A 92,197-nucleotide genomic window follows, 5' to 3' on the forward strand; every position below is an offset into this window, starting at 1 on the left:
GCCCAGTAATGGGTGGAGCTGACCGGTACTAATAAGCCGAGGGCTTGTCCATAGGTTGCTCGCGTCCACTGTGTAGTTCTGAAACAACGAACCCCGGCCCCCCTGTTTTTGGTGGGGTGGTTGGTGCCGGTTTGTTGGTTTCATAGTGTTTCGGTGGTCATAGCGTTAGGGAAACGCCCGGTTACATTCCGAACCCGGAAGCTAAGCCTTTCAGCGCCGATGGTACTGCAGGGGGGACCCTGTGGGAGAGTAGGACGCCGCCGAACAAATATTGAGAGCCGTGCCCCCCGGACCCAGTCCGGGGGGCACGGCTCTTTGTCGTATCCACACCCGCTGTTCATGTTCAGATCAGCAACGGATCACCCGCTGAGGTGATCCTTGCGGGAACCGGGTAAGTGGAGGTGGACCTGATGCAGCAGTTCCTGGTCCAGGGTGCTGAAGTAGCCGCGCTGGAGGACGAGTTCTCGTCCGCGGCGGACGGGCGGCATGCCGTTGCGGTGGCCTCGGCGACCTCCGGGCTGCAGCTGGCGCTGCTCTCGCTCGGCATCGGTGCCGGCGAGGAGGTGATCCTGCCTTCGTTCGCGCCCGTGGAGACCGCGGCCGCCGTGCGGCGGGCCGGTGCGGTGCCGGTCTTCGCGGACATCGACCCGCTGACGTTCTGCCTGGACCCGGAGGCCGTCGCCGCCGCGATCACGCCCCTCACGGTGGCGATCCTGCCGGTGCACCTCTTCGGGCACCCCGCGGCCGTCGACCAGATCACCGACATCGCCGCCCGGCACGGCCTGGCGATCATCGAGGACGCCACCCAGGCCCAGGCGGCCACACTGGCCGGCCGCAGGGTCGGCACCTACGGTGTGCTGAGCGTGTTCGCCGTCGAGGAGGGTGCCGTGGTGACCACGGAGCACCCCGAACTGGCCGGTGCCGTCAAGCGGCTTCGGGACACCGCCCACGCCGAGGCCCGGATGGCCGACGGCAAGGCGTCCGTGGGCCGCGGGGTGCTCGCGAAGCTGGCCGGTGCCGTGGCCCGGCAGCGGGCCAACTGCCGTTACCTGGACTCGGCCCTGACCGGAGTCCTGGTGCCCTACGTCGAGCCCGGCGCCCACCACGTCTACCACCGCTACACGGTGCGCATACCGGGGAACGGCCGGCCGGACCGGGACGCCTTCGCGATGGCCCTGGCCGCGCGGGGCGTGCAGGCGAGCGTGAGCATCCCGACGCCCGTGCACCGGATGCCCGAGTACCGGTCGAGTTCGTTCCTGCCCAGGACCGAGAAGGCGGCCGGCGAGACGCTTTCGCTGCCCGTCCACCCGGGCCTGACCGAGAAGGAGTTGGAGCGGATGGCCACGGCGTGCAACACGCTGGGCGGTCTTCTCTGATCCCGGGTTGTTCCGGTCGGGCCGTGCGTCGCGCGGATTTCCGAACCGGGGCCGGTGTGGGTTAAGATCCTTCACGTCGACACGCCCCAATAGCTCAGTCGGCAGAGCGTCTCCATGGTAAGGAGAAGGTCTACGGTTCGATTCCGTATTGGGGCTCTGATAGGGGAAAGGCCCCCGCCTCACGGCGGGGGCCTTTCCCGTTTATGGTGCCTTCGGCGAACCGCCCTCCGTCAGGCGGGCAGTTCCGGTTCGGGGACGCGCATCGTGAGGATGGCCATGTCGTCGGAGGGCGCGTCCGAGGCGAAGCGCTCCACGGCTCGCTGGATACGGGCCGCGACGGCGCCCGCGGTGAGGCCCGTGCAGGTGGCCAGGACGTCGGCGAGGCCGTCGTCGCCGAGCATGCGGTTGCCCTCGCGGCGTTCGGTGACGCCGTCGGTGACGCAGAGCAGGACGTCGCCGGGGTCAAGGGTGACGGTCTGCTCGACGAGTTCGAGGTCCTCGATGACGCCGAGCAGCGGCTGAGGTTCCGCGGCCGGTTCCACGACGCCGCTCTGCCGCAGTCGCAGCGGCAGCGGGTGGCCGGCGCAGACGACCTTCAGGACGGCGCTGCCGTCGTTCTGCGGCCACATCTCGCCGTAGAGGAGGGTGAGGAAGCGGCTGCGTGCGCCCTCGTCCAGGATGGCCGCGTTGAGCCGCTCCAGGACGGACGGGCCGCTGAAGCCCTCGCGCGCGAGCAGACGCAGCGCGTGCCGGGCGAGACCGGTCACGGCGGCCGCCTCCGGGCCCGTTCCGCACACGTCGCCGATGGCGAAGCCCCAGCAGCCGTCGCGGATCGGGAACACGTCGTAGAAGTCGCCGCCGACCTCGTTGCCCTCGCCGGCGGCGCGGTAGACGACCTCGACCTCGACGCCGGGGATCACGGGCAGGCCGGGCGGCAGCAGGCTGCGCTGGAGGGACTGGCTGATGGCCGTTCGCTCGCTGTAGAGGCGGGCGTTGTCCAGGGCGAGGGCGGCCCGGCGGGACAGGTCCTCGGCGAGTTCCAGGATCTCCTGGCGGAAGCGCTCGTCGGCGGACTTGCCGAGGGTGAGCATGCCGATGACGCGGTTGCGGGCGACCAGCGGCAGGACGACCGTCTCGCCGCCGACGGCGGCGGCGGTCGCCAGGGCCGTGCCCGGGCCAGTCGCGGGCCGCCCGGCATCACCGAGGCCCAGGCTGCGCAGGGAGGCGCGCAGGGCGCTGGAGTGGGCGGCGTCGGAGGGCGCGGTCCACACACGGGCGCCGGGGGTGGGGTCGGGGTCGGGAGGGGCGAGGCGGGAGAGCAGGGCCTTGATGCCGTCGATGCGGTCCTCGTCCTCGTGGAGGACGAAGGCGAGTTCGGGCTCCGAGGCCTGGTCGGCGATCGTGTAGACGGCGCACCAGTTGGCCAGGGTGGGAACGGTCATCTGGGCCATCAGGGCCAGCGTCTGGTCGCGTTCGAGGGTGCCCGCCAGCAGGTCGGAGGCCTCCACCAGGAAGGACAGCGAGCCCCGGCGCAGGCGCTCGAGCTCGGTGAGGCGGGCGCTCTCCACCGCCAGCGCGATCCGGTCGGCGGCGAACTGCAGCCGCAGCGCCTCCTCGTTGGTGTACCGGCCGGGGCTCTCCGCGGCGACGCCGAGCGAACCGGTGAGGCGCCCCTCTACCTTGAGGGGGACGGTGACGACCGAGCGCATGCCGGTGCCGGCGAGCAGCGGGACGGCGCCGGGGACCGCCGTGAGGTCCTCGTGGACGGCGGGCATGCGGGCGCTGCCGTAGCGGCCGGTGCCGGCCTCGACGGGGACGCGCGCGAAGCGCTGCCGTGCGGAGGGGAGGCCGGTGGAGGCGCGCACCTCCAGCTCGGTCTCGTCGTCGGTGGCGAGCAGCAGGTACGCGGCGTCGCCGTCGAGCATGTCGCGGGCCCGCTCCACGGTGCGCTGCAGCAGCCCGTCGAGGTCGTCGGGGGCGGGGGAGCCGATGAAGGACTCGAAGGGGTCCACGGCCTTGCCGCGCTCGGATCCGCCCTCGACGGCGATCATGCCGCGGCCGGGGTTCTGCAGGACGGCGCGCTCGTCCTCGCGCACCAGCAGGCACACGGTGGACGGCTCGCCCGAGGTGTCGCGGACCCGCAGGTGCGTGCCGTAGACGGGGAGGATCCGCCCGTCGGCGTCGCGGACGCCGTAGCTGCCCTCCCAGCGGGACAGCCGAAGGGCCTCGGCGATGCCGTGGCCGGTGCCGGGGGTCTGCGGCCAGGCGGCGAAGTCGCCGAGCGGCTTGCCGGTCACCTGGTCGCCGGGGTGGCCGAAGAGTTCGGCGGCGTCCTGGTTCCAGCGGGTGATGACGCCGCCCCGGTCGACCTGGACGACGGCGACGCGGACCCGCTCGTCGGCCAGCGGCAGTGCCTGGACGGGCAGGGCCGGGCCCGCGGAGCGGGTGCCCGCGGGACGCTGGGGGAGGTCCAGGCGGAACCAGACGTGCTTGTTGGCCGCGGTGTACTCCACACCCCAGCGGCTGGCCAGGGCCGAGCACAGGAGCAGCCCGCGGCCGCCCTCGTGATCGGGGTGGATCTGCTTCTTGGCGTCGTGGAGAGGAAGCTCACGTTCGGGGTAGCGGTCGGACACCTCGATCCGCACGGCGGAGTCGAAACGCAGGCACTGGACGTCGGCGGCGGTGCCGGCGTGGACCACGGCGTTGGTGACGAGTTCACTGGTCAGGACGACGGCGTCGTCGACCACCTCGGAGAAGCCCCAGCCCTGGAGCGTGTCGCGGACGAACGCGCGTGCGGTGGCGACCGAGCGTCCCACGGGTTCGAAGGTGGCCGCCGCCCGCGCCGTGATCACAGATCTCCTTGTTTGTCCCGGGACGTCACCATTCGTCGTCCGCTGTACTGTCACCACCGGCCCCCACTTCGAGGTGTACGCCCGGCCCAAGGTGGGCAACCGCATGCCAGGTTACTTACCCCCGGCGACCGCGTGTGTGCCGGTTGGGGGTGTTCCTGCCCCGATCATGACGCCGGTCATATGCGATGCTGCCGAACTGTTATGGCCGGGCCCGGGCATGGTGAAACACTGGTCATGCCTGAACGAGGCACCTGCAGGTCGGTCGACCCTCCGGGAGGGACACGGTGGAGTCTGGCGCATCGGCGCGAGGCGGCGCGGCATCCGCGGCGAAGCGGGGCGGTTCCGCACGGGTCAAGAACGTGCGGTCGCGTACGAGCGGGGGCGGTTCGGGGACGGTCGAGGTCGACTCGGCGGCCCTGCACAGGCTGCTGTCGGCGTTGGAGTCCATGCGGGACGGCAACTTCCGCAAGAGGCTGACCGTCACCGGCGACGGGGTCATGGCGGAGATCTCCGCGGTGTTCAACGAGGTCGCCGACCGCAACCAGCACCTCACGGGGGAGCTGGCGCGGGTGCGGCGGGTCGTGGGCCGCGAGGGCAAACTCGCGGAGCGCCTGGAGACGGGGGCGTGCGAGGGCGCGTGGGCGGCGGCCATCGACGCCTCCAACGCGCTCGTGGACGACCTCGTGCGCCCCATGTCCGAGGTCGGCCGGGTGCTGTCGGCGGTCGCGGAGGGCGACCTGGAGCAGCGGATGGACCTGCGCGCGCAGGGCGCCGACGGTTCCGGGCATCCGCTGCGCGGCGAGTTCCTCAAGGTGGGCCGCACCGTCAACGGGCTGGTCGACCAGCTGTCCACGTTCACCGACGAGGTGACCCGGGTGGCGAGCGAGGTCGGCACCGAGGGCAAGCTCGGCGGCCAGGCACGGGTCCGCGGCATGTCCGGCTCGTGGAAGGACCTCACGGACTCGGTCAACACCATGGCGTCCCGTCTGACGGCCCAGGTGCGTGACATCGCCCTCGTCACCACGGCGGTCGCCAAGGGCGACCTGTCGCGCAAGGTCACCGTGCACGTGGCCGGCGAGATGCTGGAGCTGAAGAACACCGTCAACACGATGGTGGACCAGCTCTCCTCCTTCGCCGCCGAGGTGACCCGCGTCGCACGCGAGGTGGGTACCGAGGGCCAGCTGGGAGGCCAGGCCAAGGTGGCCGGGGTCGACGGCGTGTGGAAGGACCTCACGGACTCCGTCAACCTGATGGCCGGCAATCTGACGGCCCAGGTGCGTGACATCGCCCAGGTGACCACCGCGGTCGCCAACGGCGACCTGTCGCAGAAGATCACCATCGGCGCGCGCGGCGAGGTCGCGCAGCTCGCCGAGACGGTCAACGCGATGACCGAGACGCTGCGCACCTTCGCCGACGAGGTGACCCGTGTCGCGGGCGAGGTCGGCGCGGACGGCCGGCTCGGCGGCCAGGCGCAGGTGCCGGGCGCCGCGGGCATCTGGAAGGACCTCACCGACTCGGTGAACACCGCGTTCCGCAACCTGACCGGCCAGGTGCGGGACATCGCGCAGGTGACGACGGCGGTCGCCAACGGCGACCTGTCGCAGAAGGTCACCGTCGACGTCTCGGGCGAGATGCTGGAGCTGAAGAACACCGTCAACACGATGGTGGACCAGCTGTCGGCCTTCGGTGCCGAGGTGACCCGGGTGGCGCGTGAGGTCGGCGTCGAGGGAGAGCTGGGCGGCCAGGCGCAGGTGCCGGGTGCGGCGGGTCTGTGGAAGGACCTGACGGATTCGGTGAACACCGCGTTCCGGAACCTGACTGGCCAGGTCCGCAACATCGCGCAGGTGACGACGGCGGTCGCCAACGGCGACCTGTCGCAGAAGGTCACCGTCGACGTCTCCGGCGAGATGCTGGAGCTGAAGAACACCGTGAACCGCATGGTGGACCAGCTGTCCTCGTTCGCCGGACAGGTCACCCGCATGGCCCGGGACGTGGGGACGGAGGGCCGCCTCGGCGGCCAGGCCCGCGTCGACGGCGTGAGCGGCGTGTGGAAGGAGCTGACGGACTCCGTCAACTTCATGGCGGGCAACCTCACCTCGCAGGTCCGCCAGATCGCCCAGGTGACGACGGCGGTGGCCCGCGGCGACCTCTCCCAGAAGGTCGACGTCGACGCGCGCGGCGAGATCCTGGAGCTGAAGAACACCATCAACACGATGGTCGACCAGCTCTCCTCCTTCGCCGAGCAGGTGACCCGGGTGGCCCGCGAGGTGGGCACCGAGGGCCGGCTCGGCGGTCAGGCGCAGGTGCCGGGCGTCGCCGGTGTGTGGCGCGACCTCACCGACTCCGTGAACGGCATGGCGGGCAACCTGACCGCGCAGGTCCGCAACATCGCCCAGGTGGCCACCGCGGTGGCCCGCGGCGACCTCTCCCAGAAGATCGACGTCGACGCGCGCGGCGAGATCCTGGAGCTGAAGAACGTCCTCAACACGATGGTCGACCAGCTGTCGGCCTTCGGCGACGAGGTGACCCGGGTGGCCCGCGAGGTGGGCACCGAGGGCATCCTGGGCGGCCAGGCCGAGGTGAAGGGCGTGTCGGGCACCTGGAAGGACCTGACGCAGTCCGTCAACTTCATGGCGAACAACCTCACCATGCAGGTCCGCAACATCGCCGAGGTCACCACCGCGGTCGCGCAGGGCGACCTGTCCAAGAAGATCACCGTCGACGCCAAGGGCGAGATCCTCGCCCTGGTCACCACCGTGAACACGATGGTCGACCAGCTGTCGGCCTTCGGTGACGAGGTGACCCGGGTGGCCCGCGAGGTGGGCACCGAGGGCCAGCTGGGCGGTCAGGCGCGGGTGCGGGACGTCTCCGGCATCTGGAAGGACCTCACCGACAACGTCAACCTGATGGCCAACAACCTGACCAGCCAGGTGCGTTCGATCTCCTCCGTCGCCACCGCCGTCGCCAACGGCGACCTCACGAAGAAGATCACCGTCGAGGCGCGCGGCGAGGTCGCGCAGCTCGCCGAGACCATCAACACGATGGTCGACACGCTGTCCGCCTTCGGTGACGAGGTGACCCGGGTGGCCCGCGAGGTGGGCACCGACGGCATCCTCGGCGGTCAGGCGCGGGTACCGGGCGTGTCCGGCTCGTGGAAGGACCTCACCGAGTCGGTGAACAACATGGCCTCCAACCTGACCGGCCAGGTCCGCAACATCGCCATGGTCACCACCGCGGTCGCCCGCGGAGACCTGTCCAAGAAGATCGACGTCGACGCCCACGGGGAGATCCTGGAGCTGAAGACGACCATCAACACGATGGTCGACCAGCTGTCGGCCTTCGGTGACCAGGTGACCCGGGTGGCCCGCGAGGTGGGCACCGAGGGCCGCCTGGGCGGTCAGGCGCGCGTGCCGGGTGTCTCCGGCATCTGGAAGGACCTCACCGAGTCGGTGAACCTGATGGCGAACAACCTGACCCGTCAGGTGCGCAACATCGCCCAGGTGGCGACCGCGGTGACCCGCGGCGACCTCAACATCCGCACGGACGTGGACGCGGCGGGCGAGATCCTGGAGCTCCAGGACTACATCAACACCATGATCGTCCGACTCCGCGAGACCACGCTCGCCAACAAGGAGCAGGACTGGCTCAAGGGCAACCTCGCCCGCATCTCCGGTCTGATGCAGGGCCGCCGCGACCTCAACGACGTGGCGGCGCTCATCATGAGCGAGCTGACCCCGGTGGTCTCCGCCCAGCACGGCGCCTTCTTCATCGCGGAGGAGCCGGCCGGCGGGGAGGAGATCGACGAGGGCTACGAACTGCGGCTGAGCGGCTCGTACGGCTTCTCCAAGCGGACGATGCCGACGGTGTTCCTGCCCGGAGAGGGGCTGATCGGCACGGCCGCCGTCGAGAAGCGCTCGATCCTGGTGGAGGACGTGCCGCCGGGCTACCTGCGGATCTCCTCCGGTCTCGGGGAGGCGCCGCCGGCCCATGTGATCGTGCTGCCGGTGGTGTTCGAGGACCGGGTGCTCGGTGTCATGGAGCTGGCCTCCTTCCAGCCGCTCACCCAGATCCAGAAGGACTTCCTCGGCCAGATCACGGACATGATCGCGGTCAGCGTGAACACCATCAGCGTGAACACCAAGACCGAGTACCTGCTGGAGCAGTCGCAGGAACTCACCGAGCAGCTGCGGGAGCGCTCCGCGGAGCTGGAGAACCGGCAGAAGCAGCTGGAGATGTCCAACACGGAGCTGGAGGAGAAGGCGGAGCTGCTGGCCCGCCAGAACCGGGACATCGAGGTGAAGAACACCGAGATCGAGGAGGCCCGGCAGGTCCTGGAGGAGCGCGCCGAGCAGCTGGCCGTCTCGATGCGCTACAAGTCCGAGTTCCTGGCCAACATGTCGCACGAGCTGCGCACCCCGCTCAACTCGCTGCTCATCCTGGCCAAGCTGCTCGCGGACAACGTCGAGGGCAATCTCTCCCCGAAGCAGGTCGAGTTCGCCGAGACCATCCACGGCGCCGGCTCGGACCTGCTGCAGCTCATCAACGACATCCTGGACCTGTCCAAGGTCGAGGCGGGCAAGATGGACGTCAGCCCGACCCGCATCGCCCTGGTCCAGCTGGTCGACTACGTGGAGGCGACCTTCCGGCCCCTCACGGCGGAGAAGGGCCTGGACTTCTCGGTGCGGGTCTCCCCGGAGCTGCCCGCCACGCTCCACACCGACGAGCAGCGGCTGCTGCAGGTGCTGCGCAACCTGCTGTCCAACGCGGTCAAGTTCACCGACAGCGGTTCGGTCGAGCTGGTCATCCGCCCGGCCGGCCCCGACGTGCCGCACGCGATCCGGGAGCAGCTGCTGGAGTCAGGATCGCTGCGGGGCGCCGACGAGCCGCTGATCGCCTTCTCCGTGACCGACACCGGCATCGGCATCGCGGCGAGCAAGATGCGGGTCATCTTCGAGGCGTTCAAGCAGGCGGACGGCACCACCAGCCGCAAGTACGGCGGCACGGGCCTGGGCCTGTCCATCAGCCGGGAGATCGCCCGGCTGCTCGGCGGCGAGATCCACGCCGACAGCCAGCCCGGCCGCGGCTCCACCTTCACCCTCTACCTGCCGCTCAACACCACCGAACTGCCGCCCCAGGGCTACCTGCAGCTCGCCGGAGGCGAGACCGCGGAACTCGAGGGAGCACCGGTCGAGCCGCTCCACGCCCCCGCGCACGGCCATGTGGCGGTGCGCGGCCGGGGCGCGGGCAGCAGCCTGGCCCGGCTGCGCCGGCGTTCGGCGGCGGCACCGCTGCCCGCGGCGGCCGCCGGACCGACGGAGCGCGCCGCGCTGTCCGAGTCGTGGGTGGAGGGCGCGCACAGTGACGCCTACACCGGCTTCTCGGGCGGGTTCAGCGGTGAGAAGGTGCTCATCGTCGACGACGACATCCGCAATGTCTTCGCCCTCACCAGCGTGCTGGAGCAGCACGGGCTGACCGTGCTGTACGCGGAGAACGGCCGCGAGGGCATCGAGGTCCTGGAGCAGCACGACGACGTCGCCGTGGTGCTGATGGACATCATGATGCCCGAGATGGACGGCTACGCGACCACGGCCGCGATCCGCAGGATGCCCCAGTTCGCCGGGCTGCCGATCATCGCGCTGACGGCGAAGGCGATGAAGGGGGACCGGGAGAAGAGCATCGAGTCCGGGGCGTCCGACTACGTCGCCAAGCCGGTGGACACCGACCACCTGCTCGCGGTGATGGAGCGGTGGATGCAGTCCAGGTGACGCCGCGTCGGGCGCCACCTTGGGCGCCGCGTCTGGCGCCGCGTTGGGTGATCCGGCGGGCAACGGACGGTGAACGTCCATGACTCGGCGTGTGTGAAGAGGTGTGAGAGTGCGGGATTCTGGGAACCTTCTGGTCTCCGCTTGCGTTTCTGCTACGTGCACAGTGACATGGCGGTGACAGGGTGTGGCGGACAGCGGGGTGCGGCTACCATGACCGGCACAAGGACGGGCGGCGCTCAGGAGTCGTCCACGGGGGCGGCGACCGGTGCAGTGCCGGGGCGAGGAGGGCGGGCCATGGTGCAGAAGGCCAAGATCCTCCTGGTCGATGACCGGCCGGAGAATCTGCTGGCGCTAGAGGCCATCCTCTCCGCGCTCGATCAGACCCTGGTGCGGGCATCGTCCGGGGAGGAAGCGCTCAAGGCGCTGCTCACCGACGACTTCGCGGTGATCCTGCTCGACGTCCAGATGCCGGGCATGGACGGGTTCGAGACCGCGGCGCACATCAAGCGGCGCGAACGCACCCGCGACATCCCGATCATCTTCCTGACCGCCATCAACCACGGGCCGCACCACACCTTCCGCGGCTACGCGGCCGGCGCGGTGGACTACATCTCCAAGCCCTTCGACCCGTGGGTGCTGCGCGCCAAGGTCTCGGTGTTCGTCGAGCTCTACATGAAGAACTGCCAGTTGCGCGAGCAGGCCGCCCTGCTCCGGCTGCAGCTCGAACAGGGCGCCCGCCCCGGCGGCAACGGTTCCAAGGAGCCCGTGGGCCTGCTCGCCGAGCTCTCCGCGCGGCTCGCCGCCGTGGAGGAGCAGGCGGAGGCGCTGTCCAAGCAGCTCGACGAGTCCGCCGACGCGGCGGCGGTGGCCACGGCCGCCCACCTGGAGCGCAAGCTGACCGGGCTGCGCCGCGCGCTGGACGCGCTGGAGCCCGGCACGGCCGGCGGCGACAAGAAGATTCCCCCGCAGGAGTGAGGCATGTGCGCCATTTGACGCAAGGTCATCCTTGGCGCACCAGGGTCACGACACGAATGGCGGTATGCGCGGCCACGCGTGTCGTGCGCGGGGCGGAACGGTAACCTCACCATCATGGCCTCACGTACGTCCGGCACCGCCAAGAAGGCTGCCGCCAAACCTGCGGCCAAGCCCGCGGCGAAGAAGGCCCCCGCGAAGAAGGCGGCGGTCAAGAAGCCGCCCGCCAAGGCGGCGGCGGCCAAACCCGCGCCGAAGCCGGCGCCGTCCCCGACCGGGGGCGTCTACCGGCTCGCGCGAGCGGTGTGGCTCGGCCTGGCGCACACCGTGGGCGCGCTCTTCCGGGGCGTCGGGCGCGGCGCGCGCGGTCTCGACCCGGCTCACCGCAAGGACGGCCTGGCGCTGCTGCTGCTCGGCCTCGCGCTGGTCGTGGCCACCGGCACCTGGTCGGATCTGCGCGGTCCGGTGGGCGACCTGGTCGAGATCCTGATCACCGGACTGTTCGGGCGGCTGGACCTGCTCGTGCCCTTCCTCGTCGGCGCCATCGTCTGGCGGCTGATGCGCCATCCGCAGAAGGCCGACGCCAACGGGCGCATCGTCATCGGCCTGACCACCCTCAGCGTCGGCGTGCTGGGGCTGGTGCACATCGGCTGCGGTTCCCCCGGACGGGGCCAGGGCGCCGACGCGATCCGCGACGCGGGCGGGCTCATCGGCTGGGCGGCCTCCGCGCCGCTCGACTACACCGTCGGAGCGCCCCTGGCGGTGGCGCTGCTGGCCCTGCTCACCTTCTTCGGGCTGCTCGTCACCACCGCTACCCCCGTCAACGCCATTCCCCGGCGGCTGCGTGAACTCGGCATCCGGCTGGGGCTGGTGGAGGAGCACGCACCCACCGGGGCCGAGGACGACGCCGTGCCCTTCAGCGACCTGCTGGAGGAGGAGGCACCCCAGGACGGCGGGGAGAAGGCGCGCCGCCGCTCCAGGCGCCGCCAGGAGCCGACGGAACTGCCCGATCTCACGCCCGGCGACGGCCTGGACGCGGTCGGCCTCGCCTACGGTGTGGCCGCCGACCTCGACGGCGCCCTCACCTACGGTGTGCCCGGTTCCTCGGTCGTCGCGGACCTCGTCAGCCACTCCCTGCCGCCGGCGGGGGTCAGCGGGCAGGACGGCGCCGACGAGGACGCCGGCCCGTCCGTGCCCGACCTCACCAAGGCCGCGGCGTCCGGCGAGGGCACGGCGCTGCCGCCGCGCGCCGAACAGCTCCAGCTGTCGGGCGACATCACCTACGGCCTGCCGTCACTGGACCTGCTGCAGCGCGGCGGTCCAGGACGTACCCGCAGCGCCGCCAACGACGCCGTGGTGGAGTCGCTGACGAGCGTCTTCTCACAGTTCAAGGTCGACGCACGGGTCACCGGGTTCACCCGCGGCCCGACGGTGACCCGCTACGAGGTGGAGCTCGGCCAGGCCGTCAAGGTCGAGCGGATCACGGCCCTCGCCAAGAACATCGCGTACGCCGTGGCCAGTCCGGACGTACGGATCATCAGCCCGATCCCCGGCAAGTCGGCGGTCGGCATCGAGATCCCCAACAGCGACCGGGAGATGGTCAACCTCGGCGACGTACTGCGCTCCGCGGACGCCGCCGGCGAGGAGCACCCGATGACGGTGGCCCTCGGCAAGGACGTCGAGGGCGGCTACGTCATGGCCAACCTCGCGCGCATGCCGCACATCCTCGTCGCGGGCGCCACCGGGTCCGGCAAGTCCTCCTGCATCAACTGCCTGATCACCTCGATCCTGGCGCGTGCCACCCCCGACGAGGTGCGGATGGTGCTGGTCGACCCCAAGCGCGTGGAGCTGACCGCGTACGAGGGCATCCCGCACCTCATCACCCCGATCATCACCAACCCCAAGCGGGCCGCGGAGGCGCTGCAGTGGGTCGTGCGCGAGATGGACCTGCGCTACGACGACCTGGCCGCCTACGGCTTCCGGCATATCGACGACTTCAACGCGGCCGTGCGCAGCGGGAAGGCGAAGCCGCCCGAGGGCAGCGAGCGGGAGCTCTCGCCCTACCCCTACCTGTTGGTGATCGTGGACGAGCTCGCCGACCTGATGATGGTCGCGCCGCGGGACGTGGAGGACGCGATCGTCCGCATCACCCAGCTCGCCCGGGCCGCCGGCATCCACCTGGTGCTGGCCACCCAGCGGCCCAGCGTCGACGTCGTCACGGGCCTCATCAAGGCCAACGTGCCCTCCCGGCTGGCCTTCGCGACCTCCTCCCTCGCCGACAGCCGGGTCATCCTCGACCAGGCCGGCGCCGAGAAGCTGATCGGAAAGGGTGACGGGCTGTTCCTGCCGATGGGCGCCAACAAGCCGGTCCGCATGCAGGGCGCCTTCGTCACCGAGGACGAGATCCACGCCGTCGTCACCCACTGCAAGGCGCAGTTGACGCCCTCCTACCGTGACGACGTGGTCGTCGGCTCGGGCCCGAAGAAGGAGATCGACGAGGAGATCGGCGACGACCTGGACCTGTTGTGCCAGGCCGCGGAACTGGTCGTCTCCACGCAATTCGGCTCGACTTCGATGCTCCAGCGCAAACTGCGTGTCGGCTTCGCGAAAGCGGGCAGGCTCATGGACCTGATGGAATCACGCGGGATCGTCGGCCCCAGCGAGGGGTCGAAGGCCCGTGACGTACTGGTCAAGCCGGACGAGATGGACGGAGTGCTCGCCGTACTCCGCGGCGATGCCGGTTCGTAGCCGTTCCGTGGCTCACTCGTAAGTGGGCCGGGCGCAACCGTTGCTCCTGCCCGCACGTCAAGTTATTGCAGGGGGAAGGCGTATGGCCGACTGTCATCGGCGCCGGGAAAGACGGCAATCCTGATGGCGGACAAACAACGCCCGCCCGCTTGCCCGTCCTTTTGCACACCCCCCTAGACTGAGTCTCCAGCAGGTGGCTGCACGCTCGAAAGGCGCCCCCGTGTCCATCGGCAACCCGCCCCCCGACGACCGGATCCCGGTCGGTCGTGCCCTCGCCCAGGCCCGCGTCGCCGCGGGTCTGACCGTCGACGAGGTCAGTACCACAACGCGTGTGCGCGCGCCCATCGTGCACGCGATCGAGCAGGACGATTTCTCGCGCTGCGGCGGCGACGTGTACGCCCGCGGCCACATCCGGGCGATCGCACGCGCCGTGGGCCTCGATCCCGAGGCCCTGATCGAGCAGTTCTCGGCGGAGCACGGCGGTGCGCCCGCCCCCACCCCCGTGGCGCCGCTGTACGAGGCGGAGCGGATGCGGTCCGAACCGCGCCGCCCCAACTGGACGGCGGCCATGGTCGCGGCGATCGTCGCCGTCGTCGGCTTCGTCGGCTTCACCCTCTTCAGTGGTGGTGAGGACGGCGGCAAGGAGCCGGTGGCGGGCAAGCCGAGTGCGGCGAGCCCGGCGGCCAAGCCGTCCGGCAGCGCCACGAGCACCGCGCCGAGGCCCGAGGCGTCCGACAGCGCGATCGCCGCCGCTCCGGCCGACAAGGTCACCGTCAAGCTCACCGCCCCCAACGCCAAGAGCTGGATCCAGGCGGTGGACAGCAACGGAAGGCAGCTCTTCCAGGGCAGTCTGGAGCCGGGCGACTCCAAGACCTTCACCGACAAGAGCAAGATCAACCTCATCATCGGCAACGCGGGCGCGGTCAACCTCTTCGTCAACGGCAAGGACCTGGGACCGGCGGGCGACCCCGGTCAGGTCCAGCGCCTCACCTTCACTCCCGGCGACCCGGAAGCGGGGTGACGCCCGGCTTCTCGGGCGCGCACGGACACCGCGGCGCCCGGCGCGGGACAATCGTCCCGTCGCCGGGCGCCGCTGCGCGTCGGAGCCCCGTCAGGGACAAAGTAGGCTGAGCCTATGTCCGAACCCCGTACCGTCGCTCTTGTCACGCTCGGCTGCGCTCGTAACGAGGTGGATTCCGAGGAGCTCGCCGGCCGGCTGGCGGCGGACGGGTGGCAGCTCGTCGACGACGCCGCCGCCGCCGACGTGGCCGTCGTGAACACCTGTGGCTTCGTCGAGGCCGCCAAGAAGGACTCCGTCGACGCCCTCCTGGAGGCCAACGACCTCAAGGGCCACGGGCGCACCCAGGCCGTGGTCGCGGTCGGCTGCATGGCCGAGCGCTACGGCAGTGAGCTGGCCGAGGCCCTGCCCGAGGCGGACGGCGTGCTCGGCTTCGACGACTACGCGAACATCTCCGACCGCCTGCAGACGATCCTCTCCGGCGGCGTCCACGCCTCCCACACCCCGCGCGACCGCCGCAAGCTGCTGCCGATCAGCCCCGCCGCCCGGCAGGCCGCCAGCGAGGTCGCGCTCCCCGGCCACGCGCAGACCGCCGAGGAGCCCGCCCCGGCCCCCGAGGACCTGCCCGAGGGGGTCGCACCCGCCTCCGGGCCGCGCGCCCCGCTGCGCCGCCGTCTGGACAGCAGCCCGGTCGCCTCGGTGAAGCTGGCATCCGGCTGCGACCGCCGCTGCTCGTTCTGCGCCATCCCGTCCTTCCGCGGCTCGTTCATCTCCCGCCGCCCCTCCGACGTGCTCGGCGAGACCCGCTGGCTGGCCGAGCAGGGCGTCAAGGAGGTCATGCTGGTCAGCGAGAACAACACCTCGTACGGCAAGGACCTCGGCGACATCCGGCTGCTGGAGACGCTGCTGCCGGAGCTGGCCGCCGTGGACGGCATCGAGCGGATCCGGGTCAGCTACCTGCAGCCCGCCGAGATGCGCCCGGGCCTGATCGACGTGCTGACCTCCACGCCGAAGGTCGCGCCGTACTTCGACCTGTCCTTCCAGCACTCCGCCCCCGGGGTGCTGCGCGCGATGCGCCGCTTCGGTGACACCGAGCGCTTCCTGGAGCTGCTGGACACCATCCGCTCCAAGGCGCCGGAGGCCGGGGTCCGCTCCAACTTCATCGTGGGCTTCCCCGGCGAGTCGGAGGCGGAGCTGGAGGAGCTGGAGCGCTTCCTGGGCGCCGCGAGGCTGGACGCCATCGGCGTCTTCGGCTACTCCGACGAGGAGGGCACGGAGGCGGCCGGCTACGACGGCAAGCTCGACGAGGACGTGGTCGCCGAGCGGCTGGCCCGGGTGTCCCGGCTGGCCGAGGAGCTGACCGCGCAGCGCGCGGAGGAGCGGCTGGGCTCGACGGTGCACGTGCTGGTCGAGTCCGTCGACGAGGAGGAGGGGGCGGTCGGCCGCGGTGCCCACCAGGCGCCGGAGACCGACGGCCAGGTCCTCCTGACCGCCTCCGCGGGCCTGGAGCCCGGAACGTTCGTGGCGGCGAAGGTGGTGGACACCGAAGGCGTCGACCTCGTCGCGGAGCCGCTCGGCACGACGGAGGAGGCCGGCAGATGACGGGAGCCCCGGCGTCCGCGGCCGGCGACCACCGGTCCGCACCCGCCGTCCCGGCGGCAGCGGTCCGGCGGCCCTCGCTGTGGAACATCGCCAACGTCCTGACGATGGTGCGGCTGCTGCTGGTGCCGGGTTTCGTCATGCTGCTCGTGCACGACGACGGGCACGACCCGGCGTGGCGCTCCTTCGCGTGGGCGGCGTTCGCCGTCGCGATGATCACCGATCTCTTCGACGGCGAGCTGGCCCGGCGCTACGGGCTGGTCACCGACTTCGGCAAGATCGCCGACCCGATCGCCGACAAGGCGATCATGGGCGCGGCGCTGATCGGGCTCTCCGCCCTCGGCGACCTGCCCTGGTGGGTCACCGCGGTGATCCTCTTCCGTGAGCTGGGCATCACTCTCATGCGGTTCTGGGTGATCCGCTGGGGCGTCATCCCGGCCAGCCGCGGCGGAAAGCTGAAGACGCTCACCCAGGGCGTCGCGGTCGGCATGTACATCCTGGTCCTGACCGGGCCGCTGGCGACGCTGCGGGCGGTGCTGATGGGCGCCGCGGTGGTGCTCACCGTCGTGACCGGGCTGGACTACGTGCGCCAGGCGGTCGTCATGCGCCGGGCCGGGCTCGCCGCGCGGCGCACGGCCGCCGCGCGCCGGGCGCGCGAGGCCGACGAGCCGGAGGGCGGCCTCGCGCAGGACGTCCCGCCGGCGCACCCGGAGGAGCAGGGACAGGGCGCGTGAACGCCGCCGGCGAGGTCCTGGGGCTGCTGGAGGAGCGGCGGCAGTGGCTCGCCGTCGCCGAGTCGCTGACCGGGGGCCTGGTGGCGGCCGAGCTGACCTCGGTGCCGGGCGCCTCCCGGTCCTTCCGGGGCTCGGTCACCGCGTACGCCACCGAGCTGAAGCGGGACGTGCTGGGCGTGGACGGCGCGCTGCTGGCCGAACGCGGCGCCGTGGACCCCGACGTCGCGCGCGCCATGGCGGAGGGCGTGCGGCGCGTGCTGCGCGCCGACTGGGGGCTGGCCACCACCGGTGTCGCCGGCCCCGACCCGCAGGACGGGCAGCCGGTCGGGACCGTCTACGTGGCGGTCGCCGGGCCGACCGGCTCGTGGTGCGAGAGACTGCAGTTGAACGGCGACCGTGCCGCGATCCGTACCACCACCGTGAACGCCGTTCTGACCCTCTTGCAGCAGACGCTTCTGACCGGCCGGGGAACACCCGACGAATCCCCGACGGCGAAGGGTGGGGAAGAGAGCGGGGGGCAGGGATGTTTGCAGCCCTGAGTGAACACGTCATCGCTCCCCGCACGGCCGGTGTCGGAGGCGGTACGGTGGGGCAAGAAGGTTGCGAATTCGCGGTCCGAGGAGGGAGCCACCGATGATTCTGCTCCGTCGCCTGCTCGGTGACGTGCTGCGTCGGCAGCGCCAGCGTCAGGGCCGCACCCTGCGTGAGGTCTCCTCATCCGCCCGGGTCTCCCTGGGCTATCTGTCGGAGGTCGAACGAGGGCAGAAGGAGGCTTCCTCCGAACTGCTCTCCGCGATCTGTGACGCCTTGGACGTCCCGATGTCCGAGGTGATGCGGGAGGTCAGCGACGATCTGGCGCTTGCCGAACTCGCCGAGTCGGCTGCTGTCGGGTCGGCAGCCGCGCCTATGCGGCCGCTGCTGGGCGCGGTTCCGTCCGTACCGTCCGGTCCGGACGAGCGAGTCACCATCAAGGCGCCGAAGGCGCCCACCGAGGCCGTGGACGTCGTCGCGGCCTGAGCGACACCAAGCAGTTCCGAACCGTGGCCCCGGCCGGTGGAGAACCGGCCGGGGCTCCGGCGTGTCCGCGTTTGGTCCGCGGATCCGGGGAAGGCGTCCCATGTGGCGGGTCCGCCCTGGAGGTGGTCCCGCGACGCAAGGCGATTCCCGAGGAGGAGCAGCATGACCGTCGTGAAGAGCACGCTGCCCGAGGCCGACCGCAAGATCGTCGGAGAGGCCCTGCAGCAGACCCTCACCGACCTGATCGACCTGTCGCTCGTGGCCAAGCAGGTGCACTGGAACGTGGTCGGGGCACGGTTCCGGTCCGTCCACCTCCAGCTCGACGACGTGGTGACCACCGCCCGGACCTACGCCGACACCGTCGCGGAGCGGGCGGCCGCGATCGGGGTGACGCCGGACGGGCGCGCGGGGACGGTGTCCAAGGGCAGCAGGATCGACGAGGTGCCGGACGGGTGGATCAAGGACGAGAAGGTGGTCGCGGTCATGATCGCGGCGCTGGACGCCGTGATCAGGCGGGTGCGCCAGGGGATCGGGGCGACGGAGAAGCCCGACCCGGTGAGCCAGGACATCCTGATCGGCCTCGCCGCCGAGCTCGAGAAGCACCATTGGATGTTCCAGGCCGAGAACGTCTGAACCCCGTCCGGGCCGGATGGGGAGTCGGCGGGCGCCGTGGCGCCCGGTCGCCCTCGGTTGCCCTCGGGCGGGGGAATGTCGCAGGTAGTAGCCGTACGTGTCCTCCTTTCGGGTGAACGTTGTGCGGGGTGGGGCGGCGGAGGTCTAGAGATCTTGTGGGCAGGGGATCGCACCTGTGTACGGGGAAAGCCCGGGATTGGGTCCCTGGTGATTCCCGCCGCAACCTCGGGGCTCCGAAGGAGGCGGCCATGCATGTTCTCCGCCTGTTTCACGAGCTGTGGGCCCAGCGGCCGGTCCGCTGGGCGATCGCGATCGTCGCGGGTGTGGTGTGGTGGTGGGCCCTGCTGAGGCTCGTCGTCCAGCCCGCGCAGGCAGGCTCCTTCGAGGGCCTGGTCGTCGCCGGTGGCTGGGGGCTCAGCATCGTCCCCCTGCACACGGCGAGGTGGTCACGGGGATCGTCATCGGCCGCCGGGGCGGCCGTCCGCGAGGTTGAGGGCCCGGCGCCGGGAGAACTGCCGGGAAGAGTTCCAGGACCCCGAAGTCAGTCACTACCAGGGCATGACGACGCCCCCGTCGGGGCGCAGGATCTGGCCGGTCGTGAAGGCTGAGGCGTCGGAGGCCAGGAAGAGCACGGTGTGCGCCACGTCCCGGGGGTCGCCCACACGCCCCAGGGCCGCGGCGCGCACCCGCGCCTCCTCGGCGAGGGCCTGACCCGCTCGTCGAAGCGGCCGTCGGGTCCGATGCCGTGGTGGCCCGTCATCGGTGTGCGGACGAAGCCGGGTGCCACGGCATTGGCCCGCACCCCATGGGGCCCCAGCTCCGTGGCGAGGGTACGGTCCGGGTCAGCTGGACCACGGCGGCCTTGGAGCCGCTGTAGCAGAGCAGCCCGCGGGCGCCGGTGTCGATGGCGCCGGAGGCCGTGGTGACGATACTGCCGGCGCCACGCTCGGCCATCGGGCGCGCGGCCTCGCGGGCGCAGCGCAGGACCCGCCTTGAAGTGCGCCGGTAGCACCCGGTCCAGGTCGGCGTCGTCGGTGTCCACGACGGTGCTGGAGTGCATGACGCCCGCGATGGCGGCCGGCACGCCCAGCCGTCCGCGGGCGGCCATGGTGGCCGCGACGGCCTCCGCGACCTGCGCGCGGCCGGTGGCGTCCACGGTGCGCGCCTCCGCCGCGCCGCCGGCCTTCACGGCGAGTTCGGCGGTGTGCCGGGCACCGGGCCCGCCCACGTCCGCGCAGACGACGGTGGCCCCGCCTGGGCGAGCAGCAGCGCCGAGGACCGGCCGATGCCGCCGGCGGCACCGGTGACCAGGGCGGTGCGCCCGGTGAGGTCGTACGCCGGTACGGCCATGCGGCTACGGTACGACCGGATCTGACGGCCCGTCAATCAGTGTGACCGCGGCGCGGGTGCGGGCGGCGGCGCGGGACCGCGCTGGCAGCGCGGGCACCAGTACGTCACCCGGGTCTGGCCGGGAGGCCCCAGCTCGGCGACGCGGACCGCCGTCCCGCAGCGCAGGCAGTCGTGCCGGCCGCGGCCGTACACCCAGTGCGTCCGGCCGCGCCGGGTGTCGCCGGTGGTGATGTGGCCGTGCCGGGTCTTGTTGGCCTGCAGCAGCTTCCTGGCGAGCGCGACGATCCGTTCGGGCTCGGGAACCTCGCCGACCGGCATCCACGGTGTGACGCCGCGCAGGAAGCACAACTCGCACTTGTACACGTTGCCTATGCCCGCGAGATTGCGCTGGTCCAGCAGCGCGTCCCCGACCGGCCGGGCCGGGTCGGCGGTCAGCCGGCGCACCGCCTCCTGCGGATCCCAGTCCGGGCCCAGCAGATCCGGGCCGAGATGGCCGACGGCCCGGTCCTCCTCGGCGGTGCGCAACAGCTCCAGCACGGGCAGCCGGTAACCGACCGCGACCCGTTCGGCATGGGCGAGGACCGCGCGGACCTGGTGGTCGGGGCCGCCCCTCCAGCGCTCGCCGGGCGCGTACAACTGCCAGGAACCGTCCATGCGCAGGTGCGAGTGGAGGGTCAGACCGCCCTCGACCCGCATCAGCAGGTGCTTGCCGCGGGCCACGACCTCCTCCACGTGACGTCCCGACAGGTCGGTCGTCGCCAGGCGCGGCACGCGCAGGTCAGCGCGGAGCAGGACGTGCCCCGCCAGCGCCCAGTGCAGCCGGTGCGCGGCCAGCCAGATCGTGTCGCCCTCGGGCACGGATCCCCCTGTTCCCGTCGTTCCGTTCAGGCCCGCAGCCGCAGACCGCGGGGTGTCGCGTGGAAGCCGGCCGCCTCCAGGGAGCGGCCCAGCACCGAGGTGAGGGCGGACTCGCCGTTGGTGCGTTCGACCGTGAGCCGGCCGAGCGCACCGTCCCGCACGGCCAGGGCGAGTGCGTCGGCGGCCGCCTGCAACCGCTCCTCGTCCACGCCGCCTCCTTCCGCGCCGCCGCCTCCCCGGCCGTCGGCCTCCGCGGGGGAGGGGCCCGGCCAGGCCAGCAGGGTTTTGCCGCCGCGTTCGACGTACAGCGTGAGCTCTCCGTCGACCAGGACGACCAGGGCGCCCGCCTTGCGTCCCGGCCGGTGCGTCACCCCGGCGGGCTGCTCGGGCCAGGGCAGGGCGGCACCGTAGGCGTTGGCCGGGTCGGCGGCGGCCAGCACCACGGTGCGGGCCTTGTCGTGCCGGGTGTCCTCGCGGTCCCGCGCGTTGCTGATGGCCCGCAGCCGGTCCACGGCTCCGTCCATGGCGAACTGGGCCGCGCCCAGCCCCTCCACCACGTAGCCGCGGCGCGCCTGGCCGGTCTCCTCGAAGGCCGACAGCACCCGGTAAGCGGCCGAGAAACCGCCCTCCACGCCCTCGGCGGCCACCGCGCCGCGGGTGACCACGCCGTGCCGGTCCAGCAAGGTGTGGGTGAGCGCGTGCGCCCGGTGCGTCGCGTCGGACTCCGCGGCCGGCACCAGGGACCAGCGGCCCGCGGTCGTCGGCGGGCCGCCCCGAGAGGCCGTCACCCGTGGCGCGGGCCGGCCGGTGCGGGCCGTGAAGGCGCCGTAGCGGCCGCGGGGCACCGCGCGCGGCGCCCGGTGGGCGGTGGAGCCCGCCGTACGGCCGGAGCCGAGCAGCGCGCGCAGCGGAGCGAGCGTGTCATTGGTCAGCCGGCCGGACCAGGCCAGCTCCCAGACCACCTCGGCCAGTTCCGGATCGGACACCTCGTGCCCGGCGGCGCCGACCTGCTCGGAGATCTGCCGGAAGAACAGCCCGTAGCCGCCCGACAGCCCGTCCAGGACCGCGCGGTGCACCGGGGACAGCTCCAGGGGCTGCGGCTGAGGCAGCAACAGGGGCGCGGTGTCGGCGAGGTAGAGCGACACCCAGCCGTCCTTGCCCTGCAGTGCGCCGGCCCCCGCCCACACGACCTCGCCCGCCGAGGTGAGCTCGTCCAGCATCGCCGGGGTGTAGTCCGCCACCCGGGCGGGCAGGACGAGCTTCTCCAGGGCCGAGGCGGGGACCGCCGCGCCCTGGAGCTGCTCCACGGCCCGCACCAGGCCGTCGAGGCCGCGCAGGCCGTGTGTGCCCACGTGCTGCCACTGCGGCAGGAAGGTGGCCAGGGTGGTCGGCGGTACCGGTTCCAGTTCGTGCCGCAGCGCCGCCAGCGAGCGCCGCCGAAGCCGGCGCAGCACACCGGCGTCGCACCACTCGTGGCCCGCGCCGCCCGGCCGGAACTCGCCCTGGACGACCCGGCCGGACGCGGCGAGCCGGTGCAGGGTGCCGTCGGCGACGGCGGTGCCCAGGCCGAAGCGACGGGCGGCCTCGGCCGAGGTGAACGGCCCGTGGGTACGGGCGTAGCGGGCCAGCAGATCGGCCAGGGGGTCCTTGACGGGCTCGGTGAAGGCCTCCGGCACACCGACCGGCAGCGCGGTTCCCAGGGCGTCCCGCAGCCGCCCGGCGTCCTCCACGGCCGCCCAGAGTTCCACGCCCGCGACGCGGACCCTGATCGCCCGGCGCGCCCCCTCCAGCCCGGCCGCCCAGCCGGGTTCCGCCCCGTGGGCGGCCAACTCGGCGTCGTCCAGCGGGCCCAGCACCCGCAGCACGTCGGCGACGCCCTCGGGGCCCTTGATCCGCCGTTCCTCGGTGAGCCACTGCAGCTCGCGCTCCAGCTCCACCATGACCTCGGCGTCGAGCAGTTCGCGCAGCTCGGCCTGGCCCAGGAGCTCCGCCAGCAGCCGGGAGTCCAGCGAGAGCGCCGCTGCGCGACGCTCGGCAAGGGGCGAGTCGCCCTCGTAGAGGAACTGGGCCACGTAGCCGAAGAGCAGCGACTTGGCGAACGGCGACGGCTCGGGCGTCGTCACCTCGACCAGCCGCACCTTGCGGGACTCGATGTCGCCCATCAGCTCGACCAGCCCGGGGACGTCGAAGACGTCCTGCAGGCACTCGCGGACGGCCTCCAGCACGATCGGGAACGAACCGAACTCCGAGGCCACCTGGAGCAGCTGGGCGGCCCGCTGGCGCTGCTGCCACAGCGGTGTGCGCCTGCCAGGGTCGCGGCGGGGCAGCAGCAGCGCCCGGGCCGCGCACTCCCGGAACCGGGACGCGAACAGCGCGGAACCGCCGACCTGGTCGGTGACGAGCTGCTCGACCTCGCCCTTGTCGAAGACGACGTCGGCGGCGCCGACCGGCGACTGGTCGGCGTCGAACTCGGCACCCTGCCCGGCAGGGTCCACGTCCAGCAGGTCCAGACCCATCAGGTCCGCGTCCGGCAGGCGCAGCACGATGCCGTCGTCGGCGTGCATCACCTGTGCGTCGAAGCCGTACCGCTCGCCGAGCCGGGCGCCCAGCGCGAGCGCCCACGGCGCGTGGACCTGGGCGCCGAAGGGGGAGTGGACGACCACCCGCCAGTCGCCCAGCTCGTCCCGGAAGCGCTCCACCACGATGGTGCGGTCGTCGGGCACATGGCCGCAGGCCTTTCGCTGCTCCGCCAGGTACGCCAGCACATTGTCGACGGCCCACGGGTCCAGGCCCGCCGCGGTCAGCCGCGCCCGGCCCCTCTCCGGATCCAGGGCGGCGACCTCGCGCAGGAAGGCTCCCAGGGCGCGGCCCAGTTCGAGGGGACGGCCGAGCTGGTCGCCCTTCCAGAACGGCAGCCGCCCCGGCACGCCCGGGGCGGGCGAGACCAGCACCCGGTCGCGGGTGATGTCCTCGATCCGCCACGAGGTCGTGCCCAGGGTGAAGACGTCGCCCACCCGGGACTCGTAGACCATCTCCTCGTCCAGCTCGCCGACCCGGCCGCCGCCCTTCTTCGGGTCGGCGCCGACCAGGAACACCCCGAAGAGCCCGCGGTCGGGGATGGTGCCGCCCGAGGTCACCGCCAGACGCTGCGCGCCCGGACGGCCCGTCACGGTGTTCGCCACCCGGTCCCACACCACGCGCGGCCGCAGCTCGGCGAAGGCGTCGGAGGGATAGCGCCCGGCCAGCATGTCCAGCACCGCGGTGAACGCCGAGTGCGGCAGCGCCGCGAACGGCGCGGCCCGGCGGACCACCGCCAGCAGTTCGTCGACGTCCCACGTGTCCAGCGCCGTCATCGCGACCAGCTGCTGCGCCAGGACGTCCAGGGGGTTGGAGGGGACCCGCAGCGCCTCGATCGCGCCCTCCCGCATCCGTTCGGTGACGACCGCCGACTGCACCAGGTCACCGCGGTACTTGGGGAAGACCACGCCCGTCGAGACCGCCCCCACCTGGTGCCCGGCCCGGCCCACGCGCTGCAGGCCGGACGCCACCGAGGGCGGCGACTCCACCTGGACGACCAGGTCCACCGCGCCCATGTCGATGCCCAGCTCCAGGCTGGACGTGGCGACGACGGCCGGCAGCCGCCCGGCCTTGAGGTCCTCCTCCACCAGGGCGCGCTGCTCCTTGGAGACCGAGCCGTGGTGCGCCCGGGCCAGCAGCGGCGGCGCCCCGTGCGCCGCGCCGGACTGCGCCATGATCTCCGCGGGCGGCGCTCCCTCGGGCAGGGGCTCACCCGTGGCCCGCTCGTACGCGATCTCGTTGAGCCGGTTGCACAGCCGCTCGGCCAGGCGGCGCGAGTTGGCGAAGACGATCGTGGAGCGGTGGTCCTGCACGAGGTCGGCGATGCGCTCCTCGACGTGCGGCCAGATCGAGGGCCGGGGGTCGTCGCCCTCGGTGGCGGGGGAGCCGCCGAGCTCGCCCAGGTCCTCGACGGGGACGACCACCGACAGGTCGAACTCCTTCTGCGACGGGGGCTGGACAACCGTCACCTTGCGCTGGGGCGACAGGAAGCGCGCCACCTCGTCCACCGGGCGGACCGTCGCCGACAGGCCGATCCGCCGTGCGGGGCGCTCCAGGAGCTCGTCCAGCCGCTCCAGGGACAGCGCCAGGTGCGCCCCGCGCTTCGTCCCGGCGACGGCGTGCACCTCGTCCAGGATCACGGTCTCGACGCCGCGCAGCGACTCCCGGGTCGAGGAGGTCAGCATGAGGAACAACGACTCGGGGGTCGTGATCAGGATGTCCGGCGGCCGCGTCGCCAGAGCGCGCCGCTCGGCGGCCGGGGTGTCGCCCGAGCGGATCCCCACCCTCACCTCCGGCTCCGGCAGCCCCAGCCGGACGGACTCGTGCCGCAGACCGGTCAGCGGACTGCGCAGATTGCGCTCCACGTCGACGGCGAGCGCCTTCAGCGGCGACACGTACAGCACACGGCAGCGGCGCTTGGCCTCGGCGGGCGGCGGCGCCGACGCCAGCCGGTCCAGAGCGGCCAGGAACGCCGCGAGCGTCTTGCCGGAGCCGGTGGGGGCCACCACGAGCACGTCGGAACCGCCGGCGATCGCCCGCCACGCCCCCGCCTGGGCGGCGGTGGGCGCGCTGAAGGCCCCCGTGAACCACGCGCGCGTGGCGGGGGCGAACGCGTCGAGGGCCCCCGCGGGATCCTGTTCCTCCGGGGTGCCACCGGTGCTCCGTCGCGACATGCCATCCATCCTGCCTCGCCGCACCGACAAACCGCCCCCGGTCGGTGCCCGCACCGCCTTTCCCGGGCGGGTTCGCTGGATCGCCGTGGGCGTCACGGCCGTCGGCTGCTACGGGGTGAAGCCGCTGGGCCTGTCCGTCCCCGCGGGCTTCCTGGAACGTCCCGTCGTACGGCGGCCGGCCGCGCTGCTGCCCATCGCCCTGCTGGCGGCCCTCACAGCCCTGCAGACCCTCGGGGACGGCCGCGCCCTGGTGCTCGACGCGCGCGCCGCGGGTCTGGCGGCAGCCGGCGTCGCCCTGGTGCTGCGCGCCCCCTTCCTGCTGGTCGTCGCGGAGACCGGGGTGGTGACCGGAGGGCTGCGGGCCGTCACCGGGTGACGGGTTACTGTGATCCGTCACAAAGGACGCGTCCGTGAACGCGAGTGGAGGGAGGACGATGGCGGCCGACACCCTGCCGGTCCTCTCCGACGCGGCCCGCGCCCTCGCGGCGCGCTGCGAGCACAAGGTGAACGAGATCGCCCGCACCATGACGACGCGCGCCTTCACCGACCTCCCCGGCTACGCCGAACTGCCCGCCGACGTCAAGGAAGGGGAGCTCGCCGCCACCGCGCGCCACGGCCTGCGGCTCCTCCTGCGCCGGGTCGTCCACGCCACGCCCGCCGAGCGGCCGGAGCGCGGCGACTTCGAGCGCTTCAGGGAACGCGCCGCCCAGCGCGCAGAGGAGGGGCTGCCCCTGCACCTGGTGCTGCGCAGCCATCTGCGCGGCACCGCCGTGCTGTGGCGGGCGCTGCGCGAGGTGGCCCGGCCGGGCGAGGAAGCCGCGCTCGCCGAACTCGCCGACGTCCTCATCGGCGTCCAGGAGGACATCGTCGGCGCCGTCTCCGAGACGTACCTGGACGAGCAGAGCACCCTCGCCGCCGAACACCGCGAGGAGCGCCGCGCCCTGGTGCGGGCCCTGCTCGACGGCTCCCTGCCGCCGGATCGGCTGCCCGCCGGCCGGCTGAGCCTGGCGGACGGCGCCCTCGTGCTCGCACTCCACTTCCCGCCCGAGGGCGCCGCGGGCCGCCCCCCGGTAGCGGCGCAGCGCAGGCCGCGTCGCGCCCAGGCAGCCCTCGACCGCGCCTTCGGCACCGAGGTGCCGGCCCTGCTCGACGACACCGGAGGCCACGCCGTCGTCCCGGGCCACCGGTTGCCGCCGGGTGGCGACGACGGGCTGCTGTCTCCGCTGCGCCGCGCCTGCTCCCCCGACGTACGGCTGGCCGTCGTCTCGGCCGCCGCCCCCCGGGACATCCCCGGCGCCGCCCGTACGGCGTCGGAGGTGCTGCGGGTGGCCCGCGCCGGCGGGCTGCCGCCCGGGCTGCACCGGCTCGACGACGTCCTGCTGGAGTACCACCTGTCACGGCGTGACGCGAGCAGTGAACGCATAGCCGCTCTGCTCGACCCGATCGCGGACCGCCAGGACCTGGTCGAGACCCTGCGGACCTACCTCGGCAGCCGGCTGGAACGCCGCAGCACCGCACGCCAGTTGGGACTGCACCCCAACACCGTCGACAACCGGCTCGCCCGGATCTGCGAACTCACCGGGCTCGACCTCGCCGCGCCCCACGGCACGGCCCTGGCGCTGGCCGCACTGCTGCTGCGCGACGACGCCGGCTGAGCCGGCTCAGACCAGGCGCCCGTAGGCCCGCAGGGTGAGCAGCGCGTCGAGGGTGACGAGGGGCCGCCGCTCCAAGAGCGTCCCGGGCGCCCAGGCGGGCCGCCCCGCGGGCCAGCCGCCGTCGTCCTGCTGACCGGCCGCGAGGAAGTCCAGCGCGCGGTCCATCTCCGCGTCCGTGAACCATTCCCGCGCCGGGGACTCCGGCGTGCGCGCGTAGTCGTACGCGAAACGGTGCTCGCCGTCGGGTGCTCCGGACGGTGGGGCGTGCTCCGGGTCGCGGCCGGGGTCCAGGACGACGAGCCGCTGCTCGCGCACGATCCGCCCCAGGCGCGCCGCCGCCTCCCGGGCCCGGGCGCGGTCGGGCGCGTGGTCCAGGAACGCCATCGCCGCAACGGCCTCGCCGGGATGGGTCTTGTCGAGCGTCTCGATCGCCGACCAGCAGAAGTCCGTGGCCCGGAACAGCCAGGCGTGCCACACCTCGTTGCGGTGCAGCGTGCCCACCACGGGCCCGGTGGCCAGCAGATCGCCGGGCGGACAGTCCACCAGCGGCAGCCAGGGCGCGACCGGGAAACCGCGCAGCGAGGGGTGGAGCGCGGGCAGCGCGCCCTCCGGGGTCGACACGGCCGTCACGTAACGGCAGATCCGCTCCGCGCGCTGGCCGCCGCACCTGCCGATCTCGTCGAGCACGCCCAGCGCGTGGGCCACGTGCAGCGGCTGGCTGACCGTGCCGCGCAGATCGGGGTCGAGGCCGTGGCCGTAGCCGTCGTCGGCGTTGCGGTACGCGGACAGCGCGGTCTCCACCGCGTCCGCCGGGCCGTTCCGGAAGTGGTACGCGAACCTGCGCTGCTCGAGCACCCGTGCGGTCAGCCACACGAAATGCTCGGCGCGTTCTAGCGGGGTTGCTGGCATGTGCGCACAGTAGGCCTCCGTAAGCGCTCTGCACACGCAAGTGCGCAGGGAGCACCCTGGCGTGCGACCACGCGCCCCCCGGTACGGGTCATGAGCCGCGGCGGGTTGACGGCAGCCCGGAGCACCCCCGGGCCCGAGGTGCCGGATGACGCGGGCCAGGGGCGCGGTGCCCGGCCCGCCCCTGTGACGGGCGGAAGGTCGCCGAAGGCGGCGCCCGGCGGGGGCACGGCCCGACCGGGCCCGGTGACGATGCGCGCGCGGGTCCCGGGGGGTTTGAATGGGAGGGGGACCCACGACATCGGACGACCGGGTGGCTACGCACACCGACCTGGACAACCTCGGCTCGCCGTATGACGCCGGCGGCGCCCTGTTCGTCGTCGACGGGCACGGCGACGCCCTCATGTGCACCGGGTCGGTGCACGAGCTGACCCCACCTCGCCACCGAGCGCGCCTCGCTGCGGCCCGCCGACCCGCTGCACCGGGAGGCGCTCACCGCCGCGTGCCTGTACGCCGTGTACGACCCGCTGACCCGCACCTGCACGATGGCCCGCGCCGGACATCTGGCGCCGGTGATCGTACGGCCGGACGGCAGCGCGCAGATCGTCGAGATCCCGGACGGGCCCCGGCTGGGCGCCGCCGGGTGCGCGCCGTTCGCCGCCGCCGAACTCGACATAAGGTCTTCCTCAACCTCTCCAAGGAGGAGCAGCGCACCCGGTTCCTGAAGCGGATCGACCTCCCGGAGAAGAACTGGAAGTTCTCCGCCGCCGACGTAGGCGAGCGCCGCCACTGGGACGAGTACCAGAAGGCGTTCTCCGAGATGCTGTCGGCCACCAGCACCGAGTACGCGCCCTGGTACGTCGTCCCGGCGGACCGGAAGTGGTTCGCACGGATCTGCGCCGCGGCGGTGCTCGCCCACACGCTGATGGAGATCGACCCGCAGTACCCGACGCTCGGCGAGGAGGCCCGGCGCGATCTGCTCGCCGCCCGGGAGGAGTTGGAGGCCGAGGCCCCCGACGGGGCGCTGGCCGACCCGTACGCGGCGCGGCGGCGGACGAAGGGCGCGCGGCGCCCCTGACCCGGGGCCCGCCGCGGGTACGACCGTCCCCTGGGACGGCGACCTCAGCCGGCGCGCCCAGGGCGCCACCGAGCGGATGGGCGGCGAGGGACGCCGGGGTCGGCCGTCGTCCTGCTGCTCCTGTGGGAGTCCGGAAAGCTGGTGGCACGCCGGGCACGGGCGGCGGCCGCGGCGCGGGGCCGGGCGGCGCCGCTTCAGGTGCCGGCTGCGGGCAGTTCCAGCCTGAGTTCGTAGCCGCCGTCGGCCGTCGGACCCGAGGTGACGGTGCCGCCGAGCAGCGCGGCGCGCTGCCGCAGGCCCACGAGGCCGTAGTGGGCGCTGGGCAGCGGGAGCGCGGGCCGGGTGGGGGCGGTGTTGGTGACCGTGACCCGGACCGTGCCGCCCTGGCGGTGGATCCGGACCCGCGCGGAGGCACCGGGGGCGTGCTTGCGCACGTTGGTCAGCGCCTCCTGGACGGTGCGGTAGACCGCGCGCTGCACCGTCGGCGGCAGCCCGTCCGGCAGGTCCGGCTGCAGTTCGGCCTCGATGCCGCTGCCGCTCACCAGCCGTTCCAGGTCGGCGAGGGAGGGCTGCGGGGTCAGCTCCGTGGGCCGGCCGCCGGCGGCGCGCAGCACGCTGACCATGTGCCGCAGCTCGTCCAGGGTCTGCACGCTCAGCCGCCGGATCGTCGCCGCGGCCTCCTTGACCTCGGCGTCCTGCGTGCCGACCTGGAGCGCCCCGGCCCGCACGGCGATCAGGCTGACCTGGTGGGAGACCACGTCGTGCATCTCCCGGGCGAGCTGGGCGCGTTCCTTGGCCAGTACGGTCTGCGCGGTCAGCAGCCGCTCGTGGTCGCGGGCCTCGGAGATCTCGAGGAGCCGCAGCGACAGATCCCGCCGGGCCTGCACGAGCTGCCCCAGGAAGGCCGGGGCGGCGGCCGTAGCCGCCGTGTAGCTCAGGGTGATCAGGGTCGAGGGCTCGGACAGGTCGAACTTCGGGGCGGGCCACGGCGCCATGTCCGCGATCGTGAAGGCCAGCGCGCACCCCGCCAGCAGCCACCTGCGCCGGGTGAACGAGGCGAGGGTGTACAGCGCGGCAAGCGTGGCGAAGGCCGCGTCCGAGACCAGCACGGCGGGCAGCGCCAGCACGAAGGTGATCAGCGGCAGGCGCCGGCGCAGCATCAGGGCGACCGCGCCGCCGAGGGCGCAGCCCAGGCGCACCGGCTCCTCGGGGTCGACGTTGACCCAGATGTCGAACAGCGCGACCCCGACGACGACGAGGTCCACCACCACGGGAGACGGCCGCCGGAACCTCATCCGCCCTCACCGTCCTGCGCTCGCTTGAGCAGCCCCGCGCGCTCCGCGAGCAGCGCGGCCTGCACGCGGCTGCCCACCTGCAGCTTGGTCAGGATGGCGCTCACATGGTCCTTCACCGTGCCCGTCCCCAGGTGCATCCGCCCGGCGATGTCCGCGTTCGACAGGCCCTCGGCGACCAGGAGCAGCACGGTGCGCTCGCGCTCGGTCAGCCGGGCCACGCCGCGCGCCGCCGACTCCTGCGGGCCCGAACCCAGGTACCCGTCCACGACCGTCCGGGTGACCTTGGACGACAGCACGGCGCCGCCGTCGGCCAGGGTCCGCACCAGGAACGGCAGTTCCTCGGGGTCGGTGTCCTTCAGCAGGAAACCGGCCGCGCCCGAGCGGAGCGCCGTGGCCACGTACTCGTCCATGTCGAAGGTCGTCAGCATCGCCACCACCGGAGGCTGCGGCAGCCGCCGGAGCCCGGCCAGGACGGTGAGGCCGTCCACGTCGGGCATCCTGATGTCCAGCAGGACGACGTCGGGCTGGGACTCCTGCGCCGTACGGATCGCCTGCCCGCCGGGCACCGCGGCCACGACCTCGATGTCGTCCGCCGCGTCGAGGATGCGCTGGAAGCCCGTACGGATCAGGGCCTCGTCGTCGACCACCAATACCCGGATCACGCGTGCTCCACTCACCACCGGACCCCTGCCCGATTCCTACCACGCCGCGGGCCGTCCGGCAGGTCACCGGGCCGCGTCCGGCCAGGTGACGGGGAGCGGAGGCCGGAAGGCGGAGGCGGTGCCGGACGAGTGCCGGAGGGGGCGCCGCGGGCGGTTTCCACAACGCTGGAGGCAAGACCAACGTAACACCGGGTGTGCCGCGGGCAGCGGCGCGCGCGGTGGGGCGAGGCCCGTCGACGGGGCGGGGGCGGGCCCGGTGGGCCGGGCGGTGGAGATGTCCCGCGGACGCTCCTCGGCGCCGTTCGCGCCGCGCGCCGGGCCGGCCCGAGCCGCGGACCGGGCGGGCGGGACGGCAGGCCGCCGCCCGGGCGCTGATCCGCTCCGCCGCCCTCGGCGCCCAGGCCGACGTGATCCCGCCTGCTACGGCCTGGCCCTCGCCCTGGCGCTCCCGCTGCGCCGGCTGGGGGCCGCACGCGACCTGGCCCTCGTCGCGCCGGCGGCGTGCCGGTCCTGCCCCGGGTGCCGTACCCGCTCCGCGCGGCGGCCCACGGCGGCTGGGCCGACGCCCCCGCCGCGGCCGGTCACGGAGGCTCCTGGCTCGCCCTGCACCTGGTGCCTGCCGGGCGCGGCGCGCTCGGGCGCGGTGAGTGCCGCCACGGACGGGCCCGGCCGCGGCCGCACCAGTGCCGCGCTGCCACCGCGGCCGTGCGACGGGCCTCCAGCGACGGGGCGGGGGACACGGCACGGGCGGCGAGCACGTGCCGCTCCGGCGCCCGGAGGGCGTCAGTGGTGGAGGGCCGCCTTGGCGCGCTCCAGGGCGACGCGGACCGCCGCGGACAGGGTCTCGATGTCGTACGCGCGGTAGTGGCGGCGGCCGTTGATGAAGAAGGTCGGCGTGCCCGACACATTGCTCAGGTCCGCGGACTCTGCGTCCTCGGCGACCCGGACCGCGACGGCGCGGCTCTCGAGGTCGTGCCGGAAGCGCTCCATGTCGAGCCCGGCCGCCTCGGCCAGCCGCTCCAGTCCGCGGACGTCGAGCGCCTGGGGGTGCGCGAAGATCTGGTCGTGCATCTCCCAGAAGCGGTCCTGCTCGGCCGCGGCCTCGGCGGCGCGGGCGGTCTGCACGGCGTGGGGGTGCACATCGGCGAGCGGCAGATGGCGCCAGACGTACCGTACGTCGCCGAAGTCGGCGAGCAGGTCGCGGATGACGGGCTCCGCCTCACCGCAGTAGGGGCACTCGAAGTCGCCGTACTCGACGACGGTGACCAGGGCGTCGTGCGGGCCGCGCACATGGTCGCGCTCCGGGTCCACGGGGACGGCCAGGTCCTCCAGTTGCTGCGCCTTGCCCAGCAGCGCCCGCCGGCGCACCGCGCGGGGCAGCCGGGACAGGACGAGCGTCACGCCCCAGGTGAACAGGAAGGACAGGACGACCGCGGCGAGGATGCCGACCTTCGCCTCGGCGAGCCGCGCGCCCTCGAAGGCGCGGGCCGCGATGAGCAGGGCGATGGTGAAGCCGATGCCGGAGATGGTGCCGCCGGCCGTCACCGCCCCCCAGCCGACCGGCGGGCGCAGCCGCCCGCGGCTGAGCCGCGTGGTCAGCGCCGAGGCGCCCACGATGCCGAGCGGCTTGCCCACGGCGTAGGCGACGACGATGCCCAAGGTGACGGGGGAGGTGAACGCGGCCGCCAACTGCCGTGCGTCGAGGGTGATGCCGGCGTTGGCCAGGGCGAAGGCGGGGACGATCAGATAGCTCGTCCAGGGGCGGAACAGCTCCTGCAGCCGGGAGTTGAGCGACACCGACAGCGCCAGGCCCCGCCGGGCGTCGCGCTCCAGAGCGGGGGTGGGCTGCTCCCTGAAACGCAGGTAGAGCGTGCTGGCCCGGCGTAGGTCGGCGCCGCGCGCCGGGTGGTCGCAGGCCATGAGGCCGAGCGCCAGCCCGGTGACGACGGGATCCACCCCGGAGCCGAGCAGGGCGAACCACACGGCCACACCGGTCAGCGCGAAGGCGGCGCCGCGGAACTCGCCGCACGCCCGCACGATGGAGTTGGACGCCACGAGTCCGACGACGAAGATGCCGATGGCGACGAGCAGTTCCGGCCAGGAGATGCCGCTGGTGTAGGCGAAGGCGATGACGGCGAGCGCGATGAAGTCGTCGACGACGGACGCCGTCAGGATGAACGCCCGGGTGGCCGCGGGGAGTCTGCGGCCCAGCAGGGCGTAGAGCCCGAGGGCGAACGCGGTGTCGGTGGAGATCACGGTGCCCCAGCCGCGCGCTTCGGGGGTGCCGTGGGTGAACGCGAGGTAGAGCGCGAGCGGTACGAGCATGCCGGCCAGTCCGGCCGTCGTGGGCAGGGTGATCCGGGTCCGTTCGCGGAACTCGCCGAGGTCGAACTCCCGGCGGGTCTCCAGGCCGACCATGAAGAAGAACAGCGTCATCAGCCCGCTGTTGATCCACTCCCGCAGGTCGAGCGACACCCCCTGCGAGCCCAGGGTGAGCGACAGATGGGTGTGCCACACCGACTCGTAGCTCTCCGGCGCCAGATTGGCCCAGGCCAGGGCGATGACGGTGGCCGCCAGCAGGAAACCGGCGCCCGCGGTCTCGGTGCGCAGGAAACGCAGCCGCGGAGCGGTCACGCCAGGGCGGCGCGGAGTCTGCCCCGTTGCTTGCAGTGACGGGAACGCGCTCACCCGCACATCGTGGCACGAGCCCGCGACAGCGGCCTGTCGCACGGACGTCCGGGGCTGACCGGCGGCGCCTTCAGGGCCTGCCCGGAGCCCGCGGACCCTACGCACGGTGACCGCTCCGCCCGCCGCGGGCCCGGCGGTTGGCGCTCCGGCGCCGGACGTTCGAGACTCAAGGAGACGACTTCTTCCCGTACGGCCGGACAAGCGCCCACGACCTCGTGGCAGCGGGCCGCTGGGCTGCGGAAGGCCGTAGACCCTCAGGTGATCACATGGTGGACAAGTCAGCCGAGGTCCGTGGGCGCGAGCAGGATGAGGCCCCGACCACCGGGGGACATCGCGCCGGTCCCGGGACCGGCACCGAAAGGATCCTCGCGGAGACCCTGGCCGGCGTCGTCCACGCCGATCAGGTCCGCGTCGACAGCCACTTCTTCGACGACCTGGGCGCCGACTCGCTGGTCATGGCGCACTTCTGCGCACGGCTGAGGAAACGGCCGGACGCGCCGTCGGTGTCGATGAAGGAGATCTACCGCCATCCCACCGTCCGCAGCCTGGCCGCCGCCCTCGACGACGCCCCGCCGGCCGCCACCGCCGCCCCCGAGACCGCGACAGGTCCGGCACGGGCCGCGGCGCCGCCGCCGGTCGCGGGAGCGCCGACCGGCACCCCCCACTACGTGCTCTGCGCGGTGCTGCAACTCGCCTTCTTCATGGCGTACTCCTTCGGGGCCGCCCTCGTCCTCACCAAGGGCGTGGACTGGATCGGCGGGGCCTCGGGCCTGGTCGACACCTATCTGCGGGCGATCGCCTTCGGCGGCGTGACCTTCGCGGCGGTGTGCGTGCTCCCCGTCGTCGCCAAGTGGGTGCTCGTCGGCCGGTGGCGCCCCCGGCGGATCCGCATCTGGAGCATGGACTACCTGCGCTTCTGGTGCGTCAAGACGCTCATCCGGTCGGATCCGCTGGTGTTCTTCCACGGGTCGCCGCTGTACACGCTCTACCTGCGGGCGCTCGGCGCGAGGATCGGGCGCCGCGTCACCGTCCTGTCACGGCGCGTGCCGGTCTGCACCGACCTGCTCACCATCGGCGACGACACGGTGATCCGCAAGGACGTGTTCTTCTCGGGCTACCGCGCCGAGTCCGGGGTGATCAGGACCGGCCCCGTCACGCTCGGCAAGGACGTGCTCGTCGGCGAGGTGACGGTGATCGACATCGACACGGTCATGGGCGACGGTACCCAGCTCGGGCACGCCTCCTCCCTCCACGCAGGCCAGCGCGTGCCCGACGGCGAGCACTGGCACGGGTCCCCGGCCCAGCCCGCCGACGTCGACTACCGGGCCGTCGGACCGGCCCGCTGCGGCGCCGCGCGCCGGGCGGGCTACTCCCTGTCGCAACTGCTCGGAGCGGTCCTGGTGTACGTGCCGCTGGCCGTCGCCGGCTCGGTGCTGCTGTTCGCCGCCGTGCCGCAGTTCGCCTCGCTCCTGGAGCCGGGCCCCACGGCGCTGACGACCTGGGGGTTCTACGCCGACGCCCTGGTCACCTCGATCGCCCTGTTCTTCGGCGCGGTGGTGCTCGGCCTGCTGTTCACGGTGACGGTCCCGCGCGTGCTGAACCTCGCCGTCAGACCGGACACGGTCTACCCCCTGTTCGGCTTCCGGTACGGGATGCACCGGACCATCGGCTTCCTGACCAACCGGCGCTTCTTCAAGACCCTGTTCGGCGACAGCTCGGCGATCGTCCACTACCTCGGCGGCCTGGGCTACCGGCTCTCGCACGTGGAGCAGACCGGGTCGAACTTCGGCACGATCATGAAGCAGGACAACCCGTTCCTCAGTTCCGTCGGCCGGGGGACGATGGTGGCCGACGGGCTGTCGATCGTCAACGCCGACTTCTCCAGCTCGTCCTTCTGCGTCTCGCGGGTCACCATCGGTCCGCACAACTTCGTCGGCAACTACGTCGCCTACCCGTCGCAGGGCAGGACGGGGGACAACTGCCTGCTGGCGACGAAGGTCATGGTCCCGGTGGACGGGCAGGTCAGGCAGGGCGTCGGCCTGCTGGGCTCGCCCAGTTTCGAGATCCCGCGGTCCGTCCTGCGCGACAGCAAGTTCGACCATCTCAAGGACGGCGAGACCTTCCGGCGCCGTCTGGCGGCCAAGAACCGGCACAACGTCTTCACCATGGCGCTGCATCTGCTCGCACGGTGGGTCTTCTTCTTCTGGGTGGCGCTCGTGGTGTCGATCGCCGCGGACCTGTACTCCACGCTCGGTCTGTCGGTGATCGCCCTCGTCAACGTCCTCACCCTCGCCTTCACCGTCGTCGACATGGTGCTCTCCGAACGCATCGCCACCGGATTCCGGGGGCTGCGGCCGCTGTACTGCTCGATCTACGAACGTCCCTTCTGGCGGCACGAGCGCTACTGGAAGGTGACCAGCGTGAGCGAGGCGATCATGGTCTTCAACGGCACGCCCTTCAAGAGCGTCATCTGGCGCTGGCTGGGCGTCCGGGTGGGCCGGCGGGTCTTCGACGACGGCTGCTACTTCCCGGAGCGCTCCCTGGTCGCCATCGGGGACGAGTGCGTGCTCAACGAGGGCAGCCGCATCCAGTGCCACTCGCAGGAGGACGGCACCTTCAAGTCCGACCGCAGTGCCCTGGGGGCCGGCTGCACCGTCGGCGTCGGGGCCCTCGTCCACTACGGCGTGACGATGGGTGACGGGACGGTCCTCGCGCCCGACTCCTTCCTGATGAAGGGCGAGGAGATGCCGCAGGGCGCCCACTGGGCCGGGAACCCCGCGCGGGAGATGCCGGACGAGCTGCCGGTGCCCCCGGCCCACCGCGTCGACGCGGCCGCCGCCCGTACCAGGACCGGCTGAGCGGCGACGCCGGGCCGTGCTCCGTGACCGTCCGTGCACTGCGGTGGCACGCGTGCCCGATCGGGCCAACACTGGTGGAGTACGGGCAAATCGACTACGGCGGGCGCCACTCAGCCGTTGTGGGCCCGCCGGACGGGTGGGCAAGGTGACGACTTCCCCCTTCGGGTCCGGCGACCCGTTCTCCGACCTCTTCAACCGCTTCTTCGGGATGAGCCCGGCGGCATCGCCACCCGCCGTCCAGCGCGTCCCCATCGGGCGACTGCTCAGCGACTCCTCCAGCCAACTGCTGGCGGCCGCCGCGAGCAGGGCGGCCGCGGACGGCGCCGACCTCGACACCGAGCACCTGCTGTGGGCGGCCACCCGCGTACCGGCGGGCCGGCAACTGCTGGAGCAGGCGGGCGTGGACCCGGACCGGCTGGCCGAGGACGTGGCCGCGGTCCTGCCCTCGGGCACCGGCGGCGGGGAGCCCGCGCTCACCCCGGCCGCGAAGCGCGCCCTGCTCGCCGCGCACGCGCGCTCCCAGGCCACCGGCGCCTCCTACATCGGCCCGGAGCACATCCTCGCCGCGCTCGCCGACGATCCGCGCTCCGGCCTCGAGATGCGCTCCGAGGGCGCCGACCCCACGGCCATGGCGGGCAGGGGCGGCGGCACGCGGTCCGCGCCGACCGACACCCCGACCCTGGACGAGTACGGCCGGGACCTCACCGAGGAGGCGCGCGGCGGGCGGCTGGACCCGGTGATCGGCCGCGGCGAGGAGATCGAGCAGACCGTCGAGGTGCTGTCCCGGCGGACCAAGAACAACCCCGTGCTCATCGGCGACCCCGGCGTCGGCAAGACCGCCATCGTCGAGGGCCTCGCCCAGCGGATCGTGGCCGGGGAGGTGCCAAGGGCCCTGCGGGACCGCCGGGTGGTCGGCCTGGACCTGGCCGGACTCGTGGCCGGCTCCAAGTACCGCGGGGAGTTCGAGGAACGCCTGAAGAAGGTGATCGACGAGGTCACCGCGGCGAAGAGCAGCGTCATCCTGTTCATCGACGAACTCCACACCGTCGTCGGTGCCGGGGCGGGCGGCGAGGGGGCCATGGACGCGGGGAACATCCTCAAACCCGCCCTGGCCCGCGGTGATCTGAGCGTGGTCGGCGCCACCACCATCGACGAGTACCGCAGGTACATCGAGAAGGACGCGGCCCTCGAACGCCGCTTCCAGCCGGTGATGGTGCCCGAGCCCTCCGTCGACGAGACGGTCGAGATCCTGCGCGGACTGCGCGACTCGTACGAGGCGCACCACCAGGTGCGCTACACCGACGAGGCGCTGGACGCCGCGGCCGCCCTGTCCGACCGCTACATCAGCGACCGCTTCCTGCCCGACAAGGCCATCGACCTCATGGACCAGGCCGGCGCCCGCGTGGGCCTGCGGTCCCTGGGCGGCCCGGGCCCGTCCGACGAGCTGGAGGAGCGCCTCACCAAGCTCCGCCGCGAGAAGGACGAGGCCGTCAGCACCGAGGACTTCGAACGCGCCGGCGGCCTCAAGGAGCGGATCCGGGAGCTGGAGAACGAACTCGCCGCGGTCGCCGGGGAACGGGAGCAGACCCCGGGCGTCACCGCCGAGGACATCGCCGAAGTGCTGTCCGCGCGCACCGGCATCCCCGTCTCCCAGCTGACCGAGACCGAGCGCGAGCGGCTGATGAAGCTGGAGGAGGACCTCCACAGGCGGGTGATCGGCCAGAACGAGGCGGTCGACGCCGTCGCCCAGGCCGTGCGCCGAGGCCGCGCCGGCATGGGCGACCCCGACCGGCCCACCGGCAGCTTCCTGTTCCTCGGGCCGACCGGCGTCGGCAAGACGGAACTCGCCAAGGCGCTCGCCGAGTTGCTCTTCGGCGACCCCGAGCGCATGATCCGCTTCGACATGAGCGAGTTCCAGGAGAAGCACACCGTCTCCCGGCTCGTCGGCTCCCCGCCCGGCTACGTCGGATACGACGAGGCGGGGCAGCTCACCGAGGCGGTGCGCCGCAAGCCGTACAGCGTCGTGCTGTTCGACGAGGTCGAGAAGGCCCATCCGGACGTCTTCAACCTGCTGCTGCAGGTGCTGGACGACGGGCGCCTCACCGACGCCCAGGGCCGCACGGTGGACTTCCGCAACACCGTGGTCATCATGACCAGCAACATCGCCTCCAAGCACATCCTCGACCACGAAGGGGCGATCGACGACATCAGGGACGACCTGATGGCCGAGCTCCAGGCGCACTTCCGGCCCGAGTTCCTCAACCGCATCGACGAGATCATCGTCTTCCACGCGCTGACCCGGTCGGACCTCGTGCAGATCGTCGACCTGCTGCTGGAGCGCAGCCGCCGCAGGCTGCACGCCCAGCAGATCGGCCTCGATGTCACCCAGGCCGCCAAGGAGTGGCTGGCCGACCGGGGCTACCAACCGGAGTTCGGGGCGCGTCCGTTGCGCCGCACCATCCAGACCGAACTCGACAACAGGCTCTCCAACATGCTGCTCGACGGCACCCTCAACCCCGGGGACACGGTCGTCGCCGACGTCAGGGACGGGCGGTTGACCCTCGGCCTCGAGGGCCGCGAAGCGCAGGATCCGGCCGAGGAGGCGGCGGCGTCGGACGGCTGACGCCGGCCCACCAGGCAGCTCACGGGCGGGCATCCGCCCCCGGGCCCGCGCCCTCCCCGGAACCGAACGGGGCGGGCGCCGGGAGGAGACGGAAAATGACCGGTCACATGTACCTCGCCTACGACTACCCGGTCCTGGGCGCGTTCTGGACGATGATGTGGATCTTCCTCTGGGCCATCTGGATCTTCCTCATCGTCCGCGTCGTGATGGACGTCTTCCGCGACGACGCGATGAACGGATGGGCCAAGGCGGCGTGGCTGCTCTTCGTGCTCGTCCTCCCCTTCATCGGGATCCTCGCGTACCTGCTCTTCCGCGGCTCGGGCATGGGCAGGCGCGAGGCGGAGCAGATGCGCAACCGCCAGAAGGCGTTCGACGAGTACGTCCGCGAGACCGCCGGCGGCGGCACGGCGGCCGGCGGGGTCGACGCGCTCGCCAAGCTCTCGGAGCTCAAGGCGAAGGGCGACCTGACCGAGGAGGAGTTCCAGCGCTTCAAGGAGAAGGTCCTGCGCTGAACCGTCCTCGTCACGCGGCGGCGTGCGCCGCCGCGCGCAGCGCCGGGAGACACCATGAACGCACCGTACGGACACACCACGACGCAGGGGCCCGCAGACCCTGACGAGGTGCTCGGCAAGCTGGGCGGCTCCTGGGGGTGGTCCCTGGGCTTCGCGCTCGCGACGCTCGTGGCGGGGGTCGTCGTGCTCGTCTGGCCGGACGAGACGCTGCACGTGCTGGCGGTCGTCATCGGCCTCTACCTGCTCCTCGCGGGCGTCTTCCGCTTCGTCACGGCGTTCTCCCGCCGGGACGGCGGCGGCCGGGTGACGGCCGTGATCGTCGCGGTGGTCGCCGTGCTCGCCGGGGTCCTCTGCCTGCGGCACCCGCTGCAGACCACCGCCGTGCTCTCCCTCGTCCTCGGCGCGTACTGGCTGGTGTCGGGGCTGCTCGTGGGGTTCATCGCCATCGCGGGACGGGACATGCCGCACCGCGGGATGGCGTTCGCGGTGGCCGCGCTCGGGGTCGTCGCCGGGATCGTCGTGCTCGCCTTCCCCGTGCAGTCGGCGGTCGCGCTGGCCCGGCTGGTCGGGCTGTGGCTCGTCCTGCTGGGCCTGGCCGAGGCGGCGGCGGCCCTCGCGCTGCGCTCCCTCGCGAAACGGCCGGCGCCGGCGGGTCCGCCCCGGTGATCAGGGCGCGGCGTCGCCGGCGGTCTGCGCGGGCGCCGGGGTCCGCAGCGTCTGCTCGGCCCAGGTGATCTTGCCCTGCCCGTGGTAGCGGGTGCCCCACTGGTCGGCGCAACGCGAGACGATGACCAGGCCGCGCCTGCTCTCGTCCAGGGTCCGGGCGTGCTTCGGGTGCGGCGCGCCCGCGCCCGCGCCCGCGTTCAGGAGGTGAGGAGCCGCTCGTCGGACGGGGCCGGGGAGGGCGAGGGGAAGCCGTCGCCGTACTGCACCGCGATCATGGCGATGTCGTCGTCGAGCTTGATGGCGCCGCCGCCCACGTGCATCGAGAGCCCGTCGAGCACGTGCTGGAGCAGTTCCTCCGGACGGGAGCCCGGCCAGGTGGCCACGTGCGCGCCCAGGTCGTAGAACTGGCCGTCGTCGTTGCGGGCCTCGATGGCCCCGTCGGTGTAGAGCAGCAGCGTCGACTCGCGGCCGAAGGGGAAGGTGTCGACGACGTAGTCCCCGGCGTCCAGGCTGCCCAGGCCGAGCGGGGGAGAGGGCGTGGCGGGGGACAGCAGCAGGGTGCCGGACCGCCGTGCCATGTAGGGCGGCGGATGCCCGCAGTTGACCATGTGGATCTCGGTGCAGTCGTCGGGGACCTCGAGGACCAGCGCGGTGATGAACCGCTCCACGGCGTCGCTGTCGGTCCGGCCCGTCTCCTCGAAGTGGCCGCGTATCGAGTGCTCCAGGTCGGCCATCAGCTCCGGGAGCGAGCCGAACCTGCGGGCCGCCCCCCGGAACGCCCCGAGCAGGGCCTCCGCGTCCTCGACCGCCGGCAACCCCTTGCCCTTGACGTCCCCGATCAGGAAGCGCACCCCCGCCGCGCTCCTGGCCACCGCGTACAGGTCCCCGCCGATCTGCGCGTAGGGATGGGAGGCGTGGTACGCCGCCCGCACGAGCAGCGGCCCGATGCGCGGGGGCAGCGGGCGCAGCAGGACGCGCTGGATGGTGTCGGACACGATCCGCACCTCCATCAGCTCCCTGACGCTGCGGTCGCGGATGCTGCGGGAGGCGATGACGAAGGCCGAGACGAGGAGGATCTCCAGCTGGTGCACGGCGGGGATGGACGTGCCCAGCAGGTCGTCGTGCACGTCCAGCACCAAGGCCGCCACGCAGGACAGGGCGGCGCTCAGGGTCGTCGTCCCCGGCCCCGCCAGCACCGCAGTGGTGGCGGGGACCACCACCATCAGCGAGGCCAGGTGCTCGGTGGGCGGCAGTATGAAGCCGGTGACGACGATGGAGATGATCATGAAAAGGGCCAGGCCCAGCGGCCCGTGGCCCTGGGTCAGCAGCGTCACCCAGGAGGGGGCGGCCCCCGAGCGGTGCGGCGCCGCCCGCCGCCCGGGCAGCCGCCGCAGGCGGTGCGTGAGGTTGTCCTTCATCGCGGCTCCGGGTCCCCGACGGGTCCGGGGGCCGGAGCAGGAAGGCCGTCCTCCAGCGCTGGCGGTCGCATATACCGAATGTACGCCCCGCAAACATTACGGGGCATCGTGGTGGGTAATGGCGCCGTTCGGTAAAAGCGGACGACGCGGGAAAGGTGTGGGCGGTGCGCCCGGTCCGAAGGCCCGGGACGCCGGTCTGTCAGCCCGCGAAACCAAGCCCGTGAACGCCGGCCCGTGAGGCTCAGCCCGTGAACGCCTCGACCAGGGTCCAGACGGCCAGGCCCGCCATGCAGACGCCGCCGACGCGCTGGATGGTCTTCAGCGGGACCTTCTTGGCGATGAACCGGCCCACCACCAGTGCGAGGGCGGAGACCGACATCAGTGCCGCGGCCGAGCCGATCGCGGTCGGCAGCCAGCCGTTGGTGGCGGCGAGGTTGGCGGTGGTGATCTGCGTGAGGTCGCCCCACTCGCTGATGAACACGGCGGTGAACGCGGTGGAGTACACCGGCCAGAACCCGGTCACGGTCCTGCCGGCCTCGTCGTGGTCGTCGTCGCCCCCGCCCCGCAGCAATACCACGGCGCCGAAGGCGAACAGGGCGGCGGAGACCAGTTTCACCGCCATGTTCGGCAGCATGCTGATCAGGCTGCCCGCGCCCACCGCGATGGCCACGTGCAGGATGAAGGCGGTCGAGGTGCCGAACCAGACGTAGAGCGGGCGCATGCGCGTGCCCATCGCCAGCGAGGCGAACATCGTCTTGTCCGGGAGTTCGGCGAGGAAGATCAGCCCGAAGGCGGTGACGAGCGCCAGGGGGTCGAAGGTCATTCCGGTGCTTTCTGCTGGGACCGGACCGTGGACTCGACGGCACCCAGAGGGCGACGGGAAGCGCCGACGGCCCGGCACGACGGAGCGGCCCGCACGGCGGTGCGGACCACGTCTTGCCTTGGCCGAAGGTCTCGTCCACCCCCGCACCCGGTGCGGCGGCCCGGTGGCCGGGACGTCCACGGACGTCCAGTGTGTCGACCAGCCGGTATTGCGGGACTACTCCCCTTCGCTTCACCCAGTGTACCCAACGCCCCGGTCGGCCCCGCCGCCCCGCTGCCCCGCCGCTGTGAGCGGCCCCGGACGGCGGACGCGTGGGCCCTTGTGCGACGCCCGCCCGTTCGGCCGGCGGCGCGGGATACTGGGCGCATGAAGCTGACGGTGTTCTGGGAACGGATGCGCGTGCACTTCGGCGAGACGTACGCCGACTCCTTCGCGCGCGACCACGTGATGTCCGAGCTCGGCGGCCGGACCGTCCACCAGGCACTGGACGAGGGCTGGGAGACCAAGGACGTCTGGCGGGCGGTGTGCGCGGCCGTCGACGTCCCGGCATCGCGCCGCTGAGCACGGGGGCGGGACTGAGGGCGTGACGGGCAGCGACGAGACGATAGCCGGGGCGACCGGGGCTCCGCGGTCCCCTGGGGAGCCCGGGGAACCGGGGCGCGGAACGGGTGCGGGAGAGGGTGCGGTGGGTTCGGGGATGCCGCGCTGGCTGCCGAGGGCGATGGTGCTGGCGATCGCGCTGCTGGCCGCCTTCCAACTGGCGAACTGGGCGTTCCACCAGGTCATCGGATTGCTGGTGAACATCCTGCTGGCCTTCTTCGCCGCCCTGGCGATCGAGCCGGCCGTGGACTGGATGGCCGCGCGCGGGATGCGCAGGGGCTGGGCGACCGGGCTGGTGTTCCTGATCGTGCTCGCCGCGGGCGGGATCTTCGTGGTGCTGCTCGGCTCGCTGCTGGTGGACCAGATCACCTCGATCGGCAGCAATCTGCCGGAGTACGTCGACGACGTGGTCGTGTGGGTCAACCAGACCTTCGGCACCGACCTGTCCGTCGGCAAGCTGCAGGAGAACGTGCTGCACTCCGACTGGCTGCGCACCTATGTGCAGCGGCAGGCGGGCAACGTGTGGGGGCTGTCGGCGACGGTCCTCGGCGGGGTCTTCCAGGTGCTGACGATCGGCCTGTTCACCTTCTACTTCGCCGCCGACGGGCCACGGATGCGCCGCGCCGTCTGCTCGGTGCTGCCGCCGGCCCGGCAGGCCGAGGTGCTGCGGGCGTGGGAGATCGCGGTCGCCAAGACCGGCGGCTACCTGTACTCGCGGGCCCTGATGGCGCTGATCTCCGCCGTCGCCCACTACGTGCTGTTCGTGGTCATCGGGGTGCCGTACGCGCCGGCGCTGGCGGTCTGGGTCGGTGTCGTCTCGCAGTTCGTGCCGACGGTCGGCACGTACCTGGCGGGGGCGCTGCCGATGCTGATCGCGTTCACGCAGGACCCGTGGGACGCGCTGTGGGTGCTGGGCTTCGTCGTGGTCTACCAGCAGTTCGAGAACTACGTGCTGCAGCCGCGGATCACCGCGCGCACCGTCGACATCCACCCCGCGGTGGCCTTCGGGTCGGTGATCGCCGGCACCGCGCTGCTGGGGGCGGTGGGCGCTCTGGTGGCGATCCCGGCGACGGCGACGCTGCAGGGCTTCCTCGGGGCGTACGTGAAGCGGTACGCCGTCACGGACCCGCGGGCGCACGGGCCGCAGCGGCGGCCGCTGTTCCGGTGGCGGTCGCGCGGGGCCGGCCGGGGCGGGCCGGTCACCGGTCCCGGGCCCGAGGGGGCTTCCCGGGACGCGCGGGACCGGCGGGACGACCGGGGCGTGGCGGACGACGGGGGCGCCTGAGGTTCGCGGGTCGCTTGACACAAAAATCGAACATCCATTCTCATGGATGTGCCGGGCCCGGTTTCCCAAGGGTTTTCACGGACTCCCATGGGTTGTCCACAGGCCGGGGGCGGCGTCGGGACGCGTTGTCAGTGGCAGGCAGTAGCGTCATGGACGTGAAGCGAACGACTCAGACACCCAGGGTGGAACCCATGGCAGGAACCGACCGCGACAAGGCGCTCGACGCCGCGCTCGCACAGATTGAACGGCAGTTCGGCAAGGGTGCCGTCATGCGCCTCGGCGATCGGCCGAACGAGCCCATCGAGGTCATCTCGACGGGATCCACCGCCCTGGACGTCGCCCTCGGCGTCGGCGGTCTCCCGCGCGGCCGCGTGGTGGAGGTCTACGGCCCGGAGTCCTCCGGCAAGACGACCCTGACCCTGCACGCGGTGGCCAACGCCCAGCGGGCCGGCGGCAAGGTCGCCTTCGTGGACGCCGAGCACGCCCTCGACCCCGACTACGCCAAGCGCCTCGGCGTGGACGTCGACTCCCTGCTGCTGTCCCAGCCGGACAACGGCGAGCAGGCCCTCGAGATCACCGACATGCTGATCCGCTCCGGCGCGCTGGACCTCATCGTGATCGACTCCGTGGCGGCCCTCGTGCCGCGGGCCGAGATCGAGGGTGAGATGGGTGACTCGCACGTGGGTCTGCAGGCCCGTCTGATGAGCCAGGCGCTGCGCAAGATCACCGGTGCGCTCCACCAGTCCAAGACCACCGCGATCTTCATCAACCAGCTCCGCGAGAAGGTCGGCGTGATGTTCGGCTCGCCGGAGACGACGACCGGTGGCCGCGCGCTGAAGTTCTACGCCTCCGTGCGGCTGGACATCCGCCGTATCGAGACCCTCAAGGACGGCACGGACGCGGTCGGCAACCGCACGCGCGTCAAGGTCGTCAAGAACAAGGTCGCGCCGCCCTTCAAGCAGGCCGAGTTCGACATCCTCTACGGCCAGGGCATCAGCCGTGAGGGCGGCCTGATCGACATGGGTGTGGACCACGGCTTCATCCGCAAGTCCGGCGCCTGGTACACCTACGAGGGCGACCAGCTCGGTCAGGGCAAGGAGAACGCGCGCAACTTCCTGCGCGACAACCCCGACCTCGCCGACGAGATCGAGAAGAAGATCAAGGAGAAGCTCGGCATCGGCGTCCGGCCGGAGGCCGCGGCTGACGAGGCCGGCGCCGACGCGACCGCTCCCGCCGCCGCAGCGGCCGACCCGGCCAAGGCCGACGCCGCGACCGTCCCGGCGCCCAAGGCCGTCAAGGCGCCCAAGGCCGCGGCCGCCAAGGCCTGACGGTGGCATCCCGGCGCAAGGATCGTGGCGACTCCTCCTCCCCCTCCTTGCCCGCCTTCGGGCAGGAGGGGGACAGGGCGGAGCAGGAACGCCCACTGGACCCGGTGGAGCAGGCGCGGGCGCTCTGTCTGCGCCTGCTCACCGGGACCCCCCGCACCCGAAAGCAGCTTGCCGACGCCATGCGCCGCCGGGACATCCCGGAGGAGGCGGCGGAGCAGGTGCTGGAACGGTTCGAGGACGTCGGGCTCATCGACGACCAGGCGTTCGCCGACGCCTGGGTCGAGTCCCGGCACCGCGGCCGGGGCCTCGCCCGGCGTGCCCTCGCGCAGGAACTGCGCACCCGGGGGGTGGACGCCGAGGCGATCGGCCACGCCGTGGGGCAGCTTGACGCGGAGCAGGAGGAGGAGACGGCCCGCGCCCTCGTCGATCGCAAGCTCAGGGCCACCCGCGGTCTCGAGAAGGAGAAGCGGATCCGCCGGCTCGCCGGGATGCTCGCCCGCAAGGGGTACGCGGAAGGGCTCGCCCTGAGGGTGGTCCGCCGCGCCCTGGAGGAGGAGGGCGAGGACCCGGAGTCGCTGGAGTACTACCTGCCCGACTGAACCTTCGCTGAGGTTCCTTGACCGTGCCTCTGAGTCGACTTAGCCTCACAACGGGTGAGGGATCGCGTCCTCAGAGATACGGGAGTTGGTGCCATGGGCATCGCGCTGGGGACCGAATCCGTTTTCACGGTCGCGGCCGTGGCCGTCACCGTGGTCGTCGCCGTCACCGCGGGCGTGCTGCTCCGACGGCTTCGCGCGGAACGCGAACAGCTCAGGGCTGCGGCCGAGCGTGAGGCCCGGGGGATCCGGGCCACCGCCAAGGAGGAAGTCCGCGAGATCCGGGCCGACTTGGAGCGGCGTGAGCAGCGGCTCGCCGACCGGGAGGCCCGTATCGACGCCGAGTCGGAGCAACTCCACCGGCGTCGCCGCGAACTGGCGGAGGAACGCGAGGAACTGGAGCGCCGCCGCGCCGAGCTCAACCGGCTGGAGGAGGAGCGGCGCGAGGTCCTGGAGCGCGTCGCCGCCTACACCGCCGCCGAGGCCCGTGCCGACCTCGTGCGCTCCGCGGAGCAGCAGGCCAAGCGCGAGGCGGCGGTGATCGCCCGCGACATCGAGCGGGCCGCCCGCGACCGCGGCGAGGAACGCGCCCGGCGGATCGTCGCCGGGGTCATCCAGCGCGTGGCCACCGAGCAGACGGCCGAGTCGGTGGTGTCGGTGCTGCAACTGCCCGGCGACGAGATGAAGGGCCGGATCATCGGCCGTGAGGGCCGCAACATCCGTGCCTTCGAGGCCGTCACCGGAGTCAACCTCATCATCGACGACACGCCCGAGGCGGTGCTGCTCTCCTGCTTCGACCCGGTGCGGCGCGAGGTCGCCCGGCTCGCCCTGGACGCACTCGTCACCGACGGCCGCATCCATCCGCACCGCATCGAGGAGGTCTACGAGCGCAAGCAGGCCGAGGTCGAGCAACTGTGCGTGCGCCACGGAGAGGACGCGCTCACCGAGATCGGCATCACCGACATGCACCCCGAACTGGTCACGCTGCTGGGGCGGTTGCGCTACCGCACCTCCTACGGCCAGAACGTGCTCGGCCATCTCCTGGAGTCCTCGCACATCGCGGGCATGATGGCCGCCGAGCTCGGCGTCGACCCGGCCGTGGCGAAGCGCGGCACCCTGCTGCACGACATCGGCAAGGCCCTCACCCACGAGGTCGAGGGCAGCCACGCCCTCATCGGCGCGGACCTGGCGCGACGGCACGGCGAGTCCGAGGACGTCGTCCACTCCATCGAGGCCCACCACAACGAGGTCGCCCCTCGTACCGTCGAGGCGGTCCTCACCCAGGCCGCCGACGGCATCTCCGGCGGGCGTCCCGGCGCCCGGCGCGAGTCCCTGGAGAGCTACGTCCGCCGGCTCAAGCGGCTGGAGCAGATCGCCGCCGCCCACACGGGCGTCTCCAAGGTCTTCGCCATGCAGGCCGGACGCGAGATCCGGGTCATGGTGCGCCCGGAGGACGTGGACGACATCCAGGCGCAGGTCATCGCCCGTGACGTCGCCAAGCAGGTCGAGGAGGAACTCACCTACCCCGGCCAGATCCGCGTCACCGTCGTCAGGGAGTCCCGGGCCACGGAGTTCGCCCGCTGAACGGACCGGCCCGCGACCCGGACCCCGGCCGGCCCGCGCCGGGGCCCGTCAGTGGGGGACGCGGTCCTGGACGGCGCTCGGGGGGCCGCCGCGGGCGAGGTCGGCGTAGGCGTAGAGCTCGGTCGGGCGGCAGCCGGTCATCACGGTCACCAGATGGCCGTCCGGGCGGATCAGCAGCACGCTGTGCGCCGTCGACCCGGGATAGGCCTCGGTGACGAGCAGTTCCGCCCGGGTGGGCAGGGCCGCCACCGCCTTGGCCAGCCGGGGCATCAGGCCCGCGGTGAGCCAGTGCCGGCTCTCCCACACCCCGGTGCCCGGCGCGACAAGGACGACCAGCAGGTCACGCCCGAGCCGCTCGTACAGGTGCGCACGGGAGCCGTCGAGCGCCGTGACCGGGACGTCGACGACCGCGCCGCCCGGGGGAGTGGCGCAGGATCCCAGCAGCGGCGACGGCGCGGCCGCGGCCGCCGAGGAGGCCGAGGCGGCGGCGCCCGCTCCGCGGGGGGCGGGCAGCGCGAGCGGTGAGCGGGCGTAGACCGGCGGGGCGCCGAGCGCGCCCCGGCCGAGGTGGCCGTCGGTGAGCAGCTCGGCGTACCGCCGGGCGGAGCCGGACAGCACGGAGCGCCGCACCGTGTGCCAGACACCGCTCGTCCGCAGCAGCGGCAGGACCTGGTCGGTGGCCCGCAGCCGGGCGCCCACCGCGCCGCGCCGTTCGGCCTGGTAGCTGTCGAGCAGGGTGTCCGACGCCCCGTGGTGCCAGGCCAGGGAGAGCTTCCAGGCGAGGTTGTCGGCGTCGCGCAGGCCCTCCTCCAGGCCCTGCGCGCCCAGCGCGCCCATGAGGTGCGCCGCGTCGCCGGCCAGGAAGACGCGTCCGGCGCGCCAGCGCCGGGCCAGGCGCTGGTGCACCGGGTACTCGGCGGAGCCCAGCAGCTCGTACGGAGGAACGCTTCCGCACCAGGCCGTCAGGGTGCCGCGGACGCGCGAGACGAGCTCGTCGGAGGTGAGCGGTTCTCCGCGGGCCGGCAGCAGCCAGTCCAGCCGCCACACCCCGTCCGGCAGCGGACGGGCCGTCACCTCGGGTCCCGCGCCCGGCCCCGGCGGCTCACGGTGCAGCAGCGCCACGCCCTCGTCGGGCAGCGCGACCCGCAGGGCGGCCACGGCGTGCCGGTCGACGGCCGTACGGCCGGGGAACCGCACGCCCAGCAGCTTGCGCACGGTGGAGCGCGGGCCGTCGCAGCCGATCAGGTAACTGCCGCGCCACCAGGTGGCGTTGGCGCCCTTGGTGCGGACGCTGACACCGCGCTCGTCCTGCTCGACCGCTTCGATGCGGGCGCCCGGCACGATCCGCGCCAGTGCCTGTTCGGCGAGCGCCCCGCGTAGCCCGCGCTCCAGGCGCTCCTGCCCGATGTGCAGGGGGGAGGGGCCCTGCCCACCGGAGGCTGGGTCGCCGAACTCCACCCGGACGGTCTCCTGCCGGCGGCGCAGCGTCCGCCACGCGTCCCAGGTCGCGCCGGACTCGTACAGCCGGCGGTGGCCGAGCCGGACCAGCAGTCCGGCGGTCTCCGGGCTCAGTACGGCCGTGCGCTCCGGGGAGAGTGCGGGCGGGTGGTCGTGCTCGTCGAGGACGATGCTCGGCACGTCGTGCCGGGCCAGGCAGAGCGCGAGGGCGAGCCCGACCGGACCCGCCCCCGCGATGATCACCGGGTCCACGGCAGGGTCCCGGGAAGTTGTGCAGTCACATTGCGTATGCAACCTACTGCGCGTGCGTGCGTCAAGTGACCACACCTGCCGCGCGGTGGTACGCCTGGCGCACCGTCACTCCGCCGCGGCCTCCACCGCCTTGATGTCACCGGACTTCGGCGGCGCGCCCTTGCGGCTGCGCCGTCCGCGCCGCTCGATCCAGTTGGCCAGCGAGCTGAGCGCCAGGCACATCAGGATGTAGATCGGCGCCACGATGATGATCATCGGGATGAAGGGGAAGCCCGCGCTGTTCTTGGCGATGAGGTTGCCGATGTAGAGCAGCTCCTCGTAGGTGATGATGTAGCCGAGCGAGGTGTCCTTCAGGGTGACCACCAGCTGGCTGATGATCGACGGCAGCATGGCCCGGACCGCCTGCGGGATCAGTACGAAGACCATGACCTGCGTCTTGCGCAGGCCGATCGCGTACGCGGCCTCGCGCTGCCCCTTGGGTACGGCGTTGATGCCGGCCCGGAAGATCTCGGCCTGCACCGAGCCGTTGTAGAGGGTGAGGCCGATCACCAGCGCCCACAGCGGGGCGGCGGTAAAGAGGCCCACGTACAGCGCGAAGATCATGATGAGCAGCGGCATCGCGCGGAAGAACTCCACGACGACGGTCGCCACCCACCGCACCGGGGCGTGGTCCGACAGCCGGCCGGCCGCCAGCGCCGCGCCCAGCACCAGCGAGAAGACCGCGGCGAGCGCGAAGGCCTTCAGCGTGGAGACCAGACCGTCGACAAGGCGCTGCTGGATGTCGGTGTACTGGAAGGGCTCCCAGAGGTACGAGGCGAACTGCCCCGACTCGTCGAGCCGCCGGTAGACGAACCACAGCAGGGCGAGGATCGCCAGGGCGGCGACCGCGCCGACGACCCGGTTGCGGATCCTGGCCCGGGGGCCGGGGGCGTCGAAGAGGACGTTCGTGCTCATCGGGCCACCGCCAGCCGGTTCTCGAGCAGTCGGAAGACCGCGCTGATGAGGAGGGTGAGGACCAGGTAGGCGATCGCCACCCAGATGAAGGTCGCGAAGACGCTGTAGCCCTTCTCACCGAGCGCCTTCTGCACGCTGAACAGCTCGGTGACGCTGAAGGCACCGGCGATCGCGGAGTTCTTGGTGAGCGCGATCAGCAGGCTGCCGATGGGCGGCAGCACGGTCCGGGTGGCCTGCGGCAGGATGATCAGCCGCAGGGTCTGGGTGAAGGTCATCCCGAGGCTGCGGGCGGCCTCGGCCTGCCCGAGCGGGACGGTGTTGATGCCCGAGCGCACGGCCTCGCAGATGAAGGCCGAGGTGTAGCAGCTCAGGGCGAGCACCGCGAGCCGGAAGTAGCTCCAGGTGTTCAGCCCCAGCCGGGGCAGCACCAGCACCGCGATGAAGAAGAGCAGGGTCAGCGGGGTGTTGCGCAGCAGGGTCACCCACGCCGCGCCGAAGGCGCGCAGGGGCGGCACCGGGGACACCCGGAAGGCGGCCATGATCACCCCGAGCACCAGGGCCATCGCCCCGCTGAGCGCGGTCAGCTCGACCGTGCCGAGGAACCCCTCGCGGAAGAGCGCGAAGTTGTCCAGCAGTACGTTCATCGATTCTCCGAAGGGGGTGCGCCGACGGCCGCTCCTGGCCGCCGGCGCATCAGGCTCGGGCTGTGCCGGTGAGGGAGGACGGGACCCGGGTCAGGCCGGGTTCCGCCCGCTTCAGGACTGGAGCTGCGGGATCTCGGCGCTCACGCCGGACTTGCCGAGCGTGGCGTCGTACGCCTTCTTCCAGTCGCCGTTGTCCTCGTGGTTCTTCAGCGCGTTGGTGATCGCCTGCTGCAGGACCTTGTCGTCCTTGAGCAGGCCCACGCCGTAGGCCTCCTCGGAGAACGGCTTGCCGAGGACCTCGAGGTTGGCCGGGTCCTGGGCCGCGTAACCCTTGAGGATGGCGTCGTCGGTGGTCACCGCGTCGACCTGGCCCGAGGCCAGGTTCTGCACGCACAGCGAGTAGGAGTCGTACTCGACGGGCTCGGCGCCGTAGTTGCCCTCCTTGATGCGCTGGATGGAGGTCGAGCCGGTCGCGGAGCAGACCTTCTTGCCCTTGAGGTCGCTCGTGCTCTTGATGCCGCTGCCCTTCTTGACCAGCAGGTCCTGGCCCGCGACGAAGTACGGGCCGGCGAAGGAGACGGACTTCTTGCGCTCGTCGTTGATGGTGTACGTGCCGACGTAGTAGTCGACCTGGCCCCCGGAGAGGGCGGTCTCGCGGTTGGCCGACTGGATCGTCTTGTACTCGATCTTGCTCTCGTCGAAGCCGAGGTCGGCGGCGATCATCTTGGCGATCTCGATGTCGAAGCCGGAGTACTTCTTGCTGCCGGGGTCCTGGTAACCCAGGTTCGGCTGGTCGGCCTTGACGCCGATGACGAGCTTGCCGTTCTTTTTGATCCGGTCCCAGGTCTTGGAGCCGGCCAGGTCCACACCGGTCTTGACGGTGTAGGTGGGCAGTTCGGCGGCGGCCGCGCTGCTGGAGCCCTTGCCGGGGGTGCTCGAGGAGGAGGGCGAGCCCTCCTTGCCGCACGCGGTGGCGGTGGCGGTCAGCGCCAGGACGGCCAGAGCGGCGGCGGCAGTGGTACGGAAGCTCATCGTGATCATCCTTAGGTCGGCGAACCGTCGGTGTCGCTCTCAGTGGTGAAGGATCTTCGAAAGGAAGTCCTTGGCCCGGTCGCTCCGGGGATTGCTGAAGAACTGGTCGGGCGTCGCCTGCTCGACGATCCGCCCGTCCGCCATGAAGACGACGCGGTTCGCGGCGGACCGGGCGAAGCCCATCTCATGGGTGACGACAACCATCGTCATCCCGTCGCGTGCGAGCTGCTGCATGACCTCCAGCACCTCGTTGATCATTTCCGGGTCGAGCGCCGAGGTCGGCTCGTCGAAGAGCATGACCTTCGGCTCCATCGCCAGCGCCCGGGCGATCGCCACGCGCTGCTGCTGGCCTCCGGAGAGCTGTGCCGGGTACTTGTCCGCCTGGCTGCCCACGCCCACCCGGTCCAGCAGGGTGCGGGCGCGGTCCTCGGCGGCCTTCTTGCCGGCCTTGCGCACCTTGACCTGGCCGAGCGTGACGTTCTCCAGGACCGTCTTGTGCGCGAAGAGGTTGAAGGACTGGAAGACCATGCCGACGTCGGCGCGCAGCCGGGCCAGCTCCCTGCCCTCCTGGGGCAGCGGCTTCCCGTCGATCGTGATCAGCCCCGAGTCGATCGTCTCCAGGCGGTTGACGGCCCGGCACAGGGTCGACTTGCCCGACCCCGAGGGGCCGATGACGACCACGACCTCGCCGCGGCCGATGCTGAGGTTGATGTCCTGGAGCACGTGCAGAGCGCCGAAGTGCTTGTTCACGTCCTTCAGTACGACCAGGTCGTCGGCCGCCGGAACGGCGTCCTCGGGCACCGGGACTTCGGTCATCGGCGTGTGCTCCATCCTCGTCGGTTGACCAGACCTCGGCGATCACCCTATTGACGCCCGGCGAACGGAGTCAGCACATCTGAGGGGAACTTGAGCATTACGATCCGGTCACTGGCTGGCACAAATCCGGCACTGTGGGTGAGCCCGGCCGGTTGTGCAGCGTACCGGCTCCGTAACAGTCGCCACGCGGGCCCGGGCTGCGCTTGACGCGCACGTGGCCGATCGGCGTGTATTCGGTGGTAGAGCATGATTGCGGGAGCGTGAAGGACCGGGCCGCGGGAGGTGAACGGATGAGACTGCTGCTCGTGGAGGACGACCACCGGGTCGCCGCCGCGCTGGCGGCCGTGCTGGCCAAGCACGGACTGCAGGTCATCCATGCCCGCAGCGGCGAGGAGGCGCTGCACGCGCTGCTGCCCGACCACGGTCCCGGTTTCGACGTGGTCCTGCTCGACCTCGGCCTGCCCGACCAGGACGGCTTCGAGGTGTGCAGCCGCATCCGGCTGCGTACCGCCATTCCCGTGATCATGGTGACCGCCCGCGCCGACGTTCGGTCGCGCATCCACGGACTCAACCTCGGCGCCGACGACTACGTGGTGAAGCCGTACGACACCGGTGAGTTGCTCGCCCGCATCCACGCCGTCTGCCGCCGCAAGGCGCAGGAGGCGTCGACGGGGCCCGAGGCGGAGGGTGCGCCGGCCCCGGACGTCATCGGGCTCGGCCCGGTCCGGGTGGAGATGGCCACCCGCAAGGTCACCGTCGGCGACGAGCCGGTCGCGCTGACCCGCAAGGAGTTCGACCTGCTCGCGATGCTGGCGCAGCGGCCCGGAGTGGTCTTCCGTCGTGAGCAGATCATCAGCGAGGTGTGGCGGACGAGTTGGGAGGGGACCGGGCGCACCCTCGAGGTGCATGTGGCGTCCCTGCGCTCCAAGCTGCGCCTGCCCTCCCTGATCGAGACCGTGCGCGGGGTCGGCTACCGCCTCGTCGTGCCCTCCGGCTAGGGGGCCGTTCTTCCGTGCATGCCCGGCTGCTGCCGCTGCTCATCGTGCTGATGGCCGGTGTGCTGCTGGCGCTCGGCTTCCCGCTCGCCGCCAGCCTGGCCGCCACCCAGCAGCAGCGGGTCGTCGTGGACCGCATCGACGACACCGCCCGCTTCGCCGCGCTCGCGCAGTACGTCAGCACCGACGGCGGGGGCGAACGGGAGAGCACGCTGCGGACGGAGCTGCTGCAGTACCAGGAGGTCTACGGCATCAGGGCCGGCGTCTTCGACCGCGACGGCAAGCCGATCGCCTCGGCCCCGGCCGGCTGGACGCTGCCCACCGGCGGCGAGGCCTTCACCGCGTACAGCGAGGCCCTCGCCGGGCGGCGCAGCCACGACCCCACGCAGATCTGGCCCTGGCAGCACCGCTCCCTGCCGGTCGCCTCCCCGGTCGTCCGGGACGGCGACGTGGTCGCGGTGGTGCTGACCGACTCGCCGACCGGTGCCATGCGCTCGCGCATCCTGCGCGGCTGGCTGCTGCTCGCGGCCGGTGAACTGGCGGCCATGATCGTGGCCGTCATGGCCGCCTTCCGGCTCACCGGCTGGGTGCTGCGCCCGGTCCGGGTGCTGGACCGGGTCACCCACGACATCGCCACCGGCCGGATGAAGTCCCGCGTGGCCGTCTCCGGGGGTCCGCCGGAACTGCGCCGCCTGGCCCGCTCGTTCAACGAGATGGCCGACAACGTCGAGGAGGTCCTCGACCAGCAGCGGGCCTTCGTCGCCGACGCCTCCCACCAGTTGCGCAACCCGCTGTCCGCGCTGCTGCTGAGGATCGAGCTGCTGGGCCTGGAACTGCCCGACGGGCACGAGGAGATCGCCTCGGTGCAGGAGGAGGGCAAGCGGCTGGCCTCGGTGCTGGACGATCTGCTGGGCCTCGCCACCGCCGAGCACGCGGAGGCCGACCTCGCCCTCACCGACATCGCCGCCCTCGCCGCGGAACGCGTCGAGGCGTGGCGGCCGGTCGCCGAGCGCGACGGCGTCGAACTCGGCTACGGCGGCGCCGCCGCGGTGACCGGCTGGGCCGATCCGGTGGCGCTGTCCAGCGCCCTCGACGCCGTGATCGACAACGCCGTGAAGTTCACGCCGGGCGGTGGGCGCGTACTGGTCACCACCGAACCGCGGGGAGGCCCCGGAGCCGTCGACGTGATCGTGGCCGACGGCGGCCCGGGGCTCACGGGGGACGAACTGGCCCGCATCGGCGACCGCTTCTGGCGCAGCCCGCGCCATCAGAACGTCGACGGCTCGGGTCTGGGCCTGTCCATCGCGCGGGTGCTGCTGGCCCAGGGCGGCGGCGCCATCGCGTTCGCCCCGAACGAGCCCCACGGACTGCGGGTCACCCTGACGGTGCCGCGAACGGCTCCCTGAGCCCGGGGCCGGCCTGGCGGGCCAGCGGGTTGGAACCGATCGAGTTGTGGATGCTGAAGTTGACCGCGTCCGAGCGGTAGCGGTCGTCCGACCACTCCACCGGGCGGCCCTTCTGCGTCGTGGTCACCCGGCGTACCCGCAGCAGCGGGCTGCCGCGCCGCACGCCCAGCAGTTCGCTGTCCCGGGTGCCGGCCGAGACGGCGTCGATCAGGTGCTCCCCGTAGGCGAAGACCAGGCCCATGTCGTCGTACAGCCGCTGGGTGACGGACTCGCAGTCCGGCTCTATGCGCAGCACCGCGGGGGCGATCCAGTCGGCGTAGACCGTGCGCTCCACCAGGACGCACTCACCGTCGAGACCGCGTACCCGCAGTACGTACAGCACGTCCGTGCCCGTGCGCAGGTGCAGGCGCGTGGCGTCCTCCGCGGTGGCCGGCCGGGTCTCGGCGCGGACCACGGTGCCTGAGGCGGCACGGCCCATGGCCCGAGCCCACTGGGCGAAGCTGCGCAGTTCCGCGAAGCTCTGACTGCGCCGGCTGGCGAGCACGACACGGCGGGCGCCCTGGCGGGAGCCGATCAGTCCCTCCACGGTCAGCGCGGCGACGGCCTGGCGCACGGTCCCGCGGGAGACGCCGTACCGGGCGGCCAGTTCCGTCTCCGGGGGGAGCAGGGCACCGACCGTGTACTCCTCGTCGTCGATGGCCCGCCGGAGCTCCTCGGCGATCTCCTCGTGCCGTGCCGCCACTGCGCCCCCTTCCGTTCATGCACCGTCTGCGCACAACACCGCTCAGCGTAGACGAGCTTGGCGTGGATCGCGCGCAGGGGTTCACGGCTTCCCGGGCCTGTCACCAGGCCCTTGGCCGAAAAGGGACGACTGCCCTCTCCAGGCTTGCAGAGGTTTTCCCGCCGTTTACGGAAAGGCCATTGACGCCCGGCCTACTGAAGGCCAACTTGTTCGGACAAGTTGAAGCGCTCCCCGACCTCTTTGCCCTTCAGGACCCGACTTCCCCTCCAGGAGACATCCGTGCCCGCGTCCCTTCCGAAGGCGGCCGCTCTCGCCGCCGGCCTCGCCGTGACCGCGCTGGCCCTCAGCGCCTGCGGTTCGGCCCCCACCACGCAGACCTCCGCCGACGGCAAGAACGGCAAGAGCGCGGCCACCGCGACCTCCGCCGAGGAATTCGGCGGCATGGACGCCCTGATCGCCGCCGCCAAGAAGGAGGGCACGCTCAACGCGATCGCCCTGCCCCGCGACTGGGCCAACTACGGCGCGCTGATCGACGGCTTCACCAAGAAGTACGGCATCAAGATCCAGAACGAGACCCCGGACGCCGCGAGCCAGGACGAGATCAACGCCGTCACCTCCCGCAAGGGCCAGGACCGCGCCCCCGACGTCCTCGACCTGGGCGCATCCTTCGCGATCAGCGGTGCCCAGCAGGGCCTGTTCGCCCCCTACAAGGTCGCCTCGTACGACGACATCCCGGCCGCCCAGAAGGACGCCCAGGCCCGCTGGTACAACGACTACGGCGGCTACGTCTCCATCGGCTGCGACGCCAAGCGCGTCAAGAACTGCCCGACCACCTTCGCCGACCTGCTCAAGCCCGAGTACAAGGGCCAGGTCGCGCTGAACGGCAACCCGACCAAGTCGGGCTCGGCCTTCGGCGGTGTCTACGCGGCGGCGCTCGCGGGCGGCGGCTCCTTCGACGACATCCAGCCCGGCATCGACTTCTTCGGCAAGCTGAAGAAGAACGGCAACTACAACCCCGTCGAGTCCACCCCGGCCACGGTCGAGAAGGGCGAGACCCCGATCAGCATCGACTGGGACTACCTCAACGCCGGTTACGCCGAGGAGTTCGCCGGCAAGGGCGTGGACTGGAAGGTCTCCGTCCCGAGCGACGGCCAGTACGCCCAGTACTACGCGCAGGCCATCAACAAGGACGCCCCGCACCCCGCGGCCGCCCGCCTGTGGCAGGAGTACCTCTACAGCGCCGAGGGCCAGAACCTGTGGCTCGCCGGCTTCGCCCGCCCCGTCCTGATGCCCGCCATGGACAAGGCCGGCACCCTCGACAAGGCCGCCGCCGCCAAGCTCCCCGCGGTCACCGGCACCCCGTCCTTCCCGACCGACGACCAGCAGAACAAGGCCAAGGAAGTGCTGGCCCAGGGCTGGGGCAAGGCCGTCTCCGGATGACCGACCCGATGACCGCCACCGCGGCGCCCGTCGCCGCCGCTGCCGGGGCCACCGCCCCGGCGCGGCGGCGCTCGGCCGGCTGGCTCGCGGTGCTCCCGCTGCTCGTCTTCGTGGCGATCAGCTTCGGGGCCCCCGCGGTCGCCATGGTCAACGGCGCCTTCACCGTCAAGGACCCCGCGAGCGGGGCCTCCTCGTACACCACGGCCAACCTGACCACCTCCCTGCAGGGCGCCTACCTGACCGCCCTGTGGGGCAGTGTGAAGCTGTCCGGGCTCTCCGCCGCCATCGGCGCGGTGCTCGGGCTGCTGCTCGCCCAGGCCGTGGTGACCTCGCGATTCCGCGCGCTGCGGGAAGCCGTGCTGACCGCCTCCGGTGTGCTCGCCAACTTCGGCGGGGTGCCGCTGGCCTTCGCCTTCGTGGCGACCCTGGGCAACGCGGGCGTCCTCACCCGTCACCTGGGTCTCGCCGACCACGGCTGGAGCCTCTACAGCTTCTGGGGCCTGGTCATCGTCTACCTCTACTTCCTCATCCCCCTCATGGTGCTCACCGTGACCCCTGCGCTGGAGGGGCTGCGCGTCCAGTGGCGGGAGGCCGCCCAGAACAACGGCGCCACCAACGGCCAGTACTGGCGGCACGTCGCCCTGCCCGTGCTGGCCCCCTCGCTCCTCGGCGGCCTGGTCCTGCTCTTCGGCAGCGCCTTCGCCGCCTACGCCACCGCCGCGGCGATGGTCGGCAGCTCGGTTCCGCTGATCACCCTCCAGATCGCCGACGCCATCTCCGGCAACGTCCTGGTCGGGCAGGAGAACGTGGCGCTGGCCCTGAGCCTCGACATGATCGTCGTCGCCGGCCTGGTCATGGCGGTCTACCTGCCCCTGCAACGACGGAGCGCGCGATGGCTGGACTGACGGACACACGGATCCGGCCCTGGCGCGGCATCGTCCTCGTCGTCGCCGGCCTCTACTTCCTGGTGCCGCTGGCCGCCTCGGTGATCTTCACCGTGGACGTCCCCGGCCAGGGCGTCACCTTCGACGCGTACGGGCAGATCCTCAAGGCGGAGGGCTTCACCTCCAGCCTGCTGCTCTCCCTGGAACTCGCGGCCGCCACCATCGGCGTCGTCCTGCTGCTGATGGTCCCCGCCATGGTGGCGCTGCGGCTGTCCGCGCCCCGGCTGCGCCCGCTGGTGGAGGTGATCTGCTCGCTGCCGCTGGTGGTGCCGCCGATCGCGCTGGTGGCCGGGGTCAGCAGCGTGTTGCGCTGGGGCCCCGAGCACCTGGCCAGCACGCCGTTCTTCCAGACCTTCGTGGCCATCCAGAACCCGTCCTTCCCGGTCGTCCTGGTGCTCACCTACGTCGTGATGGCGCTGCCCTTCGTCTACCGGGCCCTGGACGCCGGACTGCGGGCGGTCGACGTCCGCACCCTCGTCGAGGCCGCCCGGTCCTGCGGCGCGAACTGGCCGGCCGCCCTGATCCGGGTCGTGCTGCCCAATCTGCGCGGGGCGCTGCTCAACGCCTCCTTCCTCACCCTCGCCCTGGTGCTCGGCGAGTTCACCGTCGCCCAGCTGCTGGGCTTCCAGCCCTTCGCGGTGTGGATCGTCACGGTCAGCGGCTCGCAGGCCCAGCTGTCAGTGGCCGTCTCGGTGCTCAGCCTGCTGGTCACCTGGGTGCTGCTGCTCGTCCTGGCCGCCGTCGGCGGACGCCGCCCCACCTCATCCGCCTCCCGGAAGTGACCGACAGATGACCGACACCTCCCCCGCCCCGGTCGCCGACGCCGTGACCGCCGCGAGCAGCGGCGCCACCGTCGAGTTCCGGGCCCTGCGCCGCTCCTTCGGAGCCACCACCGCCCTCGACGGGCTGGACCTGACCGTCCGGCCCGGCGAACTCGTCGCGCTGCTCGGCCCGTCCGGCTGCGGCAAGACCACCGCGCTGCGCATGCTCGCCGGCTTCGAGCACCCCGACTCCGGCCAGGTCCTGGTCGACGGCGAGGACGTCACCAGGATTGCCGCGCACCGCCGCGACGCGGGCATGGTCTTCCAGTCGTACAGCCTCTTCCCGCACCTGAGCGCGGCCGACAACGTCGCCTTCGGGCTGCGCATGCGCAAGGTCGGCGCCGCCGACCGGCGCACCCGCGCAGCCGAGCTCCTGGAGCTCGTCGGTCTGCCGGACCACGGTGACCGCTACCCGCACCAGCTCTCCGGCGGCCAGCAGCAGCGCGTGGCCCTCGCCCGCGCCCTGGCGCTGCGCCCGCGCGTCCTGCTCCTGGACGAGCCGCTGAGCGCGCTGGACGCCAAGGTGCGCACCACCCTGCGCGAGGAGATCCGCCGCCTCCAGCGCGAACTCGGCATCACCACGCTGTTCGTGACGCACGACCAGGAGGAGGCGCTGTCCATGGCGGACCGCGTCGCCGTCATGAACGCCGGGCGGATGGAGCAGTGCGCCGCGCCCGCCGAACTGTACGACCGCCCCGCCACCGCCTTCGTCGCCGAGTTCGTCGGCACCAACAGCCGCCTGCCGGGCCGGCTCACCGACGGCGGCCTCGTCGAGGTCCTCGGCCGGCGGCTGCCCGCCCAGGGCGACGTGCCCGCCGGCACCGAGGTGGACGTCCTGGTCCGACCCGAAGCGGTGAGCGTGGACGCCGACCCCACCGGCGACGCGCGCGTCGTGGCGACCGCGTTCCTCGGCGCCGTCACCCGGGTGACCGTGCGACTTGCCGACGGCACCTCGGTCAAGGCCGACCTGGCCAGTTCCGAGGCCGCCGCCCTCCCGCCGGGCGCGAGCGTCACCGTGTCCCTGCCCGACCGGCCCGTCCTGGTCACCGCGCGCGCCGTCTGATCCCGACCGCACCCCCCATCCCCCCACACCGCTGATGAAAGAGAGCCCCGTGACCCACCCACCGCACCACCCGCTCCAGGCTGTCCTGTTCGACATGGACGGCACCCTCGTCGAGACCGAGGAGCTGTGGTGGGAGGCGGTCGCCGAGGTGGCCGCCGGGCTGGGGCACGTGCTCGGCGACGCGGACGTGACCGAGGTCCTCGGCCGCGCCGTCGAGCACACCGCCGCCCACCTGGCGACCACGACCGGTACGGCGACCGGCGCCGACGAACTGGCCGCCGTCCTGCACCGGGAGTTCGCCGAGCGGGTCCGCGCCCGCACGGTGCCCCGCCCCGGCGCGCTGGAGCTGCTGGACGAACTCGCCCGGCACGACATCCCCATCGCCCTGGTCTCGGCGTCCCCCCGGGAGGTCGTGGACGTCGTGCTGGCGGTGCTCGGCCCCGAGCGCTTCGCGGTCTCCCTCACCGCCGACGACACCCCCCGCACCAAGCCCGCCCCCGACCCCTACCTCGCCGCCGCCCGCGCCCTCGGCGTGGACCCCGGCGCGTGCGTGGCCGTCGAGGACACCCCGACCGGTGTCGCCTCCGCCGAGGCCGCCGGCTGCCGGGTGCTGGCCGTGCCGTCCCTGGCGCCGATCGCCCCCGGCGCGGGCCGCGCGGTGCTCGGCAGCCTGGAACGGGCCGACGTCTCCTTGCTGCGGGCCCTGGTGGCGCAGCCGCCGTCCTTCCTCGTGCCCGCCTTCACCAGCCGCCGCACCCGTGTCGGCGAGCCGCTGCGGGCCACCGTCGCCGGGCTGCTGCGCGGCGCCCCCGTCACGTACGCCAAGGCCGCGGGGCCCGGCTGGGCCCGGGTGTCGGCCGACGGCACCGTCACCGGGACCCCCGACGTGCCCGGCGACGCGGAGGTGGCCGTCACCGCCACGGACGCCGAAGGGCGCTCCGCCACCGTCACCGTGCGCGTGCCGGTCGTCGCCGCGGACGAGCCGATGGTGCGGCACCTGCGCGTCATGAGCTGGAACCTGTGGCTCGGCGGCACGCGCGTCGACGACCACCGCGACAAGCAGCTGCGCGTGCTGCTCGACGCCGACGTGGACGTCGTGGGCCTGCAGGAGACCCGGACGCACTCCGCGAAGGAACTCGCCGAGGCACTGGGCTGGGAGCACCACCAGGCGGGAGACAACCTCGGCGTCATCAGCCGCTACCCGATCGTCTCCCGCCACGGACTGCCCGCGAGCCCGTTCTACGGCGGACTCGGCGCCACCGTGCGGCTCGACGAGGGGTGCGACGTCACGCTGTGGAGCGCGCACCTGAACCACACCCCGTACGGCCCCTACGACGCCCTCCACGACCGGCAGCCGGTCGAGGTGCTCGTCGAGCACGAGGCCGCCTCGGGACGCCTGGACCAGATCCGGGACATCCTGCACGACATGGCGGGCGACCTCGCCGCCCGCGACACCGTCCCGGTCGTCCTCGTGGGCGACTTCAACGTCCCCTCCCACCTGGACTGGACCGCCGAGGCGGCGCCCCTGCGCGGCGGGTACGGACCCGTGCCCTGGCCCGTCACCCTCGCCGCCGAGGCCGCCGGGCTGCGCGACTCGTACCGCGAGGCCCACCCGGACCCGGTGCGCGACCCCGGCACCACCTGGTCACCGGTGAACCCGGAGCCCGAGCCGCAGGACCGGATCGACTACGTCCTGTACGCCGGGTCCGGCCTGCGGGTGCTGGACTCCACGACCCTGGTCACCGGGGAGCCCAGCCCCGAGCCGCACGTCGCGGGCAACGCCTGGCCCTCCGACCACGCGGCCGTGGTCACCACGTTCGCCCTGCGGTGACGGCCGCCCCGCGCGGCCGTCCGGGCCGCGCGGGGCCTAGCCGCACTCGGACATCTCGTCCAGCCGCGGGCGCTGGTCGGCGAGCCCCTGCGACGTCAGCGGCTTGAGGTGCTTCACGTACGACGCGCGCCAGGCGCCCGAGGTGATCTGCTCCTTTATGGTGTCGCAGATGGCCCGCTTCAGCGCGGGCTCGTTCTGCTGCAGCCCCACCCCGTACTCCTCGTTCCCGAAGGGCGCGCCCAGCAGCCGCAGTTCCTTGGTGTGCTGGGCCCGGTAGCCCGCCAGGATGATGTCGTCGGTCGAGACGGCGTCGACCTTGCCCGCCAGCAGTTCGCCGACGCAGAGCCCGTACGAGGCCTGCTGCGCGGTCCTTATCTGCGGGTACTCCTTGCGGAGCCGATCGGCGGGCGTCGAGTGCGTGACGGTGCAGACATCACGGCCGAACAGGTCCTGCACACTGTGGACGGGGGCGTCGGTGCGCACCAGGAAGTCCTGGCCGGCCTGGTAGTAGGGGCCCGCGAAGTCGACCTTCTCCTTGCGGGCGGGCGTGATCGAGTAACTGGCCACTATGAAGTCGACGTTCCCGGCACTCAGACGGTACTCGCGGGACTGGGTGTCCACGACGGTGAACTGCACCTTCTTGAAGCCCAGATGCCGGGCGATGGCCCGCGCGAGGTCGATGTCGAAGCCCTCGTACCCGCCCTCGGCGGTGCTGGACGCCTCACTGAGGCCCGGCTGGTCCTTCTTGACACCGACGATGAGGTAACCGCGCTCACGCGCCGCCTTGTACGTCGGTGAACTGGACAGCGCGGGCCCCTCGTCCCGCAGCCTGTCGACGGCGAACCAGCCGCCCGTGGCCAGGACCGCGAGACCCACCCCGCCCGCGACGAGCGTGTACCAGCGGCGGCGCCACGTCCGCCCCTCGGGTTCGCGTACCGGCGGCGTGCCGGCGCCGGGCTCGGTCGTTTCCGGCGCGGGCCGGGCGTCCGCGTCCGTCCGCGTGGCGTCCGGGTCGTAGTCCGGGTGGACGGCGACCGGGAACTGCGGGGTCTCCTGCGCCACGTGCTGCAGCAGTTGCTCGGCGCGCTCCGCGGACACCCGTGCCCCGGGCTCCTTGACCAGCAGCCCGTCGATCAGCGGGCGCAGCGGCCCCGCGTGCGCCGTCGGCGGCGGCTCGGCCGTGCGGACGGCCTCCAGCACCTCGTACGGCGTCGGGCCGCGGAAGGGGGCCCGGCCCTCGACCATCTCGTAGAGCGTGACGCCCAGCGACCACAGGTCGGCGGCGGGCGTGGGCGTCAGCCGGTTGGCCAGCTCCGGTGCCAGGTACTGGGGGGTGCCGACGGTCTCGTGGCTCCGCGTCACCTGGGCGGCGCCCTCGAAGGTCGCGATCCCGAAGTCCATGAGCACCGCCCGCCCGTCCCGGCGGAACAGGATGTTGTGCGGCTTCACGTCCCGGTGCAGCACCCCGGCCGCGTGCACCGCGCGCAGCCCGCGCAGCACCTCCAGGCCGATCTGCGCCGCCTGGAGCGCCGGGATCCGGCCCCGCTCGCGCAACTGGTCCGCCAGGGAGTGCGGGTTGACCTGCTCCATGACGATCCAGACCTGGCCGTCGGCCTCGATCACGTCGTGCACCGCGACCACGTGCTCGTGCCCGATCCGGGCGATGGCCTGCGCCTCCCGGCGCGCCCGCTCCACCCACTGGGCCTGCGTCTCCGGGTCCAGCGCGCCGCGGAACAGCAGTTCCTTGACGGCGACCTGACGGCCGAGCCGGTTGTCGTACGCCTCCCACACCACGCCCATACCGCCGCGCCCCAGTTGGCGGCGCAGCTCGTAGCGGCCGTCGACGAGGGTGTGCGGCATACCCCCAGAACTCATGCGTGTGCCCCCATCGGTACGTGGTCCGCTACAGGTTAGGGGGCTCCGGCGGGGATGAACATCGCCCCCGGGACGCGGAACGATCACATGTCGGGCGGAATGGTCCGTACCGGCGGCCGGTGGCGCCGGACTAGGGCTTCACGGACCAGTAGTAGCGCTCGGCGCCCGCGTGCAGCGGCAGCGGGTCGGTGAAGACCGCCGTCCGCAGGTCCATCAGCTGGGCGGCGTGCACCTCCTGCCCGATCCGGTCGCGGCTGTCGATCACGGTCCGGGTAAAGCGCTCCACCAGTCCGGTGTCCGTCTGGTCCGTGGTGATCAGCAGGTTGGCCACGGCGATCGTCTGCACCGCGCGGCCGCCCTGGACCATCGGGTACGCGTCCGCGGGCATGACCGCCTGCCGGTAGTACGCCGACTCCTCGCTCTCGGCGTGCAGCCGGGCCACGAGGTCGCCGAGCTGGACCAGCTTCACGTCGGTGGTCTCCGCCAGGTTCGCGATGGTCCTGGTCGGCAGTCCGCCCGACCAGAAGAACGCGTCGAGCTTCCCCTCGCGCAGCATCTCCGGCGCCCGGTCGATGCCCACCGTCCGGCGCCGCACGTCGCCGGGCTCCCCGAGGTCCGCGGCCTCCAGCAGCCGCTGCGTTATCAGGTTCACCCCGGAGCCGGGCTGGCCGATACCCACCCGGAGCCCGCGCAGGTCCTTCGCCGACCGCACGGGGGAGTCGGCGGGCACCACGAGCTGCATGTAGTCGTCGTACAGCCGCGCGCAGGCCCGCAGTCGTCCCCCGCCCGGGCCGTCGTAGTCCGCGACGGCGTCGGCCGCGGCGATCGCGAAGTCGGCCTCGCCGGTCGCCACCCGCCGGACGTTGTCCACGGACCCCTCGGACCGCACCAGGCGCACCGGCACCCCGGGCAGGTCCGTGTGCAGATAGGGCTGGAGCCGCTTCCCGTACGTGTCGTACACGCCGTTGCGCACACCGGTGGCGAAGTCGACCCTGTCCCTCGGGTACGACGGCCCGTCGGAGGGCAGCACCCACCACAGCAGCAGCGCGACCGCCGCCGCCACCGCCAGCACGGCCTGCACGGCCCGGCGTCTGCCGATACGGGGGAGCTCCATCCCCGCGATAGTGCCAGCCCGGCGCCGCACTGGCCAGCGCCGTCCCGCGGCCTGCGGCTCCCGGACGCCCAGGCCCGCCCCACGGGGACAACCGTCCCGGGACGCGCCCCGCCGCGCGGGGGCAGGTCGCGGTCGTACCGCGCGGTACGGGCGTGACCGGCGCCAGCTTCCCACCCCGTGCAGTTCCGCCGGCCCGTGGGTCGAGCACCGCCTCCTCCCCGAGCCGCCCGCCGCCTGACGCCGCGGCGCCGCCCATGGGGTCCGGTGCCCGCCCGCACAGGGGCGGGCGCGGTCACCAGGGCCCGCGACGCGCCCCTTACCCTGGACGGGTGCAGCGTGAAGAGCAGGATGTGAAGAGCTACGAGATCCGCACCTACGGGTGCCAGATGAACGTCCACGACTCCGAGCGGCTGGCAGGCCTCCTGGAGGCGGCCGGCTACGTCTGCGCGCCCAAGGGCGAGGACGGCTCGGTGTCCGCAGATGTTGTCGTCTTCAACACCTGCGCGGTCCGGGAGAACGCCGACAACCGCCTCTACGGCAACCTCGGCCGCCTGGCGCCGCAGAAGGCCGCCCGGCCCGGCATGCAGATCGCCGTCGGCGGCTGCCTGGCGCAGAAGGACCGGGACACCATCGTCAAGAAGGCCCCCTGGGTCGACGTCGTCTTCGGCACCCACAACATCGGCAGCCTCCCGGTGCTGCTGGAGCGCGCCCGGATCGCCGAAGAGGCTCAGGTCGAGATCGCCGAGTCGCTGGAGACCTTCCCGTCCACGCTGCCGACCCGGCGCGAGTCGGCCTACGCGGCCTGGGTGTCGATCTCGGTCGGCTGCAACAACACCTGCACCTTCTGCATCGTCCCCGCGCTGCGCGGCAAGGAGAAGGACCGCCGCCCCGGCGACATCCTCGCCGAGGTCGAGGCGCTCGTCGCCGAGGGCGTCATCGAGGTCACCCTGCTCGGCCAGAACGTCAACGCCTACGGCTCCGACATCGGCGACCGCGAGGCGTTCAGCAAGCTGCTGCGCGCCACCGGGGCGATCAACGGCCTGGAGCGCGTGCGCTTCACCTCGCCGCACCCCCGCGACTTCACCGACGACGTGATCGCGGCCATGGCCGAGACCCCGAACGTGATGCACCAGCTGCACATGCCGCTGCAGTCCGGTTCGGACGCGGTGCTGCGCGCGATGCGCCGCTCGTACCGGCAGGACCGCTACCTCGGCATCATCGAGAAGGTGCGCGCCGCGATGCCGGACGCCGCCATCTCCACCGACATCATCGTGGGCTTCCCCGGCGAGACCGAGGAGGACTTCGAGCAGACGCTGCACGTGGTGCGCGAGGCGCGCTTCGCGCAGGCCTACACCTTCCAGTACTCCAAGCGTCCGGGCACGCCCGCCGCCGAGATGGAGGGGCAGGTGCCGAAGGCGGTCGTCCAGGAGCGCTACGAGCGGCTGGTCGCGCTGCAGGAGGAGATCTCCTGGGCCGAGAACAAGAAGCAGGTCGGCCGCACCCTGGAGGTGCTGGTCGCCGAGGGCGAGGGCCGCAAGGACGACGCCACGCGGCGCCTGTCCGGCCGCGCCCCCGACAACCGCCTGGTGCACTTCGCGCCGCCCGCCGAGCCGGTCCGTCCCGGCGACGTGGTGATGGCGGAGATCAGCTACGCCGCACCGCACCACCTGCTCGCCGAGCACCCGGCGTTCGGCGTCCGCCGCACCGCGGCGGGCGACGCCTGGGAGCGGCGCACCTCGGCCGCGGCGGCCAAGCCCGCGGGTGTCATGCTGGGCCTGCCGACGATCGGCGCGCCCGTGCCGGCACCGGCGGCGGCCGCACCGGGATGCGGCTGAGACTGACGGCGCGGGGACCGCGGGGACGCGGGGAAGTGGGGGACGCGGGATGGCTCGTTGGGGGCTCTTCGCCGAGGAGACCGTGGGCAGCGGCGACGCCAGGCGGTGGGAGTTCGAGCTCCTCGGCCACGTCGACGGCACCCGCGAGGAGGCGCTGCGCAAGCTGGAGGAAACGGCGCTGGCCTACCGGCCGAGCAAGCCGTTCAGCGTGCGGCGCAGCTGGCTTTACCGCTCGGGGGAGGGGTTCGTCCAGGTCAACGAGGGTGTGACCACGACCTACGTCTGCCGTTTCACGGTCGCCGAACTGGTCCACGACAGCAAGGACCCGAAGGTCGCCGCCACGGCCGAGCCCTGGGACCGCATGCCCGAGGGCTTCTGAGACGGCGGACGGTAGGGTTCCGATCATGCTGGTCGCCGCCGCCGTATGCCCCTGTCCGCCGCTGCTCGTGCCCGATGTCGCGTCGGGCGCGGCGCCGGAACTGGACCCGCTGCGCACCGCCTGCGCGGACGCCCTGGCCGTGCCGGCCGCCGCGCGCCCCGATCTGCTGGTGGTGGTGGGCCCCGCGGACTCCGCGCACGTCTGGGAGGGCGGCGGCACGGGCTCGCTGCGCCCGTACGGCGTGAACCTCGCGGTGCGGCTCGGCGACGGCGGCGACCCCGAGCCCCTGGCCCCCTCGCTGACGCTCGCGGCCTGGCTGCTGAACCGGGCGGGCTCGACCGCGCCGCTGCACGCCGCCGGGGTGCCCGTGTCCGCGCCGGCGGCCCGGATGCTGGAGCTGGGGCGGGGCCTGGCGGAGCTGGCCGACCGGGTGGCGCTGCTGGTCATGGGCGACGGCACCACCTGCCGCACGCTCAAGGCGCCCGGCTACCTCGACGAGCGCGCCGAACCCTTCGACGCCTCCGTGGCGCGCGCCCTGGGCGCCGCGGACACCAAGGCGCTGTCCGACCTGGACGTGGCACTGGCGACCGAACTGGGAGCGGCCGGACGCGCCCCCTGGCAGGTGCTCGCCGGCGCCGCCGAAGGCGCCGGGCTCAGCGGTGACCTGCTGTACGACCAGGCGCCGTACGGCGTCGGCTACTTCGTGGCGGCCTGGTCGTAGCAGGGGCGGGTCCCGGGGCCCGGACCGTCCTCAGTGCGTGTGCTTGGAGCCGCCGTCCTTCAGGTGCTCCATGGCGTCCTTCGTCTTGTCCACGCCCTTGTGGATCTTTCCGCTGTACTTGTGCTTCGTCTTCTCGTCGACCGTGCGCGCGACCTTGTCCAGCCGTGAGCCGATCGCCTCGCCGTGCTGGTCCATGAAGTCGCCGGCCTTGGCGCCGGCCCTGGCCCTGGCGTGCTCGGCCTTGGCCTTCAGCGTGTCCTTGAGGCTCATGCGTCACCGTCTCCCATGGATGCCTTTGTCGGAAATGACCCTTTTCCCGTAACGATCTTACTCGTCCGCAGGTGAAACCGCGCCGCCGGAATTTGCGAAACTGTGCACGTGAGAAACGACGTCCCCCCCGTGATCGCCGTCGTCGGCCCCACCGCGGCCGGCAAGTCCGACCTCGGTGTCGCCCTTGCCCAGGCCCTCGGCGGAGAGGTGGTCAACGCGGATTCCATGCAGCTCTACCGCGGCATGGACATCGGCACCGCCAAGCTCACCGAGGACGAGCGGCAGGACGTGCCGCACCACCTGCTCGACATATGGGACGTCACCCTGGCCGCCAGCGTCGCCGAGTACCAGCGCCTGGCCCGCGCCGAGATCGACCGGCTGCTGGCCGCCGGGCGCACCCCCGTGCTCGTCGGCGGCTCGGGGCTCTACGTGCGCGCCGCCATCGACGCCCTGGAGTTCCCCGGCACCGACCCGCAGGTGCGGGCCCGGCTGGAGGCGGAACTCGACACGCTCGGCTCCGGCCCGCTGCACGCCCGCCTGGCCGCCGTGGACCCGGAGGCGGCCCGGGTGATCCTGCCCAGCAACGGCCGGCGGATCGTCCGCGCGCTGGAGGTCGTGGAGATCACCGGCCGCCCCTACACGGCGAACCTGCCCGGTCACGACTCCGTGTACGACACCGTCCAGATCGGCGTCGACGTCCCCCGTCCGGAACTCGACGAACGGATCACGCTGCGGGTCGACCGCATGTGGGAGGCCGGACTGGTCGGCGAGGTGACCGCCCTGGAGGGGGCCGGCCTGCGCGAGGGGCGCACGGCCTCCCGGGCGCTCGGCTACCAGCAGGTGCTGGCCGCGCTGGCCGGGGAGTGCACCGACGCGGAGGCGCGCGCCGAGACCGTGCGCGCCACCAAGCGCTTCGCGCGCCGCCAGGACTCGTGGTTCCGCCGGGACGGCCGTGTCCGGTGGCTCAGCGGCCGCGGACAGGAACTGGTGACCCAGGCCCTCGCAGTCGTCGGCCCCGCCCGGTCGGGCGGTCACAGCCTGATCACGTGATGGCATCGGGACGCCCCAGCGGCACTTGACGCCGCTTCGCCCGTGCCATCATCGAGCATCGGAGCTACGGTGTCGGACTTCTTGGGAGGGCGCGTGGCGATGGAAGCCGGCCCTCGCAATGGACCCCAGCCGGAGCGCACCGAGCGCGCCTCAGGGGAGGACCTCGAGCCGCGCGACCGGCTCGTGGTGGACGGCCCTCTGGAGGACCCGCTGGAGGGGACGACCCTCGCGGAGGAGGAGCAGTCCTTCCGCGAGCTGCGTCCCGAGCGGCGCCTGCGCGCGTGGCAGATCGCCCCGATCGTCGCCCTCGGCGTGCTCGGCTCGCTCATGTTCGCCTTCCCGCTGGCCTTCGAGGCCGGTGACGGCGGCGCCGTCGTCGCGATGCTCGGCCTCCTGCTGGGCTGCTGCTCCGCGGGCTGGGGGCTCATGGCCGCCCGCCGGGTCGGCTACACCTGGCCGGGGCTGCCGGCCCGCGGTTCCGGCCGTCGTCCGGACTGGCGCTTCGTGGCGCTGTACGCGGCGATCACGGTGGTGCTGGCGCTGCTCGCCTTCTGGCGGGTCGCCCGTCTGCGCTGACCCGTAGACTCGGCGCATGACCAGCGCAGCACCGCAGGGCCTGCCCTTCCTCAAGGGGCATGGCACGGAGAACGACTTCGTGATCATCCCCGACCCCGACGGGGCGCTCGACCTGACCCCGGCGGCCGTCGCGCGCCTGTGCGACCGCCGCGCCGGGATCGGCGGCGACGGGGTGCTGCGGGTCGTGCGGTCGGCGAGGCACCCGGAGGCCGCCGCCATGGCCGCGGAGGCCGAGTGGTTCATGGACTACCGCAACAGCGACGGCAGCATCGCGGAGATGTGCGGCAACGGCGTACGGGTCTTCGCCCACTACCTCCTGCGCGCCGGACTCACCGGTGCGGGTGACGTCGCCGTGGCGACCCGCGCGGGCGTGCGCCGGGTGCACATCGACAAGGACGGCGACATCACCGTCGACATGGGCCGCGCCGCGCTCCCCGCCGGCGGGGTCGAGGTCGCGGTCGGCGAGCGCAGCTGGCCCGCCCGCAACGTGAACATGGGCAACCCCCACGCCGTCGCCTTCGTCGACGACCTCGCCGACGCCGGCAAGCTGCTGGACGCACCGGCGTGGGCGCCCGCCGCGGCCTACCCGGACGGCGTGAACGTGGAGTTCGTCGTCGACCGCGGCGACCGCCACGTCGCCATGCGGGTCCACGAGCGCGGCTCCGGCGAGACCCGCTCCTGCGGCACCGGGGCCTGCGCCGTCATGGTCGCCGCGGCCCGGCGCGACGGCCGCGACCCGGCCGTGACGGGCCGTCCCGAGACGTACCGGGTCGATCTGCCGGGCGGCACCCTGGTGATCACCGAACGCCCCGACGGGACGGTCGAGATGACCGGCCCCGCGGTCATCGTCGCCGAGGGCTTCATCGATCCGGCCTGGCTCGGCGACGGCGGCTGACGATACCCGCTCCCAAGGCCCTGTATTCGCTCGAACGGGTGATGCCGATCACGCTGGGCGAGAGCGTGGCAGCGGCACGTGATGGGCTCGGTAGCATCAAGCACCGGCACGGAAGCCATCCCGCCGGTGGGTGACGCTGCCGGAGGTGCCGCATGAGACCGGACAACGCAGTGGAGACCGCCCCGGGCGCCGCAGGACGCAGGCGCATCCCCCGGGCAGCGGACCTGCGCCGGATGGGACGTGCGGCCCTGCTGGGCCCCGGCGGCCGCGCGGGCCGGCTCCCCGAGTCCATCGAGCACATCGCCAAGGTGCACCGCACCCGACATCCCGGCGCGGACCTCGCCATCCTGCGCAAGGCGTACGTGCTCGCCGAGTCCTCGCACCGCGGGCAGATGCGCAAGAGCGGCGAGCCCTACATCACGCACCCGCTCGCCGTGACCCTGCTGCTGGCCGAACTCGGCGCGGAGACGACGACGTTGACCGCCTCGCTGCTCCACGACACCGTCGAGGACACCGAGGTGACGCTCGACCAGGTGGGGGAGGAGTTCGGCGAGGAGGTCCGCTTCCTCGTCGACGGCGTCACCAAACTGGAGAAGGTCGACTACGGCGCCGCCGCCGAGCCGGAGACCTTCCGCAAGATGCTCGTCGCCACCGGCAACGATGTCCGCGTCATGTCGATCAAGCTCGCCGACCGGCTGCACAACATGCGCACCCTCGGCGTCATGCGGCCCGAGAAGCAGGCCCGCATCGCCAAGGTCACCCGCGACGTGCTGATCCCGCTCGCCGAACGCCTCGGCGTCCAGGCGCTGAAGACCGAACTGGAGGACCTGGTCTTCGCGATCCTCCACCCCGAGGACTACCTGCGCACCACCGAACTGATCCTGGAGCACGCCGCCCTGCCCGATCCGCTGGGCGCCGTCGCCGAGGACGTCCGCCGGGTGCTCCGCGAGGCCGGCATCAGCTCCGAGGTCGAGGTGCGGCCCCGGCACGTGGTCTCCGTGCACCGGGTCCGGCTCAAGCGCGGCGGCGCGCTGCCCGGCGGCAGCGACTTCGGGCGGGTGCTGATCCAGGTCGCCGAGGACGCCGACTGCTACGCGGTCCTCGGTGAACTGCACACCTGTTTCACCCCCGTCATCGCGGAGTTCAAGGACTTCATCGCGGCGCCCAAGTTCAACCTCTACCAGTCGCTGCACACCGCCATCCGCGACGGCGAGGGACGCGTCGCCGAAGTCCTCATCCGCACACGGCAGATGCACCACGTCGCCGAGGCCGGGGTCATCGCGCTCGGCAACCCGTACGCCACCGCCGAGGCCGCGGAGTGCGACGAGGGCGAGCGCGTCGACCCCACGCGCCCCGGCTGGCTCGCCCGGCTGCTGGAGTGGCAGCGCGAGGCCCCCGACCCGGACTTCTTCTGGAGCACCCTGCGCGACGAGCTCGCCCAGGACCGCGAGATCACCGTCTTCTCCGCCGACGGCGGCACCGTGGGCCTGCCCGACGGTGCCACCTGCACCGACGCCGCGTACGCGCTGCACGGCGAGGGCGCCCACGCCTGCGTCGGGGTGCGCGTCAACGGGCGGCTCGCACCGCTGGGCACCGTCCTGCGCGACGGCGACACCGTCCACCTGCTGATGACCGAGGGCGCCGACGGCGACGCGGACGGATACGGTCCCTCGCCCGAGTGGCTGGAGCACGCCCGCACCCCGGCCGCCCGGATCGCCATCGCCCGCTGGCTGGAGGCCCATCCGGTGGCCACCGACGAGGAGGAGCCGGCCGCGCCCGCCGTCCGCGCCGCCGCCACGGCCGCCCGCAGGGCCGCCGAACCGCTCGCGGACACCGACCCGCCCGGCGCCGCCGTGCGCATGGCCCGCTGCTGCACCCCCGTGCCGCCCGACGGGATCACCGGCTTCCCCATCCGCGGCGGCACCGTCGCCGTGCACCGCAGCGAGTGCCCCGTCGCCGCGCGCATGGCCGCCTCCGGCCGCGCCCAGGTCGCCGTCCACTGGCGCTCCGACGCCCCCGTCACCGGGCACCGGGCCACCCTCTACGCCGAGGCGCTCGGCCGACCCCGGCTGCTCGCCGACCTCACCGAGGTGATCGCCACCGAGGGCGTGGCCATCGTCTACGCCGCCGTGGAGCCCCCGCAGGAGCACCGCGTACGCCACACCTACACCGTCGAACTGCCCGATCCGGGAGCGCTGCCCGCGCTCATGCGCGCGATGCGCGCCGTGCCCGGTGTGTACGACGTGTACCGCGCCCAGGAGGCCGTGGCCGCCGCGCAGCCGTAGAGGAGTACCCGATCGGGTGGGGTGCCCACGCGCCGCCGCCCGGCGGGCACGGTGCGCTGGTAGCCGTATCCCATGATCGGATCCTTTGCGCGCCGTGCCGGCGTCACCGCGGCGGCCGTGGCCGCACTCACCGCGGCCGGACTGCCCGGTGACACGACGCCCGTGGGGCTCGGCGACCGGCTCTACCCCGAACTCGGCAACCCCGGGTACGACGTCCACGACTACGACATCTCGTTCACCTACCACGGCAACGACCGGCCGCTGGACGCCGTGACCCGGGTCGACGCCTTCGCCACGGACACCCTGGACCGCTTCCACCTCGACTTCCGCGGCGACGTCCGCTCCGTCGAGGTCAACGGCCGCCGGGCGGCGTTCCGCACCTGGCGCGAGGAACTGGTCGTCACCCCCGCCGTCCCCGTCCCCCGCGGCGACCTCCTGCGGGTGACCGTCGTGCACACCAGCGACCCCGCGGCCAAGGGCGACACCGGGTGGATCCGCACCAAGGACGGCCTGGCCATGGCCAACCAGGCCGCCGCGGCCCACACCGTCTTCCCCTGCAACGACCATCCCTCGGACAAGGCCCGCTTCGCCTTCCACGTCACCGCGCCGAACGACCTCACGGTCGTCGCCAACGGCCTGCCCGAGACGGCCGTCCGCAAGGGCCCCGTGACGACCTGGAACTACCGCACGGTCCACGTGATGGCCACCGAGCTCGCGCAGGTGTCCGTCGGCCGCTCCACCGTCCTGCGCCGCACCGGCCCCGGCGGCCTGCCGCTGCGGGACGTCGTCGGCACCGCCGACCCGGACCGGGCCAAGCTGGAGAAGCGCCTGGCGTTGACCGCAGGGCAGATCGCGTGGATGGAGGAGCAGGTCGGCCCCTTCCCCCTCGAGACGTACGGCATCCTCAGCGCCGACACCGTCACCGGCTTCGAGCTGGAGACCCAGACCCTCTCGCTCTTCGAGCGACGGGTGCTGCTCAGCCGGGAGGCCGACGCGGCGCCGGTGATGGTGCACGAGCTGGCCCACCAGTGGTTCGGCGACAGCGTCTCGCCCGCGACCTGGTCCGACCTGTGGCTCAACGAGGGGCACGCCACCTGGTACCAGTGGCGCTACGCCGCCGAGCACTACCGAGAGCTCACGCTGGAGCAGTTCGCCAAGGCCGCCTACGGCGCCGACGCGCGCCTGCGCCGTGACGGCGGCCCGGCCGCCGCCCCCAAGCCGCCCGGCAGCGACGGCAAGCTCGGCATCTTCCGCGGCAACGTCTACTTCGGCGGGGCGCTCGTGCTCTACGCCCTGCGCCAGGAGATGGGCCCCGACGCCTTCCAGCGGCTGGAGCGGGCCTGGGTGGCCCGCCACCGCGACGGGGTCGCCTCCACCGGCGACTTCATCGCGCTCGCCTCCGACGTCGCCGGCCGCGACCTGGGCGGCTTCCTGCGCGCCTGGCTGTACGGGCCCACCACGCCCCCGATGCCCGGCCACCCCGACTGGAAACGCTCCGTGCCCGCCAAACCGGTGCACGGCCACGCGCACCGGCGTGAGGCGGGGAAAGTCGCGTGACCCGGCGGCGAGGGGCGTGCGACCATCTACCTACGGCGACGACGGCGCGCCCGGACCCGGGGAATCCTCCGGGCCCGCGGGACGTTGTCTCCGTACGAGGGGACGAGTGCCCCCCGTTCCCGTCGATCATCCGAGCAAAGGATCCAATGACCTCCTCTTCCTCCTCTTCTTCTGCTTCTTCTGCCCGCAGCCGCCAGCGCCTCCCCGAGAGCCTTCGGGCCGACGCCCTGATGGAAGAGGACGTCGCGTGGAGTCACGAGATCGACGGAGAGCGTGACGGCGACCAGTTCGACCGCTCCGACCGTGCGTCGCTGCGACGGGTCGTCGGCCTCTCCACCGAACTCGAGGACATCACCGAGGTCGAGTACCGCCAGCTCCGCCTGGAGCGGGTCGTGCTCGTCGGGGTCTGGACGGACGGCACGGTGCAGGACGCCGAGAACTCCCTCGCGGAGCTCGCCGCCCTCGCCGAGACCGCCGGCGCCCTCGTCCTGGACGGTGTCATCCAGCGCCGCGACAAGCCCGACCCGGCGACCTACATCGGTTCCGGCAAGGCCCAGGAGCTGCGCGACATCGTCATGGAGAGCGGTGCCGACACCGTCGTGTGCGACGGTGAGCTCAGCCCCGGCCAGCTCATCCACCTCGAGGACGTCGTCAAGGTCAAGGTCGTCGACCGCACCGCGCTGATCCTCGACATCTTCGCCCAGCACGCCAAGAGCCGTGAGGGCAAGGCCCAGGTCTCGCTCGCGCAGATGCAGTACATGCTGCCGCGGCTGCGCGGCTGGGGTCAGTCGCTCTCCCGGCAGATGGGTGGCGGTGGTTCCGGCTCCTCGGGCGGCGGCATGGCCACCCGTGGTCCCGGTGAGACCAAGATCGAGACCGACCGCCGGCGCATCCGCGAGAAGATGGCCAAGATGCGCCGGGAGATCGCGGAGATGAAGACCAGCCGCGACCTGAAGCGCCAGGAACGCAAGCGCCACAAGGTGCCCTCGGTCGCGATCGCCGGCTACACCAACGCCGGCAAGTCCTCGCTCCTCAACCGGCTCACCGGAGCGGGCGTCCTGGTGGAGAACGCGCTGTTCGCCACCCTGGACCCGACCGTGCGCCGGGCGGAGACCCCGAGCGGGCGGCTGTACACGCTGGCGGACACCGTCGGCTTTGTGCGGCACCTGCCGCACCACCTGGTCGAGGCGTTCCGCTCCACGATGGAGGAGGTCGCCGAGGCCGACCTCATCCTTCACGTGGTGGACGGCTCGCACCCCAACCCGGACGAGCAGCTCGCCGCGGTGCGCGAGGTCTTCCGCGACGTCGGCGCGCTCGACGTGCCGGAGATCGTGGTGATCAACAAGGCGGACGCCGCCGACCCGGTGCTGCTGCAGTCCCTGCTGCGCCGGGAGAAGCACTCCATCGCCGTCTCCGCCCGCACCGGGCGGGGAATCGCGGAGCTGCTCGGCATGATCGACGACGAGCTGCCGCGGCCCGCCGTCGAGATCGAGGCCCTGGTGCCGTACACACGCGGTGAGCTCGTCGCCCGCGTCCACGCGGACGGCGAGGTGCTCTCCGAGGAGCACACCGGTGAGGGCACCCTGCTCAAGGCGCGGGTGCACGACGAGCTCGCGGCGGACCTCGAACCGTTCGCACTGGCCGCGCGCCGCTAGTCCGGCATTCCCGGTACACACCGGAAGGGCCCTCCCCCGCGCTGGGGGAGGGCCCTTCCGGCGTCCGGCCGGCGGTGTCAGCCGCGGACGGCGTCGAACACCTCCTCGGCCTCGGAACCCAGACGCGGTCCCGCCAGCCAGCGGGGGCCGTCCTGCGGACCGATCGAGGTGTTGCTGACCAGGGCCTGCTCTCCGTTCGGCTTCCGGGCGAACCAGCCGCCGCCGGACGAGCCCGCCGTCATGGTGCAGCCCAGCCAGTGCATCGTCGGCGCCCGCGAGTCCAGGGCGAGCCGGACCGGGTCGCCCGAGCAGTGGTACTGCTGGTAGCCGAAGCCGTCGAAGGGGGCCGCCGCCGGGTAGCCGCGGATGTCCATGGAGTCGATGGCGGCCGAGGTGGGCGCGTCGAACCAGACGGGCACCGAGGCCCCGACCGTCTCCTCCAGCGACTTGTCCGAGTCCGGATCGGTCACCTTCAGCACCGCGAAGTCGTAGGGGTAGGCGGAACTGGTCTGCGAGGACTCCCCGCCCCCGTCGATCCACTGCTGGGAGGTCCCCGCCTTCGTCGCCCACCATGTGCCGTAGGGGGCGAGCTGCTCCTTGCCGGCGCTCCGCAGCGCGGCGCCGCTCAGGCCCGTGTCGTTGAAGGACGGCACGAAGACGATGTTGCGGTACCACCCGCCCCGCGCGCCCGCGTGCACGCAGTGGCCCGCCGTCCACACCAGGTTGCTGCGGCCGGGGTTCGCCGGGTCGCTCACCACCGTGGCCGAGCAGACCGCCTGGCCGTCGGGCATGTCGAAGAGCAGCTTGCCCGTGGCCGGGGAGGCCTCGTGGTACGGGGTCGCAAGGCGCTGTGCCCGGATCGCGGCGGGCTCCGGGTCGGTGGCGCCGTCGTCGGCCCGCCCCAGGTCGGGCCGTTGCTCGTCGTCCGGGGTCCCGTCGGCGTTGCGGAGCCGGTCGGCGTCCCAGAGGTCCTTGATGACGGGGTTGATGAAGTCGGCCGCGTCGCGCAGCCACTTGTCCTTGTCCCAGTTCTTCCAGCCGCCGTCCTTCAGCGCGTCGGCCCACCTGTCCAGGTCGTCGAGGCTGGTCGGGAGGGCGGTCGGCAGTTGGAGTCCGCCGTCGCCGGACGTCGCGGTGGGCGTCGGGCTCGGTTTGGCGTCGGCGTTGTCGTCGGACGGGCCGCAGGCCGTCGCGGTCACGGCGAGCAGTGCCGCGGCGACGGCGGCCGCGGCCAACCGGCTTATCGGTGCCATGGGTTGTGGCCCCCCTGTTGTCAACACATCGTCAACACGTCGTCTGCCCACTGGAGGGCACCCCCTCACCATGCCCTCGACGAGAGGACGGCTGACGCCGCGCCGACGGTTCCTCGCCAGGATCTCGGCCCCAGGCAGTTGCCGGTAAGCGCGTGCCTCGTTGGTAGCTCCGGGAACGCAAGCGCCGACACCGAGGAGTGAGCACGTGGCCGCCATGCCGAGCGCGAGGTGCCGACCCGCGGCGCGCGAGGGCGAGTCCGAGGACACCGCGGGCATCCTGCGGCGCCAGTCCCAGCGCGAGTCCGCCGCCCGCACCTACGCCCGCTCGCTGCCCGTCGTCCCCGTGCGGGCCCGCGGCATGACCATCGAGGGCGCCGACGGCCGCCGCTACCTCGACTGCCTCTCCGGCGCCGGCACTCTCGCCCTGGGCCACAACCACCCCGTCGTCCTGGAGGCCATCCGCGCCGTCCTCGACTCCGGCGCCCCGCTCCACGTGCTGGACCTCGCCACCCCCGTCAAGGACGCCTTCACCACCGCCCTCTTCGAGACCCTGCCGCGTCAACTCGCCGACCACGGGCGCATCCAGTTCTGCGGGCCGGCCGGCACCGATGCCGTCGAGGCCGCCCTCAAGCTCGTCCGCACCGCCACCGGCCGCGGCGGACTGCTCGCCTTCTCCGGCGGCTACCACGGCATGACGGCCGCCGCCCTCGCCGCCACGGGCGACACCGCAGTCCGCGGCGCGGCGGGCACCGCCGACGCGCGGATCACCCGGCTCCCGTACCCGTACGACTACCGCTGCCCGTTCGGCGTCGGTGGCGACGACGGCGCCGAGTTCTCCGCCCGGCTGACGGAGAACCTCCTCGACGACCCCAAGGGCGGCATCCAGCCCCCCGCGGGCATGCTCCTCGAACCCGTACAGGGCGAGGGCGGTGTCATCCCCGCCCCCGACACCTGGCTGCGGCGGATGCGCGAGACGACCGCCGCCCGCGGCATCCCGCTCATCGCCGACGAGGTGCAGACCGGAGTGGGGCGCACCGGGACCTTCTGGGCCGTCGAGCACAGCGGGATCGTCCCGGACGTGATGGTCCTCTCCAAGGCGATCGGCGGGAGCCTCCCGCTCGCCGTCATCGTCTACCGCGAGGAACTCGACTGCTGGCAGCCCGGCGCCCACGCGGGCACCTTCCGCGGCAACCAGCTCGCCATGGCCGCGGGCACCGCCACCCTCGCCTACGTGCGGCGCAACGGCCTCGCCGAGCGTGCCGCCCTGCTCGGGGACCGCATGCTCGCCCGGCTGCGGGGCCTGGCCGCGGAGCACCCCTGCGTCGGCGACGTCCGCGGCCGCGGCCTCATGATCGGCGTCGAACTCGTCGACCCGGAAGCGGCCGCCGGCCCCCGGGGCGTCCCCCCGACCGCGCCGCGCCTCGCGGCGGCCGTCCGCCGGGCCGCCCTCGACCGCGGGCTCATCGTCGAACTCGGCGGCCGGGACGCCAGCGTGATCCGGCTGCTGCCGCCGCTGACGATCACCGAAGAACAGTCAGAAGCAGTCCTCGACCGCCTCGCCGACGCCCTCGCCGCGGCGACGGCGGTCCGGGTGTGACCTTGCGCCCACCGGCCCCGTTCCGGGGCGGATCCCACCGGACGCCGACCCCTCACGGAGCGAAGCGATGACCCTACGTCCCGGCGACGAAGCCACCGTGGCCGTCCCCCAGCAGCGCGCCGCCGCGGCCGAACCGCAGGGCGACACCGCGCTGCCGGGCCACGCCGGACCGCCGGCGCCGCCCGCCCCGTCGCCCGGCGCCGACCCGCTGGAGCAGACGGATCCGTGGGCCGCCGCCGACGCCGCGGGCACGGAGGCACTGCTGCGCTGCTGGGTCCGCGAGACGGGGCTGCAGCCCGAGCCGGACGGCCGTACCCTGCGCGTGCCGCTCCCCGCGAGCGGCACCGAACTCCTCGTCCCGGTCCACCACCGGTCGGCCGTCGGCCACCACCGCTTCGGCGCCCTGCGGCCCGCCGCCGGAGGCACCCCGCTGGACGCCGTCACCCTCGCCGCGCTGCTCGCCCGGGAAGCCTCCGCGACCGGCCCGGACGGCCCCGGCCTCGTCGCGCGCGTCGCCGACTCCGTACGCCAGACCGCCGCGTTCCTCGCCGCCCGCCGCGCCCGCCCCGCCGCCCCCCACGGCACCGACCCCTTCCTCGACGCCGAGCAGGCCCTCGTCCTGGGCCACCCGCTGCACCCCGCGCCCAAGGGCCGGGAGGGGATCACCGAGGCCGAGGCCGCGGTGTACGCCCCGGAGCTGCGCGGGGCCTTCCCCCTGCACTGGCTGTCCGTGCACCGCTCGCTCCTGGCCACCGACTCGGCCTGGACCGAACGGGGCCGCCCCCTCCCCGCCGAGCAGCTGCTGGCGGCCCTCGCCGGACCGGAACTCGTCCGGCGGCTCCCCGCGGGCACCGTGCCGCTCCCGCTCCACCCCTGGCAGGCCCGCGAGGTCGCCCACCGCCCCGGGGTGCGGGCACTGCTGGAGGCCGGACTCCTCCACGACCTCGGCGCCGCCGGCGACCCCTGGCACCCCACGTCCTCGCTGCGCACCGTGTACCGGCCGGGCGCCCGCGCGATGCTCAAGCTCTCGCTGGCCCTGCGGATCACCAACTCCCGACGCGAGAACCTCCGCAAGGAGCTCCACCGCGGTGTCGAGGTGCACCGGCTGCTCCGGGCCGGCCTCGCCGCGCGCTGGCACGCCGCCCACCCCGGGTTCGACATCGTCCGCGACCCCGCCTGGCTGGCCGTCGGCACCACGGCGGGCGTCCCCGTGCCCGGCCTCGACGTCGTCCTGCGGCACAACCCCTTCGGCCCCCGCGACGAGGTGCGCTGCCTCGCCGGCCTCACCGCCCCCCGCCCGGCCCCGGACGGCGGCGGCGTCCTGCGGTCCCGGCTCGCCGAACTGCTGGCCCGGCTCGCCTCCCGTACCGGGCGACCGGTGGCGGCCGTCGCCACCGAGTGGTTCCTGCGCTACCTCGACGCCGTGGTCCGGCCCGTCCTGTGGCTCGACGGCCAGGCGGGTATCGCCCTGGAGGCCCACCAGCAGAACACCCTGGTCGTCCTCGACGCCGAGGGCTGGCCGTCCGGCGGCCGCTACCGCGACAACCAGGGCTACTACTTCCGCGAGTCCGCGCGCGCCGGCCTCACCGCCCTGCTGCCCGGGGCCGGCGAGAGCAGCGACACCTTCGTCGCCGACGCCGTCGCGGACGAGCGCTTCGCCTACTACCTCGGCGTCAACAACGTCCTCGGCCTCGTCGGCGCCCTCGGCTCCCAGCGCCTCGCCGACGAACGGGTGCTCCTCGCCGCCCTGCGCCGCTTCCTGGAACAGGCCGCGCGCGCCGGCCGCTCCGGCCTGCCCGCGCGCCTGCTGGCCGAACCCCTGCTGCGCTGCAAGGCCAATCTCCTCACACGGCTGCACGGGATCGACGAGCTGGTCGGCCCCGTCGACACCCAGTCCGTCTACGTCACCGTCCCCAACCCGCTGACCGCCTGACGAGAGGAGGCCGCGACCACCGTGGCGACCGCCGACCCCACCCGCGCCCCCGCCTCCCCGGCGGCGACCGCCGACCCCAGGGACCCCTGCGACGAGAACGCGGACGACACCCTCGACCTCGAACTGCCCCCCGAGGTCCGCGCCCTCTTCGACGAGGACGTCACCGCCGACGACCGCGCGGGCTCCGCGACCCCGCTCGACGACCTCCTCGACGGGGTCGCCGACTGGGGCCCGGTCGGCACCCCCGCGGGCACCTTCCAGCTCGTCCCCGTACGCCCCGAGCGCGACCTGTCCGTCATCGCCCGATGGATGAACGACCCGGCCGTCGCGGAGTTCTGGGAGCTCGCGGGCCGGCCCGAGGTCGCCGAGCGGCACCTGCGCGCCCAGCTCGACGGCGACGGGCGCAGCGTGCCCTGCGTCGGGGTCCTGGACGGGGTGCCCATGAGCTACTGGGAGGTCTACCGGGCCGACCTCGACCCGCTGGCCCGCCACTACCCGGCCCGCCCCCACGACACCGGGCTCCACCTGCTCATCGGGCCCGTCGCCGACCGGGCCCGCGGTCTCGGGGGCACCCTGCTGCGGGCCGTCGCCGACCACGTCCTGCGCCGCCGCCCCCGCTGCACCCGGGTGATCGCCGAGCCGGACCTGCGCAACACCCCGTCCGTGGCCGCCTTCCTCACCGCCGGATTCCGCTTCTCGGCGGAGGTCGAGCTGCCCGGCAAGCGGGCCGCGCTGCTGGTCCGCGACCGCGTGCTGCGCCACGTCCTGTGACCCGCCGGTCCCGCGGGGGGACCGGCGGACGGCCGGTGGTGGCGACCGCGCTGTCGGTGCCGCCCCGTAGGCTGGACGCCCTATGACACAGCCCTCGAAGCCCGCCCTCACCGACCTCCTCCACGCCGCCGTCACCGCGGTCGGCGGGGTGGAGCGGCCCGGCCAGGTCGCCATGGCCGAAGCCGTCGCCGAAGCCGTGGACAACGGCTCCCACCTGCTCGTCCAGGCCGGCACCGGCACCGGCAAGTCGCTCGGCTATCTGGTGCCCGCGCTGGCCCACGGCGAGCGTGTGGTGGTCGCCACCGCGACCCTGGCCCTGCAGCGCCAGCTCGTCGAGCGCGACCTGCCGCGCACCGTCGACGCGCTGCAGCCGCTGCTGCGCCGCGAACCGCAGTTCGCGATGCTCAAGGGCCGCTCCAACTACCTGTGCCTGCACCGGCTCCACGAGGGTGTGCCGCAGGACGAGGGCGACGGGCTCTTCGACCAGTTCGAGGCCGCCGCGCCGACCAGCAAGCTCGGCCAGGACCTGCTCCGGCTGCGCGACTGGTCGGACGAGACGGAGAACGGCGACCGCGACGACCTGACCCCCGGTGTCTCCGACCGCGCCTGGCAGCAGGTCTCGGTGACCTCCCGCGAGTGCCTGGGCGCATCGCGCTGCGCGTACGGCGCCGAGTGCTTCGCGGAGGCGGCGCGCGAGCGTGCCAAGCTCGCCGACGTCGTCGTCACCAATCACGCGCTGCTGGCCATCGACGCCCTCGAAGGCGCGCCCGTCCTGCCCTCCCACGAGGTGCTCGTCGTCGACGAGGCCCACGAACTGGTCTCCCGGGTCACCGGCGTCGCCACCGGCGAGCTCACCCCCGGCCGGGTCAACCGGACCGTGAAGCTCGCGGCGAAGCTGGTCAACGAGAAGGCCGCCGACGCCCTGATGAGCGCTTCGGAGGGCTTCGAGCGGCTCATGGAACTCGCCCTCCCCGGGCGTCTCGAGGAGCTGCCCGAGGACCTCCGCTACGCCCTGATGGCGCTGCGCGACGCCTGCCGTCAGGTCATCACCTCGCTCGGCGAGACCCGTGACCGATCCGTGCAGGACGAGGACGCGGTACGGAAGATGGCCCTCGCCGCCACGGAGAACGTCCACGAGGTCGCCGAGCGCATCGTCGAGGGCTCCGAGTACGACGTCGTCTGGTACGAGCGCCACGACCGCTTCGGCGCCTCGCTGCGGGTCGCCCCGCTCAGCGTCTCCGGGCTGCTGCGGGAGAAGCTGTTCACCGAGCGCTCCGTCGTCCTGACCTCCGCCACGCTCCGGCTGGGCGCCGACTTCAACGGGGTCGCGGCCTCGCTCGGGCTGGCCCCGGAGGGCACCGTGGCCGCCGAGGGGGAGGAGGATCCGCCGGAGTGGAAGGGTCTCGACGTCGGCTCGCCCTTCGACTACCCCAAGCAGGGCATCCTCTACGTCGCCCGCCATCTGTCCCAGCCCGGCCGGGACAGCGGCCGCGAGGACATGCTGGACGAGCTCGCCGAGCTGATCGAGGCCGCGGGCGGCCGCACACTCGGGCTGTTCTCGTCCATGCGCGCGGCCCAGGCCGCCGCCGAGGCGCTGCGCGGACGTATCGACCACCCGATCCTGCTGCAGGGCGAGGAGACCCTGGGCGAGCTGATCCGCCGCTTCGCCTCGGATGCCCGCACCTGCCTGTTCGGCACCCTCTCGCTGTGGCAGGGGGTGGATGTGCCCGGGCCGAACTGCCAGTTGGTGGTCATGGACCGGATCCCGTTCCCCCGCCCCGACGACCCGCTGATGAGCGCACGCCAGAAGGCGGTCGAGGAGAAGGGCGGTAACGGCTTCATGGCGGTCGCCGCCACGCACGCGGCCCTGCTGATGGCCCAGGGCGCCGGCCGGCTGGTGCGCGCCTCCGGGGACCGCGGGGTCGTCGCCGTGCTCGACCCCCGGCTGGTCACGGCACGCTACGGCAGCTTCATCAAGGCCTCGATGCCGGACTTCTGGCAGACGACCGACCGCAACCAGGTCCGCCGCTCACTGGCGGCCATCGACGCCGCCGCCCCGGCGGCCGAGTAAGGCCGCCGGGCACCCCGGCGGCACAGCGGGAGCAGCCCCCGGCACACAACGGGGCCCCGGAACCGGCGCAGAGGTTCCGGGGCCCGGTCACGGGCGGGTCCTGGCTCAGACCCGGCGCAGCACCGCCACCACCTTGCCGAGGATGGTCGCCTCGTCCCCGGGAATGGGCTGGTACGCGGCGTTGTGGGGCATCAGCCACACATGCCCGTCCTCGCGCTTGAAGCGCTTGACCGTGGCCTCTCCCTCGATCATCGCGGCGACGATGTCGCCGTTCTCCGCGACCGGCTGACGGCGCACGGTCACCCAGTCGCCGTCGCAGATGGCGGCCTCGATCATCGAGTCGCCGACGACCTTCAGGACGAACAGCTCGCCGTCGCCCACCAGCTGGCGGGGGAGCGGGAACACGTCCTCGACGGACTCCTCGGCGAGGATCGGGCCGCCGGCGGCGATCCGGCCCACCAGCGGGACGTACGACGCGGACGGCTTCCCCGCGGTGTCCGTGGGCTGCGCCTGCGTGGAGTCGGAGGCGCGCACCTCGTACGCCCGGGGGCGATGGGGGTCGCGCCGGAGGAATCCCTTGCGCTCCAGGGCCATGAGCTGATGGGCGACCGACGAGGTGCTCGACAGCCCGACGGCCTGGCCGATCTCGCGCATGGACGGCGGGTATCCGCGCCGCTGGACGGAATCCCGGATCACCTCGATGACGCGCCTTTGGCGGTCGGTGAGTCCTGAGCTGTCCGCCCGGATTCCTGGAGGTCGTCCGGGTAGCGCTCGCGCGGGCTTTGGCGTCTCGTCGTTCATCGCTTCCATCGGGCGTACCCGGTCCTGGGGGCGGTCATGGGCGGTCAATGCGGCGCTGTCGGCGGTGGTGGTCACGGCGGCCCCTCTCGAGATGTTCTCCCTAGTAGGACAACGGTAGTTGCTTTCGAAAGGTTGCGCCAAACACACGTTCGAGTGAATTTGCATGGATCCACTGTCGCGATCAAGGTGTAGATGGTATTGATCGAATATGAATTCGAATTCGCTCCGCATTCGGGAGCCGAACGCCGTTTCCCCGGGCCGGTATTGCGCCGGCGCCCCCGTCCTTCCGCGCGGTCCCATGATGCGCGAGCCGTGACGATCCGTACACCCAGTGTGTCACCCGCGCCCCGGCTCTCCCGGTAAGCGCCGCGTCGCGTAGGCTCCCGTCCCGTCGGCGGGCCGCGACACGCGGTTCGTGCGATGGGCGCATGTGGCCACCACGCCACCAGATCTAGTGGTTGGATGGTGTGCAGCCCCCACAAGTAGTGGTCCCCGGGTCATCAAGCCCTTCCGGATCGCCTATGCTTGTGGCTGCTTCGCGGGGCCGTCACCGGCCCCTCGGGCTCAGAAGTCGTGCGCTCACCGTGGGTGAGGGAGGGAGAGGGAGACGATGCACTGCCCCTTCTGCCGACACCCCGACAGTCGCGTCGTCGACAGCCGGACCACCGACGACGGCACCTCGATCCGCCGTCGCCGGCAGTGCCCCGACTGCGGCCGCCGCTTCACCACCGTGGAGACGGCCTCGCTGATGGTGATCAAGCGCAGCGGGGTCACCGAACCCTTCAGCCGCAACAAGGTCATCGCCGGGGTCCGCAAGGCCTGCCAGGGCCGGCCCGTCACCGAGGACGCCCTCGCCCAGCTCGGGCAGCGCGTCGAGGAGGCGGTACGTGCCACGGGCAGCGCCGAGCTGTCGACCCACGACGTCGGACTGGCCATACTCGGCCCGCTGAAGGACCTGGATCTGGTCGCCTATCTGCGGTTCGCCTCGGTCTACCGGGCCTTCGACTCGCTCGAGGACTTCGAGGCGGCGATCGCCGAGCTGCGCGACCAGGGGCCGCCGGGCGACACCGGAGGGCGGGACCGGGACGGAGCCGTCCCCACCGCCACCGTCGCCGCGCCATAGCGGCGCGCACCGGCACCGGACTTGCCGGGCACCTGGGGGTGCACCGGCCGTGAGAGACACAGACGCGGGAAGACCGCGGCGCTTCAGGGCGTTTTACCTGTAATGCCTGTAATGGGAGGCGGCACATGACAGAGACGACGAGCGGCCCGGCACGGGGTTCCCGAGCCAAGGCCGGCAAGGCGGCCGCGGCGGCTCCCGCCGCCAAGGGCCTGCGCATCGAGCGCATCCACACCACCCCGGGGACGCACCCCTACGACGAGGTGGTCTGGGAACGCCGTGACGTCGTCATGACCAACTGGCGCGACGGCTCGATCAACTTCGAGCAGCGCGGCGTGGAGTTCCCCGACTCCTGGTCGGTGAACGCGGTCAACATCGTCACCAGCAAGTACTTCCGCGGCGCCGTCGGTTCCCCGCAGCGTGAGAGCAGCCTCCGCCAGCTGATCGACCGCGTGGTCACGACGTACCGCAAGGCCGGCGAGGACCACGACTACTTCGCGTCGCCCGCCGACGCGGAGATCTTCGAGCACGAGCTCACCTGGGCCCTGCTCCACCAGGTCTTCAGCTTCAACTCCCCGGTCTGGTTCAACGTCGGCACCGCCCAGCCGCAGCAGGTCTCGGCGTGCTTCATCCTCTCGGTCGACGACTCCATGGAGTCCATCCTCGACTGGTACAAGGAAGAGGGGATGATCTTCAAGGGCGGCTCCGGCGCCGGCCTGAACCTCTCCCGCATCCGCTCCTCCAAGGAACTGCTCTCCTCCGGCGGCAACGCCTCCGGTCCCGTCTCCTTCATGCGCGGCGCCGACGCCTCCGCCGGCACCATCAAGTCCGGTGGCGCCACCCGCCGGGCGGCCAAGATGGTCGTCCTGGACGTCGACCACCCGGACGTCGAGGCCTTCATCGAGACCAAGGTGAAGGAGGAGGAGAAGATCCGCGCCCTGCGCGACGCGGGCTTCGACATGGACCTGGGCGGCGACGACATCGCGTCCGTCCAGTACCAGAACGCCAACAACTCCGTCCGCGTGAACGAAGAGTTCATGAAGGCGTACGAGAACGGCGCCAAGTTCGGGCTGCGCGCCCGGATGACCGGCGAGGTCATCGAGGAGGTCGACGCCAGGGCCCTCTTCCGCAGGCTGGCCGAGGCCGCCTGGGCCTGCGCCGACCCCGGCATCCAGTACGACGACGTCATCAACCACTGGCACACCACGCCGGAGACCGGCCGCATCACCGCGTCCAACCCCTGCAGCGAGTACATGCACCTGGACAACTCGTCCTGCAACCTCGCCTCGCTGAACCTGATGAAGTTCCTCGACGACGACGGCAAGGGCAACCAGCGCTTCGACGCCGTGCGCTTCGCCAAGGTCGTCGAGCTCGTCATCACCGCGATGGACATCTCCATCTCCTTCGCGGACTTCCCGACCCAGAAGATCGGCGAGACCACCCGCGCGTTCCGCCAGCTCGGCGTCGGCTACGCCAACCTCGGCGCGCTGCTGATGGCGACCGGCCACGCCTACGACTCCGAGGGCGGCCGCGCGCTCGCCGGTGCCATCACCTCCCTGATGACCGGCACCTCCTACAAGCGTTCCGCGGAGCTCGCCGCGGTCGTCGGCCCGTACGACGGCTACGCCCGCAACGCCACGTCCCACAAGCGCGTCATGAAGCAGCACTCCGACGCCAACGCCGTCGCCACGCGGATGGACGACCTGGACACCCCGGTCTGGGCCGCGGCCACCGAGGCCTGGCAGGACGTCCTGCGCCTCGGCGAGAAGAACGGATTCCGCAACGCGCAGGCCTCCCTGCTGGCCCCGACCGGCACCATCGGCCTGATGATGGACTGCGACACCACCGGCATCGAGCCCGACCTCGCCCTGGTCAAGTTCAAGAAGCTGGTCGGCGGCGGCTCCATGCAGATCGTGAACAACACGGTCCCGCAGGCCCTGCACCGCCTCGGCTACCAGCAGGAGCAGATCGAGGCGATCGTCGCCCACATCTCCGAGCACGGCAGCGTGATCGACGCGCCCAGCCTGAAGCCCGAGCACTACGAGGTCTTCGACTGCGCCATGGGCGAGCGCTCCATCGCGCCGATGGGCCACGTCCGGATGATGGCCGCGACCCAGCCGTTCCTGTCCGGCGCCATCTCCAAGACGGTCAACATGCCGGAGTCGGCGAGCGTCGAGGAGATCGAGGAGATCTACTACGAGGGCTGGAAGCTCGGCCTGAAGGCGCTCGCGATCTACCGCGACAACTGCAAGGTCGGCCAGCCGCTCTCCGCCAAGAAGAAGGCGGACGAGAAGAAGGCCGAGCAGGCGCCGGCGACCGCCCCCGCCGCGGTCGAGAAGGTCGTCGAGTACCGCCCGGTCCGCCGCCGGCTCCCCAAGGGCCGTCCGGGGATCACCACCTCCTTCACGGTGGGCGGCGCCGAGGGCTACATGACCGCCAACTCCTACCCGGACGACGGTCTCGGCGAGGTCTTCCTGAAGATGTCCAAGCAGGGCTCGACCCTCGCGGGCATGATGGACGCCTTCTCCATCGCCGTCTCGGTGGGCCTGCAGTACGGCGTGCCGCTGGAGACCTACGTCTCGAAGTTCACCAACATGCGCTTCGAGCCGGCCGGCCTCACGGACGACCCGGACGTGCGGATGGCGCAGTCGATCGTCGACTACATCTTCCGCCGCCTGGCGCTGGACTTCCTGCCCTTCGAGACCCGCTCCGCCCTCGGCATCCACTCCGCCGAGGAGCGCCAGCGCCACCTCGACACGGGTTCCTACGAGCCCGCCGCCGAGGAGGTCGACGTCGAGGGTCTGGCGCAGTCCGCCCCGCGCCAGACCGAGGCGCCCAAGCCGGTCGCCGCCGCGCCCGAGGCCGAGCCTGTCGCGGTGACTCCGGCGCCGAAGACCGCCCACAACTCGACGGAGCTGCTGGAGATCCAGCTCGGCCTCAACGCCGACGCCCCGCTCTGCTTCTCCTGCGGCACGAAGATGCGCCGCGCGGGCAGCTGCTACCTGTGCGAGGGCTGCGGCTCCACCAGCGGCTGCAGCTGACGCCGGCGCCTGATCCGGCCGTCCCACGCGTGTCCCCCCGAGGCGCTCCGCCCCGGGGGGACACGCGTGTGTCGGGGACCGTACGGGCGCGGGGCCGGACAGCTCGGCCGCGCGGGTGCGGAATCCGGTGGCGCGGAAAGTGGCACGCGCTTTCTATCCGGGCCCGCGGGTACGCGAATAGGGTCGAGGCGACCGCTGTCGAATTCCCGTGACGGGGAGGCGTTTCCCCTCCTCCGGCGATCGGCGCAATCTTCCCCGTACGCCAAGGAGCACCCGTTGTCCCCCGACGCCATCGCCGGCACCGTCGCCTCGCTGATCCCGGCGGCGCGGAGCGAACTCGCCGAACTCGTCGCGTTCAGGTCGGTCGCGGACCCCGCCGTCGAGCCCCCCGAGGAATGCCGCAAGGCCGCCGCGTGGGTCGCCGGCGCCCTGCGGGACGAAGGGTTCGGAGACGTACGCGTCCTCGACATGCCCGACGGCCACCAGTCGGTGCTCGGTCACCTCGCGGGCCCGGCGGGGGCTCCCACGATCCTGCTGTACGCGCACTACGACGTGCAGCCGGCGCCGGACGAGCAGGCCTGGCGGACCCCGCCCTTCGAGCTGACCGAGCGCGACGGACGGTGGTACGGACGGGGCACCGCGGACTGCAAGGGCGCTGTGGTCATGCACCTCCTGGCCTTGCGCGCGCTGAAGGCGCACGGCGGCGTGCCGCTCAACGTCAAGGTGATCGTGGAGGGCTCCGAGGAGCAGGCGACGGGCGGTCTGGAGCGGTACGCGCGGGCCCACCCGGACGCGCTCGAAGCCGACGTGATCCTCATCGGCGACGCCGGGAACTTCCGTCTCGGGACGCCGACCGTCACCGCGTCGCTGCGCGGCATCACGATGCTCCGGATCACCGTCGAGACCCTCCGCGGCAACCTGCACTCAGGCCAGTTCGGCGGGGCCGCCCCCGACGCGCTCACCGCACTCGTCAAGATCCTGGGCTCACTGGTGGACGAGGACGGATCGCCCCGGGTCGACGGCCTGGCGGCCGACGGGGAGTGGCGCGGCCTGACCTACCCCGAGACCGACTTCCGCGTGGACGGCGGGGTGCTGGACGGGGTCGGCCTCGTCGGCACCGGCTCCGTCGCGGACCGGCTCTGGGCGCGGCCGTCGGTGAGCGTGATGGGCATCGACTGCCCTTCCGTCGTGGGGGCCACGCCCTCGGTCCACGCGAGCGCGCGGGCGGCGATCAGCCTGCGCATCCCCCCGGGCGTCGACGCCGCGCGGGCCACCGAGCTGCTGACCGCCCACATCGAGAAGCACACCCCGTGGGGCGCGCGGGTGTCGGTGGAGCAGGCCGCCCAGGGCGAGCCGTTCCTCGCCGACACCTCGAGCCCCGCCTACTCGGCCATGGCCGACGCCATGCGGACGGCCTACAGCGGCCGCGACATGGACATCGCGGGGCTCGGCGGCGGGATCCCGCTGTGCAACACCCTCGCCGCCCTCTACCCCCGGGCCGAGATCCTCCTGATCGGACTCTGCGAACCCGAGGCGCAGATCCACGCCGTGGACGAGAGTGTCTCCGTCGACGAACTGCGGCGCCTCGCCGTCGCCGAAGCCCATTTCATGCGCCTTTACGCAGGGAGAGGCGACCGCGGATAGCGGGCCGGAGTGGATCCTTGGAATTCGCGTGTCATTCCCGGAGGAACGCGAGGCCGTTCTTACCAGGCCTCGCCCATTGGAGCACCCGGTGCGCAGAGCCCTCCTGTCCGCCGCACTCGCCACGGCCGCTCTCGGCGTGTTCGCCGTGGCACAGCCGCGGGGGTCCGACGCCCACGGGACGCCGGTCGACGCCGGCCCCGCGGCCGGTCTGCGGGTCGGCGCGGTCTGCTCGTCGGACATCACCTACGCCACCGATGTCTCCTGCGGGCTGGGCGACTTCGGGGACGTGCGCTTCCGGTGCCCCGCGGGCGGCTCGGCCGCGCCGTGCCCGCGGACCCGCACCGTCACCGTGGAGAACACCGGCCCTACGCCCCTGCGGCTCGTCACCATCAGCGGCTCGGCGCCGGGCGAACGGCACGAGACCGTCTCCGGCCTCCTGCGCCCCGGTGCCCGCACGGACCTGGGCCCGGAGGCCGGCGACACCTACCTCTACGACATCGTCCTGCGTTTCGACTCCGGCCCCGCCGAGGCGCGGGTCGTCGCCCTGTCCTGAGGCCGGCCGGCTTGTGGGACCCGTCACCGGATGACCAAGGAGAATCGCGCGATGTCCGACCTCGGACGCCTGGTGGCCGGGAGGTACCGGCTGGTGGAGCGGATCGGCCGTGGTGGTATGGGCACGGTGTGGCGGGCCGAGGACGAGCTGCTGGGGCGTGCGGTGGCGGTGAAGCGGTTGCATCCGCCGCAGCCGCATCTGCAGGACGACGAGCTGGAGACGTTGTTCGAGCGGACGCGTCGGGAGGCGCGCAGCGCGGCGCGGATCAGTCATCCGAATGTGGTGGTCGTGCATGACGTGGTGGATGACGAGGGTCTGCCGGTCATCGTGATGGAGTATGTGCCGTCGACGACGCTGGGTGATCTGCTNAAGGAGCGGGGTCCGGTGGGGCCGGGGGAGGCGGCGCGGATCGGGCGGGCGATGGTGGCGGCGTTGCGGGCGGCGCATGGGGCGGGGGTGCTGCATCGGGATGTGAAGCCGGGCAATGTGCTGCTGGCGGAGTCGGGCCGGGTGGTGCTGACGGATTTCGGGATCGCGCAGGCGTCGGGGACGT

The 92,197-nt window shown here is 72.7% G+C and carries 67 protein-coding genes, 1 tRNA gene, 1 rRNA gene and 2 pseudogenes; 50 read left to right on the top strand and 21 right to left on the bottom strand.

Annotated features, from left to right (window positions below):
• Window positions 1-149: 149 nt before the first annotated feature.
• The 3 genes from rrf to B085_RS0127195 all read left to right on the top strand — a co-directional run bounded on the left by rrf (window position 150) and on the right by B085_RS0127195 (window position 1,532).
• Window positions 150-266, top strand: a 5S ribosomal RNA gene (gene rrf, locus B085_RS0127185).
• Between the two features lie 144 nt (window positions 267-410).
• On the top strand, window positions 411-1,376 hold the full coding sequence (locus B085_RS43915) for a DegT/DnrJ/EryC1/StrS family aminotransferase (RefSeq protein ID WP_037732569.1): 966 nt from the start codon (window positions 411-413) through the stop codon (window positions 1,374-1,376).
• 83 nt (window positions 1,377-1,459) lie between these two features.
• Window positions 1,460-1,532 (top strand) — tRNA-Thr (locus B085_RS0127195).
• A gap of 74 nt (window positions 1,533-1,606) precedes the next feature.
• On the opposite strand, the gene B085_RS0127200 is transcribed toward B085_RS0127195, so the two are convergent.
• On the bottom strand, window positions 1,607-4,228 hold the full coding sequence (locus B085_RS0127200; protein ID WP_018561770.1) for a SpoIIE family protein phosphatase: 2,622 nt from the start codon (window positions 4,226-4,228) through the stop codon (window positions 1,607-1,609).
• A gap of 284 nt (window positions 4,229-4,512) precedes the next feature.
• Here B085_RS0127200 and B085_RS0127205 point away from each other — a divergent pair, with 284 nt between their 5' ends.
• From B085_RS0127205 to B085_RS0127245, 9 genes are all read left to right on the top strand, one after another.
• The gene (locus B085_RS0127205) at window positions 4,513-9,993 is read left to right on the top strand and encodes a HAMP domain-containing protein (protein WP_420706629.1); all 5,481 of its coding nucleotides are present in this window, start codon (window positions 4,513-4,515) and stop codon (window positions 9,991-9,993) included.
• A gap of 294 nt (window positions 9,994-10,287) precedes the next feature.
• Window positions 10,288-10,968: a response regulator gene (locus B085_RS0127210; RefSeq protein WP_018561772.1), complete on the top strand. Its 681-nt coding sequence runs from the start codon at window positions 10,288-10,290 to the stop codon at window positions 10,966-10,968.
• Between the two features lie 114 nt (window positions 10,969-11,082).
• A complete protein-coding gene (locus B085_RS0127215) occupies window positions 11,083-13,713 on the top strand; it encodes a DNA translocase FtsK (RefSeq protein ID WP_018561773.1) in 2,631 nt (876 codons plus the stop codon).
• Between the two features lie 220 nt (window positions 13,714-13,933).
• Window positions 13,934-14,734 carry a helix-turn-helix domain-containing protein gene (locus tag B085_RS0127220; RefSeq protein ID WP_018561774.1) on the top strand — a complete coding sequence of 267 codons (801 nt, stop codon included), beginning with the start codon at window positions 13,934-13,936 and terminating at the stop codon, window positions 14,732-14,734.
• Window positions 14,735-14,848: 114 nt separating this feature from the next.
• Window positions 14,849-16,333, top strand: a complete 1,485-nt coding sequence (gene rimO / locus B085_RS0127225; protein ID WP_026251491.1) for a 30S ribosomal protein S12 methylthiotransferase RimO — start codon at window positions 14,849-14,851, stop codon at window positions 16,331-16,333.
• Complete coding sequence (gene pgsA / locus B085_RS0127230; protein ID WP_018561776.1) at window positions 16,330-17,064, top strand: CDP-diacylglycerol--glycerol-3-phosphate 3-phosphatidyltransferase; 735 nt, start codon at window positions 16,330-16,332, stop codon at window positions 17,062-17,064. Before rimO ends, pgsA begins: the two co-directional genes overlap by 4 nt.
• On the top strand, window positions 17,061-17,603 hold the full coding sequence (locus B085_RS0127235) for a CinA family protein (RefSeq protein WP_018561777.1): 543 nt from the start codon (window positions 17,061-17,063) through the stop codon (window positions 17,601-17,603). Before pgsA ends, B085_RS0127235 begins: the two co-directional genes overlap by 4 nt.
• A gap of 94 nt (window positions 17,604-17,697) precedes the next feature.
• Window positions 17,698-18,081, top strand: coding sequence for a helix-turn-helix domain-containing protein (locus tag B085_RS0127240; protein WP_018561778.1), 384 nt, complete (start codon window positions 17,698-17,700; stop codon window positions 18,079-18,081).
• A gap of 162 nt (window positions 18,082-18,243) precedes the next feature.
• Window positions 18,244-18,714 carry a Dps family protein gene (locus B085_RS0127245; protein WP_018561779.1) on the top strand — a complete coding sequence of 157 codons (471 nt, stop codon included), beginning with the start codon at window positions 18,244-18,246 and terminating at the stop codon, window positions 18,712-18,714.
• Between the two features lie 548 nt (window positions 18,715-19,262).
• Here the strand turns inward: B085_RS0127245 and B085_RS43920 are convergent.
• The 3 genes and pseudogenes from B085_RS43920 to B085_RS0127265 form a co-directional block, all read right to left on the bottom strand.
• Window positions 19,263-20,064, bottom strand: a pseudogene (locus tag B085_RS43920) (SDR family NAD(P)-dependent oxidoreductase).
• A 36-nt stretch (window positions 20,065-20,100) separates the two neighbouring features.
• Window positions 20,101-20,922: a DNA-formamidopyrimidine glycosylase family protein gene (locus B085_RS0127260; protein WP_018561782.1), complete on the bottom strand. Its 822-nt coding sequence runs from the start codon at window positions 20,920-20,922 to the stop codon at window positions 20,101-20,103.
• Window positions 20,923-20,948: 26 nt separating this feature from the next.
• Window positions 20,949-25,673: an ATP-dependent helicase gene (locus B085_RS0127265; protein WP_018561783.1), complete on the bottom strand. Its 4,725-nt coding sequence runs from the start codon at window positions 25,671-25,673 to the stop codon at window positions 20,949-20,951.
• On the opposite strand from B085_RS0127265, the gene B085_RS0127270 reads away from it, so the two are divergent.
• Together B085_RS0127270 and B085_RS0127275 are read left to right on the top strand one after the other, a co-directional pair.
• Window positions 25,672-26,049 carry an AzlD domain-containing protein gene (locus B085_RS0127270; RefSeq protein ID WP_158689838.1) on the top strand — a complete coding sequence of 126 codons (378 nt, stop codon included), beginning with the start codon at window positions 25,672-25,674 and terminating at the stop codon, window positions 26,047-26,049. The two genes, B085_RS0127265 and B085_RS0127270, sit on opposite strands and share 2 nt — an antisense overlap.
• Before the next feature lie 58 nt (window positions 26,050-26,107).
• Window positions 26,108-27,328 (top strand): PucR family transcriptional regulator, encoded by a 1,221-nt coding sequence (locus B085_RS0127275; protein ID WP_018561785.1) that lies wholly within the window; start codon window positions 26,108-26,110, stop codon window positions 27,326-27,328.
• 6 nt (window positions 27,329-27,334) lie between these two features.
• Here the strand turns inward: B085_RS0127275 and B085_RS0127280 are convergent, their stop codons facing one another.
• Window positions 27,335-28,237 carry a hypothetical protein gene (locus B085_RS0127280; RefSeq protein ID WP_026251493.1) on the bottom strand — a complete coding sequence of 301 codons (903 nt, stop codon included), beginning with the start codon at window positions 28,235-28,237 and terminating at the stop codon, window positions 27,335-27,337.
• Between the two features lie 512 nt (window positions 28,238-28,749).
• Between B085_RS0127280 and B085_RS48845 the strand changes: the two genes are divergently transcribed.
• Window positions 28,750-28,959, top strand: a complete 210-nt coding sequence (locus tag B085_RS48845; RefSeq protein WP_234018666.1) for a SpoIIE family protein phosphatase — start codon at window positions 28,750-28,752, stop codon at window positions 28,957-28,959.
• Window positions 28,878-29,312: a hypothetical protein gene (locus B085_RS43925; protein ID WP_018561787.1), complete on the top strand. Its 435-nt coding sequence runs from the start codon at window positions 28,878-28,880 to the stop codon at window positions 29,310-29,312. The genes B085_RS48845 and B085_RS43925 overlap by 82 nt, the downstream gene beginning before the upstream one ends.
• 194 nt (window positions 29,313-29,506) lie before the next feature.
• Here the strand turns inward: B085_RS43925 and B085_RS0127290 are convergent, their stop codons facing one another.
• From B085_RS0127290 to B085_RS0127300, 3 genes are all read right to left on the bottom strand, one after another.
• Entirely contained in the window at window positions 29,507-30,607 is a 1,101-nt protein-coding gene (locus B085_RS0127290; protein WP_026251494.1) for a sensor histidine kinase, read from the bottom strand.
• Window positions 30,604-31,269, bottom strand: a complete 666-nt coding sequence (locus B085_RS0127295; RefSeq protein WP_026251495.1) for a response regulator — start codon at window positions 31,267-31,269, stop codon at window positions 30,604-30,606. The genes B085_RS0127290 and B085_RS0127295 overlap by 4 nt, the downstream gene beginning before the upstream one ends.
• 783 nt (window positions 31,270-32,052) lie before the next feature.
• Window positions 32,053-33,903, bottom strand: a complete 1,851-nt coding sequence (locus B085_RS0127300; RefSeq protein WP_018561790.1) for a Na+/H+ antiporter NhaA — start codon at window positions 33,901-33,903, stop codon at window positions 32,053-32,055.
• A gap of 320 nt (window positions 33,904-34,223) precedes the next feature.
• Between B085_RS0127300 and B085_RS0127305 the strand changes: the two genes are divergently transcribed.
• From B085_RS0127305 to B085_RS43935, 4 genes are all read left to right on the top strand, one after another.
• Entirely contained in the window at window positions 34,224-36,815 is a 2,592-nt protein-coding gene (locus tag B085_RS0127305; RefSeq protein ID WP_018561791.1) for a Pls/PosA family non-ribosomal peptide synthetase, read from the top strand.
• Between the two features lie 145 nt (window positions 36,816-36,960).
• Window positions 36,961-39,438 carry an ATP-dependent Clp protease ATP-binding subunit gene (locus tag B085_RS43930; RefSeq protein WP_051102179.1) on the top strand — a complete coding sequence of 826 codons (2,478 nt, stop codon included), beginning with the start codon at window positions 36,961-36,963 and terminating at the stop codon, window positions 39,436-39,438.
• A 95-nt stretch (window positions 39,439-39,533) separates the two neighbouring features.
• Window positions 39,534-39,950, top strand: coding sequence for an SHOCT domain-containing protein (locus B085_RS0127315; protein ID WP_018561793.1), 417 nt, complete (start codon window positions 39,534-39,536; stop codon window positions 39,948-39,950).
• 54 nt (window positions 39,951-40,004) lie between these two features.
• Window positions 40,005-40,616, top strand: coding sequence for an HdeD family acid-resistance protein (locus B085_RS43935; RefSeq protein ID WP_018561794.1), 612 nt, complete (start codon window positions 40,005-40,007; stop codon window positions 40,614-40,616).
• Between the two features lie 197 nt (window positions 40,617-40,813).
• Here the strand turns inward: B085_RS43935 and B085_RS0127325 are convergent, their stop codons facing one another.
• Together B085_RS0127325 and B085_RS0127330 are read right to left on the bottom strand one after the other, a co-directional pair.
• A complete protein-coding gene (locus B085_RS0127325; protein WP_018561795.1) occupies window positions 40,814-42,034 on the bottom strand; it encodes a PP2C family protein-serine/threonine phosphatase in 1,221 nt (406 codons plus the stop codon).
• 241 nt (window positions 42,035-42,275) lie between these two features.
• Window positions 42,276-42,857, bottom strand: coding sequence for a TMEM165/GDT1 family protein (locus B085_RS0127330; protein ID WP_018561796.1), 582 nt, complete (start codon window positions 42,855-42,857; stop codon window positions 42,276-42,278).
• Between the two features lie 366 nt (window positions 42,858-43,223).
• On the opposite strand from B085_RS0127330, the gene B085_RS0127335 reads away from it, so the two are divergent.
• From B085_RS0127335 to rny, 5 genes and pseudogenes are all read left to right on the top strand, one after another.
• Window positions 43,224-43,418 carry a DUF3046 domain-containing protein gene (locus tag B085_RS0127335; protein WP_018561797.1) on the top strand — a complete coding sequence of 65 codons (195 nt, stop codon included), beginning with the start codon at window positions 43,224-43,226 and terminating at the stop codon, window positions 43,416-43,418.
• A gap of 136 nt (window positions 43,419-43,554) precedes the next feature.
• The gene (locus tag B085_RS43940) at window positions 43,555-44,742 is read left to right on the top strand and encodes an AI-2E family transporter (protein ID WP_018561798.1); all 1,188 of its coding nucleotides are present in this window, start codon (window positions 43,555-43,557) and stop codon (window positions 44,740-44,742) included.
• Window positions 44,743-44,933: 191 nt separating this feature from the next.
• Window positions 44,934-46,070, top strand: coding sequence for a recombinase RecA (recA, locus tag B085_RS0127345; protein ID WP_018561799.1), 1,137 nt, complete (start codon window positions 44,934-44,936; stop codon window positions 46,068-46,070).
• A pseudogene (gene recX / locus B085_RS0127350) lies at window positions 46,031-46,669 on the top strand (recombination regulator RecX); the annotation flags it as partial. The gene recA and the pseudogene recX, both read left to right, overlap by 40 nt.
• A 93-nt stretch (window positions 46,670-46,762) precedes the next feature.
• Window positions 46,763-48,250, top strand: coding sequence for a ribonuclease Y (gene rny / locus B085_RS0127355; protein ID WP_018561801.1), 1,488 nt, complete (start codon window positions 46,763-46,765; stop codon window positions 48,248-48,250).
• Between the two features lie 48 nt (window positions 48,251-48,298).
• Here rny and B085_RS0127360 read toward each other — a convergent pair whose 3' ends face one another.
• The 5 genes from B085_RS0127360 to B085_RS0127380 all read right to left on the bottom strand — a co-directional run bounded on the left by B085_RS0127360 (window position 48,299) and on the right by B085_RS0127380 (window position 53,406).
• Window positions 48,299-49,960 (bottom strand): FAD-dependent monooxygenase, encoded by a 1,662-nt coding sequence (locus tag B085_RS0127360; protein ID WP_018561802.1) that lies wholly within the window; start codon window positions 49,958-49,960, stop codon window positions 48,299-48,301.
• A gap of 105 nt (window positions 49,961-50,065) precedes the next feature.
• Window positions 50,066-50,914 (bottom strand): amino acid ABC transporter permease, encoded by an 849-nt coding sequence (locus tag B085_RS0127365; protein WP_018561803.1) that lies wholly within the window; start codon window positions 50,912-50,914, stop codon window positions 50,066-50,068.
• Window positions 50,911-51,558 (bottom strand): amino acid ABC transporter permease, encoded by a 648-nt coding sequence (locus tag B085_RS0127370; RefSeq protein ID WP_018561804.1) that lies wholly within the window; start codon window positions 51,556-51,558, stop codon window positions 50,911-50,913. The genes B085_RS0127365 and B085_RS0127370 overlap by 4 nt, the downstream gene beginning before the upstream one ends.
• A 111-nt stretch (window positions 51,559-51,669) precedes the next feature.
• Window positions 51,670-52,590 carry a glutamate ABC transporter substrate-binding protein gene (locus tag B085_RS0127375; protein ID WP_018561805.1) on the bottom strand — a complete coding sequence of 307 codons (921 nt, stop codon included), beginning with the start codon at window positions 52,588-52,590 and terminating at the stop codon, window positions 51,670-51,672.
• A gap of 39 nt (window positions 52,591-52,629) precedes the next feature.
• The gene (locus B085_RS0127380) at window positions 52,630-53,406 is read right to left on the bottom strand and encodes an amino acid ABC transporter ATP-binding protein (RefSeq protein ID WP_018561806.1); all 777 of its coding nucleotides are present in this window, start codon (window positions 53,404-53,406) and stop codon (window positions 52,630-52,632) included.
• A gap of 290 nt (window positions 53,407-53,696) precedes the next feature.
• Here B085_RS0127380 and B085_RS0127385 point away from each other — a divergent pair, with 290 nt between their 5' ends.
• A complete protein-coding gene (locus B085_RS0127385) occupies window positions 53,697-54,404 on the top strand; it encodes a response regulator transcription factor (RefSeq protein ID WP_018561807.1) in 708 nt (235 codons plus the stop codon).
• Between the two features lie 14 nt (window positions 54,405-54,418).
• Window positions 54,419-55,807, top strand: coding sequence for a sensor histidine kinase (locus B085_RS0127390; RefSeq protein WP_018561808.1), 1,389 nt, complete (start codon window positions 54,419-54,421; stop codon window positions 55,805-55,807).
• On the opposite strand, the gene B085_RS0127395 is transcribed toward B085_RS0127390, so the two are convergent.
• Window positions 55,776-56,549 (bottom strand): GntR family transcriptional regulator, encoded by a 774-nt coding sequence (locus B085_RS0127395; protein WP_018561809.1) that lies wholly within the window; start codon window positions 56,547-56,549, stop codon window positions 55,776-55,778. The genes B085_RS0127390 and B085_RS0127395 overlap by 32 nt on opposite strands.
• Before the next feature lie 279 nt (window positions 56,550-56,828).
• Here B085_RS0127395 and B085_RS0127400 point away from each other — a divergent pair, with 279 nt between their 5' ends.
• From B085_RS0127400 to B085_RS47410, 5 genes are all read left to right on the top strand, one after another.
• Complete coding sequence (locus B085_RS0127400; RefSeq protein ID WP_018561810.1) at window positions 56,829-57,989, top strand: ABC transporter substrate-binding protein; 1,161 nt, start codon at window positions 56,829-56,831, stop codon at window positions 57,987-57,989.
• Complete coding sequence (locus tag B085_RS0127405; protein WP_037732565.1) at window positions 57,986-58,894, top strand: ABC transporter permease subunit; 909 nt, start codon at window positions 57,986-57,988, stop codon at window positions 58,892-58,894. The genes B085_RS0127400 and B085_RS0127405 overlap by 4 nt, the downstream gene beginning before the upstream one ends.
• Complete coding sequence (locus B085_RS0127410) at window positions 58,882-59,715, top strand: ABC transporter permease (protein ID WP_018561812.1); 834 nt, start codon at window positions 58,882-58,884, stop codon at window positions 59,713-59,715. Before B085_RS0127405 ends, B085_RS0127410 begins: the two co-directional genes overlap by 13 nt.
• A gap of 7 nt (window positions 59,716-59,722) precedes the next feature.
• Window positions 59,723-60,817 carry an ABC transporter ATP-binding protein gene (locus tag B085_RS0127415; RefSeq protein WP_018561813.1) on the top strand — a complete coding sequence of 365 codons (1,095 nt, stop codon included), beginning with the start codon at window positions 59,723-59,725 and terminating at the stop codon, window positions 60,815-60,817.
• A gap of 94 nt (window positions 60,818-60,911) precedes the next feature.
• The gene (locus B085_RS47410) at window positions 60,912-62,648 is read left to right on the top strand and encodes an HAD-IA family hydrolase (protein WP_234018667.1); all 1,737 of its coding nucleotides are present in this window, start codon (window positions 60,912-60,914) and stop codon (window positions 62,646-62,648) included.
• Window positions 62,649-62,684: 36 nt separating this feature from the next.
• On the opposite strand, the gene B085_RS43945 is transcribed toward B085_RS47410, so the two are convergent.
• Together B085_RS43945 and B085_RS0127430 are read right to left on the bottom strand one after the other, a co-directional pair.
• Entirely contained in the window at window positions 62,685-64,523 is a 1,839-nt protein-coding gene (locus B085_RS43945; protein ID WP_063741086.1) for a bifunctional serine/threonine-protein kinase/glutamate ABC transporter substrate-binding protein, read from the bottom strand.
• Between the two features lie 130 nt (window positions 64,524-64,653).
• A complete protein-coding gene (locus tag B085_RS0127430) occupies window positions 64,654-65,637 on the bottom strand; it encodes a TAXI family TRAP transporter solute-binding subunit (RefSeq protein WP_037732566.1) in 984 nt (327 codons plus the stop codon).
• A gap of 350 nt (window positions 65,638-65,987) precedes the next feature.
• On the opposite strand from B085_RS0127430, the gene miaB reads away from it, so the two are divergent.
• The 3 genes from miaB to B085_RS0127445 are packed head-to-tail and all read left to right on the top strand — an operon-like array spanning window position 65,988 to window position 68,572.
• Window positions 65,988-67,472 (top strand): tRNA (N6-isopentenyl adenosine(37)-C2)-methylthiotransferase MiaB, encoded by a 1,485-nt coding sequence (gene miaB / locus B085_RS0127435; RefSeq protein ID WP_018561817.1) that lies wholly within the window; start codon window positions 65,988-65,990, stop codon window positions 67,470-67,472.
• Window positions 67,473-67,521: 49 nt separating this feature from the next.
• The gene (locus B085_RS43950; RefSeq protein ID WP_018561818.1) at window positions 67,522-67,851 is read left to right on the top strand and encodes a hypothetical protein; all 330 of its coding nucleotides are present in this window, start codon (window positions 67,522-67,524) and stop codon (window positions 67,849-67,851) included.
• A 25-nt stretch (window positions 67,852-67,876) separates the two neighbouring features.
• The gene (locus tag B085_RS0127445) at window positions 67,877-68,572 is read left to right on the top strand and encodes a class III extradiol dioxygenase subunit B-like domain-containing protein (protein WP_018561819.1); all 696 of its coding nucleotides are present in this window, start codon (window positions 67,877-67,879) and stop codon (window positions 68,570-68,572) included.
• A gap of 30 nt (window positions 68,573-68,602) precedes the next feature.
• Here the strand turns inward: B085_RS0127445 and B085_RS43955 are convergent, their stop codons facing one another.
• Window positions 68,603-68,842, bottom strand: a complete 240-nt coding sequence (locus tag B085_RS43955) for an antitoxin (RefSeq protein ID WP_018561820.1) — start codon at window positions 68,840-68,842, stop codon at window positions 68,603-68,605.
• A gap of 108 nt (window positions 68,843-68,950) precedes the next feature.
• On the opposite strand from B085_RS43955, the gene miaA reads away from it, so the two are divergent.
• From miaA to hflX, 6 genes are all read left to right on the top strand, one after another.
• Entirely contained in the window at window positions 68,951-69,892 is a 942-nt protein-coding gene (miaA, locus tag B085_RS0127455) for a tRNA (adenosine(37)-N6)-dimethylallyltransferase MiaA (protein WP_037732581.1), read from the top strand.
• A gap of 99 nt (window positions 69,893-69,991) precedes the next feature.
• Complete coding sequence (locus B085_RS0127460) at window positions 69,992-70,468, top strand: hypothetical protein (RefSeq protein WP_018561822.1); 477 nt, start codon at window positions 69,992-69,994, stop codon at window positions 70,466-70,468.
• Window positions 70,469-70,484: 16 nt separating this feature from the next.
• Window positions 70,485-71,363 carry a diaminopimelate epimerase gene (dapF, locus tag B085_RS0127465; RefSeq protein ID WP_018561823.1) on the top strand — a complete coding sequence of 293 codons (879 nt, stop codon included), beginning with the start codon at window positions 70,485-70,487 and terminating at the stop codon, window positions 71,361-71,363.
• Window positions 71,364-71,515: 152 nt separating this feature from the next.
• Window positions 71,516-73,648, top strand: coding sequence for a RelA/SpoT family protein (locus tag B085_RS0127470; protein WP_037732567.1), 2,133 nt, complete (start codon window positions 71,516-71,518; stop codon window positions 73,646-73,648).
• Window positions 73,649-73,720: 72 nt separating this feature from the next.
• Window positions 73,721-75,205, top strand: a complete 1,485-nt coding sequence (locus B085_RS0127475) for a M1 family metallopeptidase (RefSeq protein WP_018561825.1) — start codon at window positions 73,721-73,723, stop codon at window positions 75,203-75,205.
• A 146-nt stretch (window positions 75,206-75,351) separates the two neighbouring features.
• Window positions 75,352-76,860: a GTPase HflX gene (hflX, locus tag B085_RS0127480; protein ID WP_026251502.1), complete on the top strand. Its 1,509-nt coding sequence runs from the start codon at window positions 75,352-75,354 to the stop codon at window positions 76,858-76,860.
• Window positions 76,861-76,937: 77 nt separating this feature from the next.
• Here the strand turns inward: hflX and B085_RS0127485 are convergent, their stop codons facing one another.
• Window positions 76,938-78,113: a trypsin-like serine peptidase gene (locus tag B085_RS0127485; protein WP_106435049.1), complete on the bottom strand. Its 1,176-nt coding sequence runs from the start codon at window positions 78,111-78,113 to the stop codon at window positions 76,938-76,940.
• A 214-nt stretch (window positions 78,114-78,327) separates the two neighbouring features.
• Between B085_RS0127485 and B085_RS0127490 the strand changes: the two genes are divergently transcribed.
• The 4 genes from B085_RS0127490 to B085_RS0127505 all read left to right on the top strand — a co-directional run bounded on the left by B085_RS0127490 (window position 78,328) and on the right by B085_RS0127505 (window position 84,485).
• A complete protein-coding gene (locus tag B085_RS0127490) occupies window positions 78,328-79,710 on the top strand; it encodes a diaminobutyrate--2-oxoglutarate transaminase family protein (protein WP_037732582.1) in 1,383 nt (460 codons plus the stop codon).
• 67 nt (window positions 79,711-79,777) lie between these two features.
• Window positions 79,778-81,643, top strand: coding sequence for an IucA/IucC family protein (locus tag B085_RS0127495; RefSeq protein ID WP_018561829.1), 1,866 nt, complete (start codon window positions 79,778-79,780; stop codon window positions 81,641-81,643).
• A gap of 21 nt (window positions 81,644-81,664) precedes the next feature.
• Window positions 81,665-82,414, top strand: coding sequence for a GNAT family N-acetyltransferase (locus tag B085_RS0127500; protein WP_018561830.1), 750 nt, complete (start codon window positions 81,665-81,667; stop codon window positions 82,412-82,414).
• Window positions 82,415-82,496: 82 nt separating this feature from the next.
• Complete coding sequence (locus B085_RS0127505; RefSeq protein ID WP_018561831.1) at window positions 82,497-84,485, top strand: ATP-dependent DNA helicase; 1,989 nt, start codon at window positions 82,497-82,499, stop codon at window positions 84,483-84,485.
• A 105-nt stretch (window positions 84,486-84,590) separates the two neighbouring features.
• On the opposite strand, the gene lexA is transcribed toward B085_RS0127505, so the two are convergent.
• Entirely contained in the window at window positions 84,591-85,361 is a 771-nt protein-coding gene (lexA, locus tag B085_RS0127510; RefSeq protein WP_026251503.1) for a transcriptional repressor LexA, read from the bottom strand.
• A 535-nt stretch (window positions 85,362-85,896) separates the two neighbouring features.
• Here lexA and nrdR point away from each other — a divergent pair.
• The 5 genes from nrdR to B085_RS0127535 all read left to right on the top strand — a co-directional run.
• Window positions 85,897-86,409, top strand: coding sequence for a transcriptional regulator NrdR (nrdR, locus tag B085_RS0127515; RefSeq protein ID WP_018561833.1), 513 nt, complete (start codon window positions 85,897-85,899; stop codon window positions 86,407-86,409).
• A 125-nt stretch (window positions 86,410-86,534) separates the two neighbouring features.
• Window positions 86,535-89,447, top strand: coding sequence for a vitamin B12-dependent ribonucleotide reductase (locus tag B085_RS0127520; protein ID WP_018561834.1), 2,913 nt, complete (start codon window positions 86,535-86,537; stop codon window positions 89,445-89,447).
• 276 nt (window positions 89,448-89,723) lie between these two features.
• A complete protein-coding gene (locus tag B085_RS0127525) occupies window positions 89,724-91,091 on the top strand; it encodes a dipeptidase (protein ID WP_018561835.1) in 1,368 nt (455 codons plus the stop codon).
• A gap of 88 nt (window positions 91,092-91,179) precedes the next feature.
• Complete coding sequence (locus B085_RS0127530) at window positions 91,180-91,644, top strand: hypothetical protein (RefSeq protein ID WP_106435050.1); 465 nt, start codon at window positions 91,180-91,182, stop codon at window positions 91,642-91,644.
• Window positions 91,645-91,695: 51 nt separating this feature from the next.
• Window positions 91,696-92,197, top strand: a 502-nt coding sequence (locus B085_RS0127535) for a serine/threonine-protein kinase (protein ID WP_018561837.1), incomplete at its 3' end; no start/stop codon positions are given.

Origin of the sequence: Streptomyces sp. BoleA5 (genome assembly GCF_000373665.1) — a bacterium.
Taxonomy (GTDB): Bacteria; Actinomycetota; Actinomycetes; order Streptomycetales; family Streptomycetaceae; genus Actinacidiphila.

Bases quoted from the DNA above. Each gene is read 5' to 3' on its own strand.
- B085_RS43915 (WP_037732569.1), top strand. From the start codon at position 411: ATGCAGCAGTTCCTGGTCCAGGGTGCTGAAGTAGCCGCGCTGGAGGAC.
- B085_RS0127210 (WP_018561772.1), top strand. From the start codon at position 10,288: ATGGTGCAGAAGGCCAAGATCCTCCTGGTCGATGACCGGCCGGAGAAT.
- B085_RS0127215 (WP_018561773.1), top strand. From the start codon at position 11,083: ATGGCCTCACGTACGTCCGGCACCGCCAAGAAGGCTGCCGCCAAACCT.
- rimO (WP_026251491.1), top strand. From the start codon at position 14,849: ATGTCCGAACCCCGTACCGTCGCTCTTGTCACGCTCGGCTGCGCTCGT.
- pgsA (WP_018561776.1), top strand. From the start codon at position 16,330: ATGACGGGAGCCCCGGCGTCCGCGGCCGGCGACCACCGGTCCGCACCC.
- B085_RS0127240 (WP_018561778.1), top strand. From the start codon at position 17,698: ATGATTCTGCTCCGTCGCCTGCTCGGTGACGTGCTGCGTCGGCAGCGC.
- B085_RS0127245 (WP_018561779.1), top strand. From the start codon at position 18,244: ATGACCGTCGTGAAGAGCACGCTGCCCGAGGCCGACCGCAAGATCGTC.
- B085_RS0127270 (WP_158689838.1), top strand. From the start codon at position 25,672: ATGCCATCCATCCTGCCTCGCCGCACCGACAAACCGCCCCCGGTCGGT.
- B085_RS0127265 (WP_018561783.1), bottom strand. From the start codon at position 25,673: ATGTCGCGACGGAGCACCGGTGGCACCCCGGAGGAACAGGATCCCGCG.
- B085_RS0127275 (WP_018561785.1), top strand. From the start codon at position 26,108: ATGGCGGCCGACACCCTGCCGGTCCTCTCCGACGCGGCCCGCGCCCTC.
- B085_RS0127280 (WP_026251493.1), bottom strand. From the start codon at position 28,237: ATGCCAGCAACCCCGCTAGAACGCGCCGAGCATTTCGTGTGGCTGACC.
- B085_RS0127290 (WP_026251494.1), bottom strand. From the start codon at position 30,607: ATGAGGTTCCGGCGGCCGTCTCCCGTGGTGGTGGACCTCGTCGTCGTC.
- B085_RS0127305 (WP_018561791.1), top strand. From the start codon at position 34,224: ATGGTGGACAAGTCAGCCGAGGTCCGTGGGCGCGAGCAGGATGAGGCC.
- B085_RS0127315 (WP_018561793.1), top strand. From the start codon at position 39,534: ATGACCGGTCACATGTACCTCGCCTACGACTACCCGGTCCTGGGCGCG.
- B085_RS43935 (WP_018561794.1), top strand. From the start codon at position 40,005: ATGAACGCACCGTACGGACACACCACGACGCAGGGGCCCGCAGACCCT.
- B085_RS0127325 (WP_018561795.1), bottom strand. From the start codon at position 42,034: ATGAAGGACAACCTCACGCACCGCCTGCGGCGGCTGCCCGGGCGGCGG.
- B085_RS0127330 (WP_018561796.1), bottom strand. From the start codon at position 42,857: ATGACCTTCGACCCCCTGGCGCTCGTCACCGCCTTCGGGCTGATCTTC.
- B085_RS0127335 (WP_018561797.1), top strand. From the start codon at position 43,224: ATGAAGCTGACGGTGTTCTGGGAACGGATGCGCGTGCACTTCGGCGAG.
- B085_RS43940 (WP_018561798.1), top strand. From the start codon at position 43,555: ATGCCGCGCTGGCTGCCGAGGGCGATGGTGCTGGCGATCGCGCTGCTG.
- recA (WP_018561799.1), top strand. From the start codon at position 44,934: ATGGCAGGAACCGACCGCGACAAGGCGCTCGACGCCGCGCTCGCACAG.
- rny (WP_018561801.1), top strand. From the start codon at position 46,763: ATGGGCATCGCGCTGGGGACCGAATCCGTTTTCACGGTCGCGGCCGTG.
- B085_RS0127365 (WP_018561803.1), bottom strand. From the start codon at position 50,914: ATGAGCACGAACGTCCTCTTCGACGCCCCCGGCCCCCGGGCCAGGATC.
- B085_RS0127370 (WP_018561804.1), bottom strand. From the start codon at position 51,558: ATGAACGTACTGCTGGACAACTTCGCGCTCTTCCGCGAGGGGTTCCTC.
- B085_RS0127375 (WP_018561805.1), bottom strand. From the start codon at position 52,590: ATGAGCTTCCGTACCACTGCCGCCGCCGCTCTGGCCGTCCTGGCGCTG.
- B085_RS0127380 (WP_018561806.1), bottom strand. From the start codon at position 53,406: ATGACCGAAGTCCCGGTGCCCGAGGACGCCGTTCCGGCGGCCGACGAC.
- B085_RS0127385 (WP_018561807.1), top strand. From the start codon at position 53,697: ATGAGACTGCTGCTCGTGGAGGACGACCACCGGGTCGCCGCCGCGCTG.
- B085_RS0127405 (WP_037732565.1), top strand. From the start codon at position 57,986: ATGACCGACCCGATGACCGCCACCGCGGCGCCCGTCGCCGCCGCTGCC.
- B085_RS0127410 (WP_018561812.1), top strand. From the start codon at position 58,882: ATGGCTGGACTGACGGACACACGGATCCGGCCCTGGCGCGGCATCGTC.
- B085_RS0127415 (WP_018561813.1), top strand. From the start codon at position 59,723: ATGACCGACACCTCCCCCGCCCCGGTCGCCGACGCCGTGACCGCCGCG.
- B085_RS47410 (WP_234018667.1), top strand. From the start codon at position 60,912: ATGGACGGCACCCTCGTCGAGACCGAGGAGCTGTGGTGGGAGGCGGTC.
- B085_RS43945 (WP_063741086.1), bottom strand. From the start codon at position 64,523: ATGAGTTCTGGGGGTATGCCGCACACCCTCGTCGACGGCCGCTACGAG.
- B085_RS0127430 (WP_037732566.1), bottom strand. From the start codon at position 65,637: ATGGAGCTCCCCCGTATCGGCAGACGCCGGGCCGTGCAGGCCGTGCTG.
- B085_RS43950 (WP_018561818.1), top strand. From the start codon at position 67,522: ATGGCTCGTTGGGGGCTCTTCGCCGAGGAGACCGTGGGCAGCGGCGAC.
- B085_RS0127445 (WP_018561819.1), top strand. From the start codon at position 67,877: ATGCTGGTCGCCGCCGCCGTATGCCCCTGTCCGCCGCTGCTCGTGCCC.
- B085_RS43955 (WP_018561820.1), bottom strand. From the start codon at position 68,842: ATGAGCCTCAAGGACACGCTGAAGGCCAAGGCCGAGCACGCCAGGGCC.
- B085_RS0127460 (WP_018561822.1), top strand. From the start codon at position 69,992: ATGGAAGCCGGCCCTCGCAATGGACCCCAGCCGGAGCGCACCGAGCGC.
- dapF (WP_018561823.1), top strand. From the start codon at position 70,485: ATGACCAGCGCAGCACCGCAGGGCCTGCCCTTCCTCAAGGGGCATGGC.
- B085_RS0127470 (WP_037732567.1), top strand. From the start codon at position 71,516: ATGAGACCGGACAACGCAGTGGAGACCGCCCCGGGCGCCGCAGGACGC.
- B085_RS0127475 (WP_018561825.1), top strand. From the start codon at position 73,721: ATGATCGGATCCTTTGCGCGCCGTGCCGGCGTCACCGCGGCGGCCGTG.
- hflX (WP_026251502.1), top strand. From the start codon at position 75,352: ATGACCTCCTCTTCCTCCTCTTCTTCTGCTTCTTCTGCCCGCAGCCGC.
- B085_RS0127485 (WP_106435049.1), bottom strand. From the start codon at position 78,113: ATGGCACCGATAAGCCGGTTGGCCGCGGCCGCCGTCGCCGCGGCACTG.
- B085_RS0127490 (WP_037732582.1), top strand. From the start codon at position 78,328: ATGCCGAGCGCGAGGTGCCGACCCGCGGCGCGCGAGGGCGAGTCCGAG.
- B085_RS0127495 (WP_018561829.1), top strand. From the start codon at position 79,778: ATGACCCTACGTCCCGGCGACGAAGCCACCGTGGCCGTCCCCCAGCAG.
- B085_RS0127505 (WP_018561831.1), top strand. From the start codon at position 82,497: ATGACACAGCCCTCGAAGCCCGCCCTCACCGACCTCCTCCACGCCGCC.
- nrdR (WP_018561833.1), top strand. From the start codon at position 85,897: ATGCACTGCCCCTTCTGCCGACACCCCGACAGTCGCGTCGTCGACAGC.
- B085_RS0127520 (WP_018561834.1), top strand. From the start codon at position 86,535: ATGACAGAGACGACGAGCGGCCCGGCACGGGGTTCCCGAGCCAAGGCC.